This is a genomic window from Halalkalibacter flavus, assembly GCF_036663575.1.
Lineage (GTDB): Bacteria > Bacillota > Bacilli > Bacillales > Bacillaceae_D > Halalkalibacter > Halalkalibacter flavus.
Genome location: NZ_JAWRVK010000007.1, coordinates 1 through 115,343, shown reverse-complemented (window position 1 = coordinate 115,343; position 115,343 = coordinate 1). Strand labels below are relative to the sequence as shown.

Here is a 115,343-nt window from a genome sequence, read left to right as displayed (position 1 = left end):
ACTTACCAGGAGTCATCCCCCCCGTAGATTTAGAGAATGCTTTAATAAAATGACCTATCCCATAAAAACCACAATCCTCACTTATTTGTTCTACTGAGAGATTGGTTTGCACTAATAAATTCTTAGCCTGAATTAAACGATAATTTAGTATATATTGGTATGGACTAGTTCCCATATATTTTTTAAACGTTCGGCAAAAATGAGAAGTACTTAAGTTCGATATTTCGCTAAGCTTCTCGATCGTAATTTTAGATGAAAAATTTTCATTTATATGAGTCAGAGCTGCTTGAATTTCCGGAGGAACTTTGGCCATGTTTGCATCTCTGCTTTCAAAGGTGTTGCGTGTACTTTCTAATAAATTCCCTAACAACTCATAAATTTCTAAGGAAATGTTAAAGTCAATTTCTTGGTTTGATGCCAAGAGCGATAAAATATCAGGAATATTGTTTTTATCGGAAGGGAGTGTAAATAGACAACCTTGTCTTTGGTATATCTCGTTATATAAATCTTGTGTACCTTTTCCTGAAAAATGAATAAATTGGAACTCGGCTTCTTCTGTTACATGATAATTGTTTTTTTCTTTGCAATCTAATAGGACAATATCACCTTTTTTTGCAACAAATGATTGATCAAGATAATGAAAGTGCATCGATCCTCTTTTAATAAAAAAAATGAGAAAAGAGTCCATATAATCACGCCTAATGCTGTAAGGCGCATCTACGATATATTCCCCACCCCATAGTACATAAAAGTACAATTTTTTCGTTAATTCCGAAGGTTCATAAAAATATAATCCCTTTTTTGTCTTGAGTCCTGGTTCTACATTTGGAATGTAATAATTCATTTTTATCACCCTTAGAAATAAGTAAATTTCAAAATAATCATGTGTGCATTTAGTATATTTCATCAATAAAAGAATGTAAAACGCTATAGACAACTAAAAATAAAATAATCAAAAAGCAAGAATATACATTTTTCGAGCAAAGATTTACAGGGTAGTAAAGAGAAATATGCATTAAACTAAAGTTGTAATTGCGGATGAGCACAAGAAAATGCATCTATTGAAATCGATTACAAATCAAAGGGTGTTTTAAGGGCTTAATGAGGTTAAAAGAATGAGACCTGTAATGATTATCGCTTTTATGTGTTAAGTGTTTACATCAACAGATGAAAGTTAATTTTGGATTTTTTATGGTGTGGATATTTTCCCACAAAGAAAGGAGAAGTTTACATGCGTTTAGCTTATGATCCGTCACATTTTCGTGATAACACAAATTTAAAAGATACGATCGATGCCGTAGCTCGTCTAGGGTATGAATATGTAGAATTATCACCACGTAAAGATTTTATTTGGTTTTATGAATATCCAAAGGTAGATAAGCAGATGATCAAAGATCTTAAGAAATATTGCTCAGATGCTGGGGTGAAGATCTCTTCGGTCCTTCCTGTTCAACAATGGTCTTCTCCAAATGAGGAAGAACGTCAAGCAGCCGTGCGAAATTGGAAGCGTTGTATTGAAATCACTTCTGAATTAGGAGTCGATTTAATGAACAGTGAATTTGCTGGTGACATAAGTCGTCCGGTTGAAAGTGAAGCTGCTTTTGTGAAATCAATGTATGAACTCATGCCACTTTTTGAAAAAGAAGGCATTAGACTGAATTTACAATCGCATCCGAATGATTTCATTGAGTTGAATACAGAAGCAATTCGAATGATCCGTGCACTCGATAAAGATTGGATTAAGTTGGTCTATTCTGTTGCCCATGCGTTCTTCTATGATGATGGAATTGGCGATGTAGAGAAACACTTAGAAGAAGCAGGAGATTTATTAGATCATGTTCTCATTGCTGACACTCTTAATCATAAAGCGGCATTTGGATTACGTTATATTGTGAATCCACCTGATGCAAAAGTAACCATTCATCAGCACCTAAATCCTGGTGAAGGGGAAGTAAACTTTGATGCATTATATCGCAAGCTTAGAGAAATGAAATTTGATGGAATTGTAACAAATTCAGTCTTCGCTTATCCTGATCGACCAGAATGGTCAAATGAGCTAACGCTGAAATCCATCAAAGAGGGATTAAACATTTAAGTAAGAATGTAACTGTATAGTATGATTTTATTAGATTAATGAAATTAAATATGGAGGAACACACTCCTTTTAAGTTTTTTTGCAAATTAGCAATTTTTGCTTCAGGGGTGTGCCAAAAGGACTGTTGTTGACCTTTTGGTACACTTTTCTTTATTAGTAGAAATGAAATTGTATTTCATGTTCTCAAAATAAAGACAAAAAGCTATAGAAAAAAATTCTACATTTTTTATTCTACTAATAGAAAACGTTTTCATTAATTGTCAGGCTTTTTTGTAAAATAAAGGCTTCAGCCACTAACATAATAAATAATAATTTCGTTAATAATAATGGATATATTTGATAACGATTTCATTAACAGTTTTAGAGTTAGTTTGAAGAAGCTATTCAAAAACAATGGAATGAATTAATTTTCATATTGGGGAAAAGTTGCAAGAGATTATGACATTTGGAAATAAATAAGGGGGGAGAAGGATTATCCTTCACTTTTATGAAAAATAACAAACGATATTATATTTTATTTGTAGCCGCAGTGGCTTCTTTAGGTGGACTTCTATTTGGTTATGACACAGCAGTTATTGCAGGTGCAGAACAATCCATACAATTATATTTAGTAGACAGCTTAGGGTTAAGTTCGTTTGTTCATGGGCTTACTGTATCTAGTGCATTGATTGGGTGTATTATCGGAGCAGTCATTTCTGGGATTTTGTCCAATAGAATCGGACGACGCAATACTCTCGTCATTGCAGCTGCGTTATTTTTTCTATCGGCACTAGGCTCAGCATACCCAGAGATTTTATTCTTTACTGCAGGTGAACCTAGTCTTGCATTGTTAGTTACTTTTAATATTTATAGAATCATAGGTGGTATTGGGGTAGGTTTAGCTTCAGCCATCGCACCAATTTACATTAGTGAAATGAGTCCTCAAAATATTAGAGGGAAAATGGTTGTTTTATACAGTATGTCTGTTGTTTTTGGCCAAACGATTGTATACGTTGTCAACTGGCAAATAGCCTTAGGTAGGACCACTGAGTGGATCAATGACATTGGATGGAGATTAATGTTTGCTTCAGAATTAATCCCAGCCGCATTATTTTTCTTCCTGCTGTTATTTATTCCGGAAACGCCAAGATACTTGGCTCTTAAAAACGAATATGACAAAGCATACAACTTATTAGAAAAGATCAATGGATCTAAACAAGTAGCAAGTGAAACTTTACAACAGATCAAACAATCTTTAAACACGAAAACAGAAAAAGTCAGCTTGTTTTATTATGGAAAGTTAGTATTGATCGTAGGTATGACTTTGGCAGTATTACAACAATTTATCGGCATAAATGTTATTCTATATTATGCTCCTCGGATCTTTGAAAATCTTGGTGCTGATCAGTCAACATCGATGTTCCAAACGATTTTTGTTGGAGCTATAGGAGTTCTTGTTTCCTTCATATCTTTCAAACTCATTGATAAAAGAGGAAGAAAGTTCTTACTTCTTTTCGGTTCTGCAGGATGTGCTATTTGTTTAACTGCAGTAGCAGCACTTTTCTTTGCAGGTATTCAAGGGATTCTTACACTATTATTTATTTTAGGGTTTGTAGCTGTCTTCCAGATGACTTGGGGACCTGTTACATGGGTTATCCTCTCGGAGCTATTCCCTAATAAGATTAGAGGCCAGGCTGTTGCGATTGCTGTAACATTAGTATGGGGAGCGAATTTAGCTGCTTCTTCTACATTCCCGCCACTAAATGAAGCTTTAGGCACAGGAGTTTTCCTTATTTACGGCCTTATTAGTACGTTCGCCTTTTTCTTTGTACTGAAATTCGTTCCTGAAACGAAGAATAAATCACTTGAAGAAATTGAAGAGACTTGGCTCGCTGAAAAAAAAATTGAACTAGAAACAACAGATATGGCTCCTGATAGAAAAGCGAATTAAATTTGATTGAAATTAGATAAAAACATGTATTTTTAAATATTGTAATTGATTGAAATTTTAAAAGTTGTTTTTACAGTGGAATACTTTTTTTCAAAAGAAATGGGAAGTTTAAAAAATGCGTTTAGCTTATGATCCGTCACATTATCGTGATAACACAAATTTAAAAGATACAATCGATGCCGTAGCCAGATTAGGGTATGAATATGTAGAATTATCACCGCGTAAAGATTTTATTTGGTTTTATGAGTATCCAAAGGTAGATAAGCAGATGATCAAAGATCTTAAGAAATATTGCTCAGATGCTGGGGTGAAAATCTCTTCGGTCCTTCCTGTTCAACAATGGTCTTCTCCAAATGAGGAAGAACGTCAAGCGGCAGTGCGAAATTGGAAGCGTTGTATTGAAATCACTTCTGAATTAGGAGTCGATTTAATGAACAGTGAATTTGCTGGTGACATAAGCCGTCCGGTAGAAAGTGAAGCGGCTTTTGTGAAATCAATGTATGAATTAATGCCACTTTTTGAAAAAGAAGGCATTAGACTAAATTTACAATCGCACCCGAATGATTTTATTGAGTTGAATACAGAAGCGATTCGAATGATTCGTGCACTCGATAAAGATTGGATTAAGTTGGTCTATTCTGTTGCCCATGCTTTCTTCTATGATGATGGAATTGGCGATGTAGAGAAACACTTAGAAGAAGCAGGAGATTTATTAGATCACGTTCTCATTGCCGACACGCTAAATCATAAAGCGGCATTTGGATTACGTTACATTGTGAATCCACCTGATGCAAAAGTAACGATTCATCAGCACCTAAATCCTGGTGAAGGGGAAGTAAACTTTGACGCATTATATCGCAAGCTAAGAGAAATGAAATTTGATGGAATTGTAACCAATTCAGTCTTCGCTTATCCTGATCGTCCAGAATGGTCAAATGAGTTAACGCTGAAATCAATTAAAGAGGGATTATATATATAAGTAAGAAATATAACTGTATAGTGTGCTCCTTTAGATTACCGTAAAAGCAGCTAGAGACGAAACTCTAGCTGCTTTTAGTAGGTTACAATAAACCAAAAGTTATCCAAAAAATAATCAAAAAAGCACTAATCTACAGTTTTCGAGCAAGATTTTATAGAGTAGAAACGAAGAATATGCATTAAACTAAAGCCAGATACAAAAACAACAAGCCTTATTATCGTGAGGGGGAACAACTAATGAAATTAGCATTCAACGAAGGGACAACATGGGAAAGTGCATCTCTTCAGCAAAATCTAGAGTATTGTGAAAAACATGGTTATGATTATATTGAAATTCGTGCAATTGACCAGTTAATTGACTATTTAAAAGAAAATACATTAGATGATTTAAAAGAATATTTTGACAGCCATAAAATTAAACCGCTTTCTTTAAACGCATTATGCTTCTTTAATAATCGTACAAAAGAAGACGAAGAAAAAATCATTGAAGAATTCAAAGAATATTTAGAGATTTGTAAAAAAATAAATTGTGAATATATCGCTGTCGTTCCTTCAAATATTGATGTAACGGAAAAAGGAAAAACATTAACAGAAGAAGTTAATGCAAGTTGTGTTCGAGTATTAACACATCTATCTGATTTAGCAGAGCCTTATGGAGTCAAGATTGCATTTGAGTTTATTGGAATTCCAGAAAATACGGTAAACACTTTTGCACAAGCATATAGCATTGTAAAAGAAATTGATAGAGATAATGTTGGCCTTGTGTATGATACGTTTCAATTCACTGGAATGGGATCAAGATTTGAGGATGTAACAGAAGAAACAGCAGAAAAAATATTTATTTTCCACATTAATGATGTAGATGGTTTTCCGGTTGGACAAATGCGTGATACAGATCGTGTATGGCCAGGTCATGGTGTAATTGATTTAGAAGCTCATTTGAATAAATTGAAAGAATTAAACTACGATTTCGTAGCATCTGTTGAGTTATTCAGACCAGAATATTATCAAATGGATCCTGAAGAAGTAATTAAAAAAGCAAAAGAAACTACGTTAGAAGTATTGGAACAGTATAATTACTCACGCGCTTAGGAATAAAAAAATTTTACGAAGAAAATGAAATCGTTTTAACTTATTATTAGGAGGAATATCATTATGACTTTAAGATTTGGTGTAGTTGGAACAGGTGCAATCGGGAGAGAACATATTAATCGAATTACAAATTCATTATCTGGTGGGGAAATTGTTGCCGTAACAGATGTTAATCAAGATTCGGCGAAACAAACGGTTGAACAATACCATTTAGATGCTGTTGTATATCCAGATGATAAAACATTAATTGCAGATGAGAATGTCGATGTAGTTGTTGTAACAAGCTGGGGACCTGCTCATGAAGCAACTGTATTAGCAGCTGTTGAAGCTGGAAAATATGTATTCTGTGAAAAACCTTTAGCAACAACTGCAGAAGGATGCCTACGAATTGTTGAAGCAGAAATGAAACAAGGCAAAAAACTAGTTCAAGTTGGTTTCATGCGCCGTTATGACAGCGGTTATGTTCAATTAAAAGAAGCGATTGATAAAGGAGAAATTGGTCAGCCATTAATGGTTCGAGCTGTACACCGTAACCCAGAAGTGGGTGAGTCTTACGTGACAGAAATGGCTGTTGTAGATACATTAATTCACGAGATTGATGCATTACACTGGTTAGTGAATGATGATTATAAATCAGTACAAGTTGTATTTCCAAGAAAAACAAAATATGCACATGATAAAGTACAAGACCCACAGCTATTCACAATTGAAACAAACAGTGGAATTGTGATGAATGTCGAAGTGTTTGTAAATTGTAAGTATGGCTACGATATTCAATGTGAAGTTATTGGTGAAGACGGTGTGGCTTATTTACCAGAATTCCCAAGTGTCGTTACGCGTAAAAACGGTAAATTAAGCTCTGGCATCTTACAAGATTGGAAATATCGTTTTATGGATGCATACGATGTGGAAATCCAAGACTTTATTGATTCTGTTGTTAAAAAAGGTGAGCCTCAAGGTCCAACATCATGGGATGGCTATATCGCAGCTGTAACAGCTGACGCATGCGTGAAAGCACAGAAAACAGGTGAGAAAGAGTCTATTTCACTTCAAGTAAAACCTGCATTTTACAGTGGAAAATCTGTATGCGAAACACTTTAATTTATAAAGCTATTTAAGCTAAAAAGTATATTAGGTTAGATCGTTTGTTGGCATGAGCCCAGTATTGTACTGGGCTCATGCCTTTTAATTTTGAAGGTGTTTTTTAGAGGTCAATTATATGAATTCTAGAGTTTGTTCAAAAAGGAAAAATCACCCCTTTTTGAACAGACTCTTCTATTAAAAAGTAGATATTAAATGGTAAGATTCCGGAATTCCGTTGGAGTAAAACCGACCTTTTTATAAAAGATATTTATAAAGCCTGAGCTGCTGCTGTATCCTACTTGGTAAGCTATATCAGCTATAGCAAGCTTAGAAGTTTTTAATAGAGTTTTGGCCGTATCAATTCGGTTTTTTGTTGCAAATTCAATAGGAGCATATCCCGTTTCTAATTTAAAAATATGAGAGAAATAATAAGGACTTAAATTTACATAGCTTGCAATCTCTTTTAATGTGATCTGTCTATCTAGGTTTTCTTTAATATATTGAATCGCTTCGTCAACGGGGGATCTTTCATTCTTTTGTTTTTCGGATTTTATCGTGAGACTATTAATCATTGTATAAATCATACATGTAGAATCAGAGATGGACATTTCCTGTTCCTGATAATAAGTATAGATCATTTGATAAAGTTGTTTTCCTACCTCTATATTTCGTTTACTTTGAAAGAAAAATCCGTGCTGTTTAATAATATAGCTACATAATTCATGTGAATTCGGTCCATCAAAGTGTATATAGATAAATTCCAGTCCTTCAGTACCGTAATAATGGTGGGGTTCACGGCAGTCGATTAACAAAATATCTCCTTTTTTGGCTGTTACAGATTTATCTTGATAGTTTACATGAAGGTCTCCATTTCGAATATAAACTAATAGAAAGTAAGGGAAGTAATCACGTTTAATATTGTAGTCAGCATTACAATAATAATGGCCACAGCAGATCAAATGGTAATAATACTTTTTGATTGTTTCAGACGGTGTAAAAAAGTAATAATGGGAGCCATCTAGTACTCCGGGTTCATTAAGCAACATATTTTTACTCCTTTCACCTAGCTTTAAATTCATTATATGGTTGCGTTTTCATAAAAGCAAGAATGATGAATAGAAAAGCAATTTCATGTATTTTTGTTTCCGGTGATTATAGATATACTTATAACAGTCATAGAATATCACTGCATATTTCATAAGCTTCTTTTGAGCTGAAAAAAGCAATATTAAGATACTTAATGTGAAAGTGAGGAATTGGTATGTTGAATGGAGAGAAAAAAATTGCAAGACCTTTACGTTGGGCAATGGTAGGTGGGGGAAGACTTAGTCAAGTAGGCTATAAACACCGTACAGGAGCACTTAGAGACAATACAGCTTTTCAATTAGTAGCAGGTGCATTCGATATCGATCCTGAAAGAGGAAGAGATTTCGGCGTGAATATTGGTGTTAAGGAAGACCGCTGCTATTCAGATTATAAAACGATGTTCGCCGAGGAAAAGAAACGAGAAGGTGGAATTGAAGTTGTTTCTATCGCGACACCAAATGGTACACATTATGAAATTTGTAAGGCAGCACTAGAGGCTGATCTTCATGTCATTTGTGAGAAACCTTTATTTTTCACTACCGAAGAGGTCTTGGAGATTAAGAAGCTAGCAGAAGAAAAAGGAAAAATTGTAGGAGTAACATATGGATTCTCTGGCAATCAGATGTTACTTCAAATGAGAGCAATGATTGAAAAGGGCGATATTGGCGATATTCGTATGGTAGAGCTTCAGTATACACATGGTTTTAATGCTACAGATGAAGCAGACATATACAGTGCCGCACAAAAGTGGCGTGTTGATCCGAAGATTGCTGGTCCGAGTTTTGTCTTAGGTGATCTTTCCACACACACATATTATATGTCCCAATTGATTATGCCTAATATGAAAATTAGTAAATTGCTTTGTGACCGTCAAAGCTTTATCGAAAGCCGTGCACCACTAGAAGATAATGCCTATGTACTGATGCACTACGAAAATGGTGCAGTAGGAAGGCTGTGGACGTCATCTGTTAATGCAGGATGTATGGATGGCCATCGAATTCGCATTGTCGGTTCAAAAGCTAGTCTAGAATGGTGGGACAGCAAGCCTGGTGAGTTATCCTATGAAATCCAGGGCCAGCCAGCTCAAACGTTAATTCGCGCTATGCCTTACTTGGATGAAAGCTGCAATGCGGATGAAAGATTAGGAGCTTTGCATGTAGAAGGCCTATCTGATTCGTGGGCAAATATTTATCTCAAATTTGCTATTGCCATTGATGCTAAAAATCGTGGAGATCAAGCTACGTTAGATCATCTTGTTTATCCTGATATAAACGCAGGGCTAGAAGGAGTCCGCTGGATTGAAAATTGTGTCCGTTCAGCTGACCAAGGGTCTGTTTGGGTTGATTTTGAATATGAACAAAATACGCAGTTAGTATAATTCGTTTAAGCATTATTCAATTTTTAACGTCATTATAAACACAAGGGGGTGTTTCAAAGGTCTGTTTTTGGCCTTTTGAAGACACCCCCTTCTGTTAATGATTAAATCCTAAATGCACATGATAGATAGTTTAAAACTTATTATTACTAAACAATTTTAAAGAGGAAGGATGCTATGAATGTGAATACTCCGTTCGAAGCCTACAACAGTAGATGAAAAATATCAATGTCCGTAATTATAAAAAAGAGGGCATACACAGATAAAAAACAATAATGATCAGTTTTTGTATTCTTTAGTTTATTGAGAGCGCTTTAATAATTGTAGGAAATCAGACTTAATCTAATAGAGAAAGCCAATAAGCAGTAAGTACTGACTGAATGTAGAGGTGATGTATATGAGTATAAAAATATCAGGAGCTCCTTGTTGTTGGGGAGTAGATGACCCAAAAAACCCTTATCTTCCACCATGGGAGAGGGTACTGCAAGAAACATCTCAAGCAGGTTATAAAGGAATTGAGTTGGGGCCTTATGGTTACATCCCAATGGACATAGAGAGAGTTCAAGAGGAACTTTCTAAAAATAATTTAACCATTATAGCTGGTACAATTTTTGATGATTTGGTGTCTGAAACGAATCTCGAAAACTTATTAAAACAGGTCGATGATATTTGTTCTCTTATTACAAAACTTCCACCAGCTCCACAGGAAGAAGGTCAGAACTTCCCTACTCCGTATCTAGTAATCATCGATTGGGGACATTACGAACGAGATTACAAAGCTGGTCATCCAGATCAAGCTGAACGTTTACCTGCAGAGGATTGGAATAGGATGATGGATCATATTCGCGCTATTTCTGAGAAGGCGTGGAAGCAATATGGAGTTCGCCCTGTTATTCATCCACACGCAGGAGGCTATATTGAGTTTGAAGATGAAATTAATAAGCTTATAGAAGACATACCGTATGAAACAGCAGGCCTTTGTTTAGATACAGGGCATCTATATTATTCAAAAATGGACCCAGTACAATGGCTGCGTGACTGCGCAGATCGAATCGATTACATTCATTTTAAGGATATAGATTTACAAATGTATGAAGAAGTAATGAACGAACACATTCGCTTTTTCGAAGCTTGTGGCAAAGGTGTGATGTGTCCGATTGGACAAGGAATCATTGATTATGATTCCATCCATCAATTACTTAAGGACATAAACTACCATGGCTACATCACGATTGAGCAAGAGCGTGACCCTAGAAATGCAGATACTAGTTTACAAGATGTTAGTCAAAGTTTGTCCTATCTAAAAAGTGTTGGTTATTAAGAATCAGAGAAAAGGGAAATAGATTATGATTAATGGTGAAAAGAAAATTAAGAATCCTATCCGTTGGGCAATGGTAGGAAGAAGATTAAATATCGATTTTAAAGCCATACCCGATAAAAAAAGCGGTATGGCTATTTTTATTTATATTTGTATAAAACAAAGCTATTGTTTATCATTATCTGTATAAAAAGGATAGGAGGACGCACTTGTTAATTAAAAAGTTTAAAATGCGCACGATCATCCTTTGGCTCGTTTGTATGGTTGTTCTTCTTTCCCTATTATTTACAGATCTTTTAGTAAGCAGATCGATAAATGATAATAGTGTACGTTATGAAGAAGAAAAAGCACTTACGGTCGCAAGGATTGTCGCACAATCAGAGATTGTCCAAAGTGGATTAGTAGAAGGAAGGGCTGAAGAGATTCAGCAATATGCTAATGACGTTCGTCAATCAGCCGAGGTTCTTTTCGTTGTTGTTATGGATATGAATGGGATACGGTATTCACATCCCAATCCTGAGTTAGTTGGACATCCCTTTGAAGGTGGAGACGAAGCTCAAGTTTTTGAAAATGAGGAGTATAGTTCGATATCTGAAGGGACTCTCACAACTTCATTACGTTCATTTTCTCCTGTTATGAATGAGAGGAATGAACAAATCGGTGCTGTTGCCGTAGGGATTTCATTAGAGCACATTCAAAAAATGATTAATCAAAACCACAAAAATATAATACTTGGATCACTTGTAGGGTTATTAGTAGGACTAATTGGTGCGCTACTCATTGTTAAATACATAAAGAAAACATTATATGGCTTAGAGCCTCCTGAAATAGCGAAGATATTAGAAGAAAGAAATGCAATGCTTCATTCCGTCCATGAAGGAATCATAGCAGTGGACAAAGATGGGAGAATTACACTTGTAAATAAATCAGCTTCGAATTTGTTTCATAAGGCTGGATTGCCACCCGAACCAATAGGGATGAATGTAACGGAGTATTTGCCAATGAATGGTCTCGAGCGAGTATTAAAAACAGGAAAACAAGAGCTTGGAGAAGAAATTAAGATTAATGAGATCTCTATTTTAGTGAACCGAGTTCCACTCATTGTTGATAATAAGGTTATCGGTGCGATTTCGACACTGAGGGATAAGACAGAAGTCAATGAGCTTGCCGAACAGCTAACAGGTGTAAAGCTTTATGTAGATGCGCTAAGGGCGCAATCTCATGAGGTAAAAAATAACCTGCATGTCATCCTTGGAATGGTACGAATTGGTGCATATGAACAACTAAAGACGTTTATTCTTGAATTAGTTAATCATAAAAATCATGAAATTGGGCAAGTGACAGATATTCAAGATGCCGTATTATCGGGATTTTTGTTAGGGAAATTGAGTTATGCTAGGGAATGTGGAGTTAAGCTTTCAGTAAAAAGTGAAAATGTTATTCCGAAACCAAAATCGGCTGATGTTAACCATGAGATCATCACGATTTTAGGTAATTTAATTAATAATTCAATTGAAGCAGTGGAAGATTGCACTTTTAAAAGAGTTGACGTCGTTCTATCGCTAAAGGAATCAAAGTTAAAGCTGGAAGTGAAGGACACTGGTCCAGGGATTAAGACGGAGGATTTAGAGGATATTTTTGAAAAAGGGTTTTCAACAAAAGGAGAAGAGCGTGGCTATGGTCTAGCTCTTGTAAAAGCAAGTATTGATGATCTTAATGGTAATATAACTATTGATACATTTACTGGTTTCGGGACAACCATTTCCGTTGAGATTCCATATGAAACAGGGGAGAATTCTATTGATTAAAGTATTAATTTTAGATGATGATCCAATGGTAGCTGAATTTAATAAACGGTACTTACAAGAAGTTGAAGGTTTTGAGTTAGTAGACATAGCTAAATCTTATAATGAAGCGTTGGAAGTAATCAATCATAAAGAAGTAGATTTACTGTTGTTGGATATTTATATGGCTGGGAAAAATGGTTTAGAATTGCTTCAACAGATTCGAAAAAAAGACAAATGGAAGATCGATGTGATTCTTGTGACAGCAGCTGATGATGTGGACTCGATCCAGACGGCTTTACGGTACGGAGCGGTAGATTACATTATAAAGCCTTTTGAATTTGAACGATTTAATCAAGCGTTAACGACCTATAGAGAAAAGAATCATTTGCTAACAAAGCAAAATTCTCTGAAACAGGAAGAACTAGATCGAAAAATTTTTCATCAAAATGAGAAGAAGCAGATGTCGTTACCAAAGGGGTTAACCTCCAATACTTTGCAAGTCATTGTGAACGCGATACTGGAAAAGGAAGCCGAACCGTTTTCCACTGATGAAATTGCCGAACAAGTACAAGTATCGCGTGTCTCTGTCAGAAAGTATATAAAATACTTGAAGGAAATTGGTGTACTTGGAGAGAGGATGACGTACGGGGCGATTGGAAGGCCAGTCTATTTATATGTAAACAAAGATTTAACGAAATCAACATTTCAGAATCTATTTTAAGCAGCCATTGGCTGCTTTTTTTAATTACAAAAGGTTTCTTAAGTTTCATAAACTGTCACAAATTGTTCGAATTTATTAAACTAACTGTAGATTATTTGGAACCGATTACAAGTAGGAGGAATTGAAATGAAGCCTAATAACTTAAAAGAAAAAGCGATTCAATTACACCGAGATCATTTGGGAAAAATAGAAGTCGTAAGTAAAGTAGAAATAAATAGTGAAGAAGAGTTAAGTCTTGTCTATACACCTGGAGTTGGTGATGTATGTAAGGAAATTGAAAAGAACCCTCATGAAATCAACAATTTAACTTCTAGAGGAAACATGGTAGCAGTAGTGACAGATGGAACGGCTGTACTAGGGTTAGGCGATATTGGCCCAGGTGCCGCAATGCCTGTAATGGAAGGAAAATGTATGCTGTTTAAGAACTTTGCTAATATAGACGCGTTCCCGATTTGTCTTGACACAAAAAATGTTGATGAAATTGTCGCAATAGTGAAAGCGCTACAACCGACATTCGCGGGTATTAATTTAGAAGATATTTCAGCTCCACGCTGTTTTGAAATTGAGGATAGATTGAAGAAAGACCTTGATATTCCTGTATTTCATGATGATCAACACGGTACGGCCATTGTGGTGTTGGCTGGTTTACTAAACGGGCTAAAAGTAGTCGGGAAACAAATGAAAGCGGTCAAAATTGTCATAAATGGTGCAGGAGCTGCAGGCATTTCTATTGCTAAATTGCTTTTACATGCAGGCTTCACAAATATTACTCTTGTTAGTTTAGAAGGAGTTGTAAATAAAAGTGAAGATTGGTTAAACCCAAGCCAACAGCAAATTGCCATGGTGACCAATAAAGAAAATATTCAAGGTACATTAAAAGACGCAATTATAGACGCGGATGTGTTTATTGGGGTTTCTGGACCAGCAGCATTAAAGACAGAACATGTGAAGAGTATGGCTAAAGATCCGGTTGTTTTTGCGATGGCAAATCCAATCCCAGAGATTTATCCTGAAGAAGCACTTGCAGCAGGAGCAAAAGTAGTTGGAACCGGACGTTCCGATTATCCAAATCAAATTAATAATCTACTAGCATTCCCAGGTATTTTCAGAGGAGCAATTGATTCTGAAGCTTCGGACATTACGATTGAGATGAAAATTGCTGCTGCATATGCAATTGCAAACGTTATCCCGGAAAATGAGTTGAGCTCAACTTATGTCATTCCGAATGCGTTGAATAAAGAAGTTCCAAAGGTCGTTGCAGAAGCTGTAGCAAAATCAGCGTTAGAAAAAGATCGAGTAACTGTTAAATCAAGTTAACTAGTAAATAAGATAGAGGGGAAGTGAGGAGCATGGAACAAACAGCAAGAAAGCTTGAAAATAATGAGGTAACAAAACAAGAATCTACAATATATGATCTTAATCCTAACAAACAAGTGAAAATAATGGGTCTACCAATATTATGGTTTGCTATCTTTTTACTCATTACAATTGTAACCGTTTATACTGGGACTTTGCCGACAGGAATGATTGGGAGTTTACTCGTAATGGTAGTGTTTGGTGAAGCGCTTGGTTGGATAGGTGACCGTCTGCCTATTATTAAATCTTATTTAGGTGGAGGAGCGATTGTTGCAATCTTTGGTTCTGCTTACTTGGTCTATAGTGGTATCTTACCTGAGAGTGTTTCGGCTGGTGTTGATGAGTTCATGACAACGGGCGGCTTCCTCGATTTCTATATTGCCGCATTAATTACCGGAAGTATTTTAGGAATGGATTCAAAAGTTCTCGTGAAAATTGGTGCACGTTATTTTGTTCCCATCATTGGAGCCGTATTCGGGGCGATGCTGATAGCTGGAATAGTAGGATTAATAATTGGTTTTTCAGTCCAAGATGCTGTTTTAGTCATTGCCTTACCGATTTTAGGTGGTGGAATGGGGGCAGGTGCGATTCCAATGGCACAAGTATATTCGGAATTTTTAGGAAATCCGCCTAGTTATTACATCTCAATCCTAGTTCCAGCATTAGCACTTGGAAATGTCTTTGCTATTGTATTTGCAAGTCTTTTGAATAGTCTCGGTAATAAAGTTCCTTCGTTATCAGGAAATGGACAGCTTATTCCTGGATTTAAATTGGAAGAGAAGAAATCAACATTTGATATTTCTAAAATGGGAATTGGTTTGTTAGCTGCTTTGTTATTCTTTGCATGTGGACACTTACTAGGGGCGATAATCCCACTTCACCCATATGCACTAATGATTATTTTGGTTGCCATTGCTAAAATTGCAAATTTGATTCCTGAAAACGTAGTAGAAGGGGCAAGTCAGTGGTATCAATTTGTCGCTAAGACTTGGACACTTGCGTTATTATTCGGAATTGGTGTAGCTTTTACAGATTTAAATGCTGTACTTGCTGCATTAAGTATCCAATATGTACTGCTCGTAGCCGGTGTTGTATTAGGTGCTGTAATAGGTGCAGCGCTACTAGGAAGGTTAGTAGGCTTCTATCCAATTGAATCTGCTATTTCGGCTGGACTATGTATGGCAAATATGGGAGGAACAGGTGATGTTGCTGTATTATCAGCAGCAAAACGAATGCAACTAATGCCATTTGCACAAATTGCTTCAAGGTTAGGTGGAGCTTTGATCTTGTTGCTTGCTGGTTTAATTATACCGTTATTTGTTTAAATGATTTTAGAAGAAAAGATTTAAGCAACAACACGCTTTCCATTATGGAGGGCGTGTTGTTGTGATTTTGTGAGAGTAAGATCGGTTACTTTTTTCAGTACACTACAACAGGAACAATAACTTCGTAGGTAGAGGTTCTAATTATGAATAACTATGTTATTTTCATGAACATTATGGGGAATAAGCAAAGTTCATACTCAGTTCATAATCATTTTTTATACTAAAATTGTACAAAGCTAGAAACAGTTTCGGAGGGTGATAAACCAATGAATCTTGCTAAAATGACCCATAATGGAAGTAGTGAAGTGAAAAATGCAATTGATAGCATTGTTAATTTAAAGCGAATGAAACCAGCAAAAGTTATAGTTGAAGAGTTGAAAAGTAAAGGGATAAATGCTGAATTATGCAAAAGAATTTATTATGATCTTTAGGAGCAGACGCTAATATGTTAAGTAGCGCATTTACTTATCTTTGGAAAATGATACAGGTTATGAAGAGCGTTAAAAAACAAGCAGTGGAGTTAAATCACAATGCTTGTTTTTTTGCAAAATCACGATCAAATGGTATATGTTGTTTTGCGTTCATTTTTTAAATATCGACTAAATCAATTTCTAGATGTCCGCATTTTATTGTTTAAAGTAATGATAAGAAAAATCCACCTAACGCACCAGTCACAACAATCACCCAAGGTGGTAGTTTCCAGAATACCAACATACTAAATAACACTGCTGCAAAAGCAAAGTCGAGCGCCGATAAAATCGAACTTGTCCAGATAGGATGATAAAGAGCAGCAATTAAAATACCGACTACTGCAGCATTTACTCCCATTAAAGCTCCTTTGATTTTGGGGTTGCGGCGTAACGAGTTCCAAAACGGCAATGTCCCTAAAATGAGGAGGAAAGCTGGCAAGAAAATAGCTACCGTTGCAAGTAGTCCGCCTTGCCAACCATTTATAACTGCACCTATATAGGCTGCAAAAGTAAATAAAGGTCCAGGTACTGCTTGGGCCGCACCATATCCAGCAAGGAATACTTCCTCACTTAGCCAACCAGCTGGTACAAATTCACGCTCAAGTAACGGCAACACAACATGACCTCCACCAAATACAAGCGAACCAGCACGATAGAAACTATCAAACATTGCAATCCAATTTAGGTTCGTTGCTTCTCTTAGAAGTGGAAGGGCAATAAGCAATCCAAAAAATAAGGTTAAACAAATAACGGCAAATCGTTGAGAAATAGGGAAATGGCTCTCATCTGATTGTTCATCTAATGTATGATGCCTGTAAATAAGAAAACCAACAAATCCAGCTAGAAGAATAACTCCAACCTGTGTAAAAGCAGTTTGCCATAATAAAGTGACAACAACAGCAAATAAGGCGATTGTTTTTCTTTTTACATCGGGTGTCAAATTTTTTGCCATACCTAAAATGGCATGAGCTACAACGACCACAGCAACAATTTTCAACCCGTGAATCCAGCCAGCATCGGTAAAACCAAAGCTGTGAAGCGCTAAAGCAAAGATTATTAAAGCAAGGACAGACGGTAAGGTAAATCCAATAAATGAGACAATCCCGCCTAATATTCCGGCGCGCATAACTCCTATTCCAATCCCCACTTGACTGCTTGCAGGGCCAGGTAAAAACTGACATAGTGCTACCAAATCAGCATAACTTTTTTCATCCATCCATTTTCTTCGACGAACGTATTCGTCATGAAAGTACCCTAGGTGAGCAATTGGACCACCAAATGAAGTGAATCCAAGCCGAGTAGAAACAAGGAGTATTTCCAATAACCTTCTAACAATGTTTCTTTTCTGATTTTCCATTGTACCACCTCTTTTATTCTTTTATTTCTTTAAAAAGCTCAAATGCTTTTGCTCTAGCCTCGTTTAGGACTGTGTCGCCTTTTGCTGTTGTTGTATAATACTTTCTAATTTTCCCTTCAACTTTTCGTTCTTCTCTGACTAAAAGACCATCAGCTTCCATATTGTGTAGGATTGGATACAACGTTCCTGCACTAATGTCATAACCATGTTCCTTTAGTTCTTCAAGCATCCATAATCCAAAGATAGGATGTTCTTTTGCATGGTGTAATATATGTATTTGAATGAAGCCAAGAAAAAGCTTACGTAATACTTTAGCTTCCAATTGATCACTCCTCTAACGAAATGTAATATCGAAAACCGATATTACAAACGTAACAAAGGTGAGAGTGATAGGCAATAAACTAAATGAAAATTAATAATATCTTTACAGTTTCATGCAATGAAGGAGTTGGTCCTCATGGCTTTCGTAACCTTTAGGACAACTAATCAATAGTAAAAAGATTTATCAACACAGAAGGTTCTCCGTAAATCTTGCTTGAATAAGTACATCATTAAATCAGTTATTTCTTTACTAGAATTTCTTTATGAAAATTGGTCGATCCTTTATTATTTAAAATAAGGTAACTTAGTTTGAGCATTTTAATTAACTTATTAAGGATGAAATCAATGAAAATAAGCTTACGTGTGAAAATGTTACTCATGTCTTTTGTCATTGTGATCACTTCTGTTATGACGATTGGCTGGAATATGATTCACAATATTACAGATGCATTTGAAAATGAAATTGGAGAGCGAGCCGTTGCTATTGCGAGGACTGTGGCGCAAATGCCTGATATCCGTCAGCATGTTGGGATAGAGGGAGGAGCAACGGTGATTCAACCAATCGCTGAGCGAACAAGAAAGGCTACGAATGTTGACTATATCGTCATAATTGATATGAATAGTATCCGTTACTCTCACCCTAATAAAGAGTTAATTGGCGAAACATTTGTAGGTGGGGATGAATCAGAGGCATTAGCCAATCGTGAATATGTATCTATCGCACAAGGAACTTTAGGCAATGCGACGAGAGCCTTTGTGCCAATTATGGATGAAGAAGAAGCAGAACAAGTAGGTGTAGCTGTAGTTGGTATATTAACGCCAACCCTTCAGGCGATCATTGCAACGTATAGTCAGGATATATTCACTGCACTTATTTGGGGGTTATTAATTGGTTTAGTTGGTTCTTATTTATTAGCTCGTAGCGTAAAAAAACAGACCTTTGGCCTTGAACCATACGAGATTGCCAAGTTAGTGGAAGAACGCTCAGCAGTCATGCAGGCTATGAATATCGGAATTATCGCATTAGATGAGCAAGGGAAGATTACTTTTATGAATCGCTTAGCGAAAAGATATATAAAAGGTGAGGAAAGAAACTTTCTATTGCATCTACAAGACGTGTTTCCGCAATCGTGGGAAGCGAATGAGCCGAAAGAACAAATGATTAACCGGAATGTAGTTTTTTTTGAAAAGAACTACCTTATCTCAATTTATCCTATCTATGTAAAAGCAACCTATGCAGGAATACTAGTAACGATGATTGATCGAACGGACGCGACACGTTTAGCAGAGGAGCTAACCGGAGTTAAAGCTTTGGTTGATGCACTTAGAGCTCAAAATCATGAATATATGAATAAGCTCCATAGTATTGCTGGTCTCATCCAATTAGACCGGACGGAAGATGCATTAGATATTATCATGGATGAAACAGTCGATGAGGAAAGCATTATCTTATTTCTAAAAGAACGCTTTACAGATTACTCAGTCTCAGGTCTAATACTTGGAAAACGGTCAAGGGCAAAAGAACTTGGGATTACATTTTTAATAGATCAAAATAGCTATCTAACTGAAATATATGGTAGCCTTAGTTCAGGAGATATGGTTACGATCATAGGGAATTTAATTGAGAATGCTTTTGAATCATTTGAAAATGCTGCCGATGATAAAGTAGTTGAATGTCTAATAGAAATTGACAAAAACCACCTTATGATAAGTGTAAGAGACAATGGGAAGGGTATGACAAAAGAAGTACAAAAAAGAATTCTCACATATGGATTTAGTACGAAAGGAAAAGAAGGTCGAGGTATTGGACTAGCACTTGTTCAACAAATTGTATCGGCACATCATGGGAAAATAACGGTTGAATCAGAAGAAGGTTTGGGAACAGAGATGATTATTGAAGCTAGAAAAGAGGGGGAACTGAATGATTAAAGTCTTTATTGTTGAAGATGATCCAATGGTATTGGAAGTGAATACTGGTTTTTTAGAAAAGGTTCCACCTTTTCGCTTATGCGGAACAGCAACAAATGGAGCAGATGCAGAAATTGGGATTCTTGAAACGAAGCCAGATGTCGTGTTATTGGATATGTTTTTACCAGATAAATCAGGACTTGATGTGTTAAAGTCTCTCCGAAGCCAAGAGCTTGAATGTGATGTCATTATGATAACAGCTGCTAGAGATTCAGCAACAATTCATGAAGTGTTTCGATTAGGTGCTGTAGATTATTTAGTTAAGCCTTTTAGGTTTGATCGTTTTAAGACAGCTTTAGAAACATACCATAAAATGTGGTACAAGTTAAACAATACTCCTTCCTTAAGTCAATCAGACATTGATGAAATGAAACAGATTAAGCAACGCAATCAATCATTGCCAAAGGGGTTAAGTGAGACTACAATGAAACAAATTTTGTTGAAGCTTGTTGATTTATCCGAACCTGTAACTGCTGAACAGTTGGCTTCTTCATTAGGTATGGCACGAGTCACTGTTAGAAGATACTTAGAACATCTAGAACAAATTGAAAAAATTCAAGTACAAGTCAAATATGGAAGTGTAGGACGCCCAAGTCATTATTATTTTGTATAATGACTTGGGTGTTTTTACTTAATTTTTTATGTGTAATTTAAGTAAGAACTTAAAGACCAAAAAGAGCAGTAAGGACTTTATATTGTTGTAATTATGAAAGCGCTTTATAATCAGAATAATTAATCAACCAGGTGGTATGTTGCCATTAGTTGATGATTTTTGTTTCATATAAGATAGGGGGAATTTAAATGAAAGCAAGTATTTCTTCAGTTTGGAACCAACTATGGAATTCACATAACCAGTCCAAAAAATTACTTTTGTTTTCTTTGCCAATTAGAACAAATAAAAAAATGGAAGTTGTTGAGCAGGATCAAAATGAGTCTTATATACAAAAGCCTCCTAGTTACAGACCATCACAAAAGGTTGGTTTAATACTAGGCCCATTGCTTTTCATGGCAGTTGTGCTATTTTTCTTTCCTGAAGGATTAAGCTTCGAAGGACGCATGGTTTTAGCAACGACTTTATGGGTTGCAACATGGTGGATTACAGAAGCAATTCCCATTCCAGCAACATCCCTATTGCCAATTATTTTATTGCCGATTACAGGTGCACTGAATGGTGATACGGTTACGGCCGCTTATGGAAATCCGATTATTTTCTTATTCTTAGGAGGATTTTTGATTGCACTTGCAATGGAGAAATGGAACCTTCATAAACGAATTGCGTTAAACATCATTTCATTTATTGGAACGAGCCCGTCACGGATTGTTTTTGGTTTTATGGCAGCGACAGGTTTCCTATCGATGTGGGTCTCTAATACAGCAGCTGTTATGATGATGCTTCCAATCGGAACTGCGATTACGTATCAAGTAGCGCAAGCATTAAAAAATAAAGAAAATCTAGCAAATGAAGAAGAAAAGTTTTCAAAGGTTTTAATCTTTGGTATTGGATATGCTGGAACGATAGGTGGTTTAGGAACGTTAATTGGTACACCACCTAATATTATTCTAGCCGCAACTGTTCAAGAGCTGTTCGGTGTTCAAATTTCGTTTGCTTCATGGCTATTCTTTGCAGCACCGATTGTAGTAATCTTGCTAATTAGCAGTTGGTTGTTTTTAACGAAAGTCGCTCATCCAATAAAGTTAAAAGAGTTACCTGGTGGGAATGTGCTTATTGAAAATGAGAAAAAGAAGCTAGGAAAAATTAGTTTTGAAGAAACTGCTGTATTAGCAGTCTTTACATTTGCTGCTTTTATGTGGATAACAAGAACGTTTTTGTGGGAAGGGCAAATTATAACCATACCAGGTTTAAATGATACGATGATTGCTATTTTCGCAGCTGCGTTATTGTTTTTAATTCCATCTATTAATAAAGGAGGACGTATTCTAGATTGGAATGTGTCTAGAGATGTTCCTTGGGGAATCTTACTATTATTTGGTGGAGGTTTAGCAATTGCGGCTGGGTTCCGTGAATCAGGTTTGGCTGATTGGATTGGTGGTCAATTAACTGTTTTAGAAGGTGTTAACTTTATCTTGATTATTGCTCTTACGACAGCTCTTGTGTTGTTCTTAACTGAAATTACATCTAATACAGCAACGGCAACGATGATTTTACCAGTGTTAGCTGCTTTAGGATTAGCGCTTGGAATTCATCCATTTGCGTTAATGGTTCCAGCAGCAATTGCGGCAAACTGTGCGTTCATGCTACCAGTGGGAACCCCTCCAAATGCGATTATCTTTGCATCAGGGAAATTGAAAATATTTGAGATGGTGAAAAACGGTTTCTGGATAAATATCTTATCCATCATATTAATTACACTCGCAGTCTATTTCTTACTTCCGTTGTTATGGGGAATTGACTTAACGGTTTATCCATCTGAGTTTAGGTCTTAAGGTACTATTTTAAGTAATACAGGAGAAAACGAACGATAAATAGAAAAGGGATAGAGTATAGCTGTTCATAATAACGTATTATGAAACTAGAATCTATCCTTTTGCTAGGTTATAGAGGAGTGTGTACGTATGAAAAAAGTGAAAATTTCAGTGATTCCAGGAGATGGGATTGGGAAGGAAGTCGTCCCTGAGACGTTAAAAGTACTAGATACATTAGCAGAGATTCATGGAGGAGTAACGTTTCAATTTGAAACTCATCCGTGGAGCTGCGAGTATTATCTTGAACACGGAATTATGATGCCAACTGATGGAATGGCAAGGCTTCATCAAACGGATGCGATTTATTTAGGGGCTGTCGGGAACCCGAAGCTAGTTCCTGATCATGTTTCACTTTGGGGCCTATTAATAAAGATTCGCCGTGAGTGTGAACAAGTGATTAACATTCGCCCTGCGCAGTATATTGAAGGAGTAACATCACCATTAGCAGAACCAAACAATTTTGATTTTATTGTTGTTCGTGAAAATAGTGAGGGAGAGTATAGTGAAGTAGGCGGTAGAATTCATAGTGGTGAAGACGCAATTGCTATTCAAAATGCAGTATTTACTAGGAAAGCAACAGAGAGAACGATCCGTTATGCATTTGAATTGGCACAGAAACGAAGAGGCCGGGTTACAAGTGCAACGAAATCAAATGGAATTGTTCATAGCATGCCATTTTGGGATGAAGTTTTTCAAGAGGTTGCAAATATCTATCCAGAGATTGAAACAGAAAGCAATCATATCGATGCTCTAGCAGCATTTTTCGTTTCAAAGCCGCAACATTTTGATGTGGTGGTTGCGAGTAACCTATTTGGTGATATTCTTACCGACTTAGGAGCATCGATCATGGGGAGCATCGGTATTGCACCAGCTGCTAATATTAACCTGAATGGCAATTATCCGTCCATGTTTGAACCCGTACATGGCTCAGCACCAGATATTATTGGGAAAGGGATTGCCAATCCGATTGGTCAGCTATGGACAGCCAAAATAATGCTTGATCATCTTGGCTTTGAAGAGTTAGGTTCAATGTTATTTAGAGCAATCAAAGAAACGATTGGAGAAGGGATCAAAACGAGAGATCTTGGAGGATCAGCCAATATGAAAGAAGTAATTGACCATATTATTGGAAAGCTACGATTATATTCTAAATAACGTTAGTAGCTTTGCTATCACGCGCCTCCTCAGTTCTTGAAGGGCGCGTTTTTGTTGTGAATCAAAGCAAAATTCAACTGTAGGCGATAGCTTATCATGTCACAAAAGTGCACCTTTTCCGTCAATATTGTTACTATTTTCTCTTATTCTTACAATCTATAATAAGAATTAAGAAAGCGATTACAAATTAAAAGGCGGTGATGGTTGTTGGAATCAACAGTAGCAACAAAAGTGAAAGCGGATACGAAGTTGAAAATTGGCTCTACTAGAAAACTGAAGCTAAAGAAATTATTATCTTATGCGGCTTTTGTGGGACCTGCACTTTTATTCTTTATTGTCATTCAAATCATTCCATTTTTGATGGGCATCTATTATTCATTTACTTCGTGGAATGGGATTAGTTCTTCCATTGAATGGGTTGGACTTGAAAACTACAAACGAATATTTTCGAATGACCAAAGGTTCTTTGATTCATTTCTTTTTACGACAAAGTTTATGTTTGCAGCCGTTTTGATCAGTAATATAATAGGATTTTCGTTTGCATTAATTTTAAATACGGCGTTAAAGACACGAAACTTACTAAGAACGGCATTCTTCATTCCTAATGTTATTGGTGGTTTATTACTAGGATTTATTTGGCAGTTTATTTTTGTAAGAGGTTTCGCAGCGATTGGAGAGTTAACGAATATCTCTTTTTTCCTCAAGCCTTGGTTAGGGGATGCAACGACAGCCTTTTGGGGGATTGTTATCGTATTTGCTTGGCAAATAAGTGGATATATGATGGTTATCTATATCGCTGCATTACAGGGTGTGGATACTTCATTACTTGAAGCTGCTAAAATTGATGGAGCTAATGCGTTTACGACGTTAAGAAAAATTATTATCCCATTGATTCTTCCGGCGTTTACAATTTGTTTCTTTTTAACCATTTCGATGGCATTTAAGATTTTTGATTTGAATTTATCGTTAACGGGTGGTGGGCCTTTTAACTCGACTCAATCCGTTGCTATTAACATTTATCAAGAAGCCTTTACGAATAATAACTATGGCATAGGTTCAGCGAAATCAATCTTATTCTTTTTGATTGTCGCAATATTCACAACGATTCAAGTTATGATTACGAAGAAGAAGGAGGTAGAGGCGTAGTGAAGTATACGAAAAAAACGTTTGTATTAGAAATTATAGCAATTTGTATCGCTATCGTCTTTCTTGTTCCATTCTATTTCGTCATTGTTAACTCATTAAAAGGATTCTCTGAAATATTGATAGACGCTGCTGCGTTACCAAGTGAATGGTTATTTTCAAACTATGTTAGAGTGTGGGAAATTCTTGATTTCCCAAGAGCATTTTTTAATTCACTTGTCATTACAGTGTTTAGTAATATTGGCCTTGTTGTTATCAGTTCAATGGCAGCTTGGAAAATGGTTCGAACACCAGGGAAGTTTAGTAAGATTTTGTTCATTTTATTTGTATCAGCAATGGTTATTCCTTTCCAAACGGTTATGATTCCACTTGTAAAGCTTGGTGGAATGTTAGGAATTATGAATAGCATACCAGGTATCATCATCATGTACTTTGGATTTGGAGTTCCGCTATCTCTTTTCCTTTATCATGGTTTTGTGAAAACGGTTCCGATTGAAGTGGAGGAATCAGCGCGAATTGATGGATGTTCTCAGTTCGGTCTCTTTTGGAGGATCGTCTTCCCTCTTTTAAAGCCGATTACCGTAACGGTTATTATCTTAAATACACTATGGATTTGGAATGATTACTTGTTACCGCTATTAGTTTTACAAGACGCATCACTAAGAACGATTCCACTTGCAACAAGTTCATTCTTTGCTCAATATACAAAACAGTGGGATATGGGATTAGCAGCACTTGTATTAGGGATTACACCGGTAATTATCTTCTTCTTGTTCTTACAGAAGCACATTATTAGAGGAATTGCTTCAGGTTCGATTAAGTAAAAGTTGGATTCAAATTTTGTGGCATATGCTGCAAAAGTTTAAAAATAGTAAGTTTAAAATGGGGATTAGGGAGGCAATTACTATGAAACGTTTCTTATTGCTTTGTGTGTCGATGTTGTTAGCAGTTGGTATTATCGCAGGTTGTTCATCAAATAACAAAGAAAGTTCTAGTTCAGATGCTGGAGGCAATTCTGACTCAGGCAGTAGTGATGAGGTTGTAACATTAAATTTCTTCCAATTTAAAGTTGAAATTGCAGATCAGCTGCAAGAAATGTTAAAAGAATTTGAAGCTGAGCACCCAAATATTAAGGTGAAGCTTGAAACAGTAGGTGGCGGTGCGGATTATGGTGCAGCATTAAAGGCTAAATTTGCTTCAGGCGAAAAGCCAGACATCTTTAATAACGGTGGATTCAATGAGTTAGAACTTTGGAAAGAGCATTTAGCAGATCTTTCTAACGAGCCTTGGGTTAATCACTTATTACCAATTGGAAAAGTCCCTATGACAGATGCTGATGGCAATCTTTATGGAATGCCTGTTAACTTAGAAGGATATGGATTTGCATATAACAAAGATTTGTTCGAGCAAGCTGGTATTACGGAAGTTCCAACAACGATGTCTGAATTGCAAGAAGCGGTAGATAAGCTAGAAGAAAACGGAATTACAGCATTTGCAGCTGGTTATGGTGAGTGGTGGGTAATTGGCCAGCATCTATTAAATATTCCATTTGCTCAACAAGATGATCCTGCTGCCTTTATCGAAGGATTATCAGAAGGAACAGAAACATTTGTTGGAAACAAGCACTTTGAAGAATTTAAGCAAGTGATTGATACTGAGATTGGCTATGGAAATACAAACCCGTTAACAACTGATTATAATACACAAGTTACATTATTTGCTTCAGGTGAAGCGGCAATGATTCAACAAGGTAACTGGACGGAGAACATGATTTACCAAATCAACCCTGATATGAATATGGCGTTCTTACCTATTCCATTAAATGATGAAGCAGAAGCAAATGCTATTCCTGTAGGAGTACCGAATAACTGGGCTATTAACAAAAACTCAGAAAATCTTGAAGAAGCAAAATTATTGCTTGATTGGATGGTTTCCTCTGAAACTGGCCAACGTTATATGATAGAAGAGTTTGCCTTCATTCCGGCATTTGATAATATTGAACCAGCAGGATTAGGAGCATTAGGAGAGTCAATTCTTGAGTACTCTGTAGCAGAACAAACGATTCCTTGGACATGGTTCATGTGGCCAGATGGTGCAAACCAAGATTTTGCTGCAGCTATACAAGAATACGTAGCAGGACAAATTGAGTATGAAGAAGTATTAGAAAAATTCCAAGCTACGTGGGATAACTTGAAATAACAGGATTTAACTACCATATTAAAACAGAAAGCATATCTATACGTAGATATGCTTTCTGCTATATACTCTTAGAAAGAACTAAAGCTTCGGGGGGATATCGTTGTTTAAAACAAGTATAAGAAATAAACTGATTGTTCTATTATTATTAATAACGATTATCCCTTTTGGTAGTTCAATTGTCGTGACCTATATTTATACAAAGGAATCCTTGAAGGATCAGACGATAGAGGAAAATGTGAATTTGCTTTACCAAGGAAAGGTAAATATAGAAAACTATTTAAGAGAACTAAATAATTATACGTTGTCTTTTTATAGCAATCCTGATTTTATGAGCTATTTAAGAAAAACATATAGTAGTAATGATTATTTGTCGATGGGAACCGTGCATAATGTGTTACGAGCTCTTTTGTATAGTGATGATAGCATTAACCAAGTTAACATGGCTATTGTTGGCGACCAGCAAACAGTGTCACTGTCAAGGAGATCTACGCTGGTTTATTCTAAACAAGCAGACACAAACATAGAAGCATATCAGAGAGCAAAGGAAAATCCAAATAATATTTATATTGAACCAACAGATCAATCATTTTTCATTCACCGTGCATTTCGGAATGTACCGGCTAATCATATTCTTGCCTATATAACGTTGGAAATTAGGCCAGGAAAAATAAATGAGTTGAGTCATTATCTGTATAATGGTAACACAGAGGAATTTTATATAATGACACCGGATGCGGACTTCATATATCATTCAACAGCAGACGTACGAGATGATCAATACTCAGAATGGATAGATAAGATTAATGGATTGGAGGAGCAAAGTGGAACATTTGAGTGGAAAGACGCAACGTTTCAAGGCGTAGTTGTTTTTGATCGGCTTTCCGATGCTACGGGAAGTTGGCTTCTAGTAAAAAGAATCCCGCACATCACCTTGTATGAAAGCGCGTACGGTGTTGCTTTAATTAATATTATCTTTGGAGTTGTTGGATTAACACTAGTTATATTGGCAACCTTTTTTGTCTCCTTTAAGATTACCTCGCCCATTAGGGTGCTCGTTCAAAATATTAAGGAAGTTGAAAAAGGGAATATGCAACCTCAATTTCATTCACTTGGTAACGATGAGATTGGTATTTTAGGACAGAGATTCAAGATGATGATTGAGAGAATCAATCATCTAATTAACCGAGAATACAAGTTAGAACTTGAAAATAAGACGAACCAATTAAAAGTATTGCACTCACAAATAAATCCACACTTTTTATATAATACATTACAATCAATTGGAACGATGGCGTTGAAAAACAAAGCACTTGATGTCTATTCCTCTCTAACTGACCTTTCTCAGATTATGAGATATAGTATGAATATGGATCAAGATATTGTCCCTTTAGAAAAAGAGATTAATTATACAAAAGCGTATCTTCTCTTGCAAAAGCAAAGATTCGGGGAAGATCTAAATTATATCTTGGAAGTAGAAGAAGGTGCCCTAGACATACAAGTGCCAAAGATGATTTTACAGCCAATTATTGAGAACTATTTTAAGCATGGATTTGATACAAGAGAAGAATTAGGTGAAATTAAGGTCGTCTGTAAGAAGAAAGAATCGTATCTATTTATTGCGATTCGTGATAATGGTGTTGGAATACCTGAAAAACGACTAAAGGAAATACAAAATCTTCTATATACAAAAAAAGAAAGTGTGAAAAGTAATTCTTCCATTGGATTAAAGAACGTTTATGCCAGACTACAGCTTTATTATTCCGAACAAGTAATCTTTAAAATTCAGAATCGCACCACAGGTGGCGTTCAAGTCACCATAAAGTTACCATTAGAATTGGAGGGTGGTTTACATGAAAGCAATTATAGTCGATGATGAAAAACATGTCCGTGAAGGATTAATGCTGTTAGCTGAATGGGATAAATTCGGAATTGAGACGATCTTTGAGGCAGCAGATGGAGAGGTAGCCATGAAAATAATTTCAGAGCATAACCCTGAAATTATTTTTACAGATATGAATATGCCAAGATGTGACGGGATTGACTTACTAAAGTGGATACACTCCTCTGACTTTCATTCTAAAACAATTGTAGTAAGCGGTTATGATGACTTTAAATATACAAAAAATGCGATTACCTATGGTAGTTTTGATTATATATTAAAACCAATTAATCCAAATGAATTGAATGAAACATTATCACGCGCAGTGGTGGAATGGCAGGAGCAAAATAAAAAGAGATTATCTGTTTTGGAAAACGATAAAGTTATTTGGGACCACCTTTTTTCAAGCGCTCTAAATAACGGAAATCTTTCCAAGCGGTTGGTCGAACAGTTAGAAAGTGAATTTGGGGTGCAAATTTCCAATCGACCTTGTATGATTGCGATCCTTCCAATGAAAATACTTATATCTTCTAAATATGAAGGTGATGCTGAACGTGCGTTTACCTCAGTGCTATTGAAGTGTAATGACATACTGAAAAAAAATGGCATTGCATTTCGAAATATAAACAAGGAAGAAGAAATAGTTCTATTTTTATGGGAGAAGGCTACAGTAAAAAAGGTAATTCGAACAGTATCTCAAAGCATAGGGTGTCCAATAGAAATTGGTGAACAACATACAAGCTTCATACATGCATATGAATCTGCAAGTAGTAAATTGAAGAATTTTAATCTTCTAGAGAATGGAATGCAAGTTGTGAATTCTCTTTCGCCTGTTTATTTATTGGACTATTCGGAGGAGATAAAATGGGCCATTCAAAGTGGAAGTATGGAACAAATGAACGAAATTTTAAACCGTATTTTTAAAACATTTGAAAAAAACAACTATTTCCCTTATGAACAGATCAGCATTTGGGAATCGCAGTTTGCTATTTTAAAAGATCACTGGTTAAAAGAGTATGAGCTTAAGAAGCGTGATTTATTGTACAGAGGGGTTCACTACTGGAAAGAGAATGGAAGCTTCTCATTTTGTAAATTTAAAGAAGAGAAGAAAAAAGAGTTTGATCATCTTATCAAGATGGTATCTGGTTGCAAGTTCCAAAAAGAGAAAAATAGTGTCCAAATGATAGAAGAATTTATTAGGAAAAACTATCAAAAAGATATTAAGCTTCAAGATATTGCAGATCGCTTCTTTTTAAGTAGAGAATATATTTCGAGGAAATTTAAACAGGAATATAATGAGACAATCACCGATTATTTGATGAAAATTAGGATTGAAAAATCGAAAGAATTACTTAAAAACCCATACCTGAAAATATATGAAATATCAGATTCAGTCGGTTACCAAAATGATAAATATTTTATTAAGGTTTTTAAAAAGAGGGAGGGGATTACCCCAAGTGAGTTCAGAAATACGTTGAAAACAAATTAAAAATGAAAGTTATGAAAGCACTTGACAAAACTTATAAAAGTTTGTATTATAACCCTAGTAAACGTTTACGTAACTTGATTTTAATTTAGGTGAAACCACATGACTCCAACCATAAAGGACGTAGCAAAGAAAGCAAATGTATCGATAGCAACTGTGTCTCGTATTCTAAATAACCAACAAGGTTATTCACTCAAAACGAAGGAGCGGGTTATAGAAGCAATTAAAGACCTCGGTTATCAGCCGAATGCGATTGCAAGAGGTTTAATAAACAAACGAACACAAACACTTGGAATATTGTTTCCTGATGTTTCAAGTATGTTTTCATCAGATATTCTAAAGGGTATTGAAGAAATTGCTCATACTAAAGGACACAGTGTTGTTGTTTGTCATACTGACTCATCAAAAAAACGCATGACGAAATATTTACAAGTTTTAAATGAAAAACGTGTTGATGGTATTATATTTACAAGTGAAGTCATAACCGAGGATTACTATAAGATTATTGAAGAGATGGACGTACCTGTTGTATTGCTGGCAACACAATCGTATCGTTTTCCACTTCCTTATGTGAAGGTTGACGATAAGCATGCTGCCTACAGTGCTGTTAGTTATTTAATAGAAAAAGGCCATCGAAATATTGGAATGATTAGTGGCCCTATCGAAGATGAGATCGCGGGGCGGCCACGAGTTGAAGGCTATAAGCAAGCACTAGAAGAGCATGGAATAACATTTGATGAAAAGAAGCTTGTTATTACATCAGGGTTCTATTATGAAACAGGAACTGGAATGCTTTCGAGGTTATTAAAACAAGATGAAAGTATTACAGCTGTTTTTGCAGCGAGTGATGAATTAGCTGTAAGTGCGATGTCAAATGCTTTTGAAATGGGGATTCATGTTCCTAATGAGTTATCAATCATTGGATATGATAACTTAAAGATCTCTCAAATGGCCATTCCTCCTCTTACAACATTAGCTCAGCCTTTATATGAAATGGGAAAATTAGGAGCTGAGTTGCTTTTAGATATGCTTGAAACAGGAAAAGCGGTAGAAAGTCGAATTGTACCTCATCATATTGTTGAACGAAAAACGGTAAAAGCTTATGAATGAGGTTTTTTTTAGGAACTTACGTAAACGTTTTCTCTTATTTAACTTAATTTTTATTGAAATCGCTATAAATATTTTATTAAATCGGTTGATTAACGACATGCATTTTTACGAAAACGTTTACGTTAAAGAGTGCGATTTAACTTTTATTAGGGGGTGCTATTTAAAGAATAATTAAGACAATTAATGATAAAAGTAAAAAATAGAAACTAATATTGGGGGATTATTAGATGAAAAAATTAGTTAGTACTGTAATGTCAGGATTTTTAGCAGTTGGTTTATTAGCTGGTTGTGGTGGAGGAAGTGGTGGTGCTGATGATGGCACAGTAACACTTGAGTTCTTCCAGTTTAAATCAGAGGCTGTAGGGACGTATGACAAGTTAATCGAGAAATTTGAAGAGGAAAATCCAGGGATTAATATAGAACAAAACAACGTCCCAGAATCAGAGACAGTTCTTTTATCTCGTTTATCACAAAACCAAGTTCCAGAGATTGTCGCAATGAATGGAAACAGTGTGTATGGAGAAATGGCACGTGGAGGAGCATTCGCTGATCTTACTGATGATGCAAACGTAGACAAAATAATTCCTGCCTACATTGAGATGATTGACCAACTTGCAAATAGTGGACAGGTTAATGGATTGCCACACTCTACGAATGCTAATACAGTTTTATACAATAAAACAAAATTTGAAGAACTAGGCTTAGAAATTCCAACAACATGGGATGAGTTTATTGAAGTAGCTGAAGCGATTGAAGCGGCTGGCGAAACTCCATTCTATTCAGCGTATGGAGAAGCCTGGACAGCTCTGCCACCATTTAATGCACTAGCATCAAACTTACACGGCGATGACTTCTTTGAAAAGCGTCTTGCTGATGAAACTACATTTGCCGAGCGTTATCCAGAAGTAGCAGAGAAAATGCTAACAATGATGGAGTACACAGATAACGATTTATTTGGTACAGACTATAACCAAGGTAATGCAGCTTTTGCAAACGGTCAGTCTGTGATGTATATGCAAGGTGTATGGGCGATCAGCCAAATTCAAACAGCTAATCCTGATATCGAAATCGGTGCATTCGCTCTTCCTGCATCAAACAATGCTGAAGAAAACCGTCTTGTTTCAGGTGTGGATACATTGCTTACGATCTCATCACAAGCAAAGCACCCTGAAGAAGCAATGAAGTTTGTGAGCTTCTTATTAGAAGAAGAAAACGTTCAGTTCTATATTGATGAGCAAAAGTTATTCTCAGCTGTAGAAAATGTGTTCCAAGAAGATCCTACGGTTGTTGATTTACAAGTACACTTTGAGGAAGGAACGATTACAAGCTTCGCTGACCACTACTACTTCCCAGGTATGCAAGTAGAAAACCTGATCCAAGAGTTTTTAATTAACAAAGACATCGACCGCTTCTTGAAAACAATGGACGATGAGTGGGATAAAGTGCAAGCAAGACAATAACGAAATAAAGGGGCACTTGTTGCCCCTTTCTCATAAAGGAGAGGGTACATGATGAAGAAAAAAATGAATCCTTATCTACTAATGATTCTTCCTGCTTTTATTATATTTTTTGCGTTCCATACGTTTCCAGTCATCCAAGGGTTTTTCTATAGTTTTACGAACTATCGAGGTTATGGAGATTGGAACTTTGTGGGTTTTAGAAACTATATTAACGTCTTTCAAGATTCACGAGCAATGGATGCTTACATATTTACGTTTAAGTTTGCCATTGTTTCAACAGTTCTCGTAAATATTATTAGTTTAGTGATTGCACTAGGGTTAAATGCGAAAATCAAATTTAGCAAAACGCTAAGAGGCGTTTACTTCATGCCAAATATTTTAAGTGTGTTGATTGTCGGATTTATCTTTAACTATATTTTTGCGGTCTTTCTTCCGTCGATTGCTCAAAACCTTGGGATGACGACACTTGCAACCAATATCCTAGGGAACCCGGACTTAGCTTGGGTTGGGATTGTCATTGTTGCGGTTTGGCAAGCAGCGGCATTTAATACAATTCTGTATTTAGCAGGGCTTGCAACGATAGATCAAGGGCTTTATGAAGCATCGAACTTAGATGGCGCAAACAAATGGCAGGAGTTCTGGAAAATTACATTCCCGTTAATTGCTCCATTTTTCACGATAAACATGGTTCTTGCAATGAAGAACTTTCTAATGGTATTTGACCACATTATGGCGTTAACAGGCGGTGGACCAGGACGTTCTACTGAGTCGATCTCTTTATTGATCTACCGTGGTGGTTTCCAAGGCGGGGAGTTTGCCTACCAATCAGCTAATGCGGTCATTTACTTCATTGTCATTGTCACGATTTCGATTATTCAAATTCGTTTCTTGCAGAAGCGGGAGGTGCAAATGTAATGATGACGAAAAAAATAAACTGGACTGTCACGACACTACTTATCGTTGGATCAATCGTTATTTTGTTTCCTCTTTATTTAACCGTCGTGAATGCATTTAAAACGCCGCAAGAAACAGCACAAAGCATTCTTGCACTCCCATCTTCTTGGAGCATTGAGAATTTTACAACAGCGATCGAGATGACGAACTTCTTTAATGCGCTAGGAAACAGTTTCTATATTACGTTCTTTACCGTTATTTTAACCGTTTTAACGAATTCACTTGTCGCTTATGCGATTGCTAGAAACATGCACAAACGCATCTATAAAATTTTATTCTATTATTTTGTCAGTGCGATGTTCGTACCATTTCCAATCATCATGTTACCGATTGTGAAACAAATGAGTGAGCTAAACTTGAACAATCCGACTGGGCTGATTATTTTGTACGTCGTATATGGCCTAGCGTTCAATATATTCTTGTATGTAGGGTATATTAAGACCATTCCAAAAGAGTTAGAAGAAGCAGCGATTATTGATGGATGCAGTAGATGGGGTGTGTTTTGGAGAGTCGTCTTCCCGCTATTAGCACCGATGAATGCAACAGTTGGAATCCTAACAGCGCTATGGGCATGGAATGACTTCATGTTACCGCTCGTTATCTTATCTGATCGTGCGGATGCAACATTGCCGTTAGTTCAGTATATTTTCCAATCACAGTTCAGTGTGAACTACAATCTAGCATTTGCATCTTATTTACTAGCGCTATTGCCGATGTTGATCGTGTATCTATTTGCACAGAAGTGGATTATTAGTGGAGTGACAAAAGGAGCAATTAAATAGGAATTATTAGATAAAAGAGGAGTGGAGAATATGGAAAAAGCATGGTGGAAAGAAAGTGTTGTTTATCAAATTTATCCGAGAAGCTTTATGGATTCGAATGGAGACGGTATAGGTGATTTACGAGGTATTATCTCAAAGCTTGATTATTTGAAAGAGTTAGGGATTGATGTCATTTGGCTTTCTCCTGTATATAAATCTCCAAACGATGATAATGGTTACGATATTAGTGACTATCAAAATATCATGGATGAGTTTGGAACAATGGATGATTTTGATGAACTTCTTCAGAGTGCACATGACCGTGGCATTAAAATTGTCATGGACCTTGTTGTAAACCATTCGTCTGATGAGCATGCTTGGTTTGCTGAGTCTCGTAAGTCAAAGGATAATCCGTATCGAGATTACTACATTTGGAAACCTGGAAAAGACGGTGAGCCACCGACAAACTGGGGATCTGTTTTTGGGGGATCAGCGTGGCAATATGATGAGGCAACTGGTGAGTATTATTTACACCTCTTCAGTAAAAAACAGCCAGATTTAAATTGGGAAAATGAGACATTACGTAACGAAGTCTATAAGATGATGACATGGTGGCTAGATAAAGGAATAGATGGATTCCGGATGGATGTGATTAATTTTATCTCGAAAGATAATTCTTATCCTGACGGTGAAGTTCATGGAGAGAACAGGTATGGGGACGGATCAAAATACTTTATGAACGGACCTCGTATTCATGAGTTTTTGCAAGAAATGAATAAAGAAGTGTTGTCAAAATATGATGTCTTCACTGTTGGTGAGATGCCTGGTGTAGACGCTGAACAAGGAAAACTATATACAGGAACAGAGCGAAACGAATTAAACATGGTGTTCCAATTTGAACATGTTGATGTTGGAAATGGACCTGGTGGAAAATGGACACCTCAACCGTGGAATTTAACAGAGCTTAAAGGGATTTTAGCAAAGTGGCAATACGGCTTAGCAGATGATGGCTGGAATAGTTTATATTGGAACAACCATGATCAACCACGAGCGGTTTCGCGCTTTGGGAACGATAAAGAGCATTATGAAAAATCAGCGAAAATGCTTGCTACTTGTCTTCATATGATGAAGGGCACACCATATATTTATCAAGGTGAAGAAATTGGTATGACCAATGTGGCCTTCGATTCAATTAATGATTATCGAGATCTGGAAATTTTAAATATGTACAATGAAGCAGTGAATGAACTTGGAAAAGACGAGAAGCAAGTCATGCAGGCTATTTATGAGCGTGGTCGTGATAATGCTAGAACACCAGTACAGTGGAATGCTACGGAACATGCCGGCTTTACTACAGGAACACCTTGGATTCAAGTAAATCCAAATTACAAAGAGATTAATGCTGAAAGAGTATTACAAGATCCAAATTCAATTTTTCATTATTATAAGAAGTTAATTCAACTAAGAAAGATGAATGAAATTGTTGTATATGGAAAATTTGATCTCATTCACAAGGATTCAGAAGAGATCTTCTCTTACACAAGAACACTTGGAGACGAGAAATGGTTAGTGATATGTAGCTTTTCAGCGGATGAAGTAAAGTTTGAGATACCTAGACACATTAATTATAAATCAGTAGAACATGTTATTGGAAATTATGAAGAAGCACCGAAAGAGATTGAGACAATTAATTTAAAGCCTTACGAAGCTCTTGTTTATCGACTGACTTAAATTAAGAGAGATTAGTACAAAAACAGTGCCTTTTCAAAAGTTGAGAAAAGGCACTGTTTATTATAATTTAAGATTAAAGGTCAAAGGAGAGAAGAGGACATAATTTCAGAACAGGAATTTTATGTAAGATTATTTTGTAAACAAAAAAGCCTTAAAGTACTAAACCCTTACATGCGGGCAATATGGACAATAATCATTGCCTGGCAATTCTTTATATAAACAACAAGTAACACGTTGAAAATCATTTTTTGATTCCAAAATAGAGCGCCCATTAAGGAACTTTTTAAACATGGAACGACGAATTTCAGGCTGCCAAATATCATCGAGCAATAAAGTACTCAAATCCTCTGCAGCTTGCTTTGTTTCAGTCGAGCCGTACATCCATAAGACATAACCCCATATATTCTCCCATAAAGTAAACTTTGAAATGTTTGCCTTTACTGCTAATGCATTTACAACAGTGTGTCCATATTTTTTCAATATTAACTCTAAATCTCCAGTTTGTTCATTCCTTATGAAGCGTTTATCAATTTGAAACACAAGACCATTTTCAGTTTGAGAAAGGTGTATGGCTTCTAGTGGACCGTCCCAAACTTTATGCAAGGTTTTTAAATAGAGTTGTGCTGCAATAAAAAAGCCGTACCGACGCATAAAGACTGACGTCGCTACAGCTGTCGTTGGAGAGCCTGTTGAATGCTTTATATTGGAAATGAAACGATCAAAGCCATTAGTAAGGCTGGTATGGACAGTCATAAATCCTTTAGGCTCATTCTCAATATGAACTTGGAATCTTTTCAGGTCTTCTAGGTTAAGCACCAGAAATCGCCTCATTTACTTTTGGGATGACACAACGACCTTTACCAAAAGGAATGCAATGAGGGGTGCCAAATAATGGATCTGTTGCAACTTGACATTCCATGCCAAACACAGCACGTACCAGTTCGCAGTTAATAATCGATTCAGGTGTGCCTTGGTTGAAAACAGCCCCATCTTTTATAGCGATAATATTGTGTGCATATCGAGAAGCTAAATTAATATCATGCAATACCATTATGATTGTTCGGCCATGTTTTTCGTTTAACTCGAATAATAGGTCTAGAATTTCTATTTGATGAGTCATATCTAAATACGTTGTAGGTTCGTCTAATAAAATAATGTCTGTATCTTGAGCTAATGTCATAGCAATCCATGCTCGCTGTCTTTGCCCACCTGAAAGTTCATCTACAGGTCGGTTACGCAATTCGTCTACACGGGTTGCCTTCATCGCTTCTTCAACTATCTCGGAGTCTTCTTCACTCCATCGTTTTAACCAAGATTGGTGGGGGTAACGTCCTTGTTTTACTAGGTCATGAACGGTTAACCCTTCAGGTGAAATAGGAGATTGAGGAAGGATTCCTATTTTTTTTGCGACTTCACGTGAAGACATACGAAGAATATCTTTTCCTTCTAACAGGACTGAGCCGTCAGCCGGTTTTAATAAACGCGCGATTGAACGAAGAAGGGTAGACTTCCCACAACCATTGCTACCTACAAATACAGAGATTTCACCACGCGGGATCGTTAAATTTAAATTTTCAAAGAGTAAGTGATCGTGATACCCAATGGATAACTCTTTTGTTTGAATAGAAGTCTTCATTTCAGCATTCCTCCACATATAGCTCGTTGATATTCTCTCTCAATACTTACATCTTATCACAGATTAAAGTGCAAGTGAGAATGATTTTTAATAACAATTGAAATTTATCTTTACAAAAGAGGGAACAACCTTTAAACTAACATTGAATTGATAATGATTATCAAGTTCGATAAGAGAAAATCATAATATTACATGAATTTGGGGGTCCAACATGAAAAAAGTAACTGTCTTAGTACTTATCCTTTTTGTATTTTTGTTAGCAGCGTGTTCTTCCGGTAATGAAGAAACGATTTCGAATGAGGAAGAATTAACAAATGATGAAACGTCGTCAAATGAAGAAGTAAGTGAAATAATTATAGAGGGTGTTAATGGAGAAGTGACATTAGATGCTCCTGCCAAAAAGGTTGTTGTACTTGAATGGACATATGCAGAAAACCTTCTAGCTTTAGGAATGCAACCAGCAGGTATGGCTGATATTGAAGGATACGGAAACTATGTAAACATTGAACCGCAATTAGATGAAAGTGTAACAGATGTTGGAGGCCGTCAAGAACCTAACTTAGAAGCTATTGCTTCAATTGATCCAGATTTGATAATTGGTGTTAGCTTCCGTCATGATGGCATGCTTGATCAACTAGAGTCCATTGCACCAACCGTTATTTTTAATCCTTATCCAGAAGATGATAGTATTAATTTATATGAAGAAATGGAAATGACTTTTAATGAAATGGCAAAAGCGGTTGGCAAAGAAGCTGAGGCACAACAAGTGTTAGCTGATCTTGATGCACATTATGACGAAGCAAAAGCAAAAATTGAAACTGGTAATCTTTCAACAAATGATGTGATCTTAACTCTTGCTTATTCAGGACCTCAAGCACCTGAAATCCGAGTTTTTACACCGCATTCAATGGCTTCAATTATTTTAGAAAAAATCGGTTTGAACAACATCCATGAGCCTGATCAATTTGAGATTTTTGGTTCAAGCACATTTAATGTTGAAGGTCTAGTAAAATATGAAGACGCTAATTATTTATACACAGTGCCGGATACAGATAATATTTATGAAAACCAGTTAAAAGGCAATAAAGTTTGGGAGAATTTATCATTTGTAGAAGAAGACCGCCTTTATGATTTAGGAGCTGATACGTGGTTATATGGAGGACCGTTATCAGCAGGTACTTTGGTTGATCAAATTACAGCTACAATGGTGAATGAGTAATGTTTGGGAAGTCGCTGAATAAGTCCTTTGTCATTCTGACAGGGGGCTTCTTCCTGCTTATGTTATTATCGCTTATCCACTTAACACAAGGACAAGCTGAATACTCCATTTCTGAATTGCTTAGTGAAGTTTGGGTAGAAGGTCGAATTCAAGATATTGTGCTATCATTTCGTTTGCCGAGACTAGTAATTGGTATATTAGCAGGAGGAGCACTTGCCGTATCTGGTGCACTATTACAAACCTTGACGAAAAACCCTTTAGCAGCACCTGGTACGTTAGGAATTAATGCAGGGGCATTTTTCTTTGTTGTTGCTTCAACGATTTTCTTTCCTAGCTTTATAGGGAATTATCCATTTTTAACAGCTTTACTTGGTGCTGTCGTTTCGTCAATCATGGTTGTCATGTTAGCAGGACGACAAATGGAACCAGTACGGGTTGCGTTAACTGGAATGATTATTTCATTAATGTTTGCGTCTATTACAGGAGCACTGCAGCTATTATTCGAAAATAAAACAAATGGACTCTTTTTATGGGGATCTGGTACTCTTGTTCAATTAAATTGGAACGGTATTACATTTGCTGCACCTGTTATCGCTATTGCGTTTGTCTGTGCATTGATTCTAGCAAAGCCGCTCGATACCTTATCACTTGGTGAAGATATTGCGACTTCACTTGGTCAGAAGGTTTCTGCGGTAAAATTAGCTACCTGGGGTGTAGCAATTGTTTTAGCTGCTATAACGGTTAGTGTAGTTGGCCCCATTGGTTTTATTGGATTAATGGCTCCACATATTGTTCGGATGCTTGGTGTAAAAGGGCATGTAATGATTTTTGTCCATTCGTTCTTATGGGGTGCGATTATGATGATTGGAGCAGACGTGTTAGGCCGTATGATCCAGCCAGGGCAGGAAGTGCCAGTTGGGGCCATGACTGCGTTGATTGGTGGTCCTTGGCTTCTATATTTAGCGTGGAAGACAGTACGTTCGATCAAGCGATCAGATCGGCAAATGGGAGGAACCACCTCGCCAATTCGATTAAAAGTGATAATCCCAATATTAATGGCAATGATTACTTTAAGTGTTGTTATTGCTTTTTCTTATAACGGTACAGAATGGTCGCTTAATTGGACGAACACATATATCTGGAATTTCCGTATTCCTCGTGTGTTGACATCATTTATTGTGGGAATAATTCTTGCTGTTACAGGAGTCCTCTTACAAGGAGTGTTACGTAATCCACTTGCAGATGCTAGTGTAATTGGTGTCACATCTATGGGTGGGGCAGGGGCAATGTTGTTACTAGTGATGTTCCCAGCAATCCCGGCTGCGTTTATGCCACTAGGTGCCATTATTGGTTCTGTTGTAGCCCTGCTAATTATATTAGTTACCGCATGGAAAAATAGTTTCCAACCAATGTTGGTAGCTTTGATGGGAATTGCCATCTCAGCGTTCGGATCGGCAGCTACACAAGTATTTGTCGTGAAAGCAAAGCTTGCTGTAGCAGCAGCACTTGTCTGGTTATCAGGAAGTACGTATGGAAAAGGGTGGGATGACGTTTACTATGCTCTCATCTTGTTCGCTCTTTTCATAGGACCGGCGATTTACATGACTCGTAAGCTAGATACATTAACTTTTGGTGACGATGTTGCATCAGGTTTAGGAGTTTCGGTTAGATCAGCAAGAGTTTGGGCATTAGTAATTGGAGTTGCTTTAAGTACAATTGCGGTTTCGTTAGTAGGAACAATTGGTTTTATTGGGCTTGTTGCACCGCATATTGCAAGAAGGTTAGTTGGATATCGTCATCTTCCGCTAATTTTAGTATCAGGCTTGCTAGGCGGATTATTACTTGTTACAGCGGATTTACTAGGTAGAATACTGATTACACCAAATGAAATTCCAAGCGGTCTAATAGTCGCAGTGATTGGTACTCCTTATTTGTTATACCTATTAAGGAAAATGAAATAGTATTATTTTATTTACTATATTAAAATAACAATAGGGAGGAGTGGTGTTTTTATGATAGTAAATTTTGCTGAAAGTGCAATTACAACCGAAGAGGAACTAAGGAATATTGTAGGATCTCCCCATAAGAACGTCGTCAATAAAACAATATCCATTATTGATGAGCATTGCAAAAACTTTATTGCCAAATCACCTTTGCTATTTCTAGCGACAGCGGATTCGAAAGGGCATTGTGACGTTTCGCCAAGAGGAGATGAGCCAGGAACAGTACTTGTGTTAAATGATCATCAGCTAGTTTTACCTGATCGACCGGGCAATAAAAGATTAGATTCGATTTCGAATATTTTGTTAAACCCTCAAGTTGGTTTACTTTTTCTGATCCCAGGTTTGGAAGATGTACTTCGTATAAATGGTCGGGCAACGATTATTAAGAACGATGATATTTTAAATCAAATGAGTCTAAAAGGGAAAAAGCCCTTACTTGGTATTGGGATTGATGTAGATGAAGCTTTCATTCATTGTCCTAGGGCATTAAATCAATCAAACATTTGGAATCATGAATCCTGGGAAGATAAAGAAACATTACCAACATTGATGGAAATATTTCATGCTCATTTGAAAATTAACGGAGTAGAAGTCAAAGCATAACACTGTTTTCTCAAAAAAAACAAATGGTGAATGACCCCAATTTTTCTACGAATTTGGGGTTTTATACTGAGAAAATATTGATTTGTAATTTTGATATATGTTTTATATGAAGTAAGTAATTTCCCGGTGAATAATGTCGCCAATTGCACTTTTCTGTCTTCAATCTAATAAACCGTTCAATTGGTTTATTTAGAGGCGGGAAATAAATAGGTATTTTAAGCACTCCATATGATTTGCCTCTAAAACAATGGAAATTGTCAGGAAAGTCTGTCCGAATTAAAACTTATTTATATTTGTTGATGCGTCTCTTTCTTTTTAAGAGGTGCATCTTGTTATGGTTTTTAAATTAGGTTCCTGAAAGAATGTCGTATTTCACTACATTGGCACCTCTGAAGAAGACAGTGTACACTAGAACAAGTATAATGAATGTAATAAGTAATAAAAATAGGAGCTAATGTACTATGTATCGTAATTTAGAAGAATGCATTTTGGATTTGGAGAGAGACGGCCAATTAGTAAGAATTAAGGAAGAAGTGGATCCTCACCTGGAAATGGCAGCTATTCACTTAAAAGTCTTTGAAGCTGGTGGTCCTGCTTTGTTATTTGAAAATGTCAAAGGGTCAAAGTTTCAAGCAGTATCCAATTTGTTTGGAACCATCGATCGAAGTAAGTTTATCTTTCGTAAAACGTTAGAAGCAACACAAAGTGTAATCGCATTAAGAAATGATCCAATGAGTCCATTAAAAAATCCTTTTAAACATATAGGAGCCGGATTGGCTGCTACCAAAGCACTTCCAATAAAAAAGACAAGCAGCATCCCAGCAGATTTTAAGGAAATCCAAATTTATGATCTTCCACTTATTCATCATTGGCCAGATGATGGAGGGGCCTTCGTTACTCTTCCTCAAGTTTATTCAGAAGATCCGGAGAAACCGGGGATCATGAATGCAAATCTTGGGATGTATCGTATTCAGCTTAGTGGCAATGAGTATAAAATGAATAAAGAGATTGGATTACATTATCAAATTCATCGTGGAATTGGAGTACATCACGAAAAAGCCAAAAAACTAGGAATTCCATTAAAGGTAAGTATTTTTATTGGAGGACCGCCTTCTCATACGTTAGCAGCTGTGATGCCACTTCCAGAAGGGTTAAGTGAAATGACATTTGCTGGCTTATTGGCAGGACGGCGTTTTCGGTATAGCTATGTGGATGGTTACTGTATCAGCCATGATGCTGACTTTGTCATTACGGGAGAGGTCCATCCTGAAGAGACGAAGCCAGAGGGACCATTTGGCGATCACTTAGGATACTATAGCCTTACGCATCCATTTCCAGTCATGCGTGTTCATAAGGTGTACGCAAAAAATAATTCGGTCTGGCCGTTTACGGTTGTTGGTCGACCACCTCAAGAAGATACAGCTTTTGGAGATCTTATTCACGAGTTGACAGGTGATGCCATTAAACAAGACATTCCAGGTGTTCAAGAAGTTCATGCTGTCGATGCGGCTGGCGTACATCCACTACTATTTGCAATTGGCAGTGAACGCTATACCCCTTATCAACAAGTGAAGCAGCCAACCGAATTATTGACGCTTGCTAACCGAATTTTAGGGACAGGCCAGTTAAGTTTAGCGAAGTATCTCTTTATTACAGCAGAAGAGGCGCAACCGCTAGCAACTCGCAAGGAAGAGGAATTTCTAACTTATATATTAGAACGAATTGATCTAAGACGTGATATTCACTTTCAAACAAACACGACCATTGATACATTAGATTACTCAGGAACGGGGTTAAATACAGGAAGTAAAGTCGTATTTGCCGCTTATGGAGATAAGAAAAGAGATCTATGTAAGGAAGTTCCAAATTCTTTAATAGATTTACAGGGCTTTGATCAACCGCACCTCGTTATGCCAGGAATTGTTGCTATTCAAGGACCTAAGTTTACTACCTATGACCAGGCACAACAAGAGTTAAAAGAGTTAGGTGATGCAATAAATGAAAGAGGTAAATTGCCTTCTTGTCCAATGATCATTCTCTGTGATGAGAGTCAGTTTGTCAGTGAGTTAACAAGTAATTTTCTATGGGTTACATTTACTAGAAGCAATCCATCTCATGATATATATGGGGTGAATAGTCAATATGAATTTAAACATTGGGCCTGTGATAACGTCATTATTGATGCCAGGACGAAGCCTCATCATGCTCCACCACTAGTTCCAAATGCTAATGTAGAAAAAAATATTGAGCGATTTTTTGATAAAGGTGCGAGTTTAGGTCATATTTAACTATGGATGAACTATATTCAGCTAATTTTTAATAGAGAGTGTCTCAAAAGGTATGTTTTTAACCTTTTGAGATACCTCATTTTTTTGAGAGAAATTAAGTCCCAAATATTAAGGGTCTCAATAAAGAAGATGTTAGACTGTAATAATAAGGTTGTTTACAGCTAACGAAAATGACGTAGTTCTATTTGACTGTCGTACTACACAGAGCTAAGCTGAAATCGATTACCTATTATATTCGATAGAAAACCAGAAAAAGTTCCTATATCCCAGTAAATACCATCTAAAGGAGAGAAGAGTGGTTCCTGTTTCTTTCCTTACACTTATATTACTTGTAATCGTTTTCAGTTAGAACTACTTATAAAATAAGGCTTTTTTGAAAAAAATACGGAAACTTGAAGAAACAAAAAAATCTTCCAAAAAAAGCGTTTACAAATTAGACACAATCATGTATCTTTAAATTATTAAATGAAAGCGCATTCGATTCAATCACACAAGAGTGTAATCGATTGCAAATTTCAAGAGATTGCGAAATTTATACTTATTTATCTGATTTTTTAAACAATTATTTTTATTAAGAAAAGGAGGATGATAGTAATCAAAATGGTCCTTTCTATGTATAGGCGTTGTTGCATTTGAGGGTTTATGTGAAAGCGATTACACAAATTTAATGTTTATCAGGGGGAATTACGAATGAAATTCGGGAAATCAGTATTAACTTTTGTCGGTTTAATCATGCTATTATTCTTAGCTGCTTGCGGAGGTGGGAATGAACCTAGTTCGGCAACAGAAGGCTCTGGAGATAAAAAGACAATTGGTGTTTCAATTTCTAACTTAGACGAATTCCTAACTTACATGCAAGACGCAATGAAAGAAGAAGCAGAGAATCATCCTGATTTTGAATTTATTTATACAGATGCTCAAAATGATAGTGCAAGACAAATGGACCAAATTGAGAACTTTATCACTCGAAATGTAGATGCAATTGTTATTAACCCGGTTGACACTACTGCTGCAGTTGACATTATTAACCTAGTAAACAATGCAGGAATTCCGATTATTGTTGCAAATCGTACTTTTGATGGGGTAGAAGAAGCGACTGCTTATGTAGGATCTGAATCTATACAATCTGGTATTTTACAGATGGAAGAAGTAGCCGAATTGTTAGGTGGTGAGGGAAACATTGCCATCATGGATGGAATATTAGGTCATGAAGCACAAATTAAAAGAACAGAAGGAAACGTTCAAATTATTGATCAACATGATGGTTTAGAAGTTGTACTTCAGAATACAGCGAAGTTTGACCGCTCTGAGGGTATGAGATTAATGGAAAACTGGTTAAACTCTGGTACACATATCGATGCTGTTGTATCAAACAATGATGAGATGGCTCTTGGTGCAATCTTGGCTTTGGAAGCAGCTGGAAAACTAGATGATATTTTAGTTGCGGGAATTGATGCCACACCTGCAGCTTTAGAAGCTATGAAAGCTGGACAACTTAGTGTCACAGTATTCCAGGATGCAAAAGGTCAAGGAGCAAATAGTATTATTACTGCTGTAAAAGCAGCAAATGGTGAAGAAGTAGAAGACGTTTTAGTGCCTTATCAACTTGTGACACCTGATAATGTAGATGAGTATGTCGCCAAGTACGAGTAATACTTAAGAAACAGGTTATGAAAGGAAACCTCATTGGTTTCCTTTCATTAAATGAATATCCTATTGAATATGGGAGGGTACAAAATGAGTGATTACATTTTACAAATGGAAAACATCACAAAAGAATTTCCTGGTGTAAAAGCATTAGACGACGTCCAATTAAAAGTTAGAAAAGGTACTGTTCATGCTCTTATGGGAGAAAATGGAGCAGGAAAATCGACTCTTATGAAAATCATTATCGGGATGTACACACCGGATACGGGAAAAATTATCTTTGGCGGTGAAGAGTTGAAATTAAACAATATTAATGATTCTTTGGATAAAGGGATATCTATGATCCATCAAGAGTTGAGTCCTATTCCTGAAATGACTGTTGCAGAAAATATATATTTAGGACGGGAACCAACTTATGGGAAAAGTGGGCTCGTAAATAATCGTAAATTATATCAAATGACTAAAGACCTATTGAACAGTTTAGAAATAAATCTTGATCCCAAAACAAAAATGATCGATTTAAGCATTGCTAATACACAAATGGTTGAGATTGCAAAAGCGATATCCTTTGATTCAAAGTTAGTCATTATGGATGAGCCAACTTCTGCAATTACAGAAAAAGAGGTTGCTCAACTCTTTAAAATGATACGCTCATTAAAAGATAAAGGTGTTGGAATTATTTATATTACTCATAAGATGAGCGAGTTGTATGAAATTGCAGACGATATATCTGTATTTAGAGATGGTCAGTTTATCGGTACTGATACGGCTGCGAATATGGAAAGAGATAGACTAATTAAGATGATGGTAGGAAGAGAATTAAATCAAGTATTCAATAAGCCTGAACCTAAAATTGGTGAAGTAGCTTTATCAGTTAAAAATTTAAGTCATGATGGTTGGTTTGAAGACGTGAATTTTGAAGTTCGAAAAGGAGAAATTGTTTGTTTTGCAGGGTTGATGGGGGCAGGAAGAACAGAAGTACTTGAAACCATCTTTGGTGTGAAAAAAGCGGACCAAGGTGATGTATATGTTCATGGTGAGAAAGTCAAGATTAATACTCCAATAGATGCTATTAAAAGTAACCTAGGTTTTTTAACTGAAGACCGGAAATTAACAGGTTTGTTTCTACCTCTATCAGTTAGAGAAAATATGATAACTGTTAATATTGATCGGTATATTTCATCGGGGTTATTGAACTACAAACAAGTTAAATCTGACTGCTTAGAGCAAAAAGAAAATCTTAAAATCAAAACACCAAGCATTGATCAAATTGTTGAAAATTTAAGTGGTGGGAACCAGCAAAAAGTATTATTAGCAAGATGGTTACTGAAAAACCCAGATATTTTATTTTTAGATGAACCAACTCGTGGAATTGATGTTGGAGCGAAATCAGAGTTCTATAACATAATTTTTAAATTAGCAAGCCAAGGGAAAGCAATAGTCGTTGTTTCTTCTGAAATGGCAGAAATACTAGGTTTGTGTGATCGCGTATTAGTTATGCATGAAGGTCGAATTACTGGTGAATTAAGCAGAGAAGAAGCCAACCAAGAAAAGATTATGCAATATGCTACTGGTCAACAAAATATTAGTAAGAAAAAAGCTAGTCAGAGCGAAACGCGACAAGCTGTAACTAACTAATATCGGAATGTGCAAGAAGTGTCTAGAGAATTTTATTCAGTTTGGAGGAACGTAAGATGGGTCTAGAGTTAGAAAAGACGGAATCAAAACAAGTGAAAAATAATCAAGGTAAAGAGTTAGCAGTGAATATTTTAAAGAAATATGGTATATTTATCATTCTAATTTTACTAATTGTCTTAATGTCCATTTTAACACCCCATTTTCTAAGTGCTACTAACTTGATAAACATTGTAAGGCAGATGTCCATTATAGGTATTATAGCAATAGGGGTTACACCTATCATTATTACAAAAGGGATAGATTTATCTTCTGGTTCAGTAATTGCATTAGTTTCAGTTGTAGTGGCAACATTTGCTCAAGGAGATTATCCGTTAGTTGTTCCGATTTTAGTAGCTCTAGGTGTCGGTTTATTAGCTGGTCTAATTAACGGAACACTCGTAGCAAAAGGAATGCTAGCTCCTTTTATCGCTACATTAGGAATGATGACAGCTGCTCGTGGAGCTGCGATGCTTTATAGTGATGGTCGACCAATTGGTGGTATTTCTGAATCGTTTACATTTATCGGTCAAGGAATTGTTTTTGGGATTCCAGTACCAGTTATCATCTTTGGATTAGTAGGATTAGTGACATGGGTACTACTTAACAAAACAAAGGTTGGTAGATATGTTTATGCAATTGGTGGAAATGAACAAGCGGCTGTTACAGCTGGTATTAATGTAAGTAGAATTAAGTTAATGGTTTATGCATATGCTGGTCTTTTAGGTGGTATTGCCGGTATGATTCTTACATCAAGGATTGCATCTGGTCAGCCACAAGCAGGTATTATGTTTGAATTAGATGCAATTGCTGCAGCTGTTATTGGTGGTACTAGTTTGTTTGGCGGGATTGGTACAGTTGGTGGAACAATTATTGGAGCCTTAATTATTGGTGTTATGAACAATGGTCTAGACCTTTTAGGTGTAAGTTCATATTGGCAGCAAATCGTAAAAGGTGCAATTATCGTTGCGGCTGTATATATTGATTCTAGAAAGAACCGTAAAAAATAACACTATTGATCTCTGTTTGAGAGATACTACAGGGGATGTCCCAAAAGGTCAAATACAGACCTTTTAAGACATCCCCTTTGTTTTTTACTTGAATCACTAAAAAATGTTAGAAAGTAAGAAAAAAAGTAAGTATACTATTGAAAGCGTTTTATAATAATGTTATTATAAAACTATGTTAATAGACTTGCTACCAAAGTTAAGAAGGGGGTTGGTTCCGAGGAACTGTACTTTTTTTACCTGGTATGAAATCGATTGCAAATAAATTTTCAAAGATAACTCAAATACTAATAGAGTGTAGTACCTTAGGTGATAGTAAGTATTGAAGGTTAACTTTTTGGAATCTAATAAGAAAATTGATTAAAAAAGTATTGACTGAAAACGCTTTTAATATTATTCTGTAACAGAAGTTATCAAAACATAACCAAAACATGACAATAATTACAAGGTGATTAAGTGTAATGAAAGTCATAAAGGTTCTGATTTTGTTACAATTAAATAAAAAACTCACAAAAAAAATTTCATCTTAATGAAATCGATTTCATCGGATTTAATTATGAGTTAACTGATTTTTAGGAGGTAAACGTAATGAGCAAATTGCTTCGTAAGCCAGAAAATGCGGAAATTAAAGATGGTGTAACACTCGTTCATAATGTTACATCTGAAAACTCTTCTCTAGAGTATGTAAATTTTAAGATGATTGATTTAGCTCCTGGAGCCACATATTCAGAGGAGTTAGGAAAGCAAGAGTGTTGTATTGTTGCTGTAACAGGGAAAATCAATGTGACAGATCAAGAGGTTACATTTGAAAATTTAGGAACACGTGAAACTGTATTTGAAAAAGTACCGACAGATAGTGTTTATGTTTCAAACGATCGCACGTTTGAAGTCGTTGCAGTAAGCCAAGCGCGTGTAGCTCTATGTTATTCACCTTCAGATAAGCAATTACCAACGAAGTTAATCAGTGCTGCAGACAATGGAGTGGAGCATAGAGGAACAGGAAACAACAAGCGAATGGTTCATAACATTTTACCAGATTCGGACCCTTCAGCAAATAGTTTGCTAGTTGTAGAAGTGTTCACAGAAAGCGGAAATTGGTCTAGTTATCCTCCACACAAACATGATCAAGATAACTTACCAGAAGAGTCATTTTTAGAAGAAACATATTATCATGAAATGAACCCTTCACAAGGTTTTGTATTCCAACGTGTTTATACAGACGACCGTTCACTAGATGAAACGATGACAGTTGAAAATGGAAACATGGTCATCGTTCCAGTAGGATATCATCCGGTAGGTGTTCCTGAAGGTTATACTTCATACTATTTAAACGTAATGGCAGGTCCAACTCGAATTTGGAAATTTTATAACGACCCTGATCACGAGTGGATTCTAAAAGGTTAAAACTAAAAACAATAAAACAATAAAACTACTAAGAGGAGTGTTAGATAAAATGAATTATAAATTTAATGAAAATAGAGAATTCGATATTATTGCAATCGGTCGAGCGTGTATTGATTTAAACGCAGTTGAATATAATCGCCCAATGGAAGAAACAATGACGTTTTCTAAATACGTTGGTGGTTCACCTGCTAATATCGCAATTGGAAGTTCCAAGCTTGGTCTTAAGGCAGGATTCATTGGGAAACTTGCAGACGATCAACATGGCCGTTTTATCGAGCAGTACATGAGTGGAGTTGGGATCGACACATCCAATATGGTTGTTGATAAAGCAGGACATAAAACTGGATTAGCATTTACCGAGATTAAAAGTCCAGAAGAATGCAGCATTCTAATGTATAGACAAGATGTAGCAGATCTTTATCTTGACCAAAGCGAAGTAAATGAAGAGTATATTAAAAAATCTAAAGTTCTTCTAGTTTCAGGTACAGCTTTATCAAAAAGCCCATCTCGCGAAGCGGTATTGAAATCAATTAGCTTAGCGAAGAAAAATGATGTAAAGGTTATCTTTGAGCTAGATTATCGTCCATATTCTTGGAATAATGCAGAAGAAACTGCCGTGTATTATTCATTAGTTGCTGAACAATCTGATGTTGTCATTGGTACTCGTGAAGAATTTGATGCACTTGAAAATAGAACAACAGAAGGCAATAACGAGGATACAATAAACTACTTATTCAAACACTCACCTGATTTAGTTGTTATTAAGCATGGTGTTGAAGGTTCATATGCTTATGCAAAATCTGGAGAAGTGTTCAGAGGTTTAGCATATAAGACAAAGGTACTAAAAACATTTGGTGCAGGTGATTCGTATGCATCGGCATTCTTATTCGCACTAATTAGTGGTAAGGATATTGAAACTGCCCTAAAATATGGAAGTGCTTCAGCTTCTATTGTAGTGAGCAAGCATAGTTCATCAGATGCAATGCCATCTGTTGAAGAAATTGAAGGATTAATTGAAAAGAATGAAACCATTTCAGTGGGATAGAGGAGAACGCTTATGAAAACGATTAGATTAACGACAGCTCAAGCTTTAATCAAGTTTTTAAATCAACAATATATTCACGTTGACGGAGAAGAAATTCCATTTGTAGAAGGGATCTTTAATATCTTCGGTCACGGAAATGTTTTAGGAATAGGTACAGCTTTAGAAAGTGATCCAGGCCATTTAAAAGTGATTCAAGGGAAAAATGAACAAGGTATGGCACACGCTGCGATTGCTTACAGTAAGCAATTACTTCGTAAAAAGATTTATGCGATAACAACGTCAAGTGGTCCGGGGTCCGCGAACTTAGTAACAGCAGCGGGAACAGCCCTTGCTAATAATATTCCAGTATTACTAATCCCAGCAGATACGTATGCTACTCGTCAGCCAGACCCTGTATTACAGCAAATAGAACAAGAGCATAGTCTTGCTATTACAACAAATGACGCATTAAAACCGGTATCTAGATATTGGGATCGTGTAACGCGCCCTGAACAGTTAATGTCAAGTTTAATCCGTGCGTTTGAAGTAATGACGGATCCAGCTAAAGCAGGTCCTGCAACGGTTTGTATCTCACAAGATGTTGAAGGGGAAGCGTTTGATTTTGATGAAAGATTCTTTGAAAAGCGTGTTCACTATATTGATCGCAAACCAGCAAGTGACCGTGAATTAAAAGGTGCTGCTGAACTAATTAAAGAAAGTAAAAAGCCTGTAATCGTAGTTGGTGGTGGAGCGAAGTATTCAGAAGCCCGCGATATTTTAGTGGAATTCTCAGAGAAATATAATGTGCCATTAGTAGAAACGCAAGCTGGTAAATCTACTATTGAGCATTCATTCAAAAATAATCTTGGCGGTCTTGGTATTACAGGTACACTTGCAGCTAACAAAGCAGCTCAACAAGCAGACCTTGTTATTGGTGTAGGAACAAGGTATACAGACTTTGCAACATCATCAAAAACGATCTTTAACTTTGATGAAGCTAAGTTTTTAAATGTAAATGTAAGCCGGATGCAAGCTTATAAACTTGATGGATATCAAGTAGTAGCCGATGCAAGAACAGCTTTTGAAGCATTAACACCAATGCTTGAAGGATATGTAAGTGAATTTGGCGACACGATTACTGAACTGAAGGAAGAATGGCTAGCAGAGCGTGACCGCTTAAGCGAAGTAACATTTAGCCGTGAAGGCTTTGTTCCTGAAATTAAAAATCATTTCTCTCAAGAAGTGATGAATGAATATGCAGATGCATTAGGAACTGAATTTGCTCAAACAACAGCATTACTAACAATTAATGACACGATAGATCCTGATAGTATCATCATTTGTGCTGCAGGTTCTCTTCCAGGAGACCTACAACGTTTATGGCATTCATCTGTTCCTAATACGTACCACCTTGAGTATGGGTATTCATGTATGGGATATGAAGTTTCAGGTACATTAGGACTGAAATTAGCTGAGCCTACAAAAGAAGTATACACGATGGTCGGTGATGGTAGTTTCTTAATGCTTCACTCTGAGTTCGTAACAGCAATTCAATACAATAAAAAGATTAATGTATTATTATTTGATAACTCCGGTTATGGTTGTATTAACAATCTGCAAATGGATTTTGGCGGCGGAAGTTACTTCTGTGAATTTAGAACAGAAGATAATCAAATCTTAAATGTAGATTATGCGAAAGTGGCTGAAGGTTACGGAGCGAAAGCGTATCGTGCTAATACTGTAGAAGAACTAAAGGCAGCATTAGAAGACGCTAAGAAACAAGATTGCTCTACGTTAATTGAGATGAAAGTCCTTCCTAAAACGATGACAGACGGTTATGAAGGAAGCTGGTGGAACCTTGGAGTTTCTGAAGTATCTGATCGTGAGGGAATCCAAAAAGCATATGAATTCAAGCAAGAAAAACTGAAAAATGCAAAGCAATATTAATAATAGAAGGTGAATGCTAATGAGTAATCAAGATATTCTATGGGGAATTGCTCCAATTGGCTGGCGTAATGATGATATACCAGAAATCGGTGCAGAAAATACATTACAACACTTATTAAGTGATATTGTTGTAGCAGGGTTTCAAGGTACGGAAGTTGGAGGATTTTTTCCTGAAGCAAAAGTACTAAACAAAGAACTTAGTTTGCGTAACTTAAAGATTGCAGGACAATGGTTCTCAAGCTTCTTGATTCGTGATGGACTTGAAAAAGTAGCAAAGGAATTCCACAAGCATTGTGCGAATTTACAGCAAGTAAATGCAGCAGTTGCGGTTGTTTCTGAACAAACTTACAGCATTCAAGGTACAAAAAAGAATGTATTTACAGATAAGCCTTATTTTACAGATGAGGAATGGAATACGTTGTGCCAAGGTTTAAATGAGCTTGGAAAAATTGCCGAACAGTATGATTTACATTTAGTATTTCACCACCATATGGGAACAGGTGTACAAACGTTAGAGGAAATCGATCGTTTATTAGAAAATACGGATCCTAATCATGTTCACCTCCTTTATGATACTGGACACATCTATGTTTCAGATAATGACTATATGACATTATTAAAAAAGCATATGAATCGCATTAAACATGTCCACTTTAAAGATGTAAGGCAGAACAAGTTAGAAGAATGTAAGGCAGCTGGAAATTCGTTCTTAGATTCATTTTTAAATGGAATGTTTACTGTGCCAGGTGATGGTTGTATAGATTTCACAGAAGTTTATCAAATATTACTTGATCAAAATTACAAAGGATGGATTGTCATTGAAGCTGAGCAAGACCCAGCAAAGGCCCATCCATTAGAATATGCTTTAATCGCGCGTAAGTATATTGACGAAAAGTTATTTCAAAAAGTGACCGTCTAACAATTTAAAACCGGGTCTTTCGATTAGAGAGACCCGGCTTAATATAATTAAAAGATATAAGGAGGTGCCTGGTAATTGGCATTAGTATCTATGAAAGATATGCTCAAACACGCAAAAGAAGGAAACTATGCAGTTGGGCAATATAACATTAATAGTTTGCAGTGGGCGCAAGCAATTTTACAAGCGGCTGAAGAAGAACGTGGACCGGTTATTGTGGCAGCTTCCGATAGACTCGTTGATTATTTAGGTGGGTTTAAAACAATAGCAGCTATGGTGAAGGCGCTTGTTGAAGAAATGGAAATCACAGTTCCAGTTGCATTGCACTTAGATCATGGAATGAATGTGGAGAGATGTAAACAGGCGATCGATGCAGGGTTTACATCCGTGATGATTGATGGTTCCCACTATTCTATCGAAGAAAATATCGCTATGACTAAAGAAGTAGTCGATTACGCCAAACTTCACCAAGTATCTGTAGAAGCAGAAGTAGGAACAGTTGGTGGAATGGAAGATGGACTTATTGGTGGTGTAAAATATGCCGATCCTTATGAATGTTTGCGTCTTGTTGGAGAAACGGGAGTGGACGCATTGGCAGCCGCTTTAGGATCTGTTCATGGGCCATACCAAGGTGAACCGCAACTCGGCTTTGATGAAATGAAACAAATATCAGAAATGACTGGTATTCCATTGGTTTTACATGGAGGGTCAGGAATTCCGGATTACCAAATTAAAAAAGCGATTGAACTTGGACATGCAAAAATTAATGTGAATACTGAATGTTTACAAGCATGGGCAAAAACTGTCCGTGAAGTATTAATTAACGATAGTGATATTTACGATAATCGTGCGATTACTACACCAGGTAAAGAGGCGATCGTTGCTACAGTAAAAGAAAAGATGAGAGAATTTAATACAAGTAATAAAGCTCCTGAAAAATCTAACGTCTAGAAAAGTGCTATTAAAAGACCTGTCATGTAACATAACAGGTCTTTTTTCTATATAAAAAGGTCTTATAGATTGACTAGTTGTTTGAAGTTAATCTGCAATAATAAGCTGAATATTATGTTCTTGAGCATATTCTGTATATTTATTGGGAGGAACAGAGTCTGTAATTAGAACATCTATTTCCTGTATATCACAATAAGTCATTACAGCATGCTGATCAAATTTATTGTGATCAACTAAAAGAAACACTTCGGAACTTCTTTCTACAACTGTACGTTTGAGATCGCTTTCAAGTGGGCTCGAATTTGTTACTCCATTTTTTATAGAAACACCAGCAGAAGCCATAAATGCTTTGTTGATATTATGTGATTTCAGAATATCCTGTTTAATGAAACTAGCAAATGATTTGGTCTTGCGTTCTAGTACACCACCAGTTGAAATAACATTTAAATTTTCAAATGGAAGAGCGTGAATGATGAAATCAAGATTATTCGTAATGATCGTCAAATCAAGTGTTTTTATAAACTCGACTATTTCAAGTGTTGTTGTTCCTGAGTCGATAAATATAACATCTCCATCTGCTAAATAACTAGCGGCTTTTTTGGCAATCAGTTGCTTTTGACGCAAATTGCGTGTTTTTCTATCTTGAAAAGGTTCAAGTCGTGTTCGATTTACACTGACTCCACCATATACTTTTTTATACTCGCCGGATTCAACCAATTCTTGTACGTCTCGCCGAATGGTATTTTTCGAAACGCCAAAAACCGTTACCAAATCATCCAATGCAACCGTTTGATGTTGATTAATATAGTCAGAAATTTGATTAATGCGTTGTGATTTTAACATATTATACCAGCCCTTTATTTAAGAGAAATTGAATAGGGAGTATATTCCCTTGGGTTTTTGCAATGTAACCATTGTCGTTCTTGATTTTCCAGTAAAAGAATTCATATGAAAACTTATTCATATTATATCAACATTTAATCAAAACATCACCATCAAATTTTCAGAGAAATTACAAATGGTGTCAACTTTTTATAATTAGTTAGTAACCGTTTTCATAACGTGGTAAAATAACAATATAATACTTTGTTTTGACAAAGGTTTTGGATTTACTTATAATAATCTATTACTCTCATGACAATCATCGATAGCAAGAAAAATACGACCAAAAATACAGACATTCCCAGTAAAACGTTTTTACAGTGGAAGGAAGGTGAGGTGCTATAAAAATATGAAAATGAGTGATGTAGCAAAACTTGCAAATGTATCAGCAGCAACAGTTTCAAGGGTACTAAGTCATCCGGAGAAGGTTAGTGCTGAGACAAGACAAAGAGTTATGGATGTCATAAATAAAGTCAATTACAAACCTCATATTGTTGCAAGACAATTTAGAACACAAGAAACGAAAATCATCTTAGTTGTTGTGCCCGATATTACGAGTGCCTTTTTTTCAAAAGTATTAAGAGGTATTGAGCATATAGCCCTGGAAAATGGTTATCAAGTAATTTTAGGGGATACAGAAAACGATATTGAGAGAGAAGATAGTTATATTAATTTATTGTTGCAGAAACAAGTGGATGGAATGGTACTGTTAACAGCTCGTCTAAATAAGAGCAAGCTAGAAGAATTAGCTAGTGAATTTCCATTAGTACTAGCATGTGAATATGTAGATGGTTTGAATGTTCCTACTGTTTCAATCGATAATGTAAGTAGCGCTCGTAAAGCAACCGAGCATTTAATTCAATTAGGTCATTCGAAGATTGCTCACATCACAGGGCCCATTAGTGTTATCTTAAGTCGAGATAGGTTAAAAGGATATAAACAAGCAATGATTAGTAACGATTTAGAGGTCGATCCTGCATATATACAAGAGGGAGAATTAAGTTTTGAATCTAGTTATAATCAAACTTTAAAATTGTTATCGTTATCAACACCACCTACAGCTATATTTGTTTTTAATGATGAAATGGCCATGGGCACAATTAAGGCAGCTAAAGATAGTGGATTAAATGTGCCAAGCGACTTAGCGGTAGTAGGTTTTGATAATATAAAAATGTCATCAGTATTTGAACCTAATTTAACGACGATTGACCAACCGAAGTATGCAATTGGTAAAAAAGCGATGGAGTTGTTGCTAAAATTAATAAATGGTGAGCCTCTGAAAAAGAAGAAATTTGTTATGAAAGATGAATTAATAATAAGAGAATCTAGCCATATTGAGTAAATAATTGAAAAAGTGATCTGTGGTGTCTCAAAGGTCTGTTTTGACCTTTTGAGACACCACAGAAGCAATGAGCGGAGTCGCTACATCTTTTAAGAGCCTTGAGAGGAGTGGGTTACAAAAAACAGCCATTTACAAAGAAAACTAAATAATATAAAATAAAATAAGAAGTATTTTCAGGTACTTTTTTGTAAGCGGAACAAATACTGATTTTTTTTGATAGTCAGTGTAATCGTTTTCAGTTATTAGCTTGAAATATGGGAGGTGAGTTTAATAATATGAAGATGAGTGATGTAGCCAAACTAGCGAATGTTTCACCTGCTACAGTTTCGAGGGTACTTTGTCACCCCGAACTCGTAAGCAAAGAAACAAAGCAAAAAGTCATGGATGTAATCAACCAGGTTAATTATAAGCCTCATGCAGTTGCAAGGCAATTTAGGACGAAGGCAACGAAAATCATTCTTGTCGTTGTTCCGGATATTACAAGTGCCTTCTTCTCTGAAGTGCTTAGAGGTATAGAGCACGTTGCTGTTAGTTGTGGGTACCAAGTAATATTGGGAGACACTGAAAATAACATTGAAAGAGAAGCTGAATATATTAACCTATTATTTCAAAAACAAGCTGATGGAATGATTCTTTTAACTGCTCGTTTAGATAAGTATAAATTAGAGGAGCTATCTGAGCAGTACCCACTTGTGCTAGCCTGTGAATATATGGATGGATTGAATGTTCCAACTGTTTCTATTGATAATATAAGTAGTGCAAGAAAGGCTACGGAACACTTGATTCAATTAGGTCATACTAGGATAGCTCATATTACAGGTCCAATAAATATTGTCCTTAGTCGAGACCGCTTAAGGGGTTACAAGCAAGCGATGATTAGCCATGATTTAGAAATTGATTCAGCATATATTCAGGAAGGGGATCAAACCTTTGATTCTGGGTATAATCAAATGCTGAAGCTATTGGCACTAGAAACCCCGCCTACTGCAGTCTTTGTTTTCAACGATGATATGGCAATGGGTGTAATAAAGGCAGTAAAGGACTGTCACCTAAATGTACCTGAAGATATTGCTGTTGTCGGTTTTGACCATATAAAAATGTCATCAATACATGAACCGAACCTAACCACGGTTGCTCAACCAAAGTATGAAATAGGGAAAAAAGCGATGGAGTTATTATTAAAACAAATAAATAGTGAACAAATGCTCAAAAAGAAAATAGTAATGAAGGATGAACTAATTATTGGAGATTCCTGTGGATCGAAATCCAATGCTCTAAAGGCTCTAGAAAGAATTTAGTAGCGAAGATCTGAAATCGATTGCAGTATTTTGAGAAGCTCAAATTAATTATTCATTTGAAAAATAGAAATTCTTTCTATGAAAAAACTTCACTTAAATTTGTTGTTCTTTGTAGGATTCTGAGTGAAAAAACAATGAAAACCCAATGTTATTAAGGGGTATCATGATAAAATTAACATTAAAAAAAGTAAAAAAAAACTAGAAAAAGCATTTACAAAAAAAACTGAATGCTATAGAATAAGAATTGTAAGAGGAAGTCAAAACTAATTTCAATGTAATCGATTTCAATATATTATAGTTTTGCTTCTGGTAAATGTAAATGGTCTCGGTTTTGGGACGGCTACAGATCCAGTGGATTCTAGAAACCTAAAATTTAGTAGGATCTCTGGGGAGAAGGAGTGGCGCTACCTATTTTGAAAAGGATTTCATTGTGAGATAGGATGAAGCTAGCTATATAGGTCCTGTTCCAATTAAAAGGTAGCAAAGAAAAATTAAAGAAGCAAATATTGAGAGGAGTAATCACTATGTCAAATGCAGTAACTGTACAAAATCTTAAAAACTATATTGGAGGTCAATGGGTAGAATCAACTTCTGGAAAAACAGATGCGGTTCCCAACCCAGCTACAGGTGAAATTATTGCACATGTACCGATCTCAAGTCGTGAAGATGTAGATCAAGCAGTAGAAAACGCAGCAGCAGCATTTAAAAAATGGAGCAAAACAGCTGTACCTCGTAGAGCTCGTATTCTATTTAAATACCAACAATTATTAGTAGAAAACTGGGAAGAGTTAGCTCGTCTAGTAACATTAGAAAATGGAAAGAGCTACAGTGAAGCATACGGCGAAGTTCAACGTGGAATTGAGTGTGTTGAGTTTGCAGCAGGAGCTCCTTCATTGATGATGGGTAAGCAATTACCAGATATCGCTACAGGAGTTGAGTCAGGTATGTACCGTTACCCAATCGGAGTAATTGGTGGAATTACACCATTTAACTTCCCGATGATGGTACCATGCTGGATGTTCCCACTTGCAATTGCATGCGGTAACACGTTTATATTAAAGCCATCTGAGCGTACACCATTACTTGCTAATCGCTTAGCTGAATTATTTACAGAAGCTGGACTTCCTGAAGGTGTATTAAACATCGTACATGGTGCACATGACGTGGTTAACGGACTTCTTGAGCACCCAACAGTAAAAGCAATTTCATTCGTAGGGTCTCAACCGGTTGCAGAATACGTATACAAAACAGCGTCTGCTCATGGTAAGCGTGTTCAAGCGTTAGCTGGTGCGAAGAACCACTCAATCGTTATGCCAGATGCGAATTTAGATGGTGCAATTAACCAAATTATGAATGCAGCGTATGGTTCAGCAGGTGAAAGGTGTATGGCAGCTGCAGTTGTAGTAACTGTTGGTGATGTAGCAGAGCCATTCATGGAAAAATTAGTAGAAGCAGTTGATAAGATTACAATTGGTAATGGAATGGAAGAAGGAGTGTTCCTTGGTCCAGTTATCCGTGACTCTCATAAAGCAAAAACTGAGCAATACATTGAGCTTGGTGAAAAAGAAGGTGCTACTTTAGTTCGTGATGGACGTAAAGATGCAGCGAGTTCAGGTGCTGGATACTTCGTTGGACCGACAATTTTTGATCATGTCAATACAGAAATGACTATTTGGAAAGAAGAAATCTTTGCTCCTGTTTTATCAGTCGTACGTGTGAACACACTGGAAGAAGCAATTGAGTTAACAAACCAATCAGAATTTGCAAATGGTGCGTGTATTTATACAGATAGCGGAAGTGCTGTTCGTCAATTCCGTGAAGACATCGACGCGGGTATGCTTGGAGTAAACCTAGGTGTTCCAGCTCCAATGGCGTTCTTCCCATTCTCTGGTTACAAAAAATCGTTCTATGGTGATTTACATGCGAATGGTACAGATGGGGTTGAATTCTATACACGTAAGAAAATGCTAACGACTCGTTGGTAATTAAATGGAGGTACTAAGCATGAATGCTTAGTACCTTCCCTTTTTAAAAATGGAGTGATAAATTGAGTACTCATATTTCAAACAAAGAGAAATATATCTTTTTACTTGTTTCATTTATGATTTGGTTTCCGCATTTTATCTACCTTCCAATTTTGTCCCCCTATATGGAATCAATGGGTGGGACATATGTCTTTATTGGAATTGTGTTGAGTAGCTATGGTCTAATGCAATTTCTATTCAGGCTACCTATAGGAATAAGTTCAGATTTATTAAAGATACGTAAACCATTTATCATTTTAGGCTTATTAATAAGTACTGTTAGTTGTTTTATATTTGCACTAACAGATAGTTTAGGTTGGATACTTTTCGCTCGTTCTTTAGCAGGATTATCGGTGGCAACATGGGTGGTGTTTGCCGTTTTATACTCTAGTTATTTTGCTGATCGTGAAGTTCATCGAGCGATGAGCAGTATTTCCTTTGTGGTTGTGTTAGCTCAACTGTTAGGTATGATTTTTAGTGGCTATGTTGTTAACGCGTGGGGGTGGCAAGCTCCATTTTGGATAGGTGGAATAGTTGGACTGATAGGAATAGCACTCGCCTTCTTTATCTATGAACCAAAAGAGGCTGTAACGAAAGCTCCAGTAAGACTGCAGGAGCTTACATCCGTTATGAGAGAACCACACCTTTTAAAGATCTCATTACTATCAATTTTAGCTCATAGTATTATTTTTACAACCATGTTTGGATTCATTCCCACGTATGTTACAAGCATTGGATTTGAGGCAAGGGATATTAGTTTAATTGTTTTTGCTTTTATGATCCCTCATGCTTTAGCTACCCTTTATTTAGGGAAATTTGTTGTGCCGCGATTTGGAAAATGGAGAGCATTAAAGTATGCATTTTTGCTAACCGCGTTATTTACTTTGATAACTCCTTTCGTTGAGTCGAAATGGTTACTTATCGTCGTGCAAGGAGTTAATGGCTTTGCACTTGGAGTATTGTTTCCGTTGCTATTAGGGATGTCAATTGAATCAATATCTCATGAAAAAAGAGCAACTGCTATGGGTGTATATCAGGCGGTGTACGCTATTGGGATGTTCTTAGGCCCATTTTTAGCAGGTATCTTAAATTCTAGTTTTGGTATTGCGGCTGGCTTTTACTTTGCTGGAATGTTAGGTTTAATTGCGAGTGGTTTAATTGTTGTATGGGGAAGGAAAAAGTCCCAAAAACAAGTGGAAAAATATCAAATAAGCAGTTAAATAGAAAATCTTTTCGTTATCTAAGGAGAAACTGGTCGCATCAAAAATGCAGCCGGTTTCTTTATTGTTTATACTTTTTGTGATACACATCACAGCAGAAATATCAGACTATTAGTATGATAAAAGCATAGAAAGAAAGATCTTCTATTTAGAAAACGGATTCAGGAGGAGATTACAAATGAGATTTAACATTCGAGGTGAAAACGTAGAAGTAACAGTAGCCTTAAGAGATTATATTATAAAAAAAGTAGATAAGTTAGAAAAATACTTTGACGAAATTATCTTAACAGAAGTTCAAGTAAAGTTAAAAGTATATGAAAAAGATACCAAAGTAGAAATTACTATACCTTTAAAATCTTTAGTCCTTCGTGCAGAAGAGCAACATGAGAATATGTATGCTGCTATTGACTTAATTGTCGATAAATTAGAACGTCAAGTTCGTAAATATAAAACGAAAGTAAATCGTAAACCTCGTCAGGTAAAAGCTATTAGCAAGAGTGAAGCGAATGCAGTTCAACTGCTCGAGCCAGAAGTGGAAACTTTTGACCAAGTAGAAATGTTTCAAGTTGTAAGAACCAAACGCTTTAATTTAAAACCTATGCATATAGAAGAAGCAATTTTACAAATGAATATGCTAGGGCATCAGTTCTTTGTTTTTACAGAAGCAGAAACATTAGAAACGAATATTGTTTACCAAAGAAATGATGGAAAGTACGCTGTAATTGAGATTGAGTAATATTAAACAATTAGAAGAAAAGCACCTTGAAATTAAAATCAAGGTGCTTTTTACAGTGGAGGCAAGGAGTATTTTATTTTTAGAATCTAGAGCCTTGCATTTGCTGTTCGGCCATTTGAACTAAACGTTTCGTAATTTCTCCCCCAACGGAACCGTTAGCACGAGCCGTTGAATCCGCTCCTAGCTGTACTCCAAATTCTTGAGCAATTTCAAGTTTCATTTGATCAAGTGCTTTTTCTACTCCTGGAACTAAAAGGTTGTTGCTGCTGTTGTTTTGTGTCATATCTAATCACCTCTTTATTAGTTTCGAGCTTAGTATATGAGCCACCTTAAATATTATACATAAGTTAAACATAAATTATATTTTACTTAAATGAAAGAACATTTTTTATCTTCATTTTAAAAGAAATCATAAAACATTTTAAATCGATCGATGGTTGTGCACATCTTAGTAGAAAAACATGATAAGATAGAGATGGACCTTAAGTATGAAAAAATAGTATACATAAACTTTAAATTAAGGAGGGAATACATTGTCATTATTACGAACAATTACTGGCATTTGGAAAAGTCATGAAGAAACTGGCGAGAAACCAAAATTAGAAGGGTTAAATACACGTTACTATAAAAAGAGCCGTGAAGCTATGATTGACTATGTACATAAAATTGTAAATAATAACAAGTTGCCGAATTGGCAAGTTACAAATGTTGATGAAGAACGTGGAGAAGTCGTTTTAGAAAAGAAAGGTGTATCATCAAGCGTTATGGTTATCACCGTATTTAAAATTACACCAATAAAATCAGCTGTAGATGTATACTGTTCTAAACAAGGGGCTTTTGGGGATTTGGGTAGTAGTTATAAAAATATACTCGCATTTTTTAAAGCGCTTCATACAGAGGTGCAGCCAGAAGATCAACGCTAAAAAGGAAAGAGCCCCTCGATCATAATCATGATCGAGGGGCTCTTGCTACGATACGTCGTTTTTCTTTACGAAAGCCATTCTTTGCCATTTCCTACCGCGCCATCTCCATAACATTAATAAACCTCGTAGCCATTCATCTAAAGTAAAGGCAATCCATACACCAATTAAACCTAAGCCGAAATAAATTCCTAAAGTATAGGAAATTGTGACAGAAACACCCCACATTGAAAGAATCCCCATATAGACAGGGAAGCGAACATCACCTGCTGCTCGCAATGAATTTATAACAACAAGATTAAACGCTTTGCCGGGTTCTAAAATGATTGTGAGTAATAGTAATAAACTACCTAGACCAATGATTGATTCATTTGAAGTAAAAATGGAGAAGATCGGTCTACTTAAAAAATAAAAAAGAATGGCCATGGTAGCTGAGACGGTGATGGCTATTTTTAAACTTCTTATACAACGTTTGTAGGCTTCTTCTATTTTGTTGGCACCCACTTGGTGACCGATAATTATTTGAGTGCCTTGGCCGAGTGCCACTGAGAAAAGTAGAATAAACATCATAATGTTCTGTGCATACACTTTCGTTGTTAAAGCTTCTGTCCCCATTGTTGCAATAAAATAAGTAATCACTAATTGAGAACCGGTATAAGAGAGGTGTTCTCCGGCTGTTGGAATACCTATCTTCAACAATGACTTGACCTCAAGCTTCGGAAACGTACGTAAAAAGGAGAATGGGAGTTTCCCGTCTAAACGTTTATATAGAAGGTAAAGAAGTACAATGACTCCAATCGATCGACTAAAAACAGTTGCAATGGCAACACCTGTTACTCCTAAAACAGGAAAACCGAATGCGCCAAAAATTAAAACATAATTACCGAAAATGTTAACAATATTCATTCCAACAGTGACGTACATAGCATCTCTTGTAAAACCATGACTTCGAATAATGGCGCCAATTGTCATGATGAGAGCTTGGATAAAGGCGAAACCTCCGACGATTCGTAAATAAGTCACAGCGCTATCCATTAATTCTTTTGGCAAGCTCATTAACCGTAAAAATGTCTCACTAAAAAATAGAAGGATTATACTTAATAACAGACCAATGACCACATTAGCAGCAAGAGAGACAACGGCTAGTTGACTGGCTTTCTTCTCCTTCTTAGCTCCTAAAAGTTGTGCAATTAAAATACTTGTGCCAGTAGCGATAAATCCAAACATAACGATGATAACAGACATAAGTTGATTGGAAACGCCTACTGCTGCTACGGCATCATCGGAGTATTGGCTAAGCATAAGTGTATCGGCATTACCCATGATCATATGAAGCATAATTTCAATAAAAATAGGCCATGTAATTGCAAAAAGAGTTAAATTTCGTTTTGTCTGTTTTGGTTTATTTGTTTCAATAACGTTCATCCCCTTAGAAAGTTCATCAGCTATTCTATTAAGAGAGCCTGTTGTTCTTTAAGCATCGTAACCACTCTTTAAAAAGTAATCTATACAAAATAACAATTATTTTTCGAATTCAAAAACAACATACTAACAAAAATAGATGAAGTCAAGCGTTTGCACAGTTTTGTGCAACGAGTTAAAAAATGTCAAATGATTAAACATCTACTTTTTTTTAAAAAAGTATTGTCATTTAAGGATTAGCGTTTTATAATGAAACCAATCAACTGGAACCGTTTACAACTAACAGTTCTTTTTTTATCGATAATTGCGCAATCGCTTGCGCTATAATGCGAGAAGTTTGCATTTCATTTTATGTTACTTAAATCTATTTGTTAAACCATGCAATAAGTATCTTATTTTGGTAATGATAAGCAAAAGAGAGCAAACCAGAGAATTCATGATTACCAAAAAGCAAAGGAGATTTACCTTAGTGGGAGGTGAGAAATCAATTCACAGGTAGTAGCAATTATAATTATGAAATTAATTATTTATAAGGGGGACAAATAAAATGTTCAAAAAAACAAAGTACGTAACTGCAGTATTAGCATTGACTCTAGGACTTGCTGCTTGTGGGGCACCTGCTGAAGAAGCTCCAGAAGAAACAGTAGATGAAGGTGGCGGTGCTGGTGAAGAAGCGGTAGATTTTGAGATTGTTCCTGAAGAGGGTGCAGAACTTTTATTATGGAGTGACGGTGATGAGCAGCTTATATGGGCTGAACAAATGGCCGAAAAATTTGAATCTGAATACGGTGTTCCGGTCCAAGTTGAGGAAGTGAACCAAGAGGATGCACCAGAACGTTTAGCGACTGATGGTCCACAAGGACTTGCAGGTGACGTATTTGCATCAACTCATGATCGTATTGGACGGGCTATTTCTGCCGGATTAGTTCTCGAAAACTTCTGGCCGGAAGAATATGAAGAAGAGTTTATGGAAGCAGCTATTACAGCAACGTCATTCGACGGAGAGCTTTACGGCTATCCATCTGGAATTGAAACGTACGCCCTATATTACAATACAGATTTAGTAGAAGAAGCTCCTGAGACGATGGACGAATTGTTTGAAGTAGCCAAAGAGTTAACAGAAGGCAACCAGTACGGGTTTATGATGGAGCCTGAGAATCTTTACTTCATGTATGCTTTCCTTGGTGGCTACGGTGGATACGTATTTGGTGAGGATGGTTCAAACCCAGAAGATGTTGGTCTAAATAACGAAGGTGCTGTTCAAGGTACAGAAGAAGTATTAGTTCGCATGCGTGATGAATTATTGCCCGGATTTGCAAATGAAGATATTACGTATGATGTTCGAACTGCATTATTTGAAGGCGGAGATTTGGCATTTGATATTAACGGTCCTTGGGCTGTTCGCGGGTACGAGCAAGCAGGTGTTAATTTCAATGTTGCGCCTCTTCCATTACTAGGAAATGGTGAAAACCCAACTAGTTTCTCAGGGACTCGTGGTTTCTATGTAAATGCATATACAGAGTATCCTGATGCTGCTTCATTACTAGCACAATTTATTACGAACGAAGAAAACTTGTTAGAGGCCTATGAAATTACTGGTGCATTGCCACCGCGTTTAGCATTAACAGATCATGAAACAATTCAAGATAATGAAATTTCTGTTGGTTTCTTAGAGCAGGCTACACATGCTGTACCAATGCCGAATATTCCTGAAATGCCTCTTGTTTGGGATCCGATGGCTGCAGCATTTACAGAAATTTGGAACCAAAAGGCTGATGTTCAAGAGTCGTTAGATCGAGCAGTAAGAACGATAGAACAAGCAATTCAAGAGCAACAACAATAAACATCAATGAATGGTTCAGTGAGTGTGGTATATAGGAATCCCCCTAAACCACCTCACTGAGATCCATTATTTAGAAAATATTAGTTAATAGTTGAAGGGGGAATTATTGTGTCTATGAATGCGCAAACTCAAGCGTCACATAAAGGTAAAAGTTACAGCAAAACCGCAGCATTGCTGTCTGTTCTCTTTATGGGACTTGGTCAAATGTATAACAAGCAGTACTGGAAAGGGATCGCTTGGGCTATATTTGAACTTATTGTCATTATTTTTTATATAAGACCGATCATGAGTGGGTTACATGGTTTAATTACGTTAGGTGAAACTCCTCAGGTTAGACAACGAGGACGGATTGTTGATCCGGGTGATCATTCAATCTTACTAATGGCTGAAGGCCTAATGATGCTAATTGTACTTTTGGCTGTACTGGGACTATATTATTTAAGTGTTCGTGATGCTTATCTTGTTGGAAAGCTTCGTGAGCTTGGACAGAAAGTACCGAACTTTAAAGAAACGATTCGAAATGTTTGGGACAATGGATATGCATACATTTTAATTACACCAACAGCTATTTGTATGTTGTTATTAACCGTATTTCCACTTGTTTTTACTGCTTTAATTGCTTTTACTAATTTCTCATCTCCTAACTATTTGCCTCCTAGGGCTTTAGTTGATTGGGTTGGAATTGAGCAATTTATTCGCTTATTTACAATGGAATCTTGGAGAGGTACGTTCCTTGGAGTTTTCTCATGGACTATTATTTGGGCAGTACTATCTACTTTACTCGTTGTGTTTGCCGGATTATTTGTAGCTGTTGTTTTATCACAAAAGGTCGTGAAATATACGAAGTTTTGGAGAAATATCTATATTATACCATGGGCAGTTCCTGGATTTGTCAGTATTCTCATCTTTAGAAATATGTACAATGGGCAGTTTGGAGTTATTAATCAAATGTTACAGTCTGTTGGATTGAATCCAATTCCTTGGTTATCGGATCCGATGTGGGCTAAAGTAGCGGTATTACTAACAAACCTCTGGTTAGGATTTCCTTTTTGGATGGCTTTGTTTACAGCAGTACTTACAACTATTAGTAAAGAGTTATATGAAGCTGCGGAAGTCGATGGAGCGACTATTGTTCAACAATTTCGCAATATAACATTCCCAATTGTTATGGTTGCTGCTGTTCCGTTAATGGTCTTTACGTTTGCGTTTAACTTTAATCAGTTAACATTTATCTACTTGATGACAGAAGGTGGACCAACGAACGCAAATTATAACTATGCAGGTCATACCGATATCTTATTATCATGGATCTTCAAAATGACACTAGATAATGGTCAATATGCGATAGCTTCTGCAGTTGCCTTAGTCGTCTTCTTGATCATTGCTGGGTTTGCGTATTTCAACTTGCGAAATACAAAATCCATGAAAGGGGATGTGTGATAAATTATGCTTAGTACTAAAGCGAAACGCACAATAAACTATATTATTGTCTATAGTATTTTGATTTTGTTAGCGATTATTTGCTTATTTCCTGTTTATTTCATTTTCATTGGTTCCGTAAATCCAGGTTCATCCTTGCATTCTTCGCAAATCTTTCCGAGTCCTGCTGATTGGAACTGGGGGCATTACCGAGCTTTATTTGAAGAACATAATTACGTAACTTGGTATAAAAACACAATGTTTATTGCTGTATCAAATATGCTTATTTCAACATTGTTTGGTGTGTTTTCTGGCTATGCCTTTTCGAAGTTTAGGTTTAAAGGGAAGAAGCAAGGTTTAATGGCCATTATTATTTTGCAAATGTTCCCGACGATTATGGGGATGATTGCGATTTATACGTTACTTGGGGCTTTTAATCTTTTGGATACACACCTTGGATACATCTTAGTATTAGCAGCAGGAAGTGTGGCTTTTAATACGTGGATTGTAAAAGGGTTCTTTGATGGGATTCCAAATAGTCTAATGGAAGCAGCTCGAATTGACGGAGCTACAAATTCAGAAACGTTCTTTAAGATCATGCTTCCATTAGCTATGCCAATTATTACATTTGTTGCATTTAATAGTTTTATTGCAGCAAGTATGGATTTTATCATGGCTGAAGTAATTTTGAGATCTAGTAGCAATTGGACTTTAGCTCAAGGGTTGTTTACGTTAGTATCAGGGCAAGCGAATAACAACTTTACTGTGTTCGCAGCTGGAGCTGTGCTCATTTCAATCCCACTTATGGTCTTATTCTTTGTATTCCAAAGATATATCGTAGAAGGAATGACAGCTGGAGCAGAGAAAGGATAACGCTTTGCTAGGAAGGTGATTCTCATTGTTTGGGAAGTATAAAGTTTTATCAATTATATTAATATTGCTAGCTGTGGGCATGTTTCTATACTCTGCATTGTTACTTTGGATTGTAACAACAACATAGAGTCACCGAATGTGATGAGGCATTATCTGTCTAAGGTTGGATGAGATAATGCCTTGTTCATTTATTTTTTGAAAATCTATGGATTGTGTAAAGAGTATGGAAGCGCTAGAATAAAAGAAACAAAAGGAGTGGGAGGTGGATACCGATGGCGGTCACCATTAAGGATGTCGCTAAGCGGGCTAATGTAGCACCGTCGACGGTATCTCGAGTTATTGCAAATAGCTCGCGTATTAGTGAAAAAACAAAAGAACGAGTAAGAGAAGCAATGAAGGAATTAGGGTATCATCCAAACTTTAATGCTAGAAGTCTAGCTAATAAAAGTACGAATACATTAGGGATTGTTATGCCAAATTCAGCAAAAATTGCGTTTCAAAATCCGTTCTTCCCAGAGGTTATTCGGGGGATTAGTACAAAGGCTTATCAAGAAGGGTATGGGCTTTATTTATCAACAGGGCAAACGGAAGAAGAGATTCTTGAAGAAGTAAAGCAAATGGTATATGGGGGCCGAGTAGATGGAATCGTACTCCTTTATTCAAGAGTGAATGATAAGGTTATGCCGTTTCTTATCGAACAGGACTTTCCGTTTGTGTTAATAGGTAGACCTTATAATATAGATGAGAATGAAGTTACGTTTGTGAATAATGACAATTTTAAAGCAGCAAAAACGGTAACTGAATATTTAATGTTATTAGGCCACGAAAGAATAGGGTTTATTGGTGGAAATCTAGATTATGTTGTTACAATTGACCATATGAAAGGGTATGAACAAGCGTTAACTAATGCTCATATCCCGCTAAGGCAAGATTATATTGTCCACCACGAGGAAGTCAAAGAAGGTGGACAAGATGCGGTTATTGAACTCATGTCCATTGAAGAGCGACCGACAGCACTTATCGTTGCAGACGATATTATGACTTTTGGAGTGCTTAGAATGCTTGCAGATATGAATGTTCATGTTCCAAAAGACATCTCTATTGTCAGTTTCAATAATGTCATGATCTCTGAACTATCATCGCCAAAGATGACAACAGTTGATATTCATATTTATGAGTTAGGATTTGAAGCGACAAAATGCTTAATTAATAAAATAAAAGAACCAGATATTGGCGAAAGAAAAGTCATTGTTCCGCATAGACTAATTAAAAGAGAATCTTGTAAATAAAATTAGCAAGTCATCCAAATTCTGCTTTAAAGGTGAATTAGTCCAATAGGAGAAGGGGGATACTTTGAATAGAGCTTGGTGGAAAAAAGCAATTTGTACTAAGTGTACAGGAGGAGTCTTTACGCACAGATGGCTATGGGGATTGTTGTAGATTCCCATTTTCCATCGGTTCGGCTTTTTCCATGATGCTGGACATCACTATAATGTTACTCAGACCTCAAGAAGCGATGAAAAAGTAAAGGTCATACAAGGTTATGAGTATGTACACCAATGCAAGCGATTGCATAAATTCAATGATTTTAGGGGGAGAAAAAATGAAAAAAACATGGTGGAAAGAAGCTGTTGCATATCAAATTTATCCTCGCAGCTTTATGGATTCAAATGGCGACGGAATTGGTGATATCCAAGGAGTTATTTCAAAACTTGATTATTTAAAGGATCTCGGGATTGATGTCATTTGGATTTGTCCGATCTTTAAATCTCCGAATGATGATAATGGATACGATATAAGTGATTATCAAGATATCATGGAAGACTTTGGAACAATGGAAGATTTTGATCAGCTTCTTGAGGAAGTCCACAATCGAGGGATGAAGTTAATATTGGATCTTGTTATTAATCATACATCGGATGAGCATCCTTGGTTTGTTGAATCTCGTTCCTCTAAAGACAATCCGTATCGTGATTATTACATTTGGGATCCAGGAAAGAATGGAAAAGAGCCGAACAATTGGGAATCTATCTTTGGTGGTTCTGCTTGGGAAAACGATGAAAAAACAGAAGAATATTACATGCACGTTTTTTCCCGCAAGCAGCCTGATTTAAACTGGGAAAACCCAAAAGTTCGTCAAGATTTATATGACATGGTTAATTGGTGGTTAGATAAGGGGATTGATGGTTTTCGCGTAGATGCAATCTCTCATATTAAAAAACTAGAAGGGTTTCCTGACTTACCAAATCCAAAGAATAAAAAATACGTACCTTCTCTTGATGGTCATATGAATCAAGAAGGGATACATGTTTTTCTAGAAGAATTGAAAAACGAAACGTTTAACAAATATGATATTATGACTGTTGGTGAAGCCAATGGTGTTAAGGTCAATCAAGCAGAAGAATGGGTAGGAGAAGACCAAGGGTGCTTCAATATGATTTTTCAGTTTGAACACTTAGACCTTTGGGGGAAAAGTACAGAGGGAGGTCTTGACTTACCAGCTTTAAAAGAAACGTTGACAAGATGGCAAAAAGGTCTTGAAGGCATGGGATGGAATGCACTGTTTTTAGAAAATCACGATCAACCACGATCGGTATCAACATGGGGGGACAGCGAAAAATATCGTGATAAATCAGCTAAAGCATTAGCGACAATGTATTTTCTGATGCAAGGAACTCCATTTATTTATCAAGGGCAAGAGATCGGCATGACGAACGTTAAATTTGATTCGATTGAGGATTATAATGATGTCGCTATTAAAAATCTCTATCGAAATGAAAGAGAAGAAGGAAAAAGCCACGAAGAAATTATGGAAGTGATTTGGAAAAACGGCCGAGATAATTCAAGAACTCCTATGCAGTGGAATGATCAAGAAACTGCAGGCTTTACAACGGGATCACCATGGTTAAAAGTGAATCCAAATTACAAGGCAATCAATGTGCAACAATCGATTGATGATTCGCATTCCATTTATCATTATTACAAGAACCTAATTCAACTACGAAAAGAAAATGATGTGTTAATTTATGGAGAATATGATTTAGTTTTAGAAGAGCATGAGCACGTATATGCCTATACAAGAACGTTAGGCAACGAATATGTGTTAGTAATTACAAACTTATTTGCCGAAAAAACTTCGCTTGAATTACCAGACATTGCAGCTAAATCATTGGAAATAAAGCTAAGCAATTATGAAGTAAAGACTGACGTGCATGCAGGAGAAATTGAATTACAACCATATGAAGCAAGAGTATATAAAGGAAAAATATAACAGATAAACTTATATAGAGAGGTTGTCTCCCAATCGAGTCTTAGCCCATAGGTGGGACAGATTCTGTGAGACAACCTCTTATTTTTTATCCTCGCCTGTTGATTATCTAATGTAAAATTTCGGCTAAATAAATATAAAAAATATAATACGAGAACAAAATTTAATGCAATCGGTTGCGCAAGTTTTGGATTTATGATATTTTATTGATAGATAAGGAGGAGCAATCATGAAAAAAACTTGGTGGAAAGAAGCAGTAGCTTATCAAATTTATCCGCGTAGCTTTATGGACTCGAACGGAGATGGGATTGGTGACATTCAAGGTGTCATTTTAAAATTAGATTATTTGAAAGCGCTTGGAATTGATGTGATTTGGATTTGTCCAATCTTTAGTTCGCCTAACGATGATAACGGTTATGATATTAGTAACTATAAAGGAATAATGGCTGATTTTGGAACGATGGAAGATTTCGATCAGCTGCTTGAAGAAGTACATATGAGAGAAATGAAATTAATCCTCGATCTTGTTATTAATCATACTTCTGATGAGCATCCTTGGTTTATCGAATCACGATCATCAAAAGACAATCCATACAGAGATTACTATATCTGGCATAAAGGAAAGAAAGGGCAAGAGCCAAATAACTGGGAGTCAATTTTTGGAGGTTCGGCTTGGGAGTATGATGAGCGTACGGAAGAATACTTCATGCATGTGTTCTCACGTAAACAACCAGACCTGAATTGGGAAAATCCAAAGGTGAGAAATGAGCTTTATGACATGGTTAATTGGTGGTTAGATAAAGGAATTGATGGATTTCGTGTAGATGCGATCTCTCATATAAAGAAAGTCGCTGGTTTTCCTGATTTGCCTAATCCAAAGAAAAAGAAGTATGTATCATCACTCGACGGACATATGAACCAAGAGGGGATTCATGTTTTTCTCGAAGAGCTAAAGCGAGAAACATTTGATAAATATGATATTATGACGGTTGGCGAAGCCAATGGAGTAAAGGTGAATCAGGCAGAGCAATGGGTCGGAGAAGACGATGGTTGTTTTGATATGATCTTTCAATTTGAACATCTAGATCTCTGGGGCAAAAGTACAGACGGCGAGTTAGACTTACCTGCTTTGAAAAAAACGTTAACAAGGTGGCAAACAGGCTTAGATGGAATGGGATGGAACGCCTTATTTTTAGAAAACCATGATCAGCCACGTTCCGTTTCAACATGGGGAAACAGTGAAGAGTACCGCGATCAATCGGCAAAAGCATTAGCGACGATGTATTTTCTAATGCAAGGAACCCCGTTTATTTATCAAGGTCAGGAAATAGGGATGACAAATGTAAAGTTTACTTCTATTGAGGATTATAATGATGTCGCTATCAAAAATTTATATCGAAATGAAAGAGAAGAAGGCAAGTCACATGAAGAAATCATGGAGGTTATTTGGCAAAATGGCCGAGATAATTCGAGAACCCCAATGCAATGGAACAATGGCGAAAATGCCGGGTTTACGACAGGGAGTCCTTGGTTAAAAATCAACCCAAATTATCAAGATATAAACGTTGAACAATCAATAGAAGATCATTATTCGATTTATCATTATTATAGAAAGCTTATTCAACTTAGGAAGGAAAACGATGTCCTTATTTATGGAAGTTATGACCTTGTCCTTGAAGACCATGAACAAGTTTATGCTTACACTAGAACGATGGAAGATGAGATGTTTCTCATTCTTACCAACTTATTTGATAAGGAAGCAAAGCTTAAGTGGCCAACGAGTCTAAAAGGGAAAAGTAAAGAGTTATTGATTAATAATTATAATGTTGATATGAATGAAGGGCTTTCTAAAATAGTATTAAAACCATATGAAGCAAGGGTTTATAAATTAAAATAGTTTGTTTCACCCTCCTGTGCAAACGGTTGCTCAAACCTCCGGGAGGGTGATGGATAAATAGGAGGGAATAGAAATGAAAATCACATCGTTTGATTTTTGGCAAAAATTTGGGAAGGCCTTAATTGTGGTGGTAGCTGTTATGCCAGCTGCGGGTATTATGATTTCATTAGGTAAGATGATTGCGATGTTTGAAGTGGATTTTGCTTTTGTTCAAACGAGCGCTGTTATTTTAGAAGAGCTAGGTTGGGCAATTATTGGGAATATGCATATTTTATTTGCCGTTGCAATTGGGGGGTCTTGGGCGAAGGAGCGTGCAGGAGGAGCATTTGCTGCATTAGTTGCTTTTATTTTGATTAACCGTGTGACAGGTGCGTTTTTTGGAATTAATAGTAGCATGCTAGGAGATCCTGATGCTACAGTAACATCGATTTTTGGTAGTGAATTAATTGTACAAGATTTCTTCACGGATGTTCTTGGTGCACCAGCTTTAAATATGGGAGTGTTTATTGGGATTATTTCTGGGTTCCTTGGTGCTGTTATCTTTAACAAATACTATAATTATGATAAATTACCACAAGCATTATCATTCTTTAATGGAAAGCGCTTCGTTCCGTTTGTTGTTATATTATGGTCAGTTGTGACCGCATTAGTTCTTTCATTAATTTGGCCAGTTATACAAGGTAGTTTAAATGACTTTGGTCGTTGGGTTGCTACATCCAGAGATACTGCTCCATTTCTAGCTCCATTTATTTACGGAGCAGTAGAAAGATTATTGCTTCCTTTTGGATTGCATCATATGTTAACGATACCAATGAATTTCACAAACCTTGGTGGTACATATACCATTTTAACAGGGACAAATGCAGGACAGGTTGTTGCTGGTCAAGAGCCGCTTTGGTTTGCATGGATTGCTGATCTGAATAATTTAAGAGCCGCTGGTGATCTGGCAGCTTATAACCAGTTATTAGCTGAGGTGACCCCTGCTCGTTTTAAAGTCGGACAAATGATTCTTTCTAGTGCTGCCTTAATGGGAATTGCGATAGCGATGTATCGTAATGTTGACCAAGATAAGCGAACAAAATACAAATCTATGTTCTTTTCTGCTGGTCTTGCAGTCTTCTTAACGGGAGTAACGGAACCGATTGAATTTATGTTTATGTTTATTGCTCCTGTTCTATATATCGTGTATGCGCTTATGACTGGGCTTGCTTTTGCAGTCGTTGATCTTGTTGATATTCGCCTTTCATCTATGGGGATGTTGGAGTTATTAACGAGAACCCCGATGGCAATTAGAGCAGGATTATGGTTAGACTTTGTTAACTTCATTGTTGCTTGTGCTGTATTTTTTGGGTTGAATTTTGTCGTTGCTAATTTCATGATTAAGAAATTTAAATTTGCTACTCCTGGTCGTTTGGGGAACTATATTGATGAAGGAAGCGATCAAAGTACTCAAAAAGGCAATGCCAAAGATGAGTCTTTAGCTAGCTCCATTATTGCATTACTAGGCGGTAGAGATAATATCGAGGAAGTTGATGCGTGTATGACAAGACTTCGTGTAACGATAAAAGATATTAATGCTGTTGCCTCTGAGGAAGAGTGGAAGAAAAACGGTGCATTAGGTTTGATCGTTAAAGGTAAGGGTGTTCAAGCAATCTATGGTCCAAAAGCGGATATTATTAAATCTGATATTCAAGACCGAATAGGAGCGTAATACATGAAACTGTTAACATTAAATTGCCATGCATGGCAGGAGGACAATCAACTAGACAAGATAAAAATATTAGCAAAAGTGATTAAAGAAAATTCCTATGATGTTATTGCTTTACAAGAAGTGAGTCAGTCAATTGAAGAAGAAACTATTGAAGGTGCATTGAAAAAAGACAATTATGTTTTAGTGTTGCTGAATGAGTTAAAGGCACTCGGTGTTTGTGACTATGATTATGTGTGGGATTTTGCACATATTGGATTTGAAGTATATGAAGAAGGTCTTGCAATAGTTACAAAACATAAAATTGAAAAAGAACACTCTTTCTTTATCTCTCAATCTGATGATACGAATAACTGGAAAACAAGAAAAATTGTTGGTGCGACGATTTCTTACAACGAGGAGCCCATTACTTTTTATTCTTGCCATCTTGGCTGGTGGAACGACGATGAAGAGCCGTATAAGAATCAAGTTGATTCACTTTATTCATTTGTTCAAAAGAATGAACGTTTCTTCTTAATGGGAGATTTCAATAATGATGCTAGCTTGAAAGAGGAGGGCTATGACTATTTACTTGGAAAAGGTCTATTTGATACTTATCAGCTAGCAGAGGAGAAAGATAAAGGTACAACCGTAGAAGGAAAGATTGCTGGCTGGGATCAAAACAAGCGTGATTTACGAATTGATTATATTTTTACGAACGCTCTAGTTGAAGTAAAAAAATCCAATGTGATTTTTAATGGAGTGAATAAGCCAGTCATTTCAGATCACTTTGGTGTAGAAGTTGAAACGATCTAAACAATTGATATTATGTTATTCATTAGTTTTATTAGTGAATGAACATATCTGTCTTAAGAGCTAGTAGGGAATACAAAATATTGGAGGCAGACATGGATAAGCATCAACTGCAAATTGAAAAAGCTAATCAAGAAGTGAATAAATTAAAAGAACAAGTTAGCAGCCACGAATGGAACTTACAGTACCATGTGATGCCGCAAGCAAATTGGATGAACGATCCGAATGGGTTCTCTTTCTTTAAGGGAGAGTATCACCTTTTTTATCAACACCATCCATATGATCCTAAATGGGGCCCGATGCATTGGGGACATGTTAAAAGCAAAGATCTTGTTCGTTGGGAACATCTTCCTATTGCCTTGGCTCCAAGTGAGGATTATGACAAAGACGGTTGCTTCTCTGGTAGTGCAATTGAGAAGGATGGTAAGCTCTATTTAATGTACACAGGGAATGTCTGGATTGAAGGAAAACTAGATGAAGATTTAAAACAAGTACAGGCCATAGCCGTAAGTGAAGATGGGATACATTTTGAAAAGATAAAAGAAAACCCTGTCATTTCAGAAGTGCCTGAAGGGGATATTAATATTTTTCATTTTCGAGATCCAAAAGTATGGAAACATGAGGGTTCTTACTATTGTGTTTTAGGGTCTAAAACGAAAAGCAATACAGGACAAGTATTGTTATACCGTTCTTCTAACCTAATTGATTGGGAATTTGTATCCGTCATAGCCAAGGGGGAGGGCAATTTCGGATTTATGTGGGAATGTCCTGATCTGTTCGAGCTTGAAGGAAAAGAAGTTTTGGTGATGTCTCCACAAGGGGTGAAGCCTGAAGGTAACGATTATCACAACCTACACCAAGCTGGTTATGTAATTGGTCAGCTTAATTACCAAACTGGAATCTTCCAATATGGTCCGTATTACACATTGGATCATGGCTTTGATTTTTATGCTCCGCAAACGATGGTTGATGATAAAGGACGGAGAATTCTTATTGGATGGATGGATATGTGGGAAAGTGATATGCCAACCCAAGAATTTGGCTATTCAGGTGCAATGACAATTCCGAGAATCGTGTCATTAAGAGATGATAGATTGTATACATTACCAGTTCCTGAACTAGAAGATCTTCGTGAAGAAGAAACGTACTATTCTGATGTTCTGATTGAAGGGGAAACGTCATTAAAAGGAGTTCACGGAGACTGCTTAGAATTAAAAATGAAAATTGATGTCAAAGATGCGACAACCTTTGGTTTAAAGGTAAGGCAGGACGCTGAAACAAAACAAGAGACAGTATTGACATTAGATAAACGCGATGGTCTTGTTATACTTGATCGTACGAAAGCAGGGAAAGGTCCAGGCGGAGTTCGTAAAACAACGGTGTCTATGGATAAGACCATCACCTTGCAAATCTTCATTGATAAATCGTCAGTAGAAATATTTATTAATGAAGGAGAAAAAGTAATGAGTGCTAGAGTTTTCCCAACGAAAGAGGCGCAAGGTATCACGTTCTTTGCTGATCATTCAGTTGAAATAAAAAGCTTATCTAAATGGAGTTTAAAGAAAGCGATTAAGTAGTTTTTGGACCCTTATCTAAGAAGGGTAGGGGTCCATTTTTTCTGCAAATAAAGGTTGTTTTTTACTCTTGTTTATTTTAAAATATAGGTAATTCAGTTTTGTGAAAACGCTATCGTTAAAGCGTCATCACTCCTGAGAAAAGAAAGGAGGATACGATGGCAACGATTGAAGATGTAGCTAAGTTAGCTGGATTATCAAGATCTACAGTCTCTCGAGTGATTAATAATCATCCGTATGTTACGGAGAGAAAAAAGCAGCTTGTTTATCAGGCAATGAAGGAATTAGATTATTATCCTAACTCATCTGCGCAACGTCTGAGAAAGCAAAAAACTGACACGATTGCTGTACTTGTTCCAAGTCTGACGAACCCGTTCTTTCCGTTCCTTATTGAAGGGTTGGAAATAGTAGCTGTGGAGAATGGGTTGCAATTGCTCATTTGTCAAACACATCAAAATAAAGACAAGGAGCGAAACTACTTGCAACTATTACAAACTAAGCAAGTAGATGGTTTGATCCTTACTTCTTTAGAAAATGATTGGGATTCCATTGCACCATTTAAGGAATCTGGTCCGATAATTATGTGTAATGAGTATCGATCAGAGGCAACGGTTCCAGTCGTACGACTAGACCAAGTAAAGGGAAGTTATCTGGGTGCAAAGCATTTAATTGAAAGCGGACATAAGAAAATTGCCTATTGTGGAAATAACAAAGGTGAGCTTGGTGCTGATCGGGAAACAGGGTTTCTTGCTGCATTAGATGAATATAACATTGAAATGAATAATCAGTGGATTTTCAGAGATACACCTAGTATTGAAGCTGGAAAAAGGATCTTAAGAACGATTCTATCTCTTGAAGATAAACCAACAGCCATTTTTGCTGGAAGTGATGAAGTAGGGGCAGGTATTATTAAAGAAGCTAAATTACAAGGCTTGCAGATTCCAGAGGATATAGCTGTCATTGGTTTTGATGATCTACCAGTTGCTCAATTGATGGAACCATCTTTGACTACAGTGAAGCAGCCAATTAAAGAGATGGGACAAAAAACGATGGAGATTATGGTGTCCATGTTAACAAATCAAGATAAAGTCAACGAAGATGTAATTGAGCTTCCTATTCAACTAATTAAGAGAGAATCGGTCTGATGTGAGATCGATCTCACATCAAACCTCATTGAATAGAAGGCTAATATTTTAATAGAAGATATGAGAACGATCTCATAAACTTTACTTTTTTATTCGTGATATGAGAACGATCCCACAAAACTTCATTTTTTTATCAACCATATGAGAACGATCTCATATAGGGGGTGTTTATTTCTTTCGATTAGTAAATTACTAAAATTATGGAAAAAGTAAGTAATGTCAATTAGATAAGCAATTAAATGATAAATCAGGTAAGAATCAGAGGAGGAAATATGATGGTAAACGTAACAGTATGGAATGAAAATCGTCATGAACAAAAGAACCCAGTCGTGCGCGACATTTATCCTGAAGGCATTCATGGTGCTATTGCAAATTTCTTAAAGGAAGATCAAGTGCAAGTGAAAACAGCAACACTTGATGACCCAGAGCATGGCTTGACAGAGGAAGTACTCAACTCAACCGACGTCTTAATCTGGTGGGGACATTTGGCTCATAATGAAGTTGATGATGTGATTGTTGAAAAAGTAAAACAGAGAGTGCTTGAAGGGATGGGGCTTATCGTCCTTCATTCAGGACATTTCTCGAAAATTTTTAAGACATTAATGGGAACGACTTGTGATTTGAAATGGCGTGAAGCAAATGATAAAGAACGTTTATGGATTATAGACCCAAGTCACCCTATTGTAGAGGGCATCGGTGAGTTCATTGAACTAGAAGAAGAAGAAATGTATGGAGAGCATTTCGATATTCCAGCCCCAGATCAATTGATTATGATGAGTTGGTTTAGTGGTGGAGAAGTATTTAGAAGCGGTTGTACGTATCAAAGAGGGAAAGGGAAGATCTTCTACTTCCGTCCTGGACATGAGACGTATCCAACGTACCATAACGAAGAAATACAAAAAGTTATCAAGAATGCTGTTAAGTGGGCTAAGCCAACAGTTCGAAACATGCCAGTTTACGGAAATGCAAAACCGTTAGAAAATATTTAATTAATAATTTAATCAATAGGGGGAATTGTACATGAGTAAATTAAAAGTTGGGGTTATTGGTTGTGGAAGTATTGCAAAGCATCGTCATTTACCGGAGTATGCAAATAATTCTGAGGTAGAAATTGTAGCTGTTTGTGACATCGTAGAAGATCGAGTCCATGAATTAGCAAAAGTTTATAGTGCTAAGGCTTATACAAATTACGAAGAGTTACTTTCAAATCCAGATGTCGATGCAATAAGTGTTTGTACACCAAACTACTTACATGCTCCTATCTCAATTGCTGCGTTGAAAGCAGGAAAGCATGTTCTTTGTGAAAAGCCAATGGCGACTTCACGTGAAGATGCGGAAAAAATGATTGAAGCTTCAGAAGAAAATAATAAAAAATTAATGATTGCCCATAACCAACGTTTTGTTCCTTCACATCAAAAGGCAAGACAATTAATTGGGTCAGGTGAAGTAGGGAAGATTTATAGCTTCCGTACAGCATTTGGCCATGGTGGTCCTGAAGGCTGGAGTGCAGATGGAAGTGAGAGCTGGTTCTTTAAAAAGGAAGAAGCATTTATAGGTGCCATGGGTGACCTCGGTGTTCATAAAACCGATTTGTTACGTTTTGTTCTTGGAGAAGAATTTGTAGAAGTAGGCGCATTTATTGAAACAAGCGCAAAGCAAAACGCAGATGTCGATGATACAGCTGTATGTGTGTTAAAAACGGAAAGTGGAATTATCGGTACATTAGCAGCAAGTTGGTCTTATGTAGCGAAAGAAGACAACTCAACGATCATTTATGGGGAAAAAGCGATTTTGCGTTTAGAAGATGATCCTGTTAACTCTCTAATCGTTCAATATAAAAATGGTGAAGTCGTAAAGTATGAGCTAGGCGGTATTCAAACAAACGAAGCTGGTGGTCAAAACAATACACAAGTAATTGATCAGTTTGTGAGTGCGATCTTACAAGACACGGACGTTCCTGTCTCAGGTGAAGAAGGGATGAAATCACTTCAAGTGGTGTTATCAGCGTTAGAGTCAAATGAAACGAAACGAATTACTAGCTTGTAATTGAGGGAGCATGTTATGCAAAAACTTAGAATGGGAATCATTGGAGCAGGTGGAATTGCTCAGGATCGTCATATCCCTGCCTATCAACTTATTTCAGACAGAGTCTCAATAGAAGCTGCTTGTGATGTGAATCTTGATACGGCAAAAGCAGCTGCTGAAAAGTTTGGCATTCCTAAAGTCTATACTGACTACTGGGACCTTTTTAGTGAAGTAGATGCTGTTACCATTTGTACGCCAAATAAGTTTCATGCCGAAATTACCATTGCAGCACTTGAAGCAGGTGTTCATGTCCTTTGTGAAAAGCCAATGGCTATGAGTACGGATGAATGCACTTCTATGATTGAAGCAGCAAATGAGTCAGGAAAAGTTCTTTCTATTGGTTATCACTATCGCTTTATGAAAGAATCACAGGCTGCAAAAAAGGTCATCTTAGAGCAGGAAATTGGTGAACCGATTGTAGCAAGAGCACAAGCGTTAAGAAGGCGAAAGGTTCCGGGCTGGGGTGTATTTACAAATAAAGAACTCCAGGGTGGCGGGAGTTTGATAGACTGGGGCTGTCACTTTTTAGATTTGTCGCTTTGGCTGCTAGGCAATCCGAAGCCAGTACAGGTGATGGGGAAAGCCTATAACCATCTTAGTAAGATGCCTAATCAAGTGAATGAGTGGGGAAGCTTTGATCATGAAACATTTGATGTAGATGATCATGTTACAGCCTTTATTACATTTGAAAATGGTGCATCCATGTTATTTGAAACATCATGGGCAGCAAATATTAAAGAAGATGTAGAAAGTGTTAGTATTTCAGGTATACAAGGGGGCATTGACTTGTTTCCGTTTGAACTTAATCAGGCCAAACATGGGATGCTCCTAAATAGTCAACCAAACTGGATTTCAGGCGAAGACAATCCAGGACTCGTACAAGTAAGAAATTTCGTAGACACGTGTTTAGGTATGGATGAGCTTATTGTAAAGCCAGAGGAAGCGATGCAAGTGTCTCAAATTATAGACGCAATATACAAGAGCAATGAAACAGGTCAAAGTGTAAAGATAGAAAATAGGGAGGACTTTGTATGAAAGTAGGCGTATTTACTGTATTGTTTTCTCAAAAGAAATTTGAAGAAATGCTAGATTATGTCAAGGATGCTGGAGTAAAAGCTGTAGAAATTGGCACGGGGGGCTATCCTGGAAACGCTCATTGTGATATAGATAACCTTCTAGAAAGTGAAGAGTTACGTAAAGAATATATGGAGAAGGTAACGTCACGCGGTTTAGAGATTAGTGCGTTCAGTTGCCATGGGAATCCAATTTCTCCAGATGAGGCTTTTGCAAAGGAATCACATGAGGCTTTGGTAAAAACAATTAAGCTAGCTAGCTTAATGGGAGTGCCTGTTGTTAACTGTTTCTCTGGTACGGCTGGAGATCATGATGGAGCAAAGTATCCAAACTGGCCTGTCACTCCTTGGCCAAATGAATATGGCGATATTTTAAAGTGGCAATGGGAAGAAAAACTCATTCCTTATTGGAAGGAATGGGGGCAGTTTGCGAAGGATCATAATGTAAAGATTGGGTTAGAGCTTCATGGCGGCTTTTTAGTTCATACTCCATACACGTTATTAAAGTTAAGAGAAGAAACATGTGATGCGATTGGAGCAAACCTTGATCCAAGTCATTTATGGTGGCAAGGAATCGATCCTGTTGCCGCTATCAAAATTTTAGGGAAAGAAAATGCTATTCATCACTTTCATGCAAAAGACACATATATTGATCAGGATAATGTTAATATGTATGGACTAATCGATATGCAGCCATACGGAGAAGTCCAAACGAGAGCTTGGACGTTTAGATCTGTTGGTTGTGGTCATAGTGTTCAAGAGTGGTCAGATATGATAAGTGCCCTTAGAACGTATGGCTATGATTATGTAGTAAGTATTGAGCACGAAGATCCAATTATGTCAATTGAAGAAGGATTTGCAAGAGCGGTTAAAAACCTTAACTCAGTCGTAATTGAAGAAAAGCCATCTGATATGTGGTGGGTGTAAACTTAATTTATAGGCAAAAGGATACCGGAACGGTGTCCTTTTGCCAATTAAAATAATTGATTAAAGAGTTATCTAAAAATTCATCGTTATGTGATAGGATAATAGTATTCGTTTACATAACAAAAAATTAAAATAAGGATGGGTACATGTGGAAAATAAATGGCTTGTTGGTGTAGATATTGGTGGTACGACAATTAAAATGGCGTTCTTAAATCAGGATGGAGAAATTGTTTCAAAATGGGAAAATGATACAGATACGAATCAAAATGGACAACAAATTCCTAGCGATATAGCAAGGTCGATTGAGGAAAAATTAGTAGAGTTAAACCAATCGAAAAGTAATTTGGCAGGGATAGGAATCGGTGCGCCTGGGCCGGTTAACTTTGCGACTGGAGCAATTGAAGTAGCTGTAAATTTAGGGTGGAAGGACTTCCCACTTAAAAACCTTCTGGAGAAGGAGAGTGGCTTACCAGTTGTTGTTGACAATGATGCAAATCTTGCAGCTTTAGGAGAAATGTGGACAGGTGCTGGAGAAGGTGCGAATGATTTAATCTTTGTTACATTAGGAACAGGAGTTGGAGGAGGTATCATCTCTAATGGGAAAATCGTTCATGGAATGAACGGAGCTGGAGGAGAGATTGGGCATATTACATCGATTATCGAAGGTGGCGCCCGTTGTAACTGTGGAAAAGATGGCTGTCTAGAAACGATTGCTTCTGCTACAGGTATTGTTCGTCTAGCAATAGAAGCATTACAAGAAACGGATACATCTAGTCAACTTAGAGATTATTACGAAGAACATAAAACAGTAACGGCTAAACTCGTTCTGGATGCTGCAAAAGAAAATGATGAAATTGCAAAGCGAGTAATGGAACAAGTCACTTTATATCTAGGACTTGCTTTAGCTAATTTAGCAAACGGTCTTAACCCAGAGAAGATTGTCATTGGAGGAGGGGTATCAAGGGCTGGAGAAACGTTATTAGCACCAATTAAAGAACAATTCTCACGTTTTGCGTTTCCAAAAGTGTTAGAAGGTGCCGAGTTGACGATTGCAACACTTGGAAATGATGCAGGTGTAATAGGTGGAGCTTGGTTAGCAAAAACGAAATTAACATAAGTAATATAATAGACATAAATCCCCTTAACATTTCGTTAAGGGGATTTGATGTATTTATTTTATTTAATTCTTAATTCACTTTCAATATCAAAGAAATGTACTTTGTTCATATCGAATGCTAGATCAACTTTTTGTCCCATCTTTACATCAGAACGAGCATCGATACGAGCGATAAAGTCTTGACCATCAACTTTAGAATAAAGGTATGATTCCGCACCTAATAACTCAGATACATCAACAGTTGCTGTCAACTTTGACTCAGGAGATGATTCTAGGAATAGAAGTTCATCATGGATGTCCTCAGGACGAACTCCAAGGATTACTTCTTTATTAATATAGTTTCTTTCTTTTAACGTTTTTAACTTCCCTTCAGGAACTTTTACTTGTACGTCTCCCATTTTAAAGAAACCATCAGCAGTAAGTGAACCCTTGAAGAAGTTCATTGCCGGAGATCCGATAAATCCACCAACAAAGACATTATCTGGATTGTCATATACTTCTTTTGGTGTACCAACTTGCTGAATGATTCCGTCTTTCATAATAACGATTCGAGACGCCATTGTCATCGCTTCAGTTTGGTCATGTGTTACATAAATTGTTGTTGTTTGTAGGCGTTTGTGTAATTTCGTGATTTCGGCACGCATTTGTACACGAAGCTTAGCATCTAAGTTTGATAACGGCTCATCCATTAAGAATACTTGAGGGTCACGGACAATTGCTCGTCCTAAAGCAACACGTTGACGCTGACCACCGGACATTGCTTTTGGCTTACGATCTAGCATTTCTGTTAAGCCTAGAATTTTAGCTGCATCTTTTACTCTTCTATCAATTTCCTCCTTTTTAAATTTACGTAGTTTTAAACCAAACGCCATATTATCATATACATTCATATGAGGGTAAAGAGCGTAGTTTTGGAATACCATTGCGATATCACGGTCTTTTGGAGCTACATCATTTACGCGACGATCGCCGATATATAGGTCCCCTTTAGAGATATCCTCAAGTCCAGCAATCATACGTAACGTTGTAGATTTACCACAACCTGATGGTCCGACGAATACGACAAACTCTTTATCTTGAATATGCAAATTGAAATCAGTAACAGCAGTTACATCCCCATCATAAATCTTGTAAACGTTATCTAATCTAATTTCACCCATGTCAATCTCTCCTTTGAATATCTTTAATATAGATAAAGTGTAACGTTTGTAACCGTTTTCGTATACGGTAAAAGTGCATAAAAAAGAATGCATTGCTTTTGTGCACAATGCATTAATGGATGTTTTTTTCTATTAATAGTGAAAGATAGATGGAAACAGCGCTTCGAAAATGTCGAATATCAATTCCGGTTTTTTCAATGAATTTATCAACCCGATATTGTAATGTATTTCGATGTAAATATAGTTTTTTAGCAGCGAGAGAGACATTCATATTGCAATCCAAATAGACTTTGATAGTTTGAATTAAATCAGGATCCTCTATAACTTGTTTTAATGTCTGCTCTCTAATCTTGACTAAAGTGTCAGGACGAGCTTCTCCAATAAGCATGAAAGGAAGTACTTCTTCTCCTTTATATACCCTTTTTTTGTAAAGCTGTTTAATCGTTTGGAAATTAGATTGTTCCCAATAAAAGCGAGTATTTGCCTCAGCTATTGTTACATTGCTAATTCCTATATACATCACGATCTCTAAAAAAAAGTCACTGATGATGTTATCAACAATAGATTCAAATAAATTCTCAATTGTATCTGTCATTTTTGGATCGAGATCAATGATCACTCCTGATGATTCGTTTTCCCATAGAATGATTGTTTTTGAAGGAAACATATTTCTTATGGCCTCTGTAAATGCTTCCCGCTCTTGAAGTTCATCTTTTAATTGAAAGTATATAAAGCGGAACGTTTCACCGTTATGACGTTCTGGTTTGGCTTCACTTCCTTTAAATAGTATGGATGACCAATATTCCTCTTCAGGAGTTCTAGGGGAAAATTCTTTTTGTTTCGGTATAGGAGTTAGGAAAATATTTAATAGGTCAAGTTCTTTTTCATGCATAAGGTCTATTGGAAAACCAATCGTTACGTTATCGGGTGTTTTGAACCAATAAAAGTTGTCATCGTATGTAATGTGATCATGACCGACGATGAAGATATCTCCAAAATGAGCTTTAAGCTTGTCTAACATGAATGATCAAATTCCTTTCAAGGTTTAACTTGAAATAAGTATAACAATCTTACAGAACAATATAAAGATAACATAAGCATTCCACTATAAGTGAGAAGAAAGAAATGATATAGATATATTCAAATGAAAAAGCGCTTTTCTATAGTTAGGCACTAAAAAATAAAAATTAAGAGACCACTGAAAAGGTAAAAACCGTACCTTTTTCAGTGCCTCCCAATTAACCTTAATTCAGTGCCGTTCTCAAAATCAGCCTTTATATTTTGGCTTTGAAAAAAATTACTTACACCAACTTACACCTAGGATAATAAGCAATATGACCAGCACTACAATTAGTGCGAAGCCAAAGCCAAATCCTGGGCGGGGTGTTGGGGGACAACAATATCCACTGTACCCGCCATATCCGCCGTACCATGGACTATAGTAACCCATAACTCACACCACCTTTCAGGAGGGTTACTACACACTATGCATTTGTACTAACTTTAGAGCTAGGTAAGAGTGGAATTTAATAAATATTATTGCTTAACGTAAAAAGGGTGGTTTTCCCTTTTTCAGTGGCTTCTTAAAATAGTTTTGCTAGTATTTTTAGTTCCTTTCATTTGTTTGAACTTTCTATGTATGATACTCTTTTTTGGAAAACTCTACCGCACAATAAAAAATAGGAGAGAAATGATATGTTAGAAAAAGACAAGATAAAAAAGCAGATTTTAGATGCGTTTCAGTTTAGACACGCAACAAAAGTATTCGATCCGGATAAAGTTATTTCCGAGGATGACTTTCAATTCATATTAGAAACAGGAAGACTATCTCCAAGTTCCATTGGACTTGAACCTTGGAAGTTTGTCGTCGTGCAAAATAAAGAGATGAGAGAAAAGTTAAGAGAAATCGCTTGGGGAGCTGGTGGTCAATTACCGACAGCTAGTCATTTTGTTATTATTTTAGCTCGTACAAGTAAAGATGTCAGGTATGACTCTAATTATATTACGGATCATTTTAGATCTGTGAAAAATGCTCCTGAAGAGGTAGTTAAGGAGATTCCGGCGCGCTATCAGAATTTCCAAGAAAATTTTGGGATTTTGGAAAGTGAACGTACTATCTTTGATTGGTCATGTAAACAAACGTATATTGTGTTAGGGAATATGTTAACTGCTGCTGCGCAAATCGGAATTGATTCTTGTCCAATTGAAGGCTTTAATTATAAGCTTGTTCATGAGTTTCTAAAAGATCAAGGCTTGCTAGAAGATGGTCATTTCGACGTCTCGGTTATGGCTGCCTTTGGATATAGAAAGGATGAGCCAAGACCAAAGACTAGAAAAGAATTAAATGACATTGTTACATGGATTAAATAAGGTATGTATTAAAGTATTTGAGAACTACTACTAATTGAATATAGGGTGTCTCAAAAAACAGGAGTGGGGGTGAATCAAAAGGTCAAAATCTTTTGGTTCACCCCTTAATTAATTCTTTCAATTGCGTAAGAATAGCTGTGAAAGCTTCCTCATTATCAACTTCACGGAAAGAAGAGAAAGGGTCTTTTTGTTTTTCTAATCGTTTAATCACTGCTGGTAGTGTAAAAGTCTTCGGGGTTAATGAGTCATTTACTTCATCCCAGTCTAATGGAGTAGCGATGAGTCCTTTTTCGCTCCCGCGAGGGGAATAAGGTGCGACAATGGTTTTGCCTTCATCATGTTGGATGTAATCAAGGTATAGTTTATTGTTTCTGTTTTTCTTCAATCGTTCCGTCGTAAATAAATCGGGTTGCTGCTCACATAAAAACTGGCAAATGAATTGCGTGAAAATCCTAGTCTCGTGATATGTGAAGCGATTTTTTGGCAATGGAATATATACTTGCAATCCCTTCCCTCCAGATGTTTTAACAAAGGAAGTTATAGTAAATTGGTCAAAGATCGCTTTCATTTGCTTTGCTGCAATGATGGCTAAAGAAAACTCGTTAACTGATGGAGGATCTAGGTCAAATACAATTTCTGTTGGTTTGTCTGTATATCGTGTTTGAAAGGGGATATGAAGTTCAAGAGCGAGTTGATTCCCTAACCAAAGGAGAGTTTCGATATCATTACAGACGATATAATTAATATCTTCAACCTGTTCGGTCTTAATAAAGTCAGGTGCATAGTCCGGACAATGCTTTTGATAAAAGCTTTCACCCGTTGCTCCATGTGGATATCTAATAACGGTAAGAAGACGCTCACGTAAAAATGGGAGCAAGTAAGGTGCTGCTTTTTGTAAGTAAAGTAAGTATTCATCTTTTGATACGTCAATCGTTGACCAAATTGGTTTATCTGGATTAGTGATTGTAATATTATCAGGAATAGGATGGAGCTGTCGCTGCATATTGTGCCAAGTGCATTCTGGAGGTTCCTGATTAAGATTAAAAGCATGGAAACGCGGTTCACGCAATTGCTTCCCGTCAAAGTCAATACAAGCAATGTCAACGCAAATAGATGGTGGTAGCTCCCATATATTTAGTCCTCGTTTTGTCCCGTTGTTTTCAAAAAAAGCAAATAATGTTTTTTCTTCATCTTCTGTCAGACCATGCCTAAAAATAACAACCTCTATAAGGTCAGTTCCTTGATAGATAGAACCGTGAAAATAACCGTTGCTTTTATCGAGTTTCGTTAATATAACGGAAACAAAACGATAGTTCTTTATTTTAAGCCAGTTGGAGGTTCGCTTTTCGCTTTCCCACTGACTTGTTGTTCGTTTGGCAACGACTCCTTCTCCATTGTTGGAAACAATTTTATTCCACAAATAGCCTTCTTCAGTGAAAACATCGATTAATTGCAGTCGGCTACTGTTTCTATAATCAACAGAAGTAGGTAACCGTTTTTTAGTAAAAAAACCTTCTAATATTTCTTTTCTTTTTTTTAGAGTTCGGTTAATAAGCAGTTCGCCCTTTAGTCTCATAATGTCAAAAACGATAAAGTGACATGGAAACTCTTTAACGTGTTTTGTGATATTTGATTGATTTTTCATTCGTCCTCGAACTTGAACCGTAGAAAAATGACTCTGTAAATCATTTCTTAAATTCACAAGTTCTCCGTCAAAAGTGAGTGGTATAAAATCTTTAAGTAAAGGATAAATTTCCTCACAATACTTAATAATTTCGGGGAAATGAAGGTTTAATTCTTTTCCATTCCTACTTATTAACTTAGGGATTTCTTCATCCCAATACAATAAACAGCGAAATCCATCATACTTCGTTTCATAAATCCATTCTTCGCCTGTAGGAATATCGGTTGCAGGGGATAATAACATTGGTTTCATAATGTCACCTACTTTGTTATCTAGTTACTATTTAAGCTGTAACAAATGTTAGACAACCATACATAATTGTAGGCAAAAACTTGCATATTAAAAGAAAAAGTAGGTGGTTGTCATGCATACAGTTTGGAAAGGCAGTATTAGTTTTGGTCTTGTTAATATTCCGATTAAACTTCACACTGCAACAGAGAATAAAGATATTAAATTGCGACAAATACACAAAGAGTGTCATACCCCTATCAGCTATCAAAAGGTGTGTCCAGGTTGTGATAAAAAAGTGAAGAATGAGGATATTGTTAAAGCATATGAATATGCAAAAAACAAATTTGTTGTATTAGATGATGAGGAACTTGAAAAGTTAAAAAAGGAAAATGAAGATAAGGCAGTTGAGATTATTGACTTTGTGAAACTAGAAGAGATTGATCCAATTTATTTTGAAAAAAGCTATTTCATTGCCCCTGATAATGGTGGGGGAAAAGCATATTCATTGTTACGCAAGGCATTAACAGAATCAGGAAAGATAGGGATCGCAAAAATCATCATCAGATCAAAGGAGCAATTAGCTGTTGTACGTGTATATAAAGATACTCTTTTAATGGAAACGATCCATTTCCCTGATGAAGTGCGTAATGTACAAGATGTTCCGAATGTACCTTCAGAACAATTAGTTGAACAAAAGGAACTTGATACAGCACTTATGCTTGTTGAGCAATTAACAACATCATTTGAACCTGAAAAATATAAAGATGAGTATCGAACAGCACTAATGGAATTAATTGAAGAAAAGAAATCAGGGAAGGAAACGGTTACAGCGATAGAAAAAGAACCAGCCGCCGCCGCATCGAATGTTACAGATTTAATGTCTGCTCTTCAAGCTTCTCTTGATAAAACAAAAACGAAGAAGCCAACAACAAGAAAGAAGAAAGCACCAGCCAAGAAAAAAGCAGTTGAACCAGCAACAAGCGCAAGAAAGAATGCCTAAGCGAAAAAGAGAATTAGGGAAGTCATTTAAAGAGATCATGTTAGAGACCACTGAAAAGGGTACGGTTTTCACCTTTTTTTCAGTGGTCTCTCGTGTTTATCTTTATTAGTGACTCCTTTTTTAGAAGTTCTAGAACAACGTTGTGGCAGAAGTAAAGCTCCTATTTTCTATAGAACTACTATGTTTTATATAGTAAACTATTAGGTATGATCAAAAAAAGTCAGGAGTAGGTTGTTAAAACGATGAAATTAATTACAAAGCTTATCATTGGGTTGGGCTCAATACTTGGGATTATTATTATCTTGAGTACGACCGTTTTCTACACGTTAACTGAACAAAATACGAGCATGCGTAAAATTGTGACAGAAGACCATCAAAAGATTGTACTAGCACAAAAGCTAAACTATGAAACAAATACGATAGCCAGGGAAATGAGAGAGCTCTTGCTAATGGACTCAAATGCTGAAGTAACAGAAAAGATCACGATTATTAATGAAGCTTTAGATAATCAAGTAACGATATTAGATTCCCTCCAACAAATAAGTTCATTAAATGAAGAAGAACGGTCTTCGATTATGTCTATCTACCAAACTAGAAATGATTATAATGATATGGTTCAAACGGTTTTATCTTTGGTTTCAACTGATGATTATATAGTGGCAACAAATTATTTAATAAACGAAAATGAACAATTACGCAGAGGTATGATAGAAGAAGTCGACTTATTTGCAGAACAAGAACAGCTACTTCTGATAGATAGACTAACTGATTCAGAAGCTGATTACCGTAGTGCGATTACATATTTAGTTATCCTAACAATTATTTCGTTAGGAGTTGTTGCGACTATTACATATTCGATTGTTAAAAATATATCTTCTAGCATTAACAGTGTACGCAAAGTAATAACGAGTGTAAGGAGTCATCCTTTAGATAGGCTCCCTCGAATTGAAGTGAAGTCAAAAGATGAAATCGGCGAAATAGCCATTGCCTATAACAATATGGCAGATTCTCTGGAAATCGTAACAAAGCAAGAAAAGGAAATTGCAGAATCGTTAAAAGAAGAGAACTGGATTAAATCAAGATACGCCGAAATTGCAATGAAGTTTCAAGGTATCAAAGACTTAAATGAGTTTGGTACAGTCTTTATGACGAATATTGCACAATTTGTAAGAGCTACTTATGGAGTTATTTATGTAAGAAGGGAAGGAAATACGTTATCGAAAATTTCCTCATACGCTTCGGATGGTAGTACTATTGGCAAGGGAAAAATACACTTAGGCCAAGGGTTAGTCGGACAATGTGCCGCTGATAAGAAACTGATGATTTTTGATCATCTTCCGAACGGGTATGTGTCGACAACATCTGGTTTAGGAGAAGCTGCCCCAACTTCTCTTATTCTTTTACCTATTGAATTTGATCAAGAGGTTGTTGGTGTTTTAGAATTAGCTAAATTTGAGCCGTTTACTCAATCTGAAGTCAGAATTCTTGAGCAGCTAAGTCAATCATCTGGATCGAGCATTGAACGGATATTAGATCATATGAAGATTGAGGAGCTGCTTACTGAATCACAAAATCAATCAGAAGAGTTGCAAACTCAATCAGAGGAGCTTCAACAACAGCAAGAAGAGCTTCGCTTAATTAATGAACAATTGCACGAACAATTTAAACAATCCGATGAGAAAAAGCAGGAGCTTGAATTGACTAAAAAGGATTTAGAAGAAAAAAATCGAAATATTAAACTCGGGTCAAGGTATAAGTCAGAGTTTTTAGCAAATATGTCGCATGAGCTCAGAACGCCTTTAAATAGCATGTTGATTTTATCACAAATGCTAGCGGAAAATGTAAATGGTAATTTAACAAATAAGCAGGTAGAACATGCATTAACGATTTATTCATCAGGACAAGATTTGCTAGATTTGATCAATGATATATTAGATTTGTCTAAGATTGAATCCGGCAAAATCGATGTGTTCCCAGAGGAAGTGTTAATTAGTGACGTCAAAGCATTTGTTCAGAGACAGTTCGCACCAATTTCTACTCAAAAAGGTATAGATTTCAACATCGTAATTGAACCGAATACTCCAGCGATTCTCTTTACAGATGACCAAAGGTTAAAACAAATACTTAAAAATTTATTATCGAATGCTTTCAAATTTACTAGCGATGGCAAAGTAGAGCTTCATTTTAAAAAAGGGAAGGAAGCAGATGGGGTAAAAGTTGCCTTTTCGGTTTGTGATACAGGGATTGGAATTGATCCCAATAAGCAGCAAAGCATATTTGAGGCGTTCTATCAAGAGGATGGTACGATTACTCGTAAATATGGCGGTACAGGACTCGGATTATCAATAAGCAGAGAGCTTTCAGAGTTGTTAGGTGGTTATATTGAAGTAGAAAGCACAGAAGGTGAAGGTAGTATTTTTACTTTGTACCTACCTGATTATCACCAACAACCTGAGCTGAATGAAACGATTATTGATGAAGTGGCAGGGACAATCGAGGAAGAGACCGTCATAGTAGATGAAGCTATTGAGGAATCAGATGATATGCTTACGGTGGAAAAGGAACAGGGACAGGATATGACAAAAGAACAGTTACAAAATAAAACGGTTCTTATTGTTGACGATGATATGCGGAATGTTTTTTCGCTCACTGCAGCTTTAGAAATGCACAATATGAATGTCATTTTTGCTGAAAATGGAATTGACGCTATCGAGGCCTTGTCAGAATATGAGGAAGTTGATATCGTCTTAATGGATATCATGATGCCTGAGATGAATGGATATGAAGCGATGCAAGAGATTCGTAAAAATGAAAAATGGTCCCAGTTGCCTATTTTAGCATTAACTGCAAAAGCAATGAAGAATGACCGAGATAAATGCATTAAAGCAGGGGCTTCAGATTATATTAGCAAACCTGTAAACATGGAACAACTTCTTTCGCTAATGAAGGTTTGGCTCCATAAGTAGTTTAGAAGAGATGGTGAGTGCCGATGATTGATTCGTCTTTAATCCAAACTCATGAGGAACGACTGAATGAGATAGAGAGAACAGAAATTGAATTATTACTTGAAGGAATTTATCAAACGTACGGATATGATTTTCGAAATTATGCCTATTCATCTATTAAAAGAAGGATATGGTACCGTGCTAAAATTGAGGATGTTAAGACCATTTCAGAATTTCAGGCAAAAGTGTTGTATCAACCTGAATTGATGAAACAATTGTTACGTGATTTCTCTATTAATGTAACAGAAATGTTTCGGGATCCAAGTTTCTTTAAAACATTTCGTACAGAAATTGTACCGGTTTTACGAAACTTACCTTATATTCGTATTTGGCATGCAGGTTGTTCATCAGGAGAAGAAGTATATTCTATGGCTATTGTTTTGTTTGAAGAAGGGCTTCTTGAAAAAACAAAGATTTATGCTACCGATATGGATGAGGAAATTATTGAGAAGGCAAAGCTTGGCAAGGTATCACTTGAACACATGAAGTTATACACGAAGAATTACCATCAAGCAGGAGGAAAGAAGGAATTCTCGGAATACTATTCTGTGTGTGATAATGAGGTAGTGTTTCATTCTTTCCTTATTGAAAATATTGTCTTTGCTCACCATAATCTAGTAACTGATTATTCCTTTAATGAGTTTCACATGATTGTTTGTAGAAACGTACTTATTTATTTTAATAAGAAACTAACTAATCGAGTGTATTCTCTCTTTTATGATAGTTTAAGTGAAAATGGTTATTTAGGTCTTGGCTCTAAAGAGTCGATTAGCATGTACCGTTCAGCAGAATTATACGAAGAAGTAAATTCTGCTGAGAAAATATATATTAAAAAATCAGAAGTAAATTAGAGAGGTAACGTTATGTCTGCTCACGAAAAGGTTGCAATACTAATGGTTGATGATCGACTAGAAAACCTCATGGCTTTAGAGGCTGTGTTAGACTCTAAACACTATTTATTAGTAAGCGCAAAGTCAGGGGAAGAAGCTTTAAAGAAAGTATTACAATATGATTTTGCGGTAATTCTATTAGACGTTCAAATGCCAGGTTTAAATGGATTTGAGACGGCAGAAATCATTAAACAAAGAAAAAGTTCATGCCATATTCCGATCATATTTATAACCGCATTAAGTAAAGCGAATGAACATGTTTCAACGGGTTACTTAACCGGAGCTATTGATTACATATTCAAACCATTTAATCCGATTATTCTGCGAAGCAAAGTCGAAGCATTTGTGCAAATTTTTCGAAAACAACAAGAAATTGAGGAAAAGAATTCTCAATTAGAAAAACAGTCTGCAGAATTGCAAGAAAAGCAAAATAACCTTGAAAATATTGTTATTGAAAAAACAAAGGAATTGCTAAAAGCGAATGAGGAACTTAAGGTGTCTCACGAACGATTCCAAAAGATATTTCAACTTAGTCCTAATTTAATGGCCATTCGTTCATTAGCTGATCAACGATATGTTGATGTAAATCAAAGTTGGATTCAGTTTTCTGGGTATCACTTCGAGGAGCTTGCTGCATTAACTAATGACGTACTAGCCATTCATTCGGATACTAGGGAGCAAAATGTTACGGGGACAAGCCCGAAAGATTTACAAGTAGGTATATATAATAAAGAAATTACATATGTGACAAAACAGGGAGCAAGGCGAGAAGGATTGCTTTCAACAGAAACAGCAACAATCAATGGTGAGCCTTGTATCATCAGCACTATTACAGATATAACAGAACTGGTCGATTTAGAAAAAGAGGTTTCCCGCTTAGATCGATTAAATCTAGTAGGAGAAATGGCAGCAGGAATTGCTCATGAAATACGTAATCCGATGACGACCGTACTAGGTTTTCTTCAGTTAGCCAAAAATCAGAGTCATCATCCACAGCCAGAGGAATACATTAATTTGATGATTGATGAGCTGCACCGGGCAAACGGAATCATTACAGAGTTTCTGACGTTAGCAAAAGATAAAGCAAATAATCGAAAGAAAAAAGACTTAAATGAAATTGTAAAGACATTGCATCCTTTACTAAGAGCAGAAGCACTGATGAATAACAAAGTGGTTTTATTAGAACTAACAGAATGTCCATTGCTTTATTTAGATGAAAAAGAAATTAGACAGTTAATTTTAAATATAGGGTTAAATGGTTTAGAGGCAATGGAAGCAAACGGGACATTGACATTAAAGACATACATAAGTAATGAAAACGTTATTCTAGAAATTGCAGACACTGGTCCTGGAATTAAGAAGGAGGTATTGGAAAATATCGGTACACCTTTTTTTACGACAAAAGATGAAGGGACAGGACTAGGCTTAGCTATTTGTTATAGTATTGCCTCACGTCATTGTGCCAATATAGACGTGAAAACAAGTGAAAAAGGAACTTCTTTTATTATTTCTTTTCAGCAGACATCAATAGAGACACCGCAAGTTACAAATAGACTTTCTTAAAAAATCAAAATTTACGTTTACATAAAGTGCAAACAGGGTATGGGAATATAAAACACCATTGCAGGAGGTATGTGCTAATGAATGGAGATGTTAAATATCCAAGTTTAAGGCGCTCTGTTGAAAAAAACTTAACTAGAAAAACAGATGAAAAAGAAAGACGCTTCATGAAATGGTTGATAAATAAAGCAAATAATAGCAAGATGAATAAAGGAACATTGTAAAAATGAAAGATTCGATTGGTTGCATACAGGTCCCAATTTTTCTCATTATATTTTATCATCGTTGACAAATACTAACGGAGAAGGAGGGGGTTATGTTGGCTAATCAGAAGGATAAAAATTCAGTAAAGTCATCAGGTGACGTCGCAGAGAATTCATATCAACCTTCCGATTATAAAAGTACAGAGGAAGTTGAACAAGGATTAGCGGCAACGCATGAGCAAGTAAGTGATGCTTATGTTGAAGGCACGATTGATGGTCAAATTGATAATTATGAGGGACAAGATTTAGATCTTTCAAAAGAGGGTTATCAAAAAGATGTGTTTAAAGAAAAGTAAATAATAAAGCTGGAGGTGTCTTAGAGGTGGAACCTAGACACCTCCTTTTTACATTGCAGTCCCACATGCACCTGATACTGGTTTTAGGTTTTGCTAGACATGATTTTTTTTAGATGAAGATAGGGTGCCTAAAAAGAAAGTATCTTCACCGGCACCCAAAACATAAAAAGAAAATTATTTAAATAATTTTCTTATCGCTTTTCCAGAAGTGCGTCCAACTACACGTCTTCCTATTCTCTTTCCAACCTTGCCTTTTCTAACGGCATCAATATCATTCCAAATTCTGAGCATTTTATAGATCGATGATTTTAAGCTCATATAAATCTACTCCTTTTGTGAATGTATTTATAAGTGTACCACATAAGGGACTGAATATTTGTACGCCTTACAGAAGCAACAATCGTTAAATCTGATTAGTTGGTTTGTATAACAATTGTAGTTTGTGTAAAAGTAAAGATGAGACGATAAATGGGAGGGATTAGATTATATGTTTAAAAAGTCAAAACCATCCACGTCAAGTTATATCGTAAGTTCAATTGTTGGTGGTGCTATAGGAGCAGCAGGAGTTATGTTCATGAGTAGTGAACGTGGGCGAGAGCTTCGAAAAGAAATGAGTAATCAATTGAATCAACCTTTATCGGAAACTTTAGTGGAAATGGGCAAAGAGTGGGCAAATTTTGGTGATGTTGTAGATGCAAGAACAGCTGCTACAGAAAAGAAGGAATAAGATAATATTAAGTTATTTTAGATAGTGTTTCACAATTGGGGTTGTATCAAAAGGTCAAACGCAAGGGCCTTTGATACACCTTGCTTTTAATTTTTTTGAAAATACAGAAAAGTAAGAGTGTATTACAATGGTGTTTTCTATACCATTTTGACCTACCTATGATAAAATACTATGTGCAAAGGTGGGATTTTAATGGAGATCGATAATTGGAAATGGAATGCTTTTGTCCATTCATTAAATCGTTTAGAATGGACAGATATTGGGATAGCAATTGCTATATTTTCAGTGTTTTTGTTATTTAGAAAATTATTTACAAAATATATTTTCAAACTTATTCTAATGATGCTAAAGAAAACGCCAACTGAGTTCTTTTCAAATCTCCTTATCTCGTTTGAAAAGCCGATTCGGGCATTATGGATTGTAATAGGTACATATTTAGCCCTTGTGTATTTGCCCTTTCATTTTACAACAATTGAATTTGTCGAACATCTATATCGTTCGATCATTATTATGATAATTGGTTGGGGACTGTTCAATTATACATCTGAATACTCAATGGCAATTATTAAACTTGCCCGTAATATTGACTTAGATGAGCAAAGTATGTTTGTTCCTTTTGTATCTAAAATTTTGCGCTTTGCTGTCATTGCTTTAGTTATCGTTGTTGTTGCAAGTGAGTGGGGATATGAAATTAGTGGTTTTATAGCTGGATTGGGTCTTGGTGGACTAGCTTTTGCTTTAGCTGCTCAAGATACAATAGGGAACTTTTTCGGTGGAGTTATTATTATCACTGAGAAGCCATTTTCTAAAGGAGATTGGATTCAAACCCCTTCGGTTGAAGGGACAGTCCAAGATATTAGCTTCAGAAGTACACAAATTCGGACGTTCTCTGATTCAATTGTTACCATTCCGAATTCTACTTTAGCAAATGAACCTATAACGAACTGGTCAGAGATGGGGAAGCGACGGATTGCGTTTACAGTTGGTGTAACGTACTCAACTCCAAAAGAGAAGCTTCAAACTTGCGCGAGACGAATTGAATCCTTTCTAAGATCGCATGATGAAATTGACCAAGATTTAATTATGGTTCGGTTTAACGAATTTAGTAGTTCTAGTTTGGATATTTATATTTACTTTTTTACCAAGACAATTGTATGGGTTGAATGGTTTAGAATTAAAGAAGAAATTAATTTTGAGATTTTAAAAATATTGGATGAAGAAAATGTATCAGTTGCATTCCCAAGCAGAAGCATTTATATGGAAAAAAATCGTCAAGAAAATATTGAAGAATTGATGATGAAAGAGAGCTCAAGCAAAAGCTGAGCTCTCTTTTGGTATGCCTCGCCTTCCAATAAATAATTATGTTGAATTTGTCGCAAGCTAATTAAGAGAGATGGCAGTAGGAAAGGCAGGAGATAAAAAGCGTGAAGAATTTAACCATTACTTATAAGATATCGGTTGTTATTGCTCTCGTTTTTGTTATTTGGGGAGCTTTATTTCCAGAGCAGCTCGGGGACATTATGGGTATTGCGCAAGATTTTTTCTTAAGTGCATTTGGCTGGTTTTATAACTTAGCGGCTACATTCTTTTTGATTTTTTCACTAATTTTAATCTTTAGTAAATACGGAAAGATCAAGCTTGGAAAAGATACAGATAAACCAGATTTCAATAGAGCAACTTGGTTTGCGATGTTATTTAGTGCGGGTATGGGGATTGGTCTTTTATTTTATGGAGTGTCTGAGCCTGTTTCCCATTATGCTGCTCCTCCCACTGGTGAAGGAAGTACAGAAGCATCGGCTCTTCTTGCTCTTAGATATACGTATTTGCATTGGGGCTTTCATGCTTGGGCTATCTATGCTGTTGTGGCCTTAGCGCTTGCTTATTTTAAATTTCGTAAAGGTGCACCTGGTTTAATGAGCTCAACATTGCATCCTGTTTTTGGAGATCGTGTTAATGGTCCGCTTGGATACACGATCGATATAATTGCCGTATTTGCTACGATCTTTGGTGTGTGTGCTTCACTTGGGCTAGGAGCTCAACAAATTAATGCCGGATTAGGATATTTGGTAGGAATCCCTGTTAACTTTACGGTACAACTAATCATTATATTGATCATTACTGTATTATTTATCCTTTCTGCGAGTACGGGAATCAAGCGTGGAATCAAATATTTAAGTAATACGAACATGGTTTTAGCTACACTATTGTTAATTGCAATGGTAATCTTAGGACCTACATTGTTTTTGTTTAATTTATTTACACATACATTAGGTGAATACATTCAAAATTTGCCTCAAATGGGTTTGCGAATCTTTCCGTTTGATGAGGAGAGAGCTGAATGGACACAAGGTTGGACAATCTTTTACTGGGCATGGTGGATTTCATGGTCCCCATTTGTGGGAATGTTTATTGCTAGGGTATCAAAAGGACGTACGATTAGAGAATTTACAATCGCTGTGCTAGTCGTCCCGACTCTTGTCTGCGCATTCTGGTTTTGCGTGTTTGGTGGAACCGGGATAAACTTGGACTTATTACAGGGAATTGATGTAGCTGGACAAAGTTTAGAAACGGGTCTATTTTTTGTTTATGATCATCTCCCTTTAGGTAGTGTCTTATCAGTTATTACGGTTTTGCTGATTACAACGTTTTTCATTACTTCTGCAGATTCAGCGACATTTGTTTTAGGAATGCAAACGACGGAAGGAGATATGGACCCATCTAATTTTATAAAGATTTCTTGGGGCTTAATCCTGTCTGCCTCTGCTATAGTGTTAATGGCATCTGGTGGCTTGCAAGCACTTCAAACAGCGATTATAGTTAGTGCTTTCCCATTAACCATCGTTCTGTTAGTTATGAGTGTTGGTATTTTTAAAATTTTTAAAACCGAAGTTAGGGGCTTTAAGAAAGCGAGGAAAGAACGGTAACAGAGAGTTGGATGACTAGCCATCTTGTATATCATACAGGAAGGTTGTGTCATCTTTTTTTATGTTGTCATGATGAGTTATAAATTACATATAATGATAAGGTTAATTTTCTTCATGTTCGTCAAAGCTTTTATTATTCGGATTTATTAAGAGGTGAGCGATTTGAAGAGTGTATTATCTATCATTTTAGTGTTGTTATTAGTAGGGTGCGGACAAGTTTCGGGTGAATATTTAACTGAAAAAAATCAGGATCAGTTCTCTTTACCCGTCATGAGTAGTAATGATTCATTTCTTTCTTTTAAGTGGATAGAGCAAGGGTATAATGGTATTTTCTCACCTATTCAGGCTAATATAGAGCATAGCATGGATAAGGTGATGGAACGATTAGGTGAACCTAGAGCGCAAGGACATCATGAAGGAGGTGTTTATTGGGAATATGAGCAAGCAACCTATTTTTTCGACCCACATACGAACAAAGGTGTGGCTATTGCAATAAATGTTGAAGAACATCAACTTACAAGTGAGGAAATGAGAAAACAGCTAGGCACCCCTGATCAAAGTGAGTTGAATGAAATGCATGGGTATTGGATGTTTGTATATAAATTAAAGAATTATGAATTAGTTTTTGAAGCAAAATCAGAAAAAGACATTTTAACATATGCTTGGCTAAGAAAAGCAAACAAACACTAAAGAAAAAAGTGTTCGTTTAGCGAAGGAGTTCCAAGGTCCAAAAGAGACCAAATTGGAGCTCCTTTGTTATTGGGCATAGAAAATTCAGAAAAAAAGAAAAAAATGGTTGCAGAAACAATATCTCTGTTATATGATAATACCGTAATATAAATACTGTATTAATACAGTTCGAGAAGAAGAGGGGGAGAAAATTAGTGAGGCAGAAAACGAAGCAAGAGTTACAAGTGGTTGGTCTAGTAGACCAAAGTTGTCATGAAATTTTAACGACCGAGGCTTTAGCATTTGTTGAAGGGCTATGCAGAACATTCAACGGGCGACGTGAGAAACTTTTACATCGGAGGCAAGTGCGACAAGAGGAATTGGATCAAGGAATTTTGCCCACGTTTCTAGACTCTACTAAGCATATTAGAGAAAGTGAATGGACGATTGCTCCACTTCCAAAAGATTTACAAGATCGTCGGGTTGAGATTACGGGTCCAGTTGAACGTAAAATGGTTATTAATGCATTAAATTCAGGTGCGCATGTTTTTATGGCTGATTTTGAAGACGCTAATGCCCCAACTTGGGAAAATACAATACAAGGGCAAGTGAATCTCCGTGATGCAATTAGAAGAACGATTTATTATGAAAATACGAAAACAGGTAAAAGCTATCAGTTAAATGAGAATACCGCAACCTTGGTTGTAAGACCGCGCGGCTGGCATCTAGAAGAAAAACATCTATTATTAGATGGTCAGCCAGTTTCTGCAAGCCTTGTTGATTTTGGTTTATATATGTTTCACAATGCTAAGGAGTTAATAAGTAGAGGGACTGGACCTTATTTTTATTTACCCAAAATGGAAAGTCACCTTGAAGCTAGGTTATGGAATGATGTGTTTATCTACGCTCAAAAGCAATTAGCTATTCCAAAAGGGACGATTAAAGCAACTGTCTTAATTGAAACGATCTTAGCGTCTTTCGAAATGGACGAAATATTATTTGAATTAAAAGATCATTCAGCAGGATTAAATTGTGGACGTTGGGATTATATATTTAGCTATTTAAAGCGTTTTAGAAATCATCCTGATGTAGTACTTCCAGATCGTAGTCAAGTAACAATGACGACTCCATTTATGAGAGCATATTCGCTTTTAACGATTAAAACTTGTCACAAGAGAGAAGCGCCGGCTATTGGAGGGATGGCTGCGCAAATTCCTGTAAAAAATGATGAAGAAAAAAATAGAGAAGCGTTTGAAAAGGTGCGCATAGATAAAGAGAGAGAGGTACGTGATGGGCATGATGGTACATGGGTAGCACATCCAGCTCTTGTACCAGTAGCAAAAGAAGTGTTCAATCACTATATGCCAACACCTAACCAAATTGATAAAAAGAGAGAAGATGTAAAAGTTAGTTCAATGGAATTAATTGAAGTACCTAGTGGGTCAATAACAGAAGAAGGTCTTCGTATGAACATTAGTGTAGGAATTCAATATATCGAATCTTGGTTGAATGGGAATGGTGCGGTTCCAATTCGAAATTTAATGGAGGATGCAGCAACAGCCGAAATTTCCCGTGCACAAGTATGGCAGTGGATTAGACATCCAAAAGGGGTACTTGATAATGGATCCGATATCACTTTAGAACTTGTTAAATGTATTCAAGAGGAGGAGTTAGAAATATTACGTGTTGAACTAGGAGAAGAGAGGTGGGAGCGGGGAAGATTTGACGAAGCTGCAAATTTATTTACTAAGTTAATTGAAAATGATGAATTTGAAGAGTTTTTAACGCTGCCTGGTTATCAACTACTAAACAAATAATAAAAATAAAGATAGGGAGAGATGGAAATGAGTATGCATATGGAATCTAGACAAATGGAAGTAAGACAGTTGGAGAAAAAATGGGGAGAAGATCTAAGATGGAATGGGATTGAAAGACCTTATTCAGCTGAAGATGTTGTTCGTTTAAGGGGCTCTGTTCAAGTTGAGCATACACTTGCTAGAAGAGGTGCTGAGAAGCTATGGAAGTTATTAAAGGAAGAGGATTACGTGAACGCCCTAGGTGCACTAACTGGTAATCAAGCTGTTCAACAAGTAAAGGCAGGTTTAAAAGCTATCTATTTAAGTGGGTGGCAGGTAGCTGCTGATGCGAATCTTGCTGGACAAATGTATCCAGATCAAAGTCTATACCCAGCTAATAGTGTTCCAAGTGTTGTGAAGCGGATCAATCAAGCATTGCAGCGGGCTGATCAAATTCAACACATGGAGGGGAAAGGAAATATTGATTATTTTGCTCCAATTGTAGCAGACGCAGAAGCTGGCTTTGGTGGGCAACTGAATGTATTTGAATTAATGAAAGGGATGATTGAAGCAGGAGCAGCAGGAGTTCACTTTGAAGATCAACTCGCCTCAGAAAAAAAATGTGGTCATCTTGGAGGGAAAGTCCTTATTCCAACACAGACAGCTATTCGTAATTTAACAGCAGCACGACTTGCGGCTGATGTAAGTGGAGTGCCAACGATTATTGTTGCTAGGACGGATGCAGATGCAGCTGATTTAATCACTAGTGATATTGATCCAGCTGATCAACGATTTATTACGGGGGAACGTACACCTGAAGGATTTTATCGAACAAATGCAGGAATTGATCAAGCAATTGCAAGAGGTCTTGCTTATGCCCCGTATGCTGATTTAATTTGGTGCGAAACATCAAAACCGTCGTTAGAAGAAGCGAAACAGTTTGCAGATGCTATTCATGCACAATTTCCTGGTAAAATGCTTGCTTACAATTGTTCGCCTTCATTTAATTGGGAAGCAAATCTAGATAAAGAAACGATTGAAACGTATCAAGTTGAGTTAGGAAAAATGGGTTATAAATTTCAATTTGTAACACTTGCAGGCTTCCATGCACTTAATCATAGTATGTTTGAACTCGCTCATGGATATAAAAAGCGTGGTATGGGTGCTTACTCTGAATTGCAACAAGCAGAATTTGCGAGCGAACAAAAAGGGTATACAGCAACAAGACATCAGCGCGAAGTAGGAACTGGGTATTTTGATGAAATTTCTCAAGTTGTTTCGGGAGGTACGTCATCGACGACGGCTTTAAAAGGATCGACAGAGGAAGCGCAATTCCAAAAGTAAGAGATATAAGTTAAATATAACAGACTCTGCATTTTTTTATGCAGAGTCTGTTATATTACAGGTTTTAGTTTTTATTTTTGTGTAATACAGTCAATTTATTGTCGTATTAACTCTTTCTTTGTATCTTTATTCAATTTCTTACCGGGGAAATATTTCATTTGACCTATCCATTTTAAACAACAGAGGCGTATAATTAACGATATACATAATGATAGACATGTGAGTTGGAGAGGATTCAAATGGATATTTTCATTCAAGTGGTTTTGCCTGTTTTTTTTGTATTTATAATTGGATTCATAGTACAGAAATGGAAGAAAACTGATATAAAACCGGTATCAACGGTTGCTATATTTATCATGACACCTTGTTTAGTATTTCGAACATTTTATAGTTCAGAATTAGATGTTCAATCACTATATATGGTTATTTTTTCTATTATCCTACTATTCAGTTTAATAGTCATTAATAAAATCTACGTAAAAATAATGAGATACAATCAATCAATGGAAAGTGGTTTGATCCTGTCAACTGCTTTTATGAATGCAGGAAACTACGGTGCGCCTATTATATTATTTGCTTATGGTGAAGAGGCATTTGCGTATGCCGTTATGTTTCTTGTCTTACAATCCATTGTAATGAATTGTTTCGGTGTTTATTATGCTGCTAGAGGCAAGGCTGGGTTTGGGGTTGCACTCAAAGAAGTATTTAAAATGCCGGCAACATATGCTGTGGTTATTGGCCTTTTCTTAAAAATATTTAATGTGTCTTTGCCAGACAATGTCCTTGTAACAGTTGATATCATAGCAGAAGCAGCCATTCCAACAGTGATGATTATATTAGGGATGCAATTAGCTAGAATTCAATGGGGGGGATTTGAATGGGGAAAAGTAACTTATTCTACTATTGTTAGACTGCTTATTTCTCCAGCTATTGGGTTTGGTATTACGTTATTGCTCCCTATGGATCCAACAATGGCGAAAGTGTTAATTGTTTCTTCGGCTATGCCATCAGCAGCGACAATTGTCATGTATGCTGTTCAATTTGATGCACATCCTAGACTTGTCTCTAGTGTAACGTTAGTTTCTACAATTCTCAGTGTCATAACCATTACATTGTTGTTAGTTATACTAGGATGAAAACAATGTCGAAAAACAGGCTTTTTCCATTGCTTTTTTTCGGTGAAATCTTTATCATAATGAAGAGATTGTTTTAGAAAGGTAGGAGGACGAAACATGAATATGATGGATGCAAATGAGATTATTCAATTTATCTCTAAAAGTGAAAAGAAAACTCCAGTTAAAGTACATATTAAAGGTGAGTTAGAGGGCTTAAACTTTGGAGCTGATACAAAAGCGTTTATTACAGGCTCTGTAGGGGTGCTTTTTGGTGAGTGGAGTGATATTGAGCCGGCATTAAAAGAAAATGAAGCGAAAATTGAAGACTATGTTGTTGAAAACGACCGCCGTAACTCTGCTATACCGCTTCTTGATATGAAAGGAATTCAAGCGCGCATTGAGCCTGGTGCTATCATCCGAGATCAAGTTGAGATTGGGAACAATGCGGTTATTATGATGGGTGCTAGTATTAATATCGGTTCTGTCATTGGGGAAGGAACGATGATTGATATGAACGCTGTATTAGGAGGTCGAGCAACAGTAGGAAAGAACTGTCACATTGGTGCAGGTTCTGTACTAGCTGGAGTAATCGAGCCGCCTTCTGCAAAGCCAGTAGTAGTTGAAGACGATGTAGTCGTTGGAGCGAATTGCGTCATTCTAGAAGGTGTAACTGTAGGGAAAGGTGCTGTTGTAGCTGCTGGTGCAATTGTAACTGAAGATGTTCCTCCTAATACAGTAGTAGCTGGTACACCAGCACGTGTTATTAAAGAAATTGATGAAAAGACAAAAGGAAAGACAGAAATTAAGCAAGAACTTCGTCGTTTAAATGAAGATAGATAAGTAAGTGGACAAGCAGCTTTGTTGTTAGGGATTTATCCTTTCGGCAAAGCTCTTTCCATACTTAGAGTGAAAGGGGAGTTTTTTTTGTCAAACTGGATGGAACGTGACAAAGAAGTGATGATGTCTACATATGGACGCTTACCGATTGTGATTAATCGTGGAGAGGGGAACTATCTATATGATGAAGATGGTAAGAAATATTTAGATTTATTTACAGGTTTGGCAGTTAATATATTAGGCCACTCTCATCCTGAAATTACGAAAGCTCTTACGAGTCAAGCATCTAAATTTCTTCACATATCAAATTATTTTTATAACAAACCAGCGATTACTCTTGCTGAGAAGATGCTTGCAAATTCAATTAAGGGAAAAGTATTCTTTGCGAATTCTGGGGCTGAAGCAACAGAGGCTGCATTAAAGTTTGTTCATAAGTGGTCAAAAGATCAAAAGGAAGAACGTAATGGAGTCGTTGTCCTAAAAAAGAGTTTTCACGGAAGAACCCTAGGGGCTTTAAAGTTAACGAGGCAAGAAGGAGTTTACCAAGACTTCCCTGTAACAGATACACCTGTATATGAGGTGGAGCCTCATAATGTTAATGCATTAAAAGAAATATTTGAGGTAAATAAACCAGCTGCTATAATTGTTGAACCAATCTTAGGATCTGGTGGTATTGTTACACTTGAAAAAGAATACTTACAAGAGATCTCAAGCCTTTGTAAGGAATACGGTGTTCTTTGTTGTATGGACGAAATCCAAACAGGAGTTGGTCGTACTGGAACATTTTTTGCGTACCAACATGCGGGGATTGAACCTGACGTCATTCTTTTTGCAAAAGGGATTGGCGGAGGCCTTCCGCTTGGGGGGATTATTGTTGCAGAGCGTTATGCTCACTTATTTAAACCTGGTGATCATGGCACAACCTTTGGACCATCTCCATTAAGTGCTGCATTAGGGAATGCAGTTATTGATGTATTGATGGAAAAAGGTCAGCTTGAGGAAGGAAATCGTGTTGCTTCAGAGCTACATGAATCAGTCACAAAATTACAAGAGCAGTTTCCAAGTGTAATCTCTAGTGTCCGTGGCAAAGGCATGATGCTTGGTATTGTCATGAACCTTGAGGCTTCATCAGTTAAAGAGATTCAACGTCAGTTACTTGAAGAAGGACTAATGGTGGATGTGACCCAACAAACAATCATTCGATTATTGCCACCGTTAACACTGACTAGTGAAGAGGTAGTTTTATTTATTAAGGCATTTGAAGAAAAGCTACAAAATGTATTGAAGGTGGACTCTAATGTTATCAGTTGAGCAACTCACAAAAATACGGCGTGACTTACACCGAATCCCAGAATTTGGTTACGAAGAAGTGAAAACACAACAATACCTATTAGGTCAGATTGCTCAATTCCCCCAAGAGCTGTTAACGATAAAAAAATGGAAAACAGGAATATTAGTTCATGTAAAAGGATTAGATTCTTCTAAAACTATTGGATATCGTGCAGATATTGACGGGTTGCCAATTGTTGAACAAACGTCTTATACGGATTTTCGCTCAACACATGAAGGAGCAATGCATGCATGCGGTCACGACCTACACATGACGATTGCCTTGGGGGTGTTATCGTATTTTGCACATCAACAACCAAAATATAATCAAGTGTTTATTTTTCAACCTGCTGAAGAAGGGCCAGGTGGTGCTAAGCCTATGCTCGAATCACCAGAGTTAATTGAATGGAAACCTGATAAGATTATGGCTCTTCATATTGCTCCTGAGTATCCGGTTGGTACCATCGCAATCAAGACAGGCTTGTTATTTGCAAATACGTCTGAGTTATTTATAACGTTAAAAGGAAAAGGTGGACATGCAGCATACCCTCATACTGCTAACGATATGGTCGTTGCAGCAAGTCATCTTGTAACTCAATTACAAACGATTGTATCTAGAAATGTTAATCCATTAGATGCTGGTGTTGTGACAATTGGAGTTATTAAGGGTGGGACTAAACAAAATATTATTGCTGATACGGCTGTGATTGAAGGAACGATTCGAACACGTTCAATCGAGACTATGAAGTTAATAAAAAAACGAATTGAAGATCTTACAAAAGGGATGGAGACCGGCTTTGATTGTTCCATTTCCATAGATTATGGAGCTAATTATTGTCAAGTTTATAATGAGGAAAGTGTTACAAAGGATTTTATTGAATATTTGAAAGGTCAGGAATCGGTTAACCTTGTTATATGTGATGAGGCAATGACTGGAGAAGATTTTGGTTACTTCTTAGAAGAGATTCCTGGCTTTATGTTTTGGCTCGGTGTTGATAGTAAGTATGGGCTTCATGATGCGCGACTAGAACCAAATGAGAACGCCATTGGCTTTGCGGTTCAAACAATTGTTGACTATTTAGCTAAGTAAATAAGGAAGGCTGTCTAAAAAGGTGAAAGAACGGACTTTTTAGATAGCCTCTTTTTTAAAAGTGTAAGTTTTGATATTTCATGCATAGTTACCATATTTTTGGGGAGTTTAATTATTGAAATGAATTAAATTTTTAATTAGTGGAGGTACGTAACATGCCAAAAATTGGTGTCGAGCAATCGCTTACAGCTGTACAACAAGAATTACAATCAATGGGTTATGATGTTATTCAATTAAAGCAGGAACAAGATGCACAAGGTTGTGACTGCTGTGTCATTACAGGGCAAGATCAAAATGTAATGGGTGTTCAAGATGCAGCGATTAAAGGTTCTGTTATTAATGCGCATGGAATGTCAGCACAAGAAGTATGTCAACAAGTTGAACAAAAACTAGGTCATCAACAATAATACAAAAGGAGGCTGATGTACATCAGCCTCCTTTTTGTATTATTGTTATTGTTCTTTCTTTTCAATATAGACTTGATGCGGAAATGGAATTTCAATGTTATTAGCATCAAGTGCTTCTTTTAATGCTTTCCGTAGTTTTCTTTCAACAGCCCATTGCTCCATATTTTCAGTTTTTGCAATAACTCTAATGACGACATCTGAATCCCCAAGGCCTTGAACACCAACGACATTAGGTCCTTCTTTAATCGTTTCATCTTCTGTTGCAATTTTATCGCAAGCAGCTTGTAAAACAGCCATTGCTTTATCAATGTTATCATCATATGAAATACTCATATCAACAAGAGCTCTCATGTTACCACGCGAATGATTGCTGATATTTGTTATCCCTCTATTTGGTATGTAATGCAATGTACCATCAAAGCCTCTTATCTGAACATTTCGTAAGCCAACTTCTTCAACAATGCCATCAATTCCACTAGCAGTAACATAATCTCCCACATCGATTTGTCTTTCTAAGAGTATGAAAAAGCCTGTGACAACATCACTTACTAGACCTTGTGCGCCAAAACCGATTGCTAGTCCGACGACACCGGCCCCAGCAATTAAACCAGTTGCGTCAAGTCCAAAAATACTTATAATAATCGTAATAAATACGAATATGAGTACATATGAAAATGCATTCACTGAAAGCTTCTCAAGTGTTTTTACGCGGGGGGCGGACATTCCTTTTTGCGATTCCATTTTTGAGAATCCACCTTGAATAATTCTTTTCCCAATTGAACGCGCGATCAAAAAAGCTAAGATAGCCAATACCATTTGACCGACGATTGTGACCAAACCTACAAAGAATGACCCTTCTGTAAGTTGGTTAAGCCATTGTTGCATCTAATCACTCCTGTAATTTACTAACTCTATCAAAACTATTCCCGTTCAGTTATACATTCAAACATTTTGATAGGTGAATATTAATATTAGCATAAAAAATTACTTCTCTCAGTAAAGTGAAAGAACTTTACTGAGAATGATAAGCATATTTGTCGCATTACGTGGAAAGGACTGGTATAATTTATTTTGAAATGGTCGTTTATTAGCTCCAACCATGGGTATACTACAATTGGTGCTAATGTAATAGAAGATAACATATTAATTTATATTTATTATTAATTAATATTGACTAGTGTTAAATCTTCTTTTATAATGACGGCTGTATAGAATTTATTTTTAAATTGGAGGTTTTACATATGACAGACAAGCGTATGGTAGCAAAGCAAGCACCGCGTTTTGAAATGGATGCAGTTATGCCAAACAAAGAATTTGCAAAGGTTAGCCTTGAAGAAAACATGAAAAACGATAAGTGGACAGTTCTTTATTTCTACCCAATGGACTTCACTTTCGTTTGTCCAACTGAAATAACTTCTTTAAGTGATCGTTACGATGAGTTCGAAGACTTAGATGCAGAAGTGATCGGAGTATCAACTGACACAGTTCACACTCATAAAGCATGGATCAACACAGCTCGTGATGAAAATGGTCTTGGTGAGTTAAAATATCCACTTGCTGCAGATACAAATCACGTTGTTTCTCGTGAGTATGGAGTTCTTATTGAAGAAGAGGGTGTAGCTCTTCGTGGACTATTCATCATCAGCCCTGAAGGTGAGTTAATGTACTCTGTTGTTAACCATAACAACATTGGCCGTGATGTAGACGAAACACTTCGTGTACTTCAAGCCCTACAAACTGGTGGCCTTTGCCCTGCAAACTGGAAGCCAGGTCAAGAAACTCTTAATGTGTAAGAAGAGATATTTTCAAGAGGTCTAGCAGTCATGTTGAAGGCACTGAAAAGGTACAAATCAACCTTTTTCAGTGCCCTCCAGTCATGTTAGGCTTTTTTTTATCCCATATGTTGCAAAAAAAAGGAGGTTTTATTATGGCGTTAAAGTTAAGATCTCAGATGCCGGAGCTACAAGGAGCTTCAGCTTGGTTGAATGGTGAAGTGACGAAAGATGAATTAGTAGGTAATAAGCCAACGCTTTTTCACTTCTGGTCAATTAGTTGCGGTTTATGTAAAGAAGCGATGCCAAACGTAAATGAGTTTCGTGATTTGTATAGAGATCAGTTAAATGTAATTGCTGTCCATATGCCTCGTTCTGAGAAGGATTTAAATTTAGAAGAAATTAAAAAGGTAGCAGAAGAACATGGCATTACTCAACCAATTTTCGTAGATAATGAGCACAAACTTACAGATGCATTCGAAAACGAATATGTTCCTGCATATTATGTATTTGATGAAGAAGGCCAACTTCGCCATTTTCAAGCAGGTGGAGGCGGCATGAAAATGCTGACAAAGCGAGTAAATCGTGTATTAGGTATAAAAGAATAAAGATCAAGGTTCTCGAGGTGTTTAACGGGCTAGTGCTCGTTAAACACCTTCTTTTTTGTTTCATCTACATCACTTTGGTTCATTTCTTCATATATATACAACGAGGTGATTTCATGAACATAATTGATAAGCGAAATGCACTTGCGTCTAATCGTTCAAGATCATATCGGAGAAGAGCAAGAAGTGCGATTCGAAACATTGCTATCCATCATAGTGCGACAACTTCTGGCAGTGCAGAAGCTTTTGCCCGCTATCATGTAAACGAATTAGGTTGGCCAGGAATAGGCTATCATTATGTTGTTGATAGAGATGGTTCAATTAGTCGTTGTCATGACTTAGAAGTTGTAAGTTATCACGTCGGAAATAGCAATAGCCATGCAGTAGGAATTTGCATGGTAGGAGATTTTAGAAACCAATCGTTACCTGATGTCCAAAGACGAGCGACATTAAATTTAACTAGGTATTTAATGGATGAATTGAATATTCCCGTTGATAATGTTTGGGGGCATATTGAATTTCCAGGATATTCATGGAAGCCTTGTCCATCTATTAGTATGCAATGCTTCAGAAATTGGTTGCGTGAAGAAGGTGCTACCCTATCAAGTAGACCTGCACAGTCGCCTACGTATGTTGCTGGGGTTAGACAGCGTTCTATTCTTTCTCGTGGTGACCAAGGTGATGATATTCGAGCGCTTCAAGAACGATTGGAAGAGCTTGGATTTCATCCAGGACCAATTGATGGGATTTTCGGACGACAAACAGCAGATGCAGTAATGAGGTTTCAAAGAACAGCTTCAATTACAGTTGATGGAATTGTGGGACCACAAACTCGGGTTGCTCTTCGTGATTTTGAATCTACGAATAAGCCACCTGAACATGCTTCTCCAACAGATGAACCGGATGAGCGTGAAGAAATGTATCGTAGTGAAACAAGGAGAATGCTCCGATTTATTCAACCGATGATGAGAGGGAGAGATGTCCAAGAGGTTCAACAAAAAGTTGGAGCTACTGTTGATGGAATCTTTGGACCAGAAACGGAAGAAAGGGTTAGGCAATTTCAACGTAGTGAAAGAATTACAGTTGATGGAATCGTAGGGCCTCAAACTTGGCGTGCCCTAGACCGTGTTGAACAATCCTATGGAGTAAGTTACCAACGCCTCTTATCTGTTCAAACACCATTTTTACGAGGGTCTGATGTGAAACAAGTACAGGAGGCGCTAGGAATTACAACTGATGGAATATATGGTCCGATGACAGCACAGGCCGTTCGGAGCTTTCAAAGGAGAGAAGCGATAACGGTCGATGGGATTGTAGGCCCACAGACGTGGCGAAGATTATTTGGTTAATTCCTTCAGAGAGAATGGCTATTTGCTGTTCTCTTTTTTCGTGAACATCTAATGTGGTTTCGCTTTTAAAACTATTTTCCTCTGGCCGAATTGAATAGGACATGTCTTGAAGTCTCATAGTAAGAAGAGTGAATTTCTTACAAGGAGGATATATATGAGACGTCGTTTTTTTATTGGCTTAACTATTGCCGCAGTTTTTGTTGTTGTATACATGGGACTGAATTATTTCGAACCAGGTTATGCAGTCAATCCTTCTGGTGAACTCTCATTGAATCATCCAATTGAGCATGAAATGAACGATGTGTATGGTTATGATGTTTGGGGAGTGTCTGTGTCAACGGATGAAGCAAATAAACTATTAAGCTCCAACGAAGGTAGAAATATGCTTTCGTTACATAATGGTGCAGTCAGAGTAGATGAAGAGTTTGTTCAGGAAGGTCGTGATTTATTTTACGAAGAAACGTTTAATAATGAAGAATTTATAACGGATGTATTAGGAATATTGGATGGACCGTTATCTGTGATTAATATTGGGAAAGCAGTCCTAAAAGCGAGAGGAGAAGGGACGGATAATTTAATAGTAGAACTAGCTGAAGATGCTGTAATTGGAGGTCAAACATTTAAAAAAGGTCAAATGATTGAAACGGGTTTAGATGTGCCTAAAGGAGCTTTTGGACCGCTTGGGATGCCGATTAAATTTAGTGAAGGTCGTTTAAAAGCGGGGATTTCTTGTGCGGCTTGTCATGCAACTGTAGACCGTGATACAGGAAAGGTTATCGAAGGGGCTCCAAATGCAGATTTTAACGCAGGGTTACTGATGGCGCTTGCTACAAATTCTACAGCCTACTTTACAAATACAGATGTGGATGCAGAAAAGATCAAGTCTTTTATTAATCATCAAGATTGGATGAAGGAGAAAGAGTTAGGGCAGGAAAACTATGTTGCTTTGCCAGATGCCGAGAAATTAGAAGATGAAGTGGACAAGGCGTTGTTGACATGGCCAAGAGGGAATTTTGATTCAACAATGGACTTAGAAAATAATCCATCACAGATACCTGATTCATTTACATTAGGAGATCATCCATATGGTTGGAATGGCTTTGCTTCTATTGGTCCATTTAAAGGGTTAACGGCACTAAATAATAATGTTCATGCTCAAAACTCAGACCTCTTAGCTCAAGCAGATCAAAGCGACGAGTTATTTGATGTCGAGAAAGAACGTTATATTGGGGTCCTCCTGCAAAATGCTCCAAATTCAAACTATCGTTATCATAACTCTTTAGAAGAAAAACCTAGTGATTTACTAGCAAGAGTCGATCATAATAGAACGGTTTATGGTTTTAATGACATGATACGGCCGCCGACCTATCCAAATATTTCTCTTTTCACCCCGAATGGCACAGTAATAGGTTCAGAAGGGCATACAGTCTTAGAGGAGTTAAATGCTATTTCTGCCTATCAAAATGCATTAAAGCCGCCATCGGATTTACCAACGTATACGGTAACGGAAGCATCTGGTAGAGAAGTGTTTGATCGTGCAGGTTGTATAAGTTGTCATGCAGGAACTGCGCGTACTAATAATCGAATCATTCCAAATAATGTCGTCGGAGCAGAACCTTCACGTGCCAAAGCATTTAAAGATTCAGTCAAATTACTAAAAGAACCATGGTTTTACCCGTTAGATACGCCAATTCCGATACCGGAAGATGCAGAAAGAGTGAAAATCCCAACAAATCACCTAGATATGGATCAGGTAAAATTGACGCTTGCTCAGGGAAATGAAGGTGGATATAAGGTGAAAAGTTTAGTTGGGCTAAAGTTTTCTCCACCATATTTACATGATGGAGGTGTAGCTGTTGGCAAGGACAAAGTGTCACAATTAGGTATTCCTGGTACGTTAGAAAAAGGGGTAATGCCAGATGCGTATAACAGCTTATTAGCGCTTGTCGATCGCGAATTACGTGAAAAAGTAGTTGAAGTCAACAAAGCGTCAAAACGTTTGCAGGATGCTCATTCAACTGGTGAAGGGCACAAGCATTGGGTAGATGCACAAAATGGCTTTTCAGTTGAAGAACAGGATGCGCTAATTCAGTATTTATTGTCGATTGATTTAGAAAAAGAAAAACAAGCAGAGAAGGAGTAGGGGGATACTCGAAATAATAGTGTCGCTATAAACTGTTTTTAGTAATTTAAGCAGCGGATTTCTCCTTTCGTTAAATATAGCGAAAGGAGCTCCTTCCTGATTTAGGGGATAGTCTTCTCCTTCTACCTTAAACAGTATGAAATTGATAGTGATTTCATGCAAGAAAAAGCGGATGACTAATTAGTCATCCGCTCAGATTGTCGAGAAACCCCACTTTTTTAAAGTGGGGTTTCTATTTTGACTTTATTTCATTCTCTAAGATTTAAGAA

97 protein-coding genes (1 of these 97 running past the window's edge) are annotated in these 115,343 nt (G+C 36.7%); 82 read left to right on the top strand and 15 right to left on the bottom strand.

What is annotated here, in order from left to right:
- On the bottom strand, window positions 1–844 hold the 5' portion of the coding sequence (locus SAY88_RS06890) for an AraC family transcriptional regulator (RefSeq protein WP_332630459.1). 20 nt of this gene lie to the left of the window's left edge; only the first 844 of its 864 coding nucleotides appear in the window; its start codon is at window positions 842–844; the stop codon falls past the left edge of the window.
- Between the two features lie 387 nt (window positions 845–1,231).
- Here SAY88_RS06890 and SAY88_RS06885 point away from each other — a divergent pair, with 387 nt between their 5' ends.
- From SAY88_RS06885 to iolG, 5 genes are all read left to right on the top strand, one after another.
- Window positions 1,232–2,095: a sugar phosphate isomerase/epimerase family protein gene (locus SAY88_RS06885; protein ID WP_332630457.1), complete on the top strand. Its 864-nt coding sequence runs from the start codon at window positions 1,232–1,234 to the stop codon at window positions 2,093–2,095.
- A 445-nt stretch (window positions 2,096–2,540) separates the two neighbouring features.
- A complete protein-coding gene (locus SAY88_RS06880) occupies window positions 2,541–4,025 on the top strand; it encodes a sugar porter family MFS transporter (protein WP_332630455.1) in 1,485 nt (494 codons plus the stop codon).
- A 115-nt stretch (window positions 4,026–4,140) separates the two neighbouring features.
- Window positions 4,141–5,004: a sugar phosphate isomerase/epimerase family protein gene (locus SAY88_RS06875; RefSeq protein ID WP_332630454.1), complete on the top strand. Its 864-nt coding sequence runs from the start codon at window positions 4,141–4,143 to the stop codon at window positions 5,002–5,004.
- A gap of 236 nt (window positions 5,005–5,240) precedes the next feature.
- On the top strand, window positions 5,241–6,095 hold the full coding sequence (locus SAY88_RS06870) for a sugar phosphate isomerase/epimerase family protein (RefSeq protein WP_332630453.1): 855 nt from the start codon (window positions 5,241–5,243) through the stop codon (window positions 6,093–6,095).
- Between the two features lie 63 nt (window positions 6,096–6,158).
- On the top strand, window positions 6,159–7,196 hold the full coding sequence (gene iolG, locus SAY88_RS06865) for a bifunctional inositol 2-dehydrogenase/D-chiro-inositol 1-dehydrogenase (RefSeq protein ID WP_332630451.1): 1,038 nt from the start codon (window positions 6,159–6,161) through the stop codon (window positions 7,194–7,196).
- 191 nt (window positions 7,197–7,387) lie between these two features.
- Here iolG and SAY88_RS06860 read toward each other — a convergent pair whose 3' ends face one another.
- Complete coding sequence (locus SAY88_RS06860) at window positions 7,388–8,224, bottom strand: helix-turn-helix domain-containing protein (RefSeq protein ID WP_332630449.1); 837 nt, start codon at window positions 8,222–8,224, stop codon at window positions 7,388–7,390.
- 215 nt (window positions 8,225–8,439) lie between these two features.
- On the opposite strand from SAY88_RS06860, the gene SAY88_RS06855 reads away from it, so the two are divergent.
- From SAY88_RS06855 to SAY88_RS06820, 8 genes are all read left to right on the top strand, one after another.
- Window positions 8,440–9,642: a Gfo/Idh/MocA family protein gene (locus SAY88_RS06855; RefSeq protein WP_332630447.1), complete on the top strand. Its 1,203-nt coding sequence runs from the start codon at window positions 8,440–8,442 to the stop codon at window positions 9,640–9,642.
- Between the two features lie 394 nt (window positions 9,643–10,036).
- Complete coding sequence (locus SAY88_RS06850; RefSeq protein ID WP_332630445.1) at window positions 10,037–10,960, top strand: sugar phosphate isomerase/epimerase family protein; 924 nt, start codon at window positions 10,037–10,039, stop codon at window positions 10,958–10,960.
- Window positions 10,961–10,985: 25 nt separating this feature from the next.
- Window positions 10,986–11,147, top strand: coding sequence for a hypothetical protein (locus tag SAY88_RS06845; RefSeq protein WP_332630444.1), 162 nt, complete (start codon window positions 10,986–10,988; stop codon window positions 11,145–11,147).
- Window positions 11,148–11,166: 19 nt separating this feature from the next.
- The gene (gene dcuS / locus SAY88_RS06840) at window positions 11,167–12,765 is read left to right on the top strand and encodes a DcuS/MalK family sensor histidine kinase (protein ID WP_332630442.1); all 1,599 of its coding nucleotides are present in this window, start codon (window positions 11,167–11,169) and stop codon (window positions 12,763–12,765) included.
- Window positions 12,758–13,465: a response regulator gene (locus tag SAY88_RS06835; protein WP_332630440.1), complete on the top strand. Its 708-nt coding sequence runs from the start codon at window positions 12,758–12,760 to the stop codon at window positions 13,463–13,465. Before dcuS ends, SAY88_RS06835 begins: the two co-directional genes overlap by 8 nt.
- A gap of 126 nt (window positions 13,466–13,591) precedes the next feature.
- Window positions 13,592–14,782, top strand: a complete 1,191-nt coding sequence (locus SAY88_RS06830) for an NAD(P)-dependent malic enzyme (RefSeq protein WP_332630439.1) — start codon at window positions 13,592–13,594, stop codon at window positions 14,780–14,782.
- Between the two features lie 32 nt (window positions 14,783–14,814).
- A complete protein-coding gene (locus SAY88_RS06825; protein WP_332630438.1) occupies window positions 14,815–16,146 on the top strand; it encodes a 2-hydroxycarboxylate transporter family protein in 1,332 nt (443 codons plus the stop codon).
- Between the two features lie 266 nt (window positions 16,147–16,412).
- Window positions 16,413–16,577: a hypothetical protein gene (locus SAY88_RS06820; protein ID WP_332630437.1), complete on the top strand. Its 165-nt coding sequence runs from the start codon at window positions 16,413–16,415 to the stop codon at window positions 16,575–16,577.
- A gap of 202 nt (window positions 16,578–16,779) precedes the next feature.
- On the opposite strand, the gene SAY88_RS06815 is transcribed toward SAY88_RS06820, so the two are convergent.
- Entirely contained in the window at window positions 16,780–17,973 is a 1,194-nt protein-coding gene (locus SAY88_RS06815; protein ID WP_332630436.1) for a chromate transporter, read from the bottom strand.
- Between the two features lie 13 nt (window positions 17,974–17,986).
- Window positions 17,987–18,295 (bottom strand): PadR family transcriptional regulator, encoded by a 309-nt coding sequence (locus tag SAY88_RS06810; protein ID WP_332630433.1) that lies wholly within the window; start codon window positions 18,293–18,295, stop codon window positions 17,987–17,989.
- Between the two features lie 344 nt (window positions 18,296–18,639).
- Between SAY88_RS06810 and SAY88_RS06805 the strand changes: the two genes are divergently transcribed.
- From SAY88_RS06805 to SAY88_RS06740, 14 genes are all read left to right on the top strand, one after another.
- Entirely contained in the window at window positions 18,640–20,223 is a 1,584-nt protein-coding gene (locus tag SAY88_RS06805; RefSeq protein WP_332630431.1) for a sensor histidine kinase, read from the top strand.
- On the top strand, window positions 20,216–20,875 hold the full coding sequence (locus SAY88_RS06800; protein ID WP_332630429.1) for a response regulator: 660 nt from the start codon (window positions 20,216–20,218) through the stop codon (window positions 20,873–20,875). Before SAY88_RS06805 ends, SAY88_RS06800 begins: the two co-directional genes overlap by 8 nt.
- 188 nt (window positions 20,876–21,063) lie before the next feature.
- Window positions 21,064–22,707 carry an SLC13 family permease gene (locus tag SAY88_RS06795; protein ID WP_332630427.1) on the top strand — a complete coding sequence of 548 codons (1,644 nt, stop codon included), beginning with the start codon at window positions 21,064–21,066 and terminating at the stop codon, window positions 22,705–22,707.
- A gap of 129 nt (window positions 22,708–22,836) precedes the next feature.
- Window positions 22,837–23,901 carry a tartrate dehydrogenase gene (locus SAY88_RS06790; protein ID WP_332630425.1) on the top strand — a complete coding sequence of 355 codons (1,065 nt, stop codon included), beginning with the start codon at window positions 22,837–22,839 and terminating at the stop codon, window positions 23,899–23,901.
- A 249-nt stretch (window positions 23,902–24,150) separates the two neighbouring features.
- Window positions 24,151–25,047: a carbohydrate ABC transporter permease gene (locus tag SAY88_RS06785; protein WP_431308845.1), complete on the top strand. Its 897-nt coding sequence runs from the start codon at window positions 24,151–24,153 to the stop codon at window positions 25,045–25,047.
- Window positions 25,047–25,868: a carbohydrate ABC transporter permease gene (locus SAY88_RS06780; RefSeq protein ID WP_332630417.1), complete on the top strand. Its 822-nt coding sequence runs from the start codon at window positions 25,047–25,049 to the stop codon at window positions 25,866–25,868. Before SAY88_RS06785 ends, SAY88_RS06780 begins: the two co-directional genes overlap by 1 nt.
- An 82-nt stretch (window positions 25,869–25,950) precedes the next feature.
- Window positions 25,951–27,243, top strand: coding sequence for an ABC transporter substrate-binding protein (locus SAY88_RS06775; protein WP_332630414.1), 1,293 nt, complete (start codon window positions 25,951–25,953; stop codon window positions 27,241–27,243).
- 100 nt (window positions 27,244–27,343) lie between these two features.
- A complete protein-coding gene (locus SAY88_RS06770) occupies window positions 27,344–29,116 on the top strand; it encodes a sensor histidine kinase (protein WP_332630411.1) in 1,773 nt (590 codons plus the stop codon).
- Complete coding sequence (locus tag SAY88_RS06765; protein ID WP_332630408.1) at window positions 29,094–30,611, top strand: response regulator transcription factor; 1,518 nt, start codon at window positions 29,094–29,096, stop codon at window positions 30,609–30,611. Before SAY88_RS06770 ends, SAY88_RS06765 begins: the two co-directional genes overlap by 23 nt.
- A 99-nt stretch (window positions 30,612–30,710) precedes the next feature.
- Window positions 30,711–31,718, top strand: a complete 1,008-nt coding sequence (locus SAY88_RS06760) for a LacI family DNA-binding transcriptional regulator (protein WP_332630405.1) — start codon at window positions 30,711–30,713, stop codon at window positions 31,716–31,718.
- 227 nt (window positions 31,719–31,945) lie between these two features.
- Window positions 31,946–33,178, top strand: a complete 1,233-nt coding sequence (locus tag SAY88_RS06755) for an ABC transporter substrate-binding protein (protein WP_332630402.1) — start codon at window positions 31,946–31,948, stop codon at window positions 33,176–33,178.
- A 51-nt stretch (window positions 33,179–33,229) separates the two neighbouring features.
- Window positions 33,230–34,093 (top strand): carbohydrate ABC transporter permease, encoded by an 864-nt coding sequence (locus SAY88_RS06750; RefSeq protein WP_332630520.1) that lies wholly within the window; start codon window positions 33,230–33,232, stop codon window positions 34,091–34,093.
- A 2-nt stretch (window positions 34,094–34,095) separates the two neighbouring features.
- On the top strand, window positions 34,096–34,914 hold the full coding sequence (locus SAY88_RS06745) for a carbohydrate ABC transporter permease (RefSeq protein WP_332630519.1): 819 nt from the start codon (window positions 34,096–34,098) through the stop codon (window positions 34,912–34,914).
- Between the two features lie 30 nt (window positions 34,915–34,944).
- Window positions 34,945–36,624 carry a glycoside hydrolase family 13 protein gene (locus SAY88_RS06740; protein ID WP_332630400.1) on the top strand — a complete coding sequence of 560 codons (1,680 nt, stop codon included), beginning with the start codon at window positions 34,945–34,947 and terminating at the stop codon, window positions 36,622–36,624.
- A gap of 159 nt (window positions 36,625–36,783) precedes the next feature.
- Here SAY88_RS06740 and SAY88_RS06735 read toward each other — a convergent pair whose 3' ends face one another.
- On the bottom strand, window positions 36,784–37,440 hold the full coding sequence (locus SAY88_RS06735) for a hypothetical protein (protein ID WP_332630399.1): 657 nt from the start codon (window positions 37,438–37,440) through the stop codon (window positions 36,784–36,786).
- Window positions 37,433–38,260 (bottom strand): ABC transporter ATP-binding protein, encoded by an 828-nt coding sequence (locus SAY88_RS06730; RefSeq protein ID WP_332630397.1) that lies wholly within the window; start codon window positions 38,258–38,260, stop codon window positions 37,433–37,435. Before SAY88_RS06730 ends, SAY88_RS06735 begins: the two co-directional genes overlap by 8 nt.
- 211 nt (window positions 38,261–38,471) lie before the next feature.
- Between SAY88_RS06730 and SAY88_RS06725 the strand changes: the two genes are divergently transcribed.
- From SAY88_RS06725 to fba, 12 genes are all read left to right on the top strand, one after another.
- Window positions 38,472–39,479 (top strand): ABC transporter substrate-binding protein, encoded by a 1,008-nt coding sequence (locus SAY88_RS06725; RefSeq protein ID WP_332630396.1) that lies wholly within the window; start codon window positions 38,472–38,474, stop codon window positions 39,477–39,479.
- Complete coding sequence (locus tag SAY88_RS06720; RefSeq protein ID WP_332630395.1) at window positions 39,479–41,440, top strand: iron ABC transporter permease; 1,962 nt, start codon at window positions 39,479–39,481, stop codon at window positions 41,438–41,440. The genes SAY88_RS06725 and SAY88_RS06720 overlap by 1 nt, the downstream gene beginning before the upstream one ends.
- A gap of 51 nt (window positions 41,441–41,491) precedes the next feature.
- Window positions 41,492–42,085, top strand: coding sequence for an MSMEG_1061 family FMN-dependent PPOX-type flavoprotein (locus SAY88_RS06715; RefSeq protein WP_332630393.1), 594 nt, complete (start codon window positions 41,492–41,494; stop codon window positions 42,083–42,085).
- A 461-nt stretch (window positions 42,086–42,546) separates the two neighbouring features.
- The gene (locus SAY88_RS06710) at window positions 42,547–44,373 is read left to right on the top strand and encodes a UbiD family decarboxylase (RefSeq protein ID WP_332630392.1); all 1,827 of its coding nucleotides are present in this window, start codon (window positions 42,547–42,549) and stop codon (window positions 44,371–44,373) included.
- Window positions 44,374–45,063: 690 nt separating this feature from the next.
- Window positions 45,064–46,026: a sugar ABC transporter substrate-binding protein gene (locus SAY88_RS06705; RefSeq protein WP_332630391.1), complete on the top strand. Its 963-nt coding sequence runs from the start codon at window positions 45,064–45,066 to the stop codon at window positions 46,024–46,026.
- Between the two features lie 84 nt (window positions 46,027–46,110).
- A complete protein-coding gene (locus tag SAY88_RS06700) occupies window positions 46,111–47,658 on the top strand; it encodes a sugar ABC transporter ATP-binding protein (protein ID WP_332630389.1) in 1,548 nt (515 codons plus the stop codon).
- Between the two features lie 56 nt (window positions 47,659–47,714).
- The gene (locus tag SAY88_RS06695) at window positions 47,715–48,704 is read left to right on the top strand and encodes an ABC transporter permease (protein ID WP_332630388.1); all 990 of its coding nucleotides are present in this window, start codon (window positions 47,715–47,717) and stop codon (window positions 48,702–48,704) included.
- A 585-nt stretch (window positions 48,705–49,289) separates the two neighbouring features.
- Window positions 49,290–50,105, top strand: a complete 816-nt coding sequence (iolB, locus tag SAY88_RS06690) for a 5-deoxy-glucuronate isomerase (RefSeq protein ID WP_332630385.1) — start codon at window positions 49,290–49,292, stop codon at window positions 50,103–50,105.
- Window positions 50,106–50,154: 49 nt separating this feature from the next.
- Window positions 50,155–51,150, top strand: coding sequence for a 5-dehydro-2-deoxygluconokinase (gene iolC / locus SAY88_RS06685; RefSeq protein ID WP_332630384.1), 996 nt, complete (start codon window positions 50,155–50,157; stop codon window positions 51,148–51,150).
- Between the two features lie 12 nt (window positions 51,151–51,162).
- On the top strand, window positions 51,163–53,076 hold the full coding sequence (iolD, locus tag SAY88_RS06680; protein WP_332630383.1) for a 3D-(3,5/4)-trihydroxycyclohexane-1,2-dione acylhydrolase (decyclizing): 1,914 nt from the start codon (window positions 51,163–51,165) through the stop codon (window positions 53,074–53,076).
- Window positions 53,077–53,095: 19 nt separating this feature from the next.
- A complete protein-coding gene (gene iolE / locus SAY88_RS06675; protein ID WP_332630382.1) occupies window positions 53,096–53,995 on the top strand; it encodes a myo-inosose-2 dehydratase in 900 nt (299 codons plus the stop codon).
- Between the two features lie 75 nt (window positions 53,996–54,070).
- Window positions 54,071–54,943 (top strand): class II fructose-1,6-bisphosphate aldolase, encoded by an 873-nt coding sequence (fba, locus tag SAY88_RS06670; RefSeq protein ID WP_332630381.1) that lies wholly within the window; start codon window positions 54,071–54,073, stop codon window positions 54,941–54,943.
- A gap of 87 nt (window positions 54,944–55,030) precedes the next feature.
- On the opposite strand, the gene SAY88_RS06665 is transcribed toward fba, so the two are convergent.
- The gene (locus SAY88_RS06665) at window positions 55,031–55,786 is read right to left on the bottom strand and encodes a DeoR/GlpR family DNA-binding transcription regulator (protein WP_332630379.1); all 756 of its coding nucleotides are present in this window, start codon (window positions 55,784–55,786) and stop codon (window positions 55,031–55,033) included.
- 388 nt (window positions 55,787–56,174) lie between these two features.
- Here SAY88_RS06665 and SAY88_RS06660 point away from each other — a divergent pair, with 388 nt between their 5' ends.
- From SAY88_RS06660 to hpf, 5 genes are all read left to right on the top strand, one after another.
- Window positions 56,175–57,167 (top strand): LacI family DNA-binding transcriptional regulator, encoded by a 993-nt coding sequence (locus SAY88_RS06660; RefSeq protein WP_332630378.1) that lies wholly within the window; start codon window positions 56,175–56,177, stop codon window positions 57,165–57,167.
- 275 nt (window positions 57,168–57,442) lie between these two features.
- Complete coding sequence (locus SAY88_RS06655; RefSeq protein ID WP_332630376.1) at window positions 57,443–58,465, top strand: LacI family DNA-binding transcriptional regulator; 1,023 nt, start codon at window positions 57,443–57,445, stop codon at window positions 58,463–58,465.
- A gap of 524 nt (window positions 58,466–58,989) precedes the next feature.
- Complete coding sequence (locus tag SAY88_RS06650; RefSeq protein ID WP_332630375.1) at window positions 58,990–60,450, top strand: CoA-acylating methylmalonate-semialdehyde dehydrogenase; 1,461 nt, start codon at window positions 58,990–58,992, stop codon at window positions 60,448–60,450.
- 62 nt (window positions 60,451–60,512) lie between these two features.
- The gene (locus SAY88_RS06645; RefSeq protein ID WP_332630373.1) at window positions 60,513–61,709 is read left to right on the top strand and encodes an MFS transporter; all 1,197 of its coding nucleotides are present in this window, start codon (window positions 60,513–60,515) and stop codon (window positions 61,707–61,709) included.
- A gap of 178 nt (window positions 61,710–61,887) precedes the next feature.
- Window positions 61,888–62,445: a ribosome hibernation-promoting factor, HPF/YfiA family gene (gene hpf, locus SAY88_RS06640; RefSeq protein WP_332630372.1), complete on the top strand. Its 558-nt coding sequence runs from the start codon at window positions 61,888–61,890 to the stop codon at window positions 62,443–62,445.
- Between the two features lie 79 nt (window positions 62,446–62,524).
- Here hpf and SAY88_RS06635 read toward each other — a convergent pair whose 3' ends face one another.
- A complete protein-coding gene (locus SAY88_RS06635; protein WP_332630371.1) occupies window positions 62,525–62,728 on the bottom strand; it encodes an alpha/beta-type small acid-soluble spore protein in 204 nt (67 codons plus the stop codon).
- 250 nt (window positions 62,729–62,978) lie between these two features.
- Here SAY88_RS06635 and SAY88_RS06630 point away from each other — a divergent pair, with 250 nt between their 5' ends.
- Window positions 62,979–63,368: a hypothetical protein gene (locus tag SAY88_RS06630; protein ID WP_250095177.1), complete on the top strand. Its 390-nt coding sequence runs from the start codon at window positions 62,979–62,981 to the stop codon at window positions 63,366–63,368.
- Between the two features lie 45 nt (window positions 63,369–63,413).
- On the opposite strand, the gene SAY88_RS06625 is transcribed toward SAY88_RS06630, so the two are convergent.
- On the bottom strand, window positions 63,414–64,790 hold the full coding sequence (locus tag SAY88_RS06625) for an MATE family efflux transporter (RefSeq protein WP_332630369.1): 1,377 nt from the start codon (window positions 64,788–64,790) through the stop codon (window positions 63,414–63,416).
- Between the two features lie 544 nt (window positions 64,791–65,334).
- Between SAY88_RS06625 and SAY88_RS06620 the strand changes: the two genes are divergently transcribed.
- The 15 genes from SAY88_RS06620 (at window position 65,335) to SAY88_RS06550 (ending at window position 84,508) form a co-directional block, all read left to right on the top strand.
- Window positions 65,335–66,630 (top strand): sugar ABC transporter substrate-binding protein, encoded by a 1,296-nt coding sequence (locus SAY88_RS06620; RefSeq protein WP_332630368.1) that lies wholly within the window; start codon window positions 65,335–65,337, stop codon window positions 66,628–66,630.
- A 114-nt stretch (window positions 66,631–66,744) separates the two neighbouring features.
- The gene (locus tag SAY88_RS06615) at window positions 66,745–68,070 is read left to right on the top strand and encodes a sugar ABC transporter permease (protein ID WP_332630518.1); all 1,326 of its coding nucleotides are present in this window, start codon (window positions 66,745–66,747) and stop codon (window positions 68,068–68,070) included.
- A 6-nt stretch (window positions 68,071–68,076) separates the two neighbouring features.
- Window positions 68,077–68,922 (top strand): sugar ABC transporter permease, encoded by an 846-nt coding sequence (locus SAY88_RS06610; RefSeq protein WP_250095180.1) that lies wholly within the window; start codon window positions 68,077–68,079, stop codon window positions 68,920–68,922.
- A 272-nt stretch (window positions 68,923–69,194) separates the two neighbouring features.
- Window positions 69,195–70,211 (top strand): LacI family DNA-binding transcriptional regulator, encoded by a 1,017-nt coding sequence (locus SAY88_RS06605; protein ID WP_332630366.1) that lies wholly within the window; start codon window positions 69,195–69,197, stop codon window positions 70,209–70,211.
- A gap of 314 nt (window positions 70,212–70,525) precedes the next feature.
- The gene (locus SAY88_RS06600; protein ID WP_332630364.1) at window positions 70,526–72,193 is read left to right on the top strand and encodes a glycoside hydrolase family 13 protein; all 1,668 of its coding nucleotides are present in this window, start codon (window positions 70,526–70,528) and stop codon (window positions 72,191–72,193) included.
- A 226-nt stretch (window positions 72,194–72,419) separates the two neighbouring features.
- On the top strand, window positions 72,420–74,087 hold the full coding sequence (locus tag SAY88_RS06595) for a glycoside hydrolase family 13 protein (protein ID WP_332630363.1): 1,668 nt from the start codon (window positions 72,420–72,422) through the stop codon (window positions 74,085–74,087).
- Between the two features lie 73 nt (window positions 74,088–74,160).
- Window positions 74,161–75,798, top strand: a complete 1,638-nt coding sequence (locus tag SAY88_RS06590; RefSeq protein WP_332630362.1) for a PTS transporter subunit IIBC — start codon at window positions 74,161–74,163, stop codon at window positions 75,796–75,798.
- A 3-nt stretch (window positions 75,799–75,801) separates the two neighbouring features.
- The gene (locus tag SAY88_RS06585) at window positions 75,802–76,590 is read left to right on the top strand and encodes an endonuclease/exonuclease/phosphatase family protein (protein ID WP_332630360.1); all 789 of its coding nucleotides are present in this window, start codon (window positions 75,802–75,804) and stop codon (window positions 76,588–76,590) included.
- Between the two features lie 92 nt (window positions 76,591–76,682).
- Window positions 76,683–78,164, top strand: a complete 1,482-nt coding sequence (locus SAY88_RS06580) for a glycoside hydrolase family 32 protein (RefSeq protein ID WP_332630358.1) — start codon at window positions 76,683–76,685, stop codon at window positions 78,162–78,164.
- Between the two features lie 155 nt (window positions 78,165–78,319).
- Window positions 78,320–79,306: a LacI family DNA-binding transcriptional regulator gene (locus SAY88_RS06575; protein ID WP_332630357.1), complete on the top strand. Its 987-nt coding sequence runs from the start codon at window positions 78,320–78,322 to the stop codon at window positions 79,304–79,306.
- A 275-nt stretch (window positions 79,307–79,581) separates the two neighbouring features.
- The gene (locus SAY88_RS06570) at window positions 79,582–80,295 is read left to right on the top strand and encodes a ThuA domain-containing protein (protein WP_332630517.1); all 714 of its coding nucleotides are present in this window, start codon (window positions 79,582–79,584) and stop codon (window positions 80,293–80,295) included.
- A gap of 31 nt (window positions 80,296–80,326) precedes the next feature.
- Entirely contained in the window at window positions 80,327–81,352 is a 1,026-nt protein-coding gene (locus SAY88_RS06565; protein ID WP_332630356.1) for a Gfo/Idh/MocA family protein, read from the top strand.
- Window positions 81,353–81,367: 15 nt separating this feature from the next.
- On the top strand, window positions 81,368–82,426 hold the full coding sequence (locus tag SAY88_RS06560; protein ID WP_332630355.1) for a Gfo/Idh/MocA family protein: 1,059 nt from the start codon (window positions 81,368–81,370) through the stop codon (window positions 82,424–82,426).
- Window positions 82,423–83,391: a sugar phosphate isomerase/epimerase family protein gene (locus tag SAY88_RS06555; RefSeq protein ID WP_250095191.1), complete on the top strand. Its 969-nt coding sequence runs from the start codon at window positions 82,423–82,425 to the stop codon at window positions 83,389–83,391. The genes SAY88_RS06560 and SAY88_RS06555 overlap by 4 nt, the downstream gene beginning before the upstream one ends.
- 148 nt (window positions 83,392–83,539) lie before the next feature.
- The gene (locus tag SAY88_RS06550) at window positions 83,540–84,508 is read left to right on the top strand and encodes an ROK family glucokinase (protein ID WP_332630352.1); all 969 of its coding nucleotides are present in this window, start codon (window positions 83,540–83,542) and stop codon (window positions 84,506–84,508) included.
- Window positions 84,509–84,567: 59 nt separating this feature from the next.
- Here SAY88_RS06550 and SAY88_RS06545 read toward each other — a convergent pair whose 3' ends face one another.
- The 3 genes from SAY88_RS06545 to SAY88_RS06535 form a co-directional block, all read right to left on the bottom strand.
- A complete protein-coding gene (locus SAY88_RS06545; RefSeq protein ID WP_332630350.1) occupies window positions 84,568–85,668 on the bottom strand; it encodes an ABC transporter ATP-binding protein in 1,101 nt (366 codons plus the stop codon).
- 112 nt (window positions 85,669–85,780) lie between these two features.
- Window positions 85,781–86,689 carry a PucR family transcriptional regulator gene (locus tag SAY88_RS06540; protein ID WP_332630348.1) on the bottom strand — a complete coding sequence of 303 codons (909 nt, stop codon included), beginning with the start codon at window positions 86,687–86,689 and terminating at the stop codon, window positions 85,781–85,783.
- Between the two features lie 276 nt (window positions 86,690–86,965).
- Window positions 86,966–87,118 carry a YjcZ family sporulation protein gene (locus SAY88_RS06535; protein WP_332630346.1) on the bottom strand — a complete coding sequence of 51 codons (153 nt, stop codon included), beginning with the start codon at window positions 87,116–87,118 and terminating at the stop codon, window positions 86,966–86,968.
- Between the two features lie 245 nt (window positions 87,119–87,363).
- Between SAY88_RS06535 and SAY88_RS06530 the strand changes: the two genes are divergently transcribed.
- Window positions 87,364–88,038 (top strand): NAD(P)H-dependent oxidoreductase, encoded by a 675-nt coding sequence (locus SAY88_RS06530; RefSeq protein WP_332630344.1) that lies wholly within the window; start codon window positions 87,364–87,366, stop codon window positions 88,036–88,038.
- A 97-nt stretch (window positions 88,039–88,135) separates the two neighbouring features.
- On the opposite strand, the gene SAY88_RS06525 is transcribed toward SAY88_RS06530, so the two are convergent.
- Window positions 88,136–89,974, bottom strand: coding sequence for a DNA ligase D (locus SAY88_RS06525; RefSeq protein WP_332630342.1), 1,839 nt, complete (start codon window positions 89,972–89,974; stop codon window positions 88,136–88,138).
- Window positions 89,975–90,086: 112 nt separating this feature from the next.
- Between SAY88_RS06525 and ku the strand changes: the two genes are divergently transcribed.
- The 6 genes from ku (at window position 90,087) to SAY88_RS06495 (ending at window position 96,967) form a co-directional block, all read left to right on the top strand.
- Window positions 90,087–90,953, top strand: coding sequence for a non-homologous end joining protein Ku (ku, locus tag SAY88_RS06520; protein WP_332630341.1), 867 nt, complete (start codon window positions 90,087–90,089; stop codon window positions 90,951–90,953).
- Window positions 90,954–91,195: 242 nt separating this feature from the next.
- Window positions 91,196–93,919, top strand: a complete 2,724-nt coding sequence (locus SAY88_RS06515) for an ATP-binding protein (protein WP_332630340.1) — start codon at window positions 91,196–91,198, stop codon at window positions 93,917–93,919.
- Window positions 93,920–93,942: 23 nt separating this feature from the next.
- A complete protein-coding gene (locus SAY88_RS06510) occupies window positions 93,943–94,809 on the top strand; it encodes a CheR family methyltransferase (protein WP_332630338.1) in 867 nt (288 codons plus the stop codon).
- A gap of 12 nt (window positions 94,810–94,821) precedes the next feature.
- Window positions 94,822–96,411, top strand: coding sequence for a response regulator (locus tag SAY88_RS06505; RefSeq protein WP_332630337.1), 1,590 nt, complete (start codon window positions 94,822–94,824; stop codon window positions 96,409–96,411).
- 77 nt (window positions 96,412–96,488) lie between these two features.
- Window positions 96,489–96,632, top strand: coding sequence for a hypothetical protein (locus SAY88_RS06500; RefSeq protein WP_332630336.1), 144 nt, complete (start codon window positions 96,489–96,491; stop codon window positions 96,630–96,632).
- Window positions 96,633–96,724: 92 nt separating this feature from the next.
- Window positions 96,725–96,967: a YozQ family protein gene (locus SAY88_RS06495; RefSeq protein ID WP_332630334.1), complete on the top strand. Its 243-nt coding sequence runs from the start codon at window positions 96,725–96,727 to the stop codon at window positions 96,965–96,967.
- 174 nt (window positions 96,968–97,141) lie between these two features.
- On the opposite strand, the gene SAY88_RS06490 is transcribed toward SAY88_RS06495, so the two are convergent.
- Complete coding sequence (locus SAY88_RS06490; RefSeq protein ID WP_250095204.1) at window positions 97,142–97,285, bottom strand: hypothetical protein; 144 nt, start codon at window positions 97,283–97,285, stop codon at window positions 97,142–97,144.
- A 169-nt stretch (window positions 97,286–97,454) separates the two neighbouring features.
- Between SAY88_RS06490 and SAY88_RS06485 the strand changes: the two genes are divergently transcribed.
- From SAY88_RS06485 to SAY88_RS06435, 11 genes are all read left to right on the top strand, one after another.
- Complete coding sequence (locus SAY88_RS06485) at window positions 97,455–97,694, top strand: YtxH domain-containing protein (RefSeq protein WP_332630332.1); 240 nt, start codon at window positions 97,455–97,457, stop codon at window positions 97,692–97,694.
- A 192-nt stretch (window positions 97,695–97,886) separates the two neighbouring features.
- Complete coding sequence (locus tag SAY88_RS06480) at window positions 97,887–99,017, top strand: mechanosensitive ion channel family protein (RefSeq protein ID WP_332630331.1); 1,131 nt, start codon at window positions 97,887–97,889, stop codon at window positions 99,015–99,017.
- A gap of 101 nt (window positions 99,018–99,118) precedes the next feature.
- A complete protein-coding gene (locus SAY88_RS06475) occupies window positions 99,119–100,618 on the top strand; it encodes a glycine betaine uptake BCCT transporter (RefSeq protein ID WP_332630330.1) in 1,500 nt (499 codons plus the stop codon).
- A 162-nt stretch (window positions 100,619–100,780) separates the two neighbouring features.
- Window positions 100,781–101,308, top strand: coding sequence for a DUF4309 domain-containing protein (locus SAY88_RS06470; protein ID WP_332630328.1), 528 nt, complete (start codon window positions 100,781–100,783; stop codon window positions 101,306–101,308).
- Window positions 101,309–101,532: 224 nt separating this feature from the next.
- Complete coding sequence (aceB, locus tag SAY88_RS06465) at window positions 101,533–103,104, top strand: malate synthase A (protein WP_332630515.1); 1,572 nt, start codon at window positions 101,533–101,535, stop codon at window positions 103,102–103,104.
- Between the two features lie 39 nt (window positions 103,105–103,143).
- Window positions 103,144–104,427 carry an isocitrate lyase gene (aceA, locus tag SAY88_RS06460; protein WP_332630513.1) on the top strand — a complete coding sequence of 428 codons (1,284 nt, stop codon included), beginning with the start codon at window positions 103,144–103,146 and terminating at the stop codon, window positions 104,425–104,427.
- Between the two features lie 239 nt (window positions 104,428–104,666).
- Window positions 104,667–105,563: an AEC family transporter gene (locus tag SAY88_RS06455; RefSeq protein WP_332630327.1), complete on the top strand. Its 897-nt coding sequence runs from the start codon at window positions 104,667–104,669 to the stop codon at window positions 105,561–105,563.
- Window positions 105,564–105,659: 96 nt separating this feature from the next.
- Window positions 105,660–106,382, top strand: coding sequence for a 2,3,4,5-tetrahydropyridine-2,6-dicarboxylate N-acetyltransferase (dapD, locus tag SAY88_RS06450; RefSeq protein WP_332630325.1), 723 nt, complete (start codon window positions 105,660–105,662; stop codon window positions 106,380–106,382).
- A gap of 84 nt (window positions 106,383–106,466) precedes the next feature.
- Entirely contained in the window at window positions 106,467–107,690 is a 1,224-nt protein-coding gene (locus SAY88_RS06445) for an aspartate aminotransferase family protein (protein WP_332630324.1), read from the top strand.
- A complete protein-coding gene (locus SAY88_RS06440; RefSeq protein WP_332630323.1) occupies window positions 107,677–108,798 on the top strand; it encodes an N-acetyldiaminopimelate deacetylase in 1,122 nt (373 codons plus the stop codon). The genes SAY88_RS06445 and SAY88_RS06440 overlap by 14 nt, the downstream gene beginning before the upstream one ends.
- 155 nt (window positions 108,799–108,953) lie before the next feature.
- A complete protein-coding gene (locus SAY88_RS06435) occupies window positions 108,954–109,205 on the top strand; it encodes a YkuS family protein (protein WP_332630322.1) in 252 nt (83 codons plus the stop codon).
- Between the two features lie 45 nt (window positions 109,206–109,250).
- On the opposite strand, the gene SAY88_RS06430 is transcribed toward SAY88_RS06435, so the two are convergent.
- On the bottom strand, window positions 109,251–110,090 hold the full coding sequence (locus tag SAY88_RS06430; RefSeq protein WP_332630320.1) for a mechanosensitive ion channel family protein: 840 nt from the start codon (window positions 110,088–110,090) through the stop codon (window positions 109,251–109,253).
- Window positions 110,091–110,446: 356 nt separating this feature from the next.
- Here SAY88_RS06430 and SAY88_RS06425 point away from each other — a divergent pair, with 356 nt between their 5' ends.
- From SAY88_RS06425 to SAY88_RS06410, 4 genes are all read left to right on the top strand, one after another.
- Window positions 110,447–110,998: a peroxiredoxin gene (locus SAY88_RS06425; protein ID WP_332630319.1), complete on the top strand. Its 552-nt coding sequence runs from the start codon at window positions 110,447–110,449 to the stop codon at window positions 110,996–110,998.
- 134 nt (window positions 110,999–111,132) lie between these two features.
- A complete protein-coding gene (locus tag SAY88_RS06420) occupies window positions 111,133–111,585 on the top strand; it encodes a redoxin domain-containing protein (protein ID WP_332630318.1) in 453 nt (150 codons plus the stop codon).
- A 113-nt stretch (window positions 111,586–111,698) separates the two neighbouring features.
- Window positions 111,699–112,931: a peptidoglycan recognition protein family protein gene (locus SAY88_RS06415; RefSeq protein ID WP_332630316.1), complete on the top strand. Its 1,233-nt coding sequence runs from the start codon at window positions 111,699–111,701 to the stop codon at window positions 112,929–112,931.
- Between the two features lie 154 nt (window positions 112,932–113,085).
- On the top strand, window positions 113,086–115,074 hold the full coding sequence (locus SAY88_RS06410; protein ID WP_332630315.1) for an electron transport protein: 1,989 nt from the start codon (window positions 113,086–113,088) through the stop codon (window positions 115,072–115,074).
- Window positions 115,075–115,343 lie beyond the last annotated feature (269 nt).

Coding starts and splice junctions, on each gene's coding strand:
- SAY88_RS06885 (WP_332630457.1), top strand. CDS start 1,232: ATGCGTTTAGCTTATGATCCGTCACATTTTCGTGATAACACAAATTTA.
- SAY88_RS06875 (WP_332630454.1), top strand. CDS start 4,141: ATGCGTTTAGCTTATGATCCGTCACATTATCGTGATAACACAAATTTA.
- SAY88_RS06870 (WP_332630453.1), top strand. CDS start 5,241: ATGAAATTAGCATTCAACGAAGGGACAACATGGGAAAGTGCATCTCTT.
- iolG (WP_332630451.1), top strand. CDS start 6,159: ATGACTTTAAGATTTGGTGTAGTTGGAACAGGTGCAATCGGGAGAGAA.
- SAY88_RS06860 (WP_332630449.1), bottom strand. CDS start 8,224: ATGTTGCTTAATGAACCCGGAGTACTAGATGGCTCCCATTATTACTTT.
- SAY88_RS06855 (WP_332630447.1), top strand. CDS start 8,440: ATGTTGAATGGAGAGAAAAAAATTGCAAGACCTTTACGTTGGGCAATG.
- SAY88_RS06850 (WP_332630445.1), top strand. CDS start 10,037: ATGAGTATAAAAATATCAGGAGCTCCTTGTTGTTGGGGAGTAGATGAC.
- SAY88_RS06845 (WP_332630444.1), top strand. CDS start 10,986: ATGATTAATGGTGAAAAGAAAATTAAGAATCCTATCCGTTGGGCAATG.
- SAY88_RS06830 (WP_332630439.1), top strand. CDS start 13,592: ATGAAGCCTAATAACTTAAAAGAAAAAGCGATTCAATTACACCGAGAT.
- SAY88_RS06825 (WP_332630438.1), top strand. CDS start 14,815: ATGGAACAAACAGCAAGAAAGCTTGAAAATAATGAGGTAACAAAACAA.
- SAY88_RS06820 (WP_332630437.1), top strand. CDS start 16,413: ATGAATCTTGCTAAAATGACCCATAATGGAAGTAGTGAAGTGAAAAAT.
- SAY88_RS06815 (WP_332630436.1), bottom strand. CDS start 17,973: ATGGAAAATCAGAAAAGAAACATTGTTAGAAGGTTATTGGAAATACTC.
- SAY88_RS06805 (WP_332630431.1), top strand. CDS start 18,640: ATGAAAATAAGCTTACGTGTGAAAATGTTACTCATGTCTTTTGTCATT.
- SAY88_RS06800 (WP_332630429.1), top strand. CDS start 20,216: ATGATTAAAGTCTTTATTGTTGAAGATGATCCAATGGTATTGGAAGTG.
- SAY88_RS06795 (WP_332630427.1), top strand. CDS start 21,064: ATGAAAGCAAGTATTTCTTCAGTTTGGAACCAACTATGGAATTCACAT.
- SAY88_RS06790 (WP_332630425.1), top strand. CDS start 22,837: ATGAAAAAAGTGAAAATTTCAGTGATTCCAGGAGATGGGATTGGGAAG.
- SAY88_RS06775 (WP_332630414.1), top strand. CDS start 25,951: ATGAAACGTTTCTTATTGCTTTGTGTGTCGATGTTGTTAGCAGTTGGT.
- SAY88_RS06765 (WP_332630408.1), top strand. CDS start 29,094: ATGAAAGCAATTATAGTCGATGATGAAAAACATGTCCGTGAAGGATTA.
- SAY88_RS06760 (WP_332630405.1), top strand. CDS start 30,711: ATGACTCCAACCATAAAGGACGTAGCAAAGAAAGCAAATGTATCGATA.
- SAY88_RS06755 (WP_332630402.1), top strand. CDS start 31,946: ATGAAAAAATTAGTTAGTACTGTAATGTCAGGATTTTTAGCAGTTGGT.
- SAY88_RS06750 (WP_332630520.1), top strand. CDS start 33,230: ATGAAGAAAAAAATGAATCCTTATCTACTAATGATTCTTCCTGCTTTT.
- SAY88_RS06745 (WP_332630519.1), top strand. CDS start 34,096: ATGACGAAAAAAATAAACTGGACTGTCACGACACTACTTATCGTTGGA.
- SAY88_RS06740 (WP_332630400.1), top strand. CDS start 34,945: ATGGAAAAAGCATGGTGGAAAGAAAGTGTTGTTTATCAAATTTATCCG.
- SAY88_RS06730 (WP_332630397.1), bottom strand. CDS start 38,260: ATGAAGACTTCTATTCAAACAAAAGAGTTATCCATTGGGTATCACGAT.
- SAY88_RS06725 (WP_332630396.1), top strand. CDS start 38,472: ATGAAAAAAGTAACTGTCTTAGTACTTATCCTTTTTGTATTTTTGTTA.
- SAY88_RS06720 (WP_332630395.1), top strand. CDS start 39,479: ATGTTTGGGAAGTCGCTGAATAAGTCCTTTGTCATTCTGACAGGGGGC.
- SAY88_RS06715 (WP_332630393.1), top strand. CDS start 41,492: ATGATAGTAAATTTTGCTGAAAGTGCAATTACAACCGAAGAGGAACTA.
- SAY88_RS06710 (WP_332630392.1), top strand. CDS start 42,547: ATGTATCGTAATTTAGAAGAATGCATTTTGGATTTGGAGAGAGACGGC.
- SAY88_RS06705 (WP_332630391.1), top strand. CDS start 45,064: ATGAAATTCGGGAAATCAGTATTAACTTTTGTCGGTTTAATCATGCTA.
- SAY88_RS06700 (WP_332630389.1), top strand. CDS start 46,111: ATGAGTGATTACATTTTACAAATGGAAAACATCACAAAAGAATTTCCT.
- SAY88_RS06695 (WP_332630388.1), top strand. CDS start 47,715: ATGGGTCTAGAGTTAGAAAAGACGGAATCAAAACAAGTGAAAAATAAT.
- iolB (WP_332630385.1), top strand. CDS start 49,290: ATGAGCAAATTGCTTCGTAAGCCAGAAAATGCGGAAATTAAAGATGGT.
- iolC (WP_332630384.1), top strand. CDS start 50,155: ATGAATTATAAATTTAATGAAAATAGAGAATTCGATATTATTGCAATC.
- iolD (WP_332630383.1), top strand. CDS start 51,163: ATGAAAACGATTAGATTAACGACAGCTCAAGCTTTAATCAAGTTTTTA.
- iolE (WP_332630382.1), top strand. CDS start 53,096: ATGAGTAATCAAGATATTCTATGGGGAATTGCTCCAATTGGCTGGCGT.
- SAY88_RS06665 (WP_332630379.1), bottom strand. CDS start 55,786: ATGTTAAAATCACAACGCATTAATCAAATTTCTGACTATATTAATCAA.
- SAY88_RS06660 (WP_332630378.1), top strand. CDS start 56,175: ATGAAAATGAGTGATGTAGCAAAACTTGCAAATGTATCAGCAGCAACA.
- SAY88_RS06655 (WP_332630376.1), top strand. CDS start 57,443: ATGAAGATGAGTGATGTAGCCAAACTAGCGAATGTTTCACCTGCTACA.
- SAY88_RS06650 (WP_332630375.1), top strand. CDS start 58,990: ATGTCAAATGCAGTAACTGTACAAAATCTTAAAAACTATATTGGAGGT.
- hpf (WP_332630372.1), top strand. CDS start 61,888: ATGAGATTTAACATTCGAGGTGAAAACGTAGAAGTAACAGTAGCCTTA.
- SAY88_RS06635 (WP_332630371.1), bottom strand. CDS start 62,728: ATGACACAAAACAACAGCAGCAACAACCTTTTAGTTCCAGGAGTAGAA.
- SAY88_RS06625 (WP_332630369.1), bottom strand. CDS start 64,790: ATGAACGTTATTGAAACAAATAAACCAAAACAGACAAAACGAAATTTA.
- SAY88_RS06620 (WP_332630368.1), top strand. CDS start 65,335: ATGTTCAAAAAAACAAAGTACGTAACTGCAGTATTAGCATTGACTCTA.
- SAY88_RS06615 (WP_332630518.1), top strand. CDS start 66,745: ATGAATGCGCAAACTCAAGCGTCACATAAAGGTAAAAGTTACAGCAAA.
- SAY88_RS06610 (WP_250095180.1), top strand. CDS start 68,077: ATGCTTAGTACTAAAGCGAAACGCACAATAAACTATATTATTGTCTAT.
- SAY88_RS06605 (WP_332630366.1), top strand. CDS start 69,195: ATGGCGGTCACCATTAAGGATGTCGCTAAGCGGGCTAATGTAGCACCG.
- SAY88_RS06600 (WP_332630364.1), top strand. CDS start 70,526: ATGAAAAAAACATGGTGGAAAGAAGCTGTTGCATATCAAATTTATCCT.
- SAY88_RS06595 (WP_332630363.1), top strand. CDS start 72,420: ATGAAAAAAACTTGGTGGAAAGAAGCAGTAGCTTATCAAATTTATCCG.
- SAY88_RS06590 (WP_332630362.1), top strand. CDS start 74,161: ATGAAAATCACATCGTTTGATTTTTGGCAAAAATTTGGGAAGGCCTTA.
- SAY88_RS06585 (WP_332630360.1), top strand. CDS start 75,802: ATGAAACTGTTAACATTAAATTGCCATGCATGGCAGGAGGACAATCAA.
- SAY88_RS06580 (WP_332630358.1), top strand. CDS start 76,683: ATGGATAAGCATCAACTGCAAATTGAAAAAGCTAATCAAGAAGTGAAT.
- SAY88_RS06575 (WP_332630357.1), top strand. CDS start 78,320: ATGGCAACGATTGAAGATGTAGCTAAGTTAGCTGGATTATCAAGATCT.
- SAY88_RS06570 (WP_332630517.1), top strand. CDS start 79,582: ATGGTAAACGTAACAGTATGGAATGAAAATCGTCATGAACAAAAGAAC.
- SAY88_RS06565 (WP_332630356.1), top strand. CDS start 80,327: ATGAGTAAATTAAAAGTTGGGGTTATTGGTTGTGGAAGTATTGCAAAG.
- SAY88_RS06560 (WP_332630355.1), top strand. CDS start 81,368: ATGCAAAAACTTAGAATGGGAATCATTGGAGCAGGTGGAATTGCTCAG.
- SAY88_RS06555 (WP_250095191.1), top strand. CDS start 82,423: ATGAAAGTAGGCGTATTTACTGTATTGTTTTCTCAAAAGAAATTTGAA.
- SAY88_RS06545 (WP_332630350.1), bottom strand. CDS start 85,668: ATGGGTGAAATTAGATTAGATAACGTTTACAAGATTTATGATGGGGAT.
- SAY88_RS06540 (WP_332630348.1), bottom strand. CDS start 86,689: ATGTTAGACAAGCTTAAAGCTCATTTTGGAGATATCTTCATCGTCGGT.
- SAY88_RS06535 (WP_332630346.1), bottom strand. CDS start 87,118: ATGGGTTACTATAGTCCATGGTACGGCGGATATGGCGGGTACAGTGGA.
- SAY88_RS06530 (WP_332630344.1), top strand. CDS start 87,364: ATGTTAGAAAAAGACAAGATAAAAAAGCAGATTTTAGATGCGTTTCAG.
- SAY88_RS06525 (WP_332630342.1), bottom strand. CDS start 89,974: ATGAAACCAATGTTATTATCCCCTGCAACCGATATTCCTACAGGCGAA.
- ku (WP_332630341.1), top strand. CDS start 90,087: ATGCATACAGTTTGGAAAGGCAGTATTAGTTTTGGTCTTGTTAATATT.
- SAY88_RS06515 (WP_332630340.1), top strand. CDS start 91,196: ATGAAATTAATTACAAAGCTTATCATTGGGTTGGGCTCAATACTTGGG.
- SAY88_RS06510 (WP_332630338.1), top strand. CDS start 93,943: ATGATTGATTCGTCTTTAATCCAAACTCATGAGGAACGACTGAATGAG.
- SAY88_RS06505 (WP_332630337.1), top strand. CDS start 94,822: ATGTCTGCTCACGAAAAGGTTGCAATACTAATGGTTGATGATCGACTA.
- SAY88_RS06500 (WP_332630336.1), top strand. CDS start 96,489: ATGAATGGAGATGTTAAATATCCAAGTTTAAGGCGCTCTGTTGAAAAA.
- SAY88_RS06495 (WP_332630334.1), top strand. CDS start 96,725: ATGTTGGCTAATCAGAAGGATAAAAATTCAGTAAAGTCATCAGGTGAC.
- SAY88_RS06490 (WP_250095204.1), bottom strand. CDS start 97,285: ATGAGCTTAAAATCATCGATCTATAAAATGCTCAGAATTTGGAATGAT.
- SAY88_RS06485 (WP_332630332.1), top strand. CDS start 97,455: ATGTTTAAAAAGTCAAAACCATCCACGTCAAGTTATATCGTAAGTTCA.
- SAY88_RS06480 (WP_332630331.1), top strand. CDS start 97,887: ATGGAGATCGATAATTGGAAATGGAATGCTTTTGTCCATTCATTAAAT.
- aceA (WP_332630513.1), top strand. CDS start 103,144: ATGGAATCTAGACAAATGGAAGTAAGACAGTTGGAGAAAAAATGGGGA.
- SAY88_RS06455 (WP_332630327.1), top strand. CDS start 104,667: ATGGATATTTTCATTCAAGTGGTTTTGCCTGTTTTTTTTGTATTTATA.
- dapD (WP_332630325.1), top strand. CDS start 105,660: ATGAATATGATGGATGCAAATGAGATTATTCAATTTATCTCTAAAAGT.
- SAY88_RS06440 (WP_332630323.1), top strand. CDS start 107,677: ATGTTATCAGTTGAGCAACTCACAAAAATACGGCGTGACTTACACCGA.
- SAY88_RS06435 (WP_332630322.1), top strand. CDS start 108,954: ATGCCAAAAATTGGTGTCGAGCAATCGCTTACAGCTGTACAACAAGAA.
- SAY88_RS06430 (WP_332630320.1), bottom strand. CDS start 110,090: ATGCAACAATGGCTTAACCAACTTACAGAAGGGTCATTCTTTGTAGGT.
- SAY88_RS06425 (WP_332630319.1), top strand. CDS start 110,447: ATGACAGACAAGCGTATGGTAGCAAAGCAAGCACCGCGTTTTGAAATG.
- SAY88_RS06420 (WP_332630318.1), top strand. CDS start 111,133: ATGGCGTTAAAGTTAAGATCTCAGATGCCGGAGCTACAAGGAGCTTCA.
- SAY88_RS06415 (WP_332630316.1), top strand. CDS start 111,699: ATGAACATAATTGATAAGCGAAATGCACTTGCGTCTAATCGTTCAAGA.
- SAY88_RS06410 (WP_332630315.1), top strand. CDS start 113,086: ATGAGACGTCGTTTTTTTATTGGCTTAACTATTGCCGCAGTTTTTGTT.